This window comes from Variovorax sp. GW821-FHT09D05, from assembly GCF_059416325.1.
Genome location: NZ_JBWKOZ010000011.1, coordinates 1 through 110,407, shown reverse-complemented (window position 1 = coordinate 110,407; position 110,407 = coordinate 1). Strand labels below are relative to the sequence as shown.

The window sequence follows — 110,407 nt, the reverse complement described above, 5'->3', positions numbered from 1 at the left end:
CGCTGTCGAACACCGGCGTGCGGAACTCCTCGACCTGGAACTGCGCACTGGCCAGCTGCCGGCCGCCCTGCAACACCAACACGGTGTAGTTGCCGAGCTTGGCGTCGAACGGGATCGTCCATTGGCTGGTGGCGCTCCCGTCGGGGCCGAGCGGCACACTGGACGTGCTCACCTTGTCGCTCCAGCTGTAGCGAATCTCGATATCGAGCGTGCCTGCCGGCGGCAGCGCGAAGCCGCGGCTTTCAAGCAGCCGCACGACGTGCTGCATGCTGACGGTCTCGCCTGCCTTGAACAGCGTGCGGTCGAGCACGGTGTGGGCGCGAAAGTTCTGCGCATCGCGGCCTACGGGAAAGCCGTTCCACCCTGCGAAGACCTGCATCAGCGCCATGTCGTCGCCGGCGCGCACCACCACCCAAGGGCTGTTGTTGCCGCCGCCACCGTAGCGTGGCGTCACGGCGCGGGTGTTGTTGCTGCACGCCAGCTTGCCACGCAAGGCCTCGTCCGGCCGGGCCAGGCCCTGCGCGTCGGTCTTGCCGCGCCAAAGCAGTTCGCGGTTGCACGAGTACACGGCCACGTCGGCGCCCGCCACCGGCTTGGCGCTGTCGAACGCGGTGACCCAGATCACCGAAGCACCTGCATTGCCGAAGCTCGCGCCGGGGTTGAGGTTGGTGGCCTGCACCACCGCATAGCGCTGGCGTGGCGAGGTATCCCGGGTTTCGTTCGGACCAAGCGGGCGTGTGTCGATGTATTGCGTGAAGGCGGCGCTGTCGGCGCGCACCACGTGCAAGCCGGGCGCGGCGAGCGGCACGCCGACGAATTCCATTGCATCGCCCTGCGTGGCCAGCGTCGATGTACGCGGTGCCCCTGCCTTGGCGTTCAGCTCTTCGGTGGGCCACTGGCCGGCCTGCTGGCTCTGCAGCAGTTCGATGGCGTAGGCCTCGATGCCCACGCCCATCTCGCCGCCGAGCCGCCATTGCCGCAGCGGCACCGACTTCTCGACGCGGCGCACGGCAAAGGCCGCCACTGCGTCGGACTTGCCGGCTTGCCACGGCATGACGGCGAGAGAGTTGGCCACACCCAGATATGGCGGCAGGCGAGCGAATTCGACTGTCTTGGGAAACTCCGACGCGTTGACCAGCGGCCGGCCGAGCACGTCGCGGAAGTCTTCGGGCAGGCGCGCAGTGAAGCGGGTTCCCTCGCCGAAGCTGCCCTTGGGCGGCATCACGCGCAACTGCCGAACCTCGTCACGACGCCATGTGTCGACGGCATCGAAAGACAGGTCGGCGCCCGACGCGTCGGTCAGGCGAATGCCGCCGGACCTCATGAGGCCGATGCCGGCGGAGAAAGTCAGTTCGACCGGCCGTCGCGGGTCGCAGGCCTTCTGTCCCTGGGGGTAGTCGAGCACCGTGCACTCGACACGCGCGGTGAAGCGCGGACGAGTGGTGTAGTTGAAGAGCTTCGGCTCGGCACCGCCCACGGGCGCCTGGCGCAAGCGCAATTGCACGCCTTCGGGCAGCGGCTGCGCACAGCGCAGTGCCAAGGCATAGGTACCCGACTGGGCTGCGCGCAGCGCCGAGGCCAGGGCGGCCCCGGTGACCAGCTCTGCCGGCTGGCTCTGCACCTTGTCGCCGTCGCGCAGCTCGCAGGTGAAGCCGGCCGCCAGCGTCTGCGGATCACCCACGGGCTGGGGGTCGTAATGGCGCAGCAGGAAGACCTGGTCGGGCGCAACCTGCGAGCCCTCGGCCGGAAAGGAAGTAGAGAAACCATGGGGGCCGGCCACGAAGCTCGCAGCCGGCGGCGTGGTCACCGCCTCGCCCGCCAGCGTCTTCAGCCCAGCCTTGAACACGACATTGCATCGCGTCCCGCCACGCACATCCTTCTCGAACTCGAAGGCCCAGGCGCGCGGACCGATCCAGCGCGCGCGCCCTGCTGGCGTCTGCGGCGAGCACTGCACGTTCGCGGGCTCGGCGCCTTCGCTCTGGCCCAGCGGCATCATGTCGGCGTCGAAGCGGATCGACACCTGCCGCACGTCGCGCGCTTCGCCTTGCGGGCTCACGCTGAGCACGCCGGCAGCGTGCAGCGTCGGCGCCGCGACGAGCGCCACGGCCAGGGCCAGCAGCCGCCAGAGCGCGCCGCCGGCCGAAGCCGGGTTTCGGAAAGTCCTCGTGTTGTTGTTCGCAGCCATGTCTCCTCGGTCCTCTCTGGTCTTCTGATGCTGGACGCGGGATGCGTCCGGGTTTCTAGGCGGTCATGGCGAACTCTACGGAAGAAACGTTTCAGAACCCGAAGGATCGGAGAGACCCCGGCGACGGTGGCCGGGGGGCCTGCTTTTACTTGGCAGTCGGCATCACGAACTCGGCGCCCTTGCCGATGCTCTCGGGCCAGCGCTGCATCACCGACTTCTGCTTGGTATAGAAGCGCACGCCCTCTTCGCCGTAGGCATGCATGTCGCCGAACAGCGAGCGCTTCCAGCCGCCGAAGCCGTGCCAGGCCATGGGCACCGGGATCGGCACGTTGATACCGACCATGCCGACCTGGATGCGGCGGCTGAACTCGCGCGCCACGTTGCCGTCGCGGGTGAAGCAGCTCACGCCGTTGCCGAACTCATGCGCGTTGACGAGGTCGACTGCGTCCTTGAAGTTGGCCACGCGCACGCAGCTGAGCACCGGGCCGAAGATTTCTTCCTTGTAGATGCGCATCTCGGGCGTGACGTTGTCGAACAGCGTGCCGCCCATCCAGAAACCGTCGCCGCAGCCTTCACCGGCGGTGCTGCCATTGAAGTTGCGGCCGTCGACCAGCAGCTTCGCGCCTTCCTTCTCGCCCAGGTCGATGTAGCCGGTGATGCGCTCGTGCGCGGCGCGCGTGACGATCGGGCCCATCTCGGCGGCGAGATTGGTGCCGTTGAGCACCTTCAGCGTCTTCGTGCGTTCGATGAGCTTGGGAATGATCTTGTCGGCCACGTCGCCGACCAACACCGCCACGCTGATGGCCATGCAGCGCTCGCCGGCAGAGCCGTAGCCCGCGCCGATCAGCGCGTCGACCGTCTGGTCGATGTCTGCGTCGGGCAGCACCACCATGTGGTTCTTCGCGCCGCCCAGGGCCTGCACGCGCTTGCCGTGACGGGCGCCGGTTTCGTAGATGTAGTTGGCGATGGGCGTGGAGCCGACGAAGCTGATGGCCTTGACGTCCGGATGTTCGAGCAGCGCGTCGACGGCGGCCTTGTCGCCCTGCACGACGTTGAACACGCCGTCGGGCAGGCCGGCTTCCGTCAGCAGTTCGGCCATGCGCAGCGAGGCGCTCGGGTCGGTCGGGCTGGGCTTGAGCACGAAGGTGTTGCCCGCGGCAATGGCCACCGGGAACATCCACATCGGCACCATCACCGGGAAGTTGAAGGGCGTGATGCCGGCGACCACGCCGAGCGGCTGGCGCAGCGTCCAGTTGTCGATGCCGGTGCTCACCTGGTCGGTGAAGTCGCCCTTGAGCAGTTGCGGAATGCCGCAGGCGAACTCGACGATGTCGATGCCGCGGCTGACTTCGCCCTGCGCATCGGTGAAGACCTTGCCGTGCTCGGCGGTGATGAGGTGGGCCAGTTCGTCCTTGTGCTCGTTGAGCAGCTGCAGGAACTTGAACATGACGCGCGCGCGGCGGATGGGCGGGGTGTCGGCCCAGGCCGGGAAGGCGGCCTGCGCGGCGGCGACGGCGGCCGCGACCTGCGCGGTGTCGGCCAGCCCGACCTTGCCGGTGACGGCACCGGTGGCGGGGTTGGTCACGTCCTGCGTGCGGCCGGAGGTGTTGGCGGCAGGCTTGCCGGCGATGAAGTGGTCGATGGAGGTGGGCATGGGGAGGGCCTAAAAGGGCTTTCGCTGACGGAAGAGTGCAATCAGTTTAGGCAGCACCTTGTTCCGCGCCTAGTCACGAAGACTGAACTTATTGTTCAAAATAGCGAACAATAGAACCATGAAACCCCAAAATATCGAGTCGCTCTGGACGCACCTGCACTGGCTCACGGTGCTGGCGCAGCAGGGCAGCTTCACGGCCGCGGCGCTGCGCCTGGGTGTGAGCAAGGCAGCCATGAGCCAGCGCATCGCCGAGCTGGAGCGCGCGGCCGGCGCGCCGTTGGTGCAGCGCACCACGCGCAGCGTGCGGCTCACCGAGGCCGGCCAGCGGCTGGTGGAAGACATGCGCGGCCCCTTCGAGCAGATTGCCCACAGCTTCGCGGGCGTGCGCGATCTCGCGGGGGTGCCGCGCGGGTTGGTGCGGGTAACGGCGCCGGTGGCCTTCGCGCGCCAACAGCTGGTGCCGCGGCTGGCCGACTTCCTGCGCGCGCAGCCGGAGGTGCGCCTCGAACTCGATCTGTCGGACCGGCTCAGCTCGCTGGCGATGGAGGGCTTCGACCTGGCCATCCGCCACACGGCCGCGCCGCCCGACACGCACGTGGCCTGGACGCTGTGCGAAACCCGCTCGGTGCTGGTGGCCAGCCGTGCCTACCTGCGCCGCCGTGGCACGCCGCGCGAGCCGCAGGCGCTGGCGGAGCACGACTGCCTGCACTACCCGCGCGCGCAGGAAACGCCGACCTGGCACTTCGAGGCAAAGGCCTCGGCGCCGCGCATCACGGTGCCGGTCTCGGGGCCGCTGGTCGCGAACAACAGCGAGGCGCTGCGCGATGCGGCCCTGAGCGGGCTTGGCATTGCGCTGGTGCCCGATTTCAGCGCGCAGGCGGCGCTGCAGTCGGGCAAGCTGCAGCAGGTGCTGCCGCAGTGGCGCTCGGTGGGTGCTTTCGGCGAGCGGCTGTATGCAATACGGCCCTACGCCACGCATGTGCCGCAGGCTGTGACGGCCTTTGTGGGGTGGTTGCGTGAAGCCCTGTCCGAGGGCTTTTCAGCGTGATCGCACCTGCCCTGAAGAAAACCCGAAGAAACGGCGTTGTGCCCTACGCAAACGAGGGGTCTGGAGCACCTTCACACTGGATGCACCCGGTTACGATGCGCGCTTCCACCCCCGCCTTTGTTAACTTTCCCGCTCACCCGCCCTATGTCCCCTGCCACATCGACTGCCGACGCCTCCGCCGCCGACAGCGCGTGGCCTCGCGTCGAGCAGCGGGAACAGGAAGGCCGCCAGTGGACGGTGGCCAGCGGCTGCTGGACCACGCTGGCTATGTCGTCCAAGCCGGCATGGCAGGCGCTGGCCAAAAGCCTGGAAACCGCCCCGCCCGCCGACGACCGCGCGTGGGACCTGCGCCCCATCGGGCAACTCGACCACATCGGCGCGCAGTTGCTGTGGGAACACTGGCGCCACCAGTGGCCGGCCACGCTCGAAATGTTGCCGCAGCACAAGGCCGTGCTCGACCAGGTGGCGCAGTACACCGTCGCCACGCCGGACGAGCCCCCGCCCTCGCTGAGCGACCGCATCCGCGCGTTCTCGCACAACGGGCCGCGCGCGATGTACGTGGTGCGCGACTTCACGAGCCTGATCGGCCAGCTGGCGCTCGACGTGGGCCGGCTGATTCGCGCGCCGCACCGCGGGCCGTGGCGCGATTTCTCGGGGCACCTGTATCAGTTCGGCGCCACGGCGCTGCACATCACGGCGCTGGTCGGGCTGCTGATCGGCGTGGTGCTGGCCTACCTGATCTCGCAGCAATTGCGGCAGTACGGCGCCGAGACTTTCGTGGTGAACATCCTCGGGCTCTCGCTGATCCGCGAACTGGGGCCGGTGCTGGCAGCCGTGCTGATCGCCGGGCGATCGGGCTCGGCCATCACTGCGCAGATCGGCGTGATGCGGGTAACAGAAGAACTCGACGCAATGCGCGTGATGGGCATCCCGCACGGCTTTCGCCTCGTGATGCCGCGCGTGCTGGCGCTGGCCATCGCAATGCCGCTGATCAGCCTCTGGACTTCGATGGCGGCGCTCGCGGGCGGCATGCTGGCGGCCGATGCGGCGCTCAATATTTCGCCCGCCTACTTTCTTTCGGCGCTGCCGCGCGCGGTGCCGATTTCAAACCTCTGGCTGGCGCTGGCCAAGTCAGCGATGTTCGGCATTCTGATTGCGCTGATCGGCTGCTACTTCGGCATGAAGGTCAAGCCCAACACCGAGAGCCTCGGGCGCGGCACCACGCAGTCGGTCGTCACGTCGATCACCGCGGTGATCCTTGTAGACGCGCTCTTCGCCGTGCTCTTCAAGGGCATCGGATTCAGGGCCTGACACCATGAGCATGCCCGTACGCTCCGACACCTACACCACCGTGGTGGACATCCGCGGCCTGTGGACGGTATTCCAGAGCCCCGACGGCGAGCAGGTGGTGCACCGCGACCTGCAGCTGCACATCGACCGTGGCGAGGTGCTGTCGCTGGTCGGCGGCTCGGGCACCGGCAAGACGGTGCTGTTGCGCCAGATCCTCGGGCTCGAGAAACCCACGCGCGGCCACGTCGAGGTGCTGGGCCAGGAGCCTGGCGAGCTCAGCGCATCGGGCGCGGCCAACGTGGGCATGCTGTTCCAGCACGGCGCGTTGTTCTCGGCCTTCAGCGTGCTGGAGAACATCGCCTTTCCGCTGCGCGAGCTGAAGCTGCTGCCCGACGAGCTGATCCGCCACGCGGCGCTGGTGAAGCTGCAGATGGTTGGCCTGGGCCCGCAGCATGCGAACAAGAGCCCATCAGACCTCTCGGGCGGCATGATCAAGCGCGTGGCGCTGGCGCGCGCGCTCATCATGGACCCGCCGCTGCTGCTGCTCGACGAGCCCACGGCCGGCCTCGACCCCGAGGCATCCGACAGTTTCTGCGACCTGCTGCGCGGCCTGCACCGCGAGCTGGGCCTCACGGTGGTGATGGTCACGCACGACCTGGACACACTGTTCGACCTGAGCACCCGCATCGCGGTGCTGGCCGACCAGAAGGTGATCGTCACCGGCGCGGCACGCGAAGTCATCGCGTACCCGCATCCCTTCATCCACGAATACTTTCTCGGCGGGCGCGGCCAGCGCGCCCTGGAGGCTCTGCACGACAAGCCCGCCGAACAATCTCCGTCGCAGCCCGCCGCCGAGGCGGGCCGCTGAAAGGTAGGTAGCCACCATGGAAAACAAGGCCCACGCCCTCGCCGCCGGCGCCTTCGTGCTCGGCCTGATCGCCGCGCTCGTCGGGCTGGTGATCTGGTTCACGCGCGACAACACCGTGCGCAACATCTACGAGCTGTCCACGCGCGACGCCGTCAGCGGCCTGCAGCCACAGGCCATGGTGCGCTACCGCGGCATCGCGGTGGGCAAGGTGGCGTCGATCGACTTCGACCCCAAGGTGAAAGGCAATGTGCGCGTGCGCATCACGGTCGACGAGCGCGTGCCGCTCACCACCTCCAGCTTTGCCACGCTGAGCTACCAGGGCGTGACCGGCCTGGCCTTCATCGCGCTGGACGACAAGGGCGAGTCGACGGTGTCGCTGAAGCCGGACGACGACAACCCGCCGCGCATTCCGCTCAAGCCCTCGATGCTGGCGCAGCTGCAGGACCGCGGCGAGGCCATCATCAACCAGGTCGAGGAAGTGACGAAGCGCGCCAACCAGCTGCTGAGCGACCCCAACCAGAAGCGCGCGGCCGAAGCGCTGGAGAACATCGCGGCCGCCTCGTCCAGCGCCAACACGCTGCTCAAGACGCTCGACAACACGGTGAAGACCGGACTGAACCCCGCACTGACGAAGCTGCCCGACACGCTGGCCTCGGTGAAGAAGGCGGCCGGCGACGTCTCGCGCGTGGCCACCAACTTCAACACCACCGTGGGCCGGCTGAACGCGCCCGACGGCCCGGTCGAGCGCTTGAGCGACGGCACCAAGGCGCTGGCGCAGGCGGTCGATTCGTTCAACGCGGCGACGCTGCCGCGCGTGAACCGCGTGGCCGACGACACCTCGCACGCCGTGCGCCGGCTGGGCCGCGCGGCGGACAACATCAACGACAACCCGCAATCGCTGCTGTTCGGCAACGGCGGCGCAGTCGCGGGCCCGGGCGAGCCGGGGTTCAGCGCGCCCGCTGCGACGCGGCCCTGAGCAGCATCCAGGGAGGACCATCCACCATGAAGAACGCCATTCGCTCCTTGATGAACCCGGCCGGCATCGCGCTCGGCGCCGCGCTGCTGGTCGCAGGCTGCGGTGCGCTGCCGGACAAGCCCGCACGCACCACGCTGTACGACTTCGGCCCCGGCCTGACGGCGCCTGCTGCTGCCGCTGCGCCTGCCGCGGCCACCCTTCCCACGCTGGCGCTCGCCGAGTTCGACAGCAACTCCCGCCTGGACGGCACGCAGATCCTCTACCGGCTGGGGTACGCCGACGCCAACGAGCTGCGCCCCTACGGCCAGTCGCGCTGGAGCCTGCCGCCCGCGCAGCTGCTGCGCCAACGGCTGCGCGACACGCTGTCGGAGCGCCGCACCGTGCTCGGCCCCGAAGAAAGCGCCACCATCTCGCGCAGCCGGGGCGAGACGCCCGATACGCTGCGCATCTCGCTCGACGAGTTCAGCCACTACTTCGATTCGGCCAGCGCCAGCGTGGGCCTGGTGCGCCTGCGCGCCACGCTGGTCCGCAGCGCGCCCGCCGGCGACCGCGTGCTCGGCCAGCGCACTTTCACCGTGCGCCGCCCTGCTTCCAGCGCCGACGCCCCCGGCGGCGTGAAGGCGCTGATCTCGGCCAGCGATGCCGCGATGGCCGAGGTGGTGCAATGGGTGGACCAGCTGCAACAGCAGACACCGCAGCAATCCCGGCAATAGCAGCCATTCAACGGACGGAGGATCGACCCCATGAACGCAACACGCATCGTCGGCATCCTGCTGATCGTGGCCGGCATCGCCGCCCTGGGCCTCGGCAGCTTCAGCTTCACCAAGGAAACCCATGAGGCCAAGCTCGGCCCGCTGGAGTTCTCGATGAAGGAGAAGCAGACTGTCAACTTCCCCACCTGGGCCAGCCTGGCCGTGATCGTGGTGGGCGGAGCGCTGGTGCTGCTGGGCGGCAAGAAGGGCTGATCGCCCTCAGCCCCTGAGGCCTGGCAAGGCTGCCAGCAGCTGTGGCAGCAGGTCTTCCGAGGCGCCGCGCAGCACCACGGTCGCGGCCTCGTCCAGGTGCGGCAGCGGCTCCAGGTTGAGCGCGATGAGCCGCGCGCCATGCGCCAGCGCGGTCTGCGGCAGCTCGGCCGCCGGGTAGACGATGGTCGTGCTGCCGACCACCATGAACAGATCGCACTCCTGAGCGGCAACCTGCGCGTCGAGCAGCACGCCTTCGTTCAGCATCTCGCCGAACATCACCACGTCGGGCCGCGCGTGCGAGCCGCAGCGCAGGCAGCGGTGAAAAGGCCATGGGCCGCTGCGGTTGCCACAGCGGTCGCAGCGCCAGCGGCGCAATGAGCCGTGGAGTTCGAGCACGTCTAGCCCGCCTGCCTGGGTCAGCAAGCCGTCGACGTTCTGCGTGACCAGCCGGGTGGCAGGGCGCAGCCTTTGCAGCAGCGCCAGCGCGGTGTGGCCCGGGTTGGGCTGCGCCGACTCGATCAGCGACAGGCGCTGCGCCCAGAATTTCGTGAAGCCCGAAGGGTCGCGCTGAAGGTCTTCGGCATGCGAGAACTGCAGCGCGTTCTGGTTCTTCCACAGGCCGTCGGCGTCGCGGTAGGTCGGGATGCCCGAGGCGCGCGACAGGCCGGCGCCGGAGAAGACGACGATGCGCCGGGCGTTGCGCAGCAGCTCGATGGCCGCGTGGAGAGGAAAAGAAGAGATGTCTGGTGTGACTGGCGTCATCGCTCTGTTCTGGGGGGATTCGCGGCAGGCGGGTTGGCGGTGGCGCCCAGGCGCTGCGACACGGTGTCCGCGCAGGCCTTGAGCGCGCGGGAAATTTCGCCGTCCCACGCGGTATTGAAGATACCGGCAGGGCCGATGGCGGTCACGGCCAGCACGATGGCGCCAGTGTGGTCGAAGACGGGCGCCGCCATGGCGCTCACGCCTTCGATGACCTCGCCGTCGGAGCGGCTGATGCCGTGCGTGCGCACTTCCTGCAGCTGGCGCTCGAAGTCGCTCCACGAGGGCAGCGGCTGCACCGGCGGCATGCCGGCCGGAACGGGCTCGGAGCCCTTGCGCTGCTTCTGGCGCTGGCGCTCGTCCTCGAGCAGATGGCGCACCGCGTCGGCATCGAGGAAGGCTGCGAACACACGGCCCGAGGCCGTGTTGGTCAGCGAGAACACCGTGCCGTGCCGCATGTTCACGTGCACCGGCGAGGGCGATTCGGCCGTGCGCACGATGGTCGCGCCGCGCGCGCCCCACACGGCCAGCGCCACGGTGTGGCCGGTCTGCTGGGCCAGCTGGGCGATCAGCGGGGTGGCAATGTGCACCGGGTCGGCCTGCTGCAGGCTGATGAGCCCCAGTTGCAAGGCGAGCGGGCCGAGCAGATAGTGGCCGCTGGCACGGTCCTGCTCGATCAGGCCCAGGCGCCCGAAGCTGACCATGTACGGGTGCGCCTTGGCGGCCGTCATGTCGGCTTCCCGCGCTAGGTCTTTCAGCGCCATGGGCCGGCCGTGGTGCACCAGCGCGCGCAGCAGCTGGCCGCCGACTTCGATGCTCTGGATGCCGCGCTGGGCGCGGTCGGTGTCACTGGCTGCCATGGCCGGCCTCGCCTTCTGGTCGTTCGTTCATGAAGAAGGGATTAGACATTAACTGATCAGCGGCTTACACTGCGGGAAATTCGTTCACTGCGAATTCGTTCAGATTAGACGAATCCCAAATCACGAAACTCACCTCACCCCACCCCACAGACGGAGACAACCGATGAGCCAAGCCAAGAAATTCGCCAGCCAGGCCGACATGGAAGAAAAGAAGATCACCTTCAGCCAGATCTCCGAACATGCCTGGGCCTACACCGCCGAGGGCGACCCCAACACCGGCATCGTGATCGGCGACGACTGCGTGCTGGTCGCCGACACCCAGGCCACCCCCGCCATGGCGGCCGACGTGGTGCGCCGCATCCGCGAAGTGACCGACAAGCCCATCAAATACGTGGTGCTCACGCACTACCACGCGGTGCGCGTGCTGGGCGCGGCGGGCTACGGTGCCGAACACATCCTGGCCAGCCAGGACACGCGCGACCTGATCGTCGAGCGCGGCGAACAAGACAAGGCCAGCGAAATCGGCCGCTTCCCGCGCCTGTTCCAGAACGTCGAGACGGTGCCCCCGGGCCTGACCTGGCCCACCATGACCTTCACCGGCAAGATGACGCTGTGGCTGGGCAAGCTCGAAGTGCAGCTGATCCAGCTCGGCCGCGGCCACACCAAGGGCGACACCGTCGTCTGGCTGCCGGGCGAGAAGACGCTGCTGTCGGGCGACCTGGTCGAGTTCGGTGCCACGCCGTATGCGGGCGACGCCTACTTCAAGGACTGGCCGCAGACGCTGGACAACATCGCCGCCCTGAAGCCCGCCGCGCTGGTGCCCGGCCGCGGTGCCGCGCTGACCACGCCGGCCGAAGTGGCCGAGGGCCTGACCGGCACGCGCAACTTCATCTCCGACGTGTACGCCAGCGTGCAGGAAGGCGTGAAGGCCGGGCGCGACCTGAACGCGGTCTACAAGGACACCTACGAGAAGCTCAAGCCCAAGTACAGCCAGTGGGTGATCTTCGACCACTGCATGCCCTTCGACGTGAGCCGCGCCTACGACGAGGCTTCGGGCCATGCCGACCCGCGCGTGTGGACGGCAGAGCGCGACATCGAGATGTGGAAGGCACTGGAAGGCTGATTGCGCGAGACGACAGAAGAAGACACGGAGACAACACGTGATCGACTATCAGAGCCTGCGCTTCGACTATCGCCGCCACGCTGACCAGGACTCGGCCACGCCCGCCCGCCACCCGGTGGTGATCGTCGGCGCCGGCCCGGTCGGCCTCGCGCTGGCCATCGACCTTGCGCTGCGGCAGGTGCCCGTGGTGCTGCTCGACAACGACAACATCCTCTCAAGCGGCTCGCGCGCGATCTGCTTCGCCAAGCGCACGCTGGAGATCTTCGACCGCCTCGGCTGCGGCGACCGCATGGTCGACAAGGGCGTGTCGTGGAACGTCGGCAAGGTGTTCTTCCACGACGAGCAGGTCTACCGCTTCGACCTGCTGCCCGAGCCCGGCCACGAGCGCCCGGCCTTCATCAACCTGCAGCAGTACTACGTCGAGGGCTACCTCGTCGAGCGCGCGGCCACGCTGCCGCTGATCGACCTGCGCTGGAACAGCAAGGTCACGGGCATCGAGCAGCGCGACGACGGCGCGGTGCTGACCGTGGAGACGCCCGAGGGCGACTACCGGCTGCACGCGGACTACGTTGCCGCCTGCGACGGCTCGCGCTCCAACCTGCGCCAGCTGCTGGGCCAGGAAGCAAAAGGCCGCGTGTTCCGCGACCGCTTCCTGATCGCCGACATCACGATGGACGCGCACCTGCCCACCGAGCGGCGCTTCTGGTTCGACCCTTCGTTCCACCCCGGCCAGAGCGTGCTGCTGCACAAGCAGGCCGACGGCATGTGGCGCGTGGACTTCCAGCTCGGCTGGGACGCCGACCCGGTGGAAGAACGCAAGCCCGAGAACATCACGCCGCGCGTGCGTGCGCTGCTCGACAGCATCGGCTTCGAAGGCGTGCAGTTCCAGATCGGCTGGGCCAGCGTCTACACCTTCGCCTGCCAGCGCATGGAGCACTTCCGCCACGGCCGCGTGCTGTTCGCGGGCGACTCGGCGCACGGCGTATCGCCCTTCGGCGCGCGCGGCGCCAACTCGGGTGTGCAGGACGCGGACAACCTCGCGTGGAAGCTCGCGGCGGTGGTGCGGGGCGACGCGCCCGATGCGCTGCTCGACAGCTACGCCAGCGAGCGCGAGTTCGCGGCCGACGAGAACATCCGCAATTCCACACGCGCCACCGACTTCATCACGCCCAAGAGCGAGGTGAGCCGCCTCTTCCGCGACGCGGTGCTGGAGCTGACCAAGCGCCACGCCTTTGCGCGCACGCTGGTCAACAGCGGGCGGCTGTCGGTGGCCACGGTGCTGCGCGATTCGCAGCTCAACACGGCCGATGCCGAAGCCTTCGCCGGTGTGATGGTGCCGGGCGCCGCGGCGGCCGATGCGCCTGTCGTGCGCGCCGATGGCAGCACCGGCTGGCTGCTGCGCGAGTGCCATGTCTCGCAGTTCACCGCACTCGTGTTCGGCCAGGGTGAGACGGCCGAGCGGAGCCTGCAGGCGCTGAAGGCGAGCGACTTTCCGCTGCACGTGGTGCACGTGGAAGGCGGCGGCGCCGACGTCGCACTCGCCACCCAGCGCTACGACGCGCAGCCCGGCACCGTCTACCTGCTGCGGCCCGACCAGCACGTTTGCGCGCGCTGGAGGCGACCCACGGCGGCAAACATCCGCGCAGCCATCGGCCGCGCACTGGCAAAGGCGTGAACACCATGCAGCAGCAACAGCACCTGACCACCGCACCGAACCTCGAAGCGCCCGACGACTTCTACGAAGCGCTCATCGAGGCGCATCAAGGGCTTTCCACCGAGGAAAGCCATGCCTTCAATGCGCGCCTCGTGCTCGTGCTGGCCAACCACGTAGGCTCGCTGGCCGTGCTGCGCGAAGCCTTCGAGGCGGCGCGTGCCGGCTAGGCTGCACGCATCCCGACCTCCTCATTGCGACTTTCGAAAGAGAAGCCCATGACCCCAGCAACCCCAGCCTCCGAACGGCGCTACCAGAGCGGCTTCGGCAACGAATACGCCTCCGAGGCGGTGCCCGGCGCCCTGCCCCAGGGCCGCAACAACCCGCAGCGCGGGCCCTTCGACCTGTACACCGAGCTGATCTCCGGCACAGCCTTCACCGCGCCGCGCCACGAGAACCGCCGCACCTGGCTGTACCGTCGCCAGCCCTCGGTGGTCTCGGGCCGCTACCAGCCCTACGCGCAGGCGCACTGGACGACCGGCGCCGACCGTGAGATCTCCCTGCCGCCCGAGCCCCTGCGCTGGCATCCGCAGCCGCTGGACGGCGCGGCCGACATCGACTTCGTCGACGGCATGCGCACCATCGCGGCCAACGGCGATGCCGAGTCGCAGGTCGGCATCGGCTCGCTGATGTATCTCGCGGGCCGCTCGATGGAGCGCCGCGCCTTCGTCAACGCCGACGGCGAGATGTTGCTGGTGCCGCAGCAGGGCCGCCTCGTCATCACGACCGAACTGGGCGTGCTCGACGTGAAGCCTGGCGAAATCGCGGTGCTGCCGCGCGGCATGGCCTTCAAGGTGGCGTTGCCCGATGGCCTCTCTCGCGGCTACGTGTGCGAGAACTACGGCGCGCACTTCCGCCTGCCCGAGCTCGGCCCGATCGGCTCGAACGGCCTGGCCAACGCGCGCGACTTCCAGGCGCCCGTGGCGGCTTTCGAATCGGAAGAAGGCGCCTACGAAATCGTCAAGAAATTCGGCGGCCGCTTCTGGCAGGCGCCGATGAAGCAGTCGCCCTTCAACGTGGTCGCCTGGCACGGCAACCTGTCGCCGGTGAAGTACGACACGGCGCACTTCATGGTGATCGGCTCGATCAGCTTCGACCATCCCGATCCGTCGATCTTCACCGTGCTGACCTCGCCCAGCGACACGCCCGGCACTGCCAACTGCGACTTCGTGATCTTCCCGCCGCGCTGGATGGTGATGGAAAACACATTCCGCCCGCCATGGTTCCACCGCAACCTGATGAGCGAGTTCATGGGCCTGGTGCTGGGCGAATACGACGCCAAGCCGGGCGGCTTCAAGCCCGGCGGCGCGAGCCTGCACAACTGCATGGTGCCGCACGGCCCCGACGAGGAAGCCTTCGACAAGGCCACGCACGCCGACCTGAAACCGCACAAGCTGGACAACACGCTGGCCTTCATGTTCGAGAGCCGCTACCGCTTCATTCCGACGAACTTCGCGCTGAAGAGCCCTGCGCTGGACACCGACTACGCGGACTGCTGGGCAGGACTGAAGGACCAGTTCAAGGCATGAAGAACTCATTCCCCCTCACCCGCCGGGCGGCGGCCGTGGCGCTGCTGGCGGCGCCCTTCCTCGTGCACATCGCACAGGCCGCCGACTTTCCGTCCAAGCCCATCCGCTTCATCGTGCCCTACACGCCCGGCGGCACCACCGACCTGGTGGCGCGCACCGTAGGCCAGAAGGTGTCGGAGAAGCTGGGCCAGCCGGTGCTGATCGACAACCGCGGCGGCGCGGGCGGCAACATCGGCATGGACGCCGTGGCCAAGGCCGCGCCCGACGGCTACACCATCGGCTTCGGCGCCATCTCGACCAACGCGCTGAACCCGCACATCTACAAATCGATGGCCTTCGACCCACGCAAGGATTTCACGGCCATCAGCCTGCTGGGCACCTCGACCATCGTGCTCGAAGTGCCGGCGGCCTCGGCCATCAAGACCGTGCCCGACCTCGTTGCCGCCGCGAAGAAGAACCCCGGCCTGCCCTACGCCACCGCGGGCGCCGGCACCTCGATGAACCTGGCCGGCGTGATGTTCGCGCAGATGACCGACACCGAGCTCGTGCACGTCGCCTACAAGGGCAGCGGCCCGGCCATCACCGACATGCTGGGCAACAACATCGGCGTGATGTTTGACAACCTGCCGGCGTCGCTGCCGCACATACAGGCGGGCAAGCTGCGCGCGCTGGCAGTGGCGGGCCCCACGCGCTCGCCTTCGCTGCCCGACGTGCCGACGATGGCCGAAGCCGGGCTCAAGGGCTACGCGCTGGAGCCATGGTTCGGCGTGTACGGCCCGGCGAAGCTGCCGGCGCCGATCGTCAAGGCGCTGAACGAGGCCTTCGTCGAAGCGCTTGCCATGCCTGACGTGAAGGCCAAGCTGGCGCAGGCCGGCTTCTCGCCGCGCGGCTCGACTCCGCAGGAGCTGACCACGCTGACCGAGACCGAATACAAGCGCCTGGGCGATGTGGCCAAGAAGGCCGGCATGACCGCAGACTGAACCGATTCACAGAAAGACATCCATGACCGCACTGAACGCCACCCATGACCCGAAGCTGCGCAGCTGGGTCGCCTCGGCCAATGAAGCCGGCACCGACTTCCCGATCCAGAACCTGCCCCTCGGCCGCTTCCGCACGGCCGGCAGCAGCGAGGCTTTCCGCATCGGCGTCGCCATCGGCGACCAGGTACTCGACCTGCGCGCAGCGGGCCTCGTCGACACCGACGACATGAACGTGCTGATGAACGCCAGCATCAAGGACCGCCAGGCCCTGCGCGCCGCGATCTCCGCTGGCCTCGCCGAAGGCAGCGACAGGCAGGCCGCGTGGTCGAAGGCGCTGCTGGCGCAGGCCAAGGCCGAGATGACGGTGCCCTGCCGCATCGGCGACTACACCGACTTCTACACGGGCATCCATCACGCGACCACCGTCGGCAAGCTGTTCCGCCCCGACCAGCCGCTGCTGCCCAACTACAAGTGGGTGCCCATCGGGTATCACGGCCGCGCCTCGTCCATCGTCGTGAGCGGCCAGAGCTTCAAGCGCCCGCAGGGCCAGACCAAGGCGCCCGACGCCGCATCGCCGAGCTTCGGCCCCTCGAAGCGGCTCGACTACGAGCTGGAGCTGGGCTTCCTGGTAGGCCGCGGCAACGCGCAGGGCGAACCCATTGCCATCGGCGAGGCCGAAGACCACCTGTTCGGCGTGACGCTGCTCAACGACTGGTCGGCGCGCGACGTGCAAGCCTGGGAGTACCAGCCGCTCGGCCCCTTCCTCTCGAAGAATTTCGCGAGCTCGCTGTCGCCGTGGATCGTGACGATGGAGGCGCTGGCGCCGTTCCGTGCGAAGTTCGAGCGGCCCGCGGAAGACCCGCAGCCGCTGCCGTACCTCGACTCGGCATCGAACCGCGAGAGCGGCGCGCTCGACATCACGCTCGAAGTGCTGCTGCAGACCGCGAAGATGCGCGCCGAGGGCGTTGCACCGGCGCTGCTCACGCGCGGCAACACCACCGAGGCCGCCTATTGGACGGCCGCGCAGCTCATCGCTCATCACACGGTGAACGGCTGCAACCTGCAGCCGGGCGACCTGCTGGGCTCGGGCACGCTGTCGGGCCCGAAGCCCGACGAGGCCGGCTCGATGATGGAACTGACGCTGGGCGGCAAGCAGCCGATCACGCTGCCGAATGGCGAGAAGCGCACGTTCCTGGAAGACGGGGACACGCTGATCATTCGCGGTTACTGCGAGCGCGCGGGCGCCGTGCGCATCGGCCTCGGCGAAGTCAGCGGAACGGTGGTCTGAAGGGGTATCAGGGCGCGGTGGTGGGCGTCGCCACGGGCGCCGGCCACGCCACTTCACTTGCCACGCGCGGCTTGCCGATCGGCGCGGTCGCCTTGCCGGTCTTGATGGCCGCCAGGTCGGCCTCGCTCGGGTACTGGTTCGCGAGCCAGTAGTCGAACACCCGGCGCGCGATGGGGGCTGCGGCGCCTGCGCCCCAGCCGGCGTTTTCCACGATCACGGCCACGGCGATCTTCGGGTCGTTCACGGGCGCGAAGGCCATGAAGAGGGCGTGGTCGCGCTGGTGTTCTTCGAGGGCGCGCGCGTTGTACTTGGTGTTCTGCGCCTGCGTTACCGCCTGCGCCGTGCCCGTCTTGCCGGCTGCCTGGTAGGCTGCGCCCGCAAACACGCCGCGCGCCGTGCCGGCAGTGACCACGCTGGTCAGGCCGTCGCGGACCACCGCGACGTTGGCGGCCGAGAAGCCGAGGTTTTCCGCCGGCGGCTGTGGCAGCGGCACCACCTGCCCGCTGACGGTGTTGCGCGTGGCCAGCACGAGGTGCGGCTTGTGCTTGAGGCCACCGTCGGCCACGATGGCCGTGGCCTGCGCCAGCTGCAGCATCGTGAAGGCGTTGTAGCCCTGCCCGATGCCCAGCGAGATGGTCTCGCCCGCGTACCACTTCTTTTGCTCGGGACGCTTGTAGGTGTTGCGCTTCCACTCGGTGCTGGGCAGCACGCCGCGCACCTCGCCACCCAGGTCGATGCCGGTGATCTGGCCGAAGCCCAATGGCTTCATGAAGTCGTGGATCAGGTCCACGCCCATCTCGTTGGCCAGCGAGTAGTAGTAGATGTTGCTCGACAGCTGGATCGAGCGGCGCATGTCGACGCCGCCCAGGTTGCCTTCGGGGCTGCCGAAGCGGTGGCCGCCGAAGTTGAAATAGCCGGGGTCGTTCACCACCACGTTGGGTCCGCGCTTGCCGGTTTGCAAGGCCGCCATTGCCATGAAGGGCTTGTAGGTGGAGCCGGGCGGGTAGGTGCCGCGCAGGGCGCGGTTCAGGAGCGGCTTGTCGAGGGACTCGGTCAGCGCCGCCCAGCTCTCGTTGTCGATGCCTTCGACGAACAGGTTGGGGTCGAAGGTGGGCTTGCTCACGAAGGCCAGCACCTCGCCGGTCTTCGGGTCGATGGCCACCAGCGCGCCGCGCCGGTCGCCGTACATGTCTTCCACCAGCTTCTGCAGCTTGATGTCGAGCGACAGCATCACGGTGTTGCCGGGCGTGGCCGGGTGGCTGGCCAGGCGACGCACGGCGCGGCCGCCCGCGGAGGTTTCCATCTGCTCGACGCCGGTCTGGCCGTGCAGCGTCTTCTCGTAGCTCTGCTCGATGCCGAGCTTGCCGATGTAGTCGGTGCCCTTGTAGTTGGCCTGGTCTTCTTCGTCCCAGTCTTCCATCGCGGTCTTCTCGCGCTGGTTGATGCGGCCGATGTAGCCGAGCACGTGCGAGGCCAACTCGCCCTGCGGGTAGTTGCGGAACAGGCGCGCCTTGATTTCCACGCCCGGGAAGCGGTAGCGCTGGGCCGCGAAGCGCGCCACCTCTTCGTCGCTCAGGCGGGTGCGGATCGGAATGGAGTCGAAGCTGCGCGAGTCTTCGCGCAGGCGCTTGAAGCGGCGGCGGTCGCGCGGCGAGACTTCGAGCACCTGGGTCAGGCTGTCGATGGTTTCCTCGACGTCGTTCACCTTCGAGGGCGTGATCTCCAGCGTGTAGGCCGAATAGTTCGAGGCCAGCACGATGCCGTTGCGGTCGAGGATCAGGCCCCGGTTGGGCACCACCGGCACCACGGCCGTGCGATTGCTCTCGGCCTGCTCGGCCAGGTCTTCGTGGCGCGTGACCTGCAGGTACACCAGCCGCGCGCACAGCAGGCTGAACGCGAAGAGCACCGCCAGGCCAATGACGATCACGCGGCGCTTGAAGCGCGCGAGGTCGGCGGCGACGTTGCGGATTTCGGTCATGGCGGTGGGAGCTTAGGCGCGTGCAGTCGCTTTTGGCAAATGCGGCAGGCAGGGCTTAGAGGGGGCGGTTCTCGTCCGGTTCCGGGGTGCGGCGCTGGGGCGCGAGCAACAACGCCGTGACCAGCGGCCACAGCGCAGCCTCGATGGCGGGCGAGATCAGCACAGACCACCCCGGGAACACGCCGCCGCCGATCATCCGCGTGACGACCTCGATCAGCTGCGACAGCGCAAAGAGCGGCAGCACCTGCAGCGCCTGCGACAGCACCGGATACCAGAGCAGGCGCCGGTGGATGGTGATCGCGAAGAAGCCCAGCGTGGTGTAGGACAGCGCATGCTGGCCCAGCATCGACGACTGGTGCACGTCCATGCACAAGCCGAACACGAAGGCCGCGCCGATGCCCACGCGCGCGGGCTGATGCACGCCCCAGAACACGATTACCAGCGCCAGGAGGTCGGGCATCCAGACCGCGCGGCCGATGGGGATCATGTTGATCAGCAGCGCCACCACGAGGCTGCTCCACATGAAGAGCGGGCTGACGGGCAGCAGGAGCTGCTGCTGGCCTGGACGCTTGATCATGGGCGTGCTCCCGCAGGCTTCTTTTCGTTCTTGCCCGCGCCGGGCTTGCCTTCAGGCCGCTTGCGCTGGGTGGCGGCGGGCGCGGCAGGCGGCGGCGCGGCCGGCGTGCCGGTGGGCTCGAGCACCAGCACATAGCGCGCAGCCGTCACATGGGCCAGCGGCACGCAGTAGATGCGGGCGAAGGCCGAGTCGGCGCGCCGCTCGATGCGCTCGATCTTCGCCACCGGCAGGCCGGCGGGGTAGATGCCGTCGACGCCGCTGGTGGAGAGCAGGTCGCCCTCCTGCAGATCGGCATTGGCGGCCATGAAGCGCAGCTCCAGCCCGCCGCCGTGGGCCGAGGCGTCGCCGAAGGCCACGCTGCGCACGCCGGTGCGGGTGTTCTGCACGGGAATGGAAAGATCGCGGTCGATCACCAGCGTGACCTCGCTCGTGAAGGGCAGCACCTGCGTGACCTGGCCGAGCACGCCGCGCGCGTCGATCACCGGCGAGCCGGGCGCCACGCCCTGGGTCAGGCCCTGGTCGATGACGATCTTGCGGGTGTAGGGGTCGGCCGCGTCGTAGAGCACCTCGGCCGCGCGGCCCGGCGTGGCCGTGGTCTGGCGCAGTTCGAGCAGCTCGCGCAGGCGGGCATTGTCCTGCAGCAGCGTGTCGGCCTGGGCGGCGCGTTCGGCCTGCATCATCAGCGCCTTGCGGGCGTCTTCCTCGTTGCGCTGCGCGGTCTTCAGGTCTTCGAGGTAGCGCCCGCCCCCCAGCACGGCCTGCACCGGCTTCAGCGCCACCCATTGCACCGGGTAGAGCACCGCGCCGATGGCCGCGCGGATCGGCTGCACGATGTGAAAGCGCGCATCGGCCACCATGAGGAACAGGGACAGCGCGCCGAAGAAGATCAGCTTGCTGAGCGCCGACTGCCCCTGGTTGAACAGGGGTGGCGCTGTGCGATCGAGCGTGCCCAGAGGCATGAATTCAGACCCGGCGGTGGTGCGGAATCAAATAACAAAAAGCCGGCCTGCGCAAGCAGAGGCCGGCCGATGATGGCTTTCGCCTTTTACTCGCTCGTGAAGATGCTGCCGAGACGGTCCATGCGCTCGAGCGCAATGCCGCAGCCGCGCACCACGCAGGTCAGCGGATCTTCGGCCACCAGCACCGGCAGGCCGGTTTCCTCGGCCAGCAGGCGGTCGAGGTCGCGCAGCAGCGCGCCGCCGCCGGTCAGCATCATGCCGCGCTCGGCGATGTCGGCGCCCAGCTCGGGCGGCGTCTGTTCCAGCGCGTTCTTCACGGCCGAGACGATGTTGTTGAGCGGATCGGTCAGGGCTTCCAGCACTTCGTTGCTGCTGATGGTGAAGCTGCGCGGCACGCCTTCGGAAAGGTTGCGGCCCTTGACTTCCATTTCCTTGACTTCGGAGCCCGGGAAGGCCGAGCCGATGTTCTTCTTGATGACTTCGGCCGTCGGCTCGCCGATCAGCATGCCGTAGTTGCGGCGGATGTAGTTGATGATGGCTTCGTCGAAGCGGTCGCCGCCGACGCGCACCGAGCCCTTGTAGACCATGCCGCCCAGGCTGATGACGCCCACTTCGGTGGTACCGCCGCCGATGTCCACCACCATCGAGCCCGAGGCTTCGCTGACGGGCAGGCCCGCGCCGATGGCCGCGGCCATGGGTTCTTCGATGAGGTAGACGGAGGTGGCGCCGGCTGCTTCGGCCGCGTCCTTGATGGCGCGGCGCTCGACCTGGGTGGAGCCGCAGGGCACGCAGATGATGATGCGCGGGCTCGGCGTGAGCAGCGTGCGCGGGTGGACCATCTTGATGAACTGCTTGATCATCTGCTCGGTGATCACGAAGTCGGCAATGACGCCGTCCTTCATCGGGCGGATCGCCTCGATGTTGCCGGGCACCTTGCCCAGCATGGCCTTGGCCTCGCGGCCGACGGCCTGGATCACCTTCTTGCCGTGGGGGCCACCTTCGTGGCGAATGGCGACAACCGAGGGTTCGTCCAGCACGATGCCCTTGTTACGGGCAAATATCAGGGTGTTGGCAGTGCCGAGGTCGATCGCAAGGTCGGTGGAAAAGTACCGACGGAAAGCTCCAAACATGTGCGGAATTCCTCTGAGTACGGCCTGCGCATCGGCAGGTCGTCACTCTATTTTTTGGGTCGTTTGACGGGGTGAATTGATCGTTTTTGGCGCAAAAGCCGGCGCGTTCGCGGGGGTTGCGGCAAAGGCGGGATAATACCCGAATCCCCTCTGATTCCTGTATTAGCACCCGCTTCGGCGTGCGATTACCTTCGCTTTTTTGGGCCGTTCCGACCTATGTCACTCTCCGCTTCCGATATCGAGCGCATTGCCTCTCTGGCGAGGCTGCAGCTTGCCTCCGATGAAAGCGAGCGCATGCTCAGCCAGATCAACGGCTTTTTCGATTTAGTCGAACGTATGCGTTCCGTGGACACCACGGGCGTCGAACCGCTGGCCCATCCGGTGGCCGCGCTCGAAGACATCACGCTGCGCCTGCGCGACGACGTGGTGAGCGAACCCAATAACCGCGAAGCCAACCAGAAGAGCGCCCCGGCCGTCGAAGCCGGCCTGTTTCTCGTGCCGAAGGTGATCGAATAATGAGCAGCGGTGAATTGCACCAGATGAGCGTGGTCGCGCTGGCCAAGGCGCTGGCCGAGCGCAAGGTCTCGGCCGTCGAGGCCTCGCAGGTTTTTCTCGGCCGCATGAAGGCGCACGAGTCGCTCGGCACCTTCGTCGACGTCAATGAAGAAGTCACGCTGGCCCAGGCCCGCGCCGCCGACGCATTGATTGCCACCGGCAACGCACCGGCGCTGGCCGGCGTGCCGATCGCGCACAAGGACATCTTCGTCACCGCCGATTTCGCCACCACCGCCGGCTCGAAGATGCTCGCGGGCTACCGCTCGCCCTTCGACGCCACTGTGGTCAGGCGCCTGGCCGAAGCCGGGGCGGTCACGCTCGGCAAGCTGAGCTGCGACGAGTTCGCCATGGGCTCCGCCAACGAGAACATCGCCGTGCCCGCCGTGGGCCACGACAAGGCCGTGCCCGTGCAGAACCCCTGGAACCGCGAGCGCATTCCGGGCGGCTCATCCGGCGCCAGCGCGGCTGCAGTCGCGGCACGCCTGGCTCCCGCAGCCACCGGCACCGACACCGGCGGCTCGATCCGCCAGCCCGCGTCGTTCTGCGGCGTGACCGGCATCAAGCCCACCTACGGCCGCGCCTCGCGCTACGGCATGGTGGCCTTTGCGTCGAGCCTCGACCAGGCCGGCCCGATGGCCCACTCGGCCGAAGACTGCGCGCTGCTGCTGTCGGCCTTCTGCGGCCCTGACCTCGATCGCGATTCGACCTCGCTCGACAAGCCCGCCGAGAACTTCGGCCGCTCGCTGAACGATTCGCTCGAAGGCCTGCGCATCGGCGTGCCGAAGGAGTTCTTCGGCGAAGGCGTGGCGCCCGGCGTGCGCGCGGCCATCGACGCGGCGCTCGCGCAGTACGAAAAGCTCGGCGCCAAGCGCGTCGAGGTGACGCTGCCGCGCACCGAGCTGTCGATTCCCGTGTACTACATCATTGCCGCGGCCGAGGCCTCGAGCAACCTGAGCCGCTTCGACGGCGTGAAGTTCGGCCACCGCGCGAAGCAGTACAAGGACCTGTCCGACATGTACGAGAAGACGCGCGCCGAAGGCTTCGGCGATGAAGTCAAGCGCCGCATCATGATCGGCACCTACGTGCTCTCGCACGGCTACTACGACGCCTACTACCTGCAGGCGCAGAAGGTGCGCCGCATGATCGCCGACGACTTCCAGCAGGCCTTCAAGCAGTGCGACGTGATCGCCGGCCCCGCTGCGCCCACCACCGCATGGAAGCTCGGCGAACACGGCGACGACCCCGTGGCCGACTACCTCGCCGACATCTTCACGCTGCCCGCCTCTCTGGCCGGCCTGCCCGGCATGAGCGTGCCCGCGGGCTTCGACGGCGGCATGCCCGTGGGCCTGCAGCTGATCGGCAACTACTTCGGCGAAGCCAAGCTGCTGAACGCAGCGCACCGCTTCCAGCAGGCCACCGACTGGCATGCACGCACGCCGGAGGGCTTTTGAGATGAGCGAGACCGTGAACACATTCGAAGCACAACAACAGGGCCGCCCGACCGGTCCGCTGGTGCGCGGCTATGAAGTCATCATCGGCTTCGAGACGCACGCGCAGCTGTCGACCGCGAGCAAGATCTTCAGCCGCGCTTCCACCGCCTTCGGCGCCGAGCCCAACACGCAGGCCTGTGCGGTCGACCTGGCACTGCCCGGCACGCTGCCCGTGATGAACAAGGGCGCCGTCGAACGCGCCATCAAGCTCGGCCTTGCGCTGGGCTCGCACATCGCGCCGCGCAGCGTGTTCGCGCGCAAGAACTACTTCTACCCCGACCTGCCCAAGGGCTACCAGATCAGCCAGTTCGAGATCCCGGTCGTCCAGGGCGGCTCGGTTTCGTTCTTCCTCGGCGAAGAACAGAAGACCGTGCGCCTCGTGCGCGCCCACCTCGAGGAAGACGCGGGCAAGTCGCTGCACGAGGACTTCATCGGCCAGAGCGGCATCGACCTGAACCGCGCAGGCACGCCACTGCTGGAGATCGTGACCGAGCCCGACATGCGCTCCACTGCCGAGGCCGTGGCCTACGCGAAGGAGCTGCACAAGATCGTCACGTGGATCGGCATCTGCGACGGCAACATGCAGGAAGGCAGCTTCCGCTGCGACGCCAACGTGTCGGTGCGCAAGCCCGGCGACAAGCTCGGCACGCGCCGCGAGATCAAGAACCTGAACAGCTTCAAGTTCATGCAGCAGGCGATCGACTACGAGATCCGCTGGCAGATCGAAGAGATCGAGGACGGCCGCGAGATCGAGCAGGCCACCGTGCTGTTCGACCCCGACACAGGCGAGACGCGCGCGATGCGTGCCAAGGAAGACTCGGCCGACTACCGCTACTTTCCCGACCCCGACCTGCCCCCGCTGGTCATCGCCGCCGACTGGATCGAGCGCGTGAAGGCCACCATGCCCGAATTGCCGCGCGCGATGGCCGAGCGCTACGTGCGCGACCACGGCCTGTCGGAATACGACGCGGCGCAGCTCACGCAGAGCGCGGCGCTCGCCGCCTACTTCGACGAAGCCGTGAACGCGGGCGCCACGCCCAAGCTCGCCAGCAACTGGATCACCGGCGAAATGGCGCGCCGCCTGAACGCCGCCGAGATCGGCATCGAGGCCGCACCAGTGAAGGCACAGCAGCTGGCCCAGCTGGTGAAGCGTATTGCCGACGGCACGCTGCCGAACAACGCCGCGCGCCAGGTGTTCGAAGCCCTGTGGACCGGCGAAGGCAGCGATGTCGACGCGATCATCGAGGCGAAAGACCTGAAGCCGATGAACGACACCGGCGCGCTCGACAAGATCCTCGACGAAGTGATCGCCAAGAACGCGAAGAACGTCGAGGAATACCGCGGTGGCAAGGAGAAGGCGCTCAACGCCCTCGTGGGTCAGGTCATGAAGGCCAGCGGTGGCAAGGCCAATCCGGCGCAGGTCACCGAGCTGCTGAAAGCCAAGCTGGGCTGATGGCAAGAAACCGGGGCCTTGGTGCAAGGTCCCGGCAGGTTCATCAGCGGGGGTTGCCGCCGTTCTGCGGCGACCAGAGCGTCTTCAGACGCGTGCGCTCTTCGTCGAAGCGCGCATTCACCCGCTTCTTCTCTTCTTCCTGCTCCGCAATGAAGCGGTTCTGCACCGCCACGCTCTGCGTGTTGTCTTCGAGCTTGCGGCGCACAGCGCCCGGCGCCTTGGTGGTGTCCTGCTTGTAGAACTCCATCTCCTCGTCGATCTTCTTGCGGTCTTCGCTCAGCTCGGCAATGCGCTTGCGCGCCGCCTGGGTCACCGCATCGATCTGCGCCAGCGCCTCGCTGCGCTCGCGGTCGTGCGTGGCGAGGTTCGGGTAGCGCACCAGCAGCGCACGTTCGCGGCGCCGCTCGTCGGTCAGGCGCGCGGTCTGGATGGCGGCTTCGCGGGCGCGGTCTTCGCGCTCCTGCAGCTCGCGCGCGGTGTAGGTGGGCTCGACTTTGCGGCGCACCGAGCCGCTCGGGTTCAACTCGCGCTGCTCGCGGTCGGTGCACTCGGCAATCGGCCGGTCGGCCGTCAGCGTGCGGCCGCGGGCATCGGTGCAGGTATAGATGCCGGGGGAGGCGCCTTCCACTTTCTGCGGTTGCGCTTGCAAGGCGCCGCAGAACGAAGAAACCGCCAGGAAGAAAGAAGCCGACGCCAGCAGGCGGATCGGCTTGCCGTGATCGTCGCGTGCGTCGTGCATGGGTGCCCTTGCCTCAGCTGGTGGCGCCGTAGCGCGTGCGGTAGGCCAGCACGCGCTCGCGGTGCGCGCCCAGGTCGGCAGCGGCGTTGCCCGAGAGGTAGCTCAGCAGGTCGTCCAGCGTGGCGATGGCAATCACCGAAAGGCCGAGCTGGTTGCGCACGTACTGCACGGCGCTGTGGTTTACGTCGACACCGTTCTCGGTGGCCTTTTCCTGCCGGTCGAGCGCGATGGCCACTGCATGCGGCGTGGCGCCCGCTGCCTGGATCGCCGCGATCGACTCGCGCACCGCGGTACCGGCCGACATCACGTCGTCGACGATCAGCACACGGCCCTTGAGCGGCGCGCCCACCAGGTTGCCGCCTTCGCCGTGCGCCTTGGCTTCCTTGCGGTTGTAGGCAAAGGGGTAGTTGCGCCCGCGCCGGGCCAGCTCGGCGGCTACCGTGGCGCCCAGTGGAATGCCCTTGTAGGCGGGGCCGAAGATCATGTCGAATTCGAGCCCGCTTTCGATCAGCCGGTCTGCATAGAATCCGGCGAGCCGGGCGATCTTGCCGCCGTCGTCGAAGAGCCCCGAATTGAAGAAATAGGGGCTCATTCGACCGGCCTTGGTCTTGAATTCGCCAAAGCGCAGCACGCCGGCATCCAACGCAAACTGGACGAAGTCCTGTGCGACCGCGCTGCTTTTCTCACCATCTACAGCCATCGGGAATTCCTTGTGTTCAAACTGACCAGTCTCAATCTCAATGGCCTGCGTTCGGCCGCTACCAAAGGCGTGGCCGACTGGGTGGCCGAACTTGCGCCGGATTGTATTTGCATGCAGGAGATCCGCGTCCAGGCCAGCGACATCGAAGGCCGGTTCGAGGAAATGGCCGGCCTCAAGGGCCATTTCCACTTCGCCGAGAAAAAAGGCTACGCCGGCACCGCCATCTACACCAAGCACAAGCCAAGCCAGGTCGTGGTGGGCTGGGGCGACGCCGAGTTCGACGCCGAGGGCCGCTACCTCGAACTGCGCTTCGACACGCCCAAGCGCAAGTTCTCGGTCATCAGCTGCTACTTCCCGAGCGGCAGCTCGGGCGAGGAGCGGCAGGAGGCCAAGTTCCGCTTCCTCAAAGGCTTCTTCCCGCACCTGGTGGCACTGAAGAAGGAGCGCGAGTTCGTGCTGTGCGGCGACATCAACATCGCCCACAAGGAGATCGACCTGAAGAACTGGCGCGGCAACCAGAAGAACAGCGGCTTCCTGCCCGAAGAACGCGCCTGGATGACGAAGCTGCTCGACGCCGGTGCCGAGGGCGCCGGCCTGGTCGACGTGTACCGCATGCTCAAGCCCGACACCACCGGCGATGCCTACACCTGGTGGAGCAACCGCGGCCAGGCCTATGCGAACAACGTGGGGTGGCGGCTCGACTACCACCTGGCCACGCCGAAGACCGCGGCCCTGGCGCGTACCGAGCAGATCTACAAGACCGTGAAGTTCTCGGACCACGCGCCGATCACGGTGGACTACGACTTCAAGCTGTAAGGCGCGGCCTAGCCGCAGCAGCCACCCATCCGCCCGCGCCGATAGAACGGCCCGAGGTCCTCGGCCAGCGCCTTGACGGTCCCGCGCCACGACAGGGCGCCAGCAGCATCCGCCGCCAGTGCGCCGCGCATGCGTGCCAGCAGTTCGGCGCGCAGCGCGGGCTCGTCGATGCCCTGCACGCGGCCCGCATCGACCACCACGCGCCCGCCTACCAGCACCTTGGCGATGTGGCTGCCGTTGCCGCGCGCCAACAGCAGGTCGAGCGGATCCGTCTCGGCGAAGAGCGCGTCGTCGTCGAGCGCACCCCAGTCCAGCAACACCAAGTCGGCCGCGGCGCCGGGCACGATGCTGCCGCCGCCAGCCAGCCCGCCGCGCACGCTGCGCGGACCGTTGCGCGCGGCAAAGGCCCAGAGCTGGTCGCGCGTCATCGTGGTGTCGTAGCCCCAGCCGCGGTGCAGCGAGTACGCCAGCCGCATCTCGCGCAGCGCGTCGTCGTCTTCGTCGAAGGCCATGCCGTCCAGGCCCATGGCCACGCGGCATCCGTGCCGCAGCATCTCGGGCACCGGCGCAATGCCCGACTTGAGCCCCAGGTTGGAGCTGGTGTTGACCGCGATCGTCGCGCCGCGCTCGGCAATCAGCGCCAGTTCCTCGGGCCGCGCCCAGGCGCAGTGCGCGAGCGTGAGGCGCGGGCCCAGCAGCCCGATGTCGTCGAGAAAACGGACGATGCCGCCGGGGTGGTTGGCATCGGCCCAGTCGCGCTGATAGCGCGTTTCGAGCAGGTGCATGTGAACGGGCCGGCCCGTGTCGGCCGATGCCTGCGCAATTGCCTCGAGCAGCGGCGTGCTGCACCACTGCACCGCCGTCGGGCCGTACTGGACGGTCGCGTGGCCGCCATGGCCGTCCTCTTCCACCATGCGCGCGACCTCGTCGACCAGCGCAAGCTGCTGCGCGGGCGCCACCGGCTTCACCGCCAGCCGTTCGGCCACTGCATGGCGGATGCCGGGGCGCAGCGCCGCCAGAACGCTCGCGTCGTCGCAGTAGGCAATGCCGTGGCGGTCGCGCATGGCAATGGCGAAGCCGATGCGCACGCCGACGTCGCGCGCCGCGCGCGCCACCGCCCTAGCCTCGTCGACATAGGCCATGCCGCCCTGCACGCGCGTGTAGTGGACCATCAGGTTCGCCACGCCATGCCGCACCGAACGCGCGAACGAGGTCGCGGCGCAAAGGTACGGGTCCATGCCCGGCACCACGCCCAGGAACGGCAGCCAGCCTTCGAGCGGCTGGTCGAAGGCGCCCAGCGTGGCGCTGCGGAAGGTGCGCGCATGATCGTGCGCGTTGGTCAGCGCCGGCAGCGCGAGCAGGCGCGGCGTGCCCGTGCCGGCGACGGCCTCTTCCGCCAGCGGCGCGATCGACCGGATGCAGCCGCCCTCCAGCTCGATGCGCACATCCGACTGCGCAGGCTGCGCGCCGGGATCGGCCAGCAGCCAGGCGCAGTCGAGCGGGCCTTCGTGCATGCGAGCGGACATGGCGTTTCCTTCGTAGTCGGGTGGGCGTTCAGGGCGCAGCGATCTTGCGCTCCGCCAGCGGCGGCAGGAAGCGCCGGTCGAAGACCTCGCCTGCGGTCGGTGCATTCGCAAGTTCGAACGCTTCCTTCACCTGCCCGATGGCACGCGTCATGCGCGCGTCGTTCACGTCACCGATACCGCCGGTGCCAACCTCGGGCGTCAGCATCACGGTGCGAAGCGTGTAGAGCAGGCGCCGCTTCTCCAGCGCCTGGTTGAGCAGCGGCTCGCGCTTCATCAGCGCGGCAATGGCCGCGTCGGGGTCGGCCACGGTGTCGCGCACCGCCTTGTTGACGGCACGCACCAGCCCGGCCACGGCCTGCGGCTTGTCCCTGAGCAACTGGCGGGACACCAGCACGCCGTTGCCGTACAGGTCGACGCCGTGGTCTCCGTAGTGGAACCAGCGGATGTCCTTGTCCGGGTCCACGCCCTGCGCCACCAGGTTCATGTAGCTGGTCACCGAGAACACGGCCGAGCCCTCGACGTGGTCCTTCAGCAGCATCTGCTCCTGCAGGTTGGGCGCCATGCTGGTCCACTTGACCTTGCCCGCGTCCACGCCGTTGCGGGCCGCCATCAGCGGGAACATGCGTTGCGCGGCGCCGCCGGCCGGCGAGCCCAGCGTGCGGCCCTCAAGGTCCTTGAGGGTCCTGATGGGGCTGCCCGCCTTCACGATGAGCGCGAACGGCGCGCGGTTGTAGACCATGTAGACCATCACGGGCGCGGCACCGGGCTTGGCGGCCGCGTTCTGGATGACCGCATTCACGTCGCCGAAGCCCGCGTCGTAGGCCCCGGCCATCACCTTGGTCACGGCCGCCGCCGAGCCGTCGCCCTGGTCGATCGTCACCGCGAGCTTTTCCGCGGCGAAGTAGCCCCGGTCTTCGGCGAGGTAGTACCAGGCATGGATGCCCTGCAACTTCCAGTCGAGGACGAACTTGATGGGTGTGAGCTGCTGGGCGCGTGCTTCGCGCACCGGAAGCGCCGCGAGCGATGCGCCCAACGCGGCGGACACCGCGACGACCGCTGCGCGGCGGGATACTGGAAAGAACATGCGAGGCTCCCGTGGGTTGAATCAGATGGCTTCGAAGAGAACGTCCTGCGCGCCTTCCCACAGCACTCTGGTGCCGAGCGTGCGCAACTGCTCCCGCCCTTCGACGATGGTGAGGAAGTGGTTGCCCGCAAGCGTGCCCATCTTGCTGGCGAAGCTGCAGGCGCCGTAGGCCAGGATGATCTCGGTCTCGCTGTAGCCGCCGGGGTAGAACAGGATGTCGCCCACCGACGGATGGCTGGTGTGGTTCTCGAAGCCCACGCCCAGCTGGAAGTCGCCCAGCGGCACCCAGCAGCCTTCGCCGCTCCAGCGCACGTGAATGAGCTTCTGCCGGTAAGGCAGCAGCCGGCGAAAGGCCGCGACGGTGAGCGGCGCGTCGGGGTGCGTCTGCGCCACGAAGCGCAGGCCGCCGGCGGTGATACGGACGAGATCGCTCATGTCGTTCATGCCATCGCCATGTCGGTCTTGCGCTGGGCCCAGCCCGTCATGCGCCGCTCGACCAGCGACGAGACGGCATACAGCGCCACCCCCATCGCAGCAAGCAGGAAGAGCCCGGCGAACACCATCGGCACATCGAAGTTGCCGCTGGCGATCATCATCACCGTGCCGATGCCCTGGTTGGACGCGACCGTCTCGCTCAGCACGGTGCCCACGAAGGCCAACGTGATCGCGATCTTGAGCGAGGCGAACAGGTAGGGCAGCGCACGCGGCAGGCCCACGTTCCAGAGAATGTCACGCTTCCTCGCGCCGAGCACGCGCAGCACGTCCTCCAGCTCGGGCTCGGTGCTCGCGAGGCCGGTGGCCACGTTGACCACCACCGGAAAGATGCTGATCACCATCGAGGTCAGGATCGCCGGCACCGTGCCCGCGCCGAACCACACCACGAACAGCGGCACCACCGCCACCTTCGGAATGCTGGAGAACCCCACCAGCAGCGGATAGGTCACGTCGTAGGCCAGCTTCGAAGAGCCGATCATCACGCCGATGACGATGCCCGCTCCCACGCCCAGCACGAAGCCGGCGAGCGTGGTGTAGAGCGTCTGCACGGTGTGCGGCCACAGCAGCGGCATCTTCTGGATCAACACCGCCGCGATCTGGCTCGGGCGCGGCAGGATCAGGTCGGACACGCCGAAGGCCAGGCACACCACCTCCCAGAGCACGAAGAAGCCGACGAGCGCGCCCGCGGAAAGCAGGCGCTGCCGTGCGAGCGGCGCGATCATGCGGCCACCTCTTCGAGCACATTCCCAGGCGGCACCGGCATCGGTACTGGCACCGCATCGCTTTCGCGGCGCGCCTGCGCGATGCGCATGCGCAGCTGCTGCACCAGCGCCGCGAACTCGGGCGCATAGCTGCTCTCCAGCGTGCGCGGCCGCGCGAAGCCCACGTCGCGCGTTTCGAGAATGCGCCCCGGCCGCGCGCTCATCACGCAGATGCGGTTGGCCAGGTAGGCCGACTCGCGCAGGTCGTGCGTCACCAGCAGCACGGTCGGGCGCTTGGCGATCCACAGCGTCTGCATGATGTCCCACAGCTCCTCGCGCGTGAACTGGTCGAGTGCGCCGAAGGGCTCGTCGAGCAGCAGCAGTTCGGGCTCGTGCACGAGCGCACGGCACAGCGAGGCGCGCTGCAGCATGCCGCCCGACAGCTGCCACGGCCGCTTGTCGCCGAAGCCCTTGAGCCCCACCTGCGCCAGCAGCGCATCGGCGCGCTCGGCGTATTCGCCGCGCTTCTTGCTGCGGTAGTGCTGCCGGAAGGGCTCGACGATCTTGAGCGGGATCATCACGTTCTCGCGGATCGTGAGCCACGGCAGCATGGTCGGGTTCTGGAAGGCGAGGCCGATGCGAAGGCGCGGCGCCGCCGACGCATGCGCACCCGCCGGGGCCAGCGTGCCGGCCGCGCCCACCTCGCGCCCGCCGGCAATCACCGCGCCCGCACTCGGCCTCAGCAGGCCGGCCACCAGCTTCAGGATGGTTGACTTGCCGCAGCCGCTCGGGCCCACCAGGGCAACGAAGTCGCCCTTCTCGATGTCCAGCGTCGTATGGTCCAGCGCGATGGTGCCGCCGCCATAGCGCAGCATCACGTCGGACAGTTGGATGAATGCGTTGCCCATGAGGTCCTTCAGGAAAATGTGGAGTCCGTGTCGTCCACCCGCAGGATCGCGGCCACCGGGCCGCCGCCCGCGGGCCCCTGGTGCTCGGCGCCGCCCGACACGTACAGCGCCGTATGGCCGGCCACCGAGGCCAGCACACCGCCCACCACGGCACGCGCATGGCGCGTCGAGTGAATGTCGGAGTCGTTGAGCATGGTGTGGCGCGTGTCGCGCACGCGGCCGTCGGGGCTGGCCTCGGCCTTCGCGAGCAGGTTCACGAGCCGCGCCGACAAAGCCTGCGCATCGCGCTCCGGGTCGAGCCCGAAGGCATCGCGCAGCAAGGCGCGCACGCTCGCGGCGTCGATCGCATCGCGCATCACCGCATGGGCGATGCGGAACGCCGACGCGCTGCCTTGCGCCTCGCCGAGCACGATGACGACGTTGTCTTCCAGCTCGATGCCGGCCGAGGCCGATGCGCGCGCGGAGAACAGCCGCCAATCGCTCATCACGCTGGCATCGCAGACCTCTTCGCGCGCGACTTCGCCAAGCGCGACCGCCACACCGAGCGCCGATGCGCCGCGCGAATAGCCCATCGACTCATAGCTGTCGTGGGTCACGGGTGCGGCGCCGCGTGCCAGCGCGGCGGAGACCTTGGCCGCGGTAAGCAACGGGCACTTGACCTGCACGAAGTGCACGTCGTCCGCGCTCTCGATGCCCGCATCGCGCATGGCCTCGGCCACGGCTTCGGCCGTGGCGTCGACCTGTGCGGTGCGGCCCAATTCCTCCGACAGGAAGGCGCGCGTGTGCGCGACGCCGACCACGAGGCGCTTGCCCAGGCCAGCCGGCGCTTCGGCCACCCAGCGCCGCGTGAACACCGTGAAGTGCGGCGACAGCACGCCCTCGGTGCCGCCCGACATCACCAGCGCCACGCGGGCATGCACCGCGTCGGGCGTGCAACCCAGCGCGGGCGCCAGCAGATGGCACCAGGCACTGGATGCGTACTCGCGCGTGAAGTCGTTGACGCAGCCGTTGCCTTCGGTCTTTCCCATCACGGCCACGATGTCGGCCGCGACGATCTCGCCCGCATCGATCAGCGCCCTGGCGCCGCTCAGGTCGCCCGGCCCGCTGCACGGAATGCGCCATACCTGCACCTGCTGCACGCGGTCCGCGTTCATGCGGCGCTCCAATCCACCGCACCCACCGGCACGGCCGTCGCAGGCACGCCGGCCGGCGTCTGCAGGATCGCGCTGCTGTAGTGCTCGGTGTTGCGCGGCTTCGGAGTGGGCATCTTCTGCACACCCTTCACCGTGCGCCCCCAGCCGACCGCATCGCTCACCAGCTTGCCTTCGCGCATCACGAAGCGCCCGCGCAGCAGCGTGTGCAGCGGATAGCCCTTCACCGCGCGGCCGTTCCACGGCGATATCTTGCTGATGCTCTGCAGCCGGTTCTGCGACAGCGTGCCGGCGCGCTGCATGTCGACGATCGCGATGTCGGCGTGCGCACCCGGCGCGATCACGCCCTTGGTGCCATACAGGCCCCAGGCCCTGGCCGGGTTCACCGCGCTCCAGCGCACGTAGTCCATCAGCGTGGCGCGCTCGCGGTTCACCTCGGTCAGCATCAGCGGCATCTGCGTCTCCACGCCCGGAAAGCCGCAGTCGCAGTCCCAGATGCTCTCGCGGGTCTTCTCTTCGGGGGTGTGCGGCGCGTGGTCGGTCGCGATCATGTCGAGCGTGCCGTCGAGCAGCGCGTCCCACAACGGCTGGTTGTGGCGCGCCTCGCGGATCGGCGGGTTGAGCCGCATCACGCCGCCGAGCTTCAGCATGTGGCTGGTGTTCAGCAGCAGGTACTGCGGGCAGGTCTCGGCCGTCACGTCGACGCCGCGGCGCTTGGCTTCGCGCAGCAGGAAGAGCGAATCGGCCGCGCTGTGGTGCGCGATGTGCACGCGCGCGCCGGTCCACTCGGCCAAGGTGAGCACGCGGCCAATGGCTTCGATCTCGGCCACCGCCGGGCGCGCGGCCAGGTGCGCCATCGCATCGATGCGGCCGGCGGCCTGCATCTGCTTCTGGCGGCGCTGCAGGATTGACGAGTTCTCCGCATGCACCACGGTGCGGATACCCAACGGGGCGAGCTTCTCGAAGCCCTCGAGCAACGCACCATCGGTGGGCGCGGGCAGGTTGCCGAAGGTGTTGCCGACAAAGGCCTTGAAGCTGGTGACGCCGGCGTCGAGCAGCTCCTCGAGCCGCTCGACCGTATCGTCGCCCAACAGGCCGTGGATGCCGAAGTCGCAATACGACGACTCGGCTGCCTTCTGCTTCAGGCGCAGGGCCTCGACGGTGCCCGTCGCCGGATTGGTGTTGGGCATCTCAAACACGGTGGTCACGCCGCCCATCGCGGCGGCGGCCGAGCCGGTCTTCCAGGTTTCCTTGTTCGGGTAGCCCGGGTCGCGGAAATGCACGTGGCTGTCGATGGCGCCCGGCAGCAGGAACAGCCCGTCGGCGCGCATCTCCTCGCGCGCCGGCGGCATGGTGTCGTCATGGCCGACGGCCACGATGTGCTCGCCTGCGATGGCCACGCTGGCTTCGATGATCTGGTCTGCGGACACGACGCGCGCGCCGCGAATGACGAGGTCGACTTCTTTCATGCCGGTCTCCTCAGAGCATGGCCCAGCCGCCGTCGACGGGCAGGTCGACGCCGGTGATCTGTCGGGACACATCGCTCGCCATGAAGAGGCAGGCGTTGGCAACGTCGGCATCGGTGGAGACGCGGCGCAGCGCATAGTCGGCCGCGTGCCGCGTCATCGCTTCTTCCAGCGTGATGCCGAGCTTGTCGGCCATGTTGGCGCACACCTTCTCGCGAAAGCGCGGCCCGTCGACCATGCCGGGCGCCACGCAATTCACGTTGATGCCGTACGGGCCGGCCTCCAGCGCAAAGCTCTTGGTGATGCCGCGCAGGCCCCACTTCGAGGCCGAGTAGGCCATGCGGCCGGCGCGTCCGCGCATGCCGAAGGTGCCGCCGACGTTCACCACCTTGCCGCTCCTGCGCTCGATCATCGAGGGCAGCACGGCGCGCATGGTATTGAAGCAGCCGGTCATGTTGAGCTGCACGATCTCGTCGAATTCCTCGCTCGTGGTTTCCCAGCCGGTCTTGCCGATCGGGCCCGAGCCGCCGGCCACGTTGACCAGCACGTCGATGCGGCCGAAGGCCTCCAGCGCATGCGCGGCCAGTGCCTCGGTCTGCGCGCCCACGGTCAGGTCGCAGGGCACGACGACCGCATCGACGCCGAGCGCGCGCGCCTCTTCGGCCACAGGCTCGATGGCGCCGATGTCGCGCCCGGCCAGCACCAGCTTCGCGCCTTCCCGGGCAAAGGCCAGCGTCACGGCGCGCCCCATGCCCTTGGCCGGGCCGGTGATGAGCGCCACCTTGTCTCTCAGTTGCAGTTCCATGTCGTTTCTCGCTTTCAGTTCAAAGTCTTGGAGGGGCGCTCGGCGCGCGCGGGCAGGAAGCTGCGGTCGAACACTTCGGCGGGCGCCGGTGTGCGCGGCAGCTGGTTGGCGTCCACCACGATGTCGATGGATTTCTTCAATCGCGCGTCGTCCACGTCGCCCAGGCCGATGCGGGCCACCTCCGGGTGGCTCATGTCGTTGCGCAGCGTGGCGAGCAGCTTTTCCTTCTCGACCTCGCGCTTGAGCAGCGGCTCGCGCTTCATGACGTAGTCGATGCCCATGTCCGGGTCGGCAATGACTTCCTTCACCGCGCGGTTCAGCGCCTTCACGAAGCCTTGCACCGCCTTGGGGTTGTCCCGGGCGAAGACGCGCGAGAAGAACACGGCGTTCGAATACAGGTCCATGCCGTGGTCGCCGTAGCGGATGAAGCGCAGGTCCTTCGCCGGATCGAGCCCCATCGCCTTCGCGCTGAAGCTCACGGTGGTGACGTAGCCGAAGGCGGCGTCGATCTGCCCGCGCGTGAGCATCTGCTCGCGCAGGTTGGGCGCCATGTTGGTGATGCTTACCTTCGACGCATCGACCTTCGCGATCCTGGCGAAAGCCGGGAACAGCTTCAGCGCGCCGTCGTTGGCGGGGCCGCCGATGGTCTTGCCTTCGAGGTCCTTGGGCGTCTTGATGGGGCTGCCCTCCTTCACCACCAGCGTGAAGGGCGGCGTGTTGTAGAGCATGTAGACCGCCACCGGCGCATCGGCCGGGCGTTTCGATGCCAGGTCGACCAGTGCGTTGAGATCGCCGAAGCCGGCCTGGTAGGCGCCCGCCGCCACCTTCGGGATCGAGGCCGCGGAGCCCTCGCCCTGGTCGATCTCGACATCGAGGCCCTCGGCCTTGAAGTAGCCCTTGTCCTGGGCGACGAAGAACCAGGCCTGCGGGCCTTCGTACTTCCAGTTGAGCACGAGCTTGACGGGCACCTGCGCGGCGGCGGAAACGGCCGCCAGGGCCAGGCCGGCGGCAGCGCCCAGCGAAGCGAGCGAACGCACGAGGCGCGAGTTGGCGAAGAAGGACAGCGGCATGCGGAGGACTCCTAGCGTTTCTTGGAGAGTGAGGAAAGCGAAGCGAGCAGCGACTCGGCGGTTGCAACGAAACCGTGCAGCTGCTGCACGATGAAATGAATGCCGCGCGTCACGTAGGCCGGCGACGGGGTGCCGCACGCGTCCTTCAGCAACACGCAGTCGTAGCCGAGGAAGTTCGCGTCCTGCAGCGTCGAGAACACGCAGCGGTCGGTGTTGATGCCCGCGAACAGCAGCGTCGCGATGCCCTGCTGGCGCAGGACGCTGTCGAGCTCGTTGTCCCAGAAGCCGCTGAGGCGGTGCTTGTGCACCGTGATGTCGCCGGGCGCTACAGCCAGCTCGTCGATCACCTGCGCACCCCACTCGCCCTGCACGAGCGACGGGCCGTGGTCGATGGGCGAATGCTCCGCATAGCCCACGCCGTCTGCGCTGCGCTTGCCCTTGAATTGCACCGTGGGCGACAGGTTGAGGCGGTCCGCGCGAATACCCCAGTTGAGCCACACCACGCCGCCGCCAGCCGCGCGCCATGCCGGCAGGAGCCGCGCGATGGTCGGAATGGGCTTGCGCGCCGCGCGAATGCCGATGCCCTTCTGCGCGAACCAGCCCTCGGGATGGCAGAAGTCGTTCTGCATGTCGACCACGACGAGCGCGCTGCGCGCCAGGTCGAACTCGATCGGCTGCGGCTCGGCGGGCATCTGCACGGGCCGTGGCCGCTTCGGGGAGCGCACGAGGCTGACCCGGCCGCCGGCGAGTGTCCAGGCGTTGTGGGGCGCCGGACCGAAACGGACGGGCGGTTGCGCCGCATTGGTGCGCGAGGGTGCAGATCGGCGTGTCATGCGAGATCGGCACGCAGTCGCCGTGCCAGAAGGTGCTCCGAATCCATACCGATTCACGTACTGCCCGTTGCCGTTGCGGCAACGGTAAAAGCGGCACTCCTGGCGCGCTTCGTGCAATCGCCACGGGCATGAACCACCTTCGCTTCCTGCGCTATGCAGACGAGGTCGCCCGGGCCGGCTCGATCCGCCAGGCGGCCGAGCGGCTCCATGTCGCGCCCTCCGCCGTCAACCGCCGCATCCAGGACCTGGAGGACGAACTGGGCACACCGCTCTTCGAGCGTTTGCCGCGCGGCATGCGCCTGACCGCCGCGGGCGAACTGTTCGTGCGCTACATCCGCGGCCGCTCTTCAGAGCTGGAGCGGGTGCGCTCCGAAATAGAAGACCTGCAGGGCCTGCGCCGGGGCGCCGTCCGGCTGGTGGCCAGCCAGGCGCTCGCGCCGCGCTTCCTGCCGGCGGCCGTGAATGACTTCGCTGCGGAGCACCCGCTGGTGGCTTTCGATGCGCGCATCGGCGACCACGTACAGGCCGCCGACGCGCTGCGCAGCTTCGAGAGCGACCTCGCGCTGGTGTTCAACCTGGCGCCGGAGTCCGACATCGAGCGCGTGTGCGCGGTCGAGCAGAAGCTCATGGCCATCATGCACAAGCGCCATCCGCTGGCGAAGTCCAAGACCCTGCGCCTGAGCGATTGCGCCGACTACCCTGTGGTGCTGCCGAACCGCGACACCGGCGGGCGCCAGATGCTGGAGCGCTTTCTCGCCCGCAGCTCCACGCGGATAAGGGCCATGGTGGAGAGCAACAGCTTCGAGTTCCTGCGCGGCTGCCTCTACGACGGGCGCTCGATCTCGTTCCAGATGGCCATCGGCGCCGCGGCCGAAGCCCCCGACATCGTGGCGCGGGACATCGAGGACCGCGGCTTTCCGCGTGGCGAACTGGTACTGGCCAGCCTGCGCGGCCGGCAGTTGCCGGTGATCGCCTATGCCTTCGCGGAGTTCCTGCGCAAGCGGCTCACCGGGGCGCCCTCGGACACCCGCTAGCGCGACAGCGCGGGCAGCGCCTTCTCCAGCGTGGCGACGAAGGCCTGCATGGCCTCGGTCTCGTGCGCGCCGCGCTTGGTGATGCGGAAGAAGTCGAGCCCCACCTTCGGCTTGGTCAGCACGTCGGTGCGCACGCGGTGCCGGCGGCAAGCGGCCAGCGCAAAGGTCGGCATCACGGCAGTGCCAAAGCCGGCCTCCACCATCGAGATCAGCGTGCCGAAGAAGTTGAACGCGGGCCGCTGCGCGTCGGCACGGCCGATGGTGGCCAGATGCTGGTCGATCACCTTCTGGATCGGGTTGCCGGGCGGCAGGCCGAGGAGTTCGGCGCTGCGCAACACGGACCATGGCGCGGTGCCGATGGCAGGCGGCTCTTCGCCATCACCATCGCAAGGCGCCACCCGCATCAGGTGAAAGCGCCCTACCGGCGTGCGCTCCAGCCCCGCCGCGGCCTTGAAGAAAAAGCCCAGGCCCACATCGGCATCGCCGGCCGCCACCATCGCCTCCACGTCGCGCAGGTCGGCGTCGAACAGGCGCAGGCTCACCTGCGGATGCGCGGCGCGGAAGGTGGTGAACACCCGCGGCAGCAGGTGCGAGGACACCAGCGGCGTGGCCGCAATGCGCAGCGTCTGGCGCGCGGCGTCGCCCTCGGCACCCAGCTCGGCCGCCACGTCGTCGAGGTCGGTCACCAGTCGTTCAACCACTGGCAGCAGGCGCCGCCCTGCCGGCGTGAGGCTCACCACGCGCGTGGTGCGGTCGAACAGCCGGCAGCCCAGCTGCCTTTCCATCTCGCGGATCAGGATGCTGAGCCCCGCCTGCGTGATGTGCGCCTGCTCGGCCGCGCGCGTGAAGTTGCCCATGCGCGCGACCTGCAGGAATGCGCGCATCTGGCGGGTCGAGAGGTTCATAAGGATTCATGATAAATCCATATCACATCTAAATTTCCCAAATGACCAGCTTGCGTTCCTAATGCGGCCCGAGACAAAACCGAACGCAACGACCGACCATCCATGAGCAACGAAGTCATCATCCTGGGCGCCGGCATCGGCGGCCTGACCCTGGCGCTGAGCCTGCACCAGGCCGGCATTCCCTGCCGCGTTTACGAGGCCGTGCCCGAGCTGAAGCCGCTGGGCGTGGGCATCAACCTGCTGCCGCATGCCGTGCGCGAGCTCACCGAACTCGGGCTGCTGGACGCCCTCGACAAGGTCGGCGTGCGCACGCAGGAGGCCGTGTTCTTCACCGAGCACGGCCAGTTGATCTTCCGCGAGGCCGCCGGCCAACACGCGGGCTACGACTGGCCCCAGTTCTCCATTCACCGCGGCGACCTGCAGACGGTGCTGTACGAAGAGACGCTGAAGCGCCTCGGCCCCGACAGCGTGGTGTGCAACCGCCGCTGCACGGGCGTGACACAGGACGCCGGGGGCGTCACCGCGCACTTTGCCGATGCGCCTTCGGTGCGCGGCGCAATCGCGGTCGGCTGCGACGGCATCCACTCGGCGCTGCGCAAGCAGCTGTACCCCGACGAAGGTGCACCGCGCTATTCGGGCGTGAACATGTGGCGCGGCACCGCGCGCTGGAAGCCCTTTCTCTCGGGCGGCAGCATGGTGCGCGCGGGCTGGCTCGCGGTCGGCAAGATGGTGATCTACCCGATCCGCAACGACATCGACGCCGACGGCAATCAGCTCGTGAACTGGGTCGCCGAGATCCACGCGCCACGGCCCGCCCTGCGCGACTGGAGCCGCGCGGGCCGGCTCGAAGACTTCCTGCCTGCGTTTGCCGACTGGCATTTCGACTGGCTCGACGTGCCCGCGCTGATCCTCGCGTCGGACACCATCCTCGAGTACCCGATGGTCGACCAGGACCCGCTGCCGCGCTGGACGCACGGCCGCCTCACGCTGCTGGGCGACGCGGCGCATCCCATGGTGCCGCGCGGCTCCAATGGCGCCGGGCAGGCGATCATCGATGCGCGCTTCCTGGCCGGTGCGCTGAAGGACCTGGGCGTAGGCACCGCCGCGCTGGAGGACTACGACCGCGTGCGCGTCAAGGCCACCACGAACGTGGTGCTGACCAACCGCAGCAACCCGCCCGACGCGATCCTGCGCGAAGTGTTCGAGCGCTCGGGCGGCAAGCGCTTCCGGAACATCGAGGACGTCGTGCCCGTCGCCGAGCTGCAGGCCATCTCGGACAACTACAAGCGCGTGGCCGGCTACGACCCTGTGGCGCTGAAGGCGCGCGCCTCCTACCTTTGAGCATCACTGAAAAGAACACGGAGACACGACCATGCGTTCGCTTATCAAAAAGACCCTTGCCGCCCTGCTCTTCGCAGCCGGCGCCACCGCCGCCTGCGCCTGGCCCGACCAGCCGATCACGCTGGTGGTGCCCTACACGCCCGGCACCGGCATCGACCTCGTGGCGCGCCAGCTCTCGGCCCGCCTGCCCGCCCTGCTGGGCCAGCCGGTGATCGTGGAGAACGTGGCCGGCGCCAGCGGCAACATCGGCAGCGAGCGCGTGGCTCGCGCCAAGCCCGACGGCTACACGCTGATGGTGCAGGTCAACACGCTGGTGATGAACCGCAGCCTGTATCGCTCGCTGAGCTACGACCCGGTGGCCGACTTCGCGCCGGTGTCGCTCACCTCGTGGGGCACGCTGCTCCTGGTGACGAACCCGAACGTGCAGAAGGCGACGACGGTGTCGCAGATGGTGAGCGCTGCCAAGGCGGCGCCCGGCAAGCTGACGTATGCAACGCCGGGCGTCGGCACGCCGCACCACCTGTCGATGGCGCTGTTCATGCAGGGCACGGGCACCGAGATGCTGCATGTGCCGTACAAGGGCACGGCCGGCGCGGTGACCGACCTGCTGGGCGGACGCATCGACTACATGTTCCTGCCGGTGCACGTGGCGCTGCAGCACATCCAGGTCGGCAAGCTCAAGGCCATTGCCACCGGCAGCGGCAAGCGCCTGCCACAGCTGCCCGACGTTCCCACGCTGTCCGAGGCTGGCGTGACCGCCGACAACGTCGACATGTGGTACGGCGTGCTCGCGCCCAAGGGCACGCCGCCTGACGTGGTGGCGCGACTCAACAAGGAGATCGCGGCAGTGCTGAAGCAGCCCGAGGTGGCGAAGTCGTTCGAGTCGCAGGGCATGGTGCCGGCCAGCTCGACGCCGGCCGAATTCGGCACGCTGATGAAGAAGGATGCGGACCGCTGGGCCGCAGTCGTCAAGCGCGGCAACATCACCGCTGACTGAGGCAGCAGCAGGCTCGTTCAGCGCGGCGCCGAGGCCTTCCCCGCGTGTCGCGCCAGATGCACCTGGTGCAGCGTGATCTTGCGCACCTCGGCCTGGCTGGTCTCGATGTGCGCGCGCAGCAGCATCGCGGCCTGGTCGCCGCGATTGGCTCGCACGGCCTTCAGGATCTTCGCGTGCTCGTCGTAGGTGGCGTCGATGCGCGGCTGCTTGGTGAAGTCGAGCCGGCGGATGATGCGGATGCGGTCGGTCACGTCGCCGTGCACGCGCGCCATCTCGGCGTTGCCGGCGGCCGCCACGAGCGAACAATGAAAGGCTTCGTCCCACTGCGCCACCTGCGCCATGTCGCTGCTGCGCTGCGCCGCGGGCACCAGCCAGATGCCGGCCAGCGTGTCGAGCAGGCCGCGATCGATGTGACGATCGGTCTCGCACAGCCGGTGTACGGCGGTGGTCTCCAGCACCATGCGCAGGTCGTAGAGCTGCTCGAACTGGTCGAAGTCGAAGGGCAGCACGCGCCAGCCGCTGCGGAACAGCACTTCGACGAAGCCTTCCTGCTGCAGCCGGAACAGCGCCTGCCGCACCGGCGTGCGCGACACGCCGAGCCGGTCGCTGATCTCGCTCTCGGTAAAGCGGTCGCCGGGCACGAGGATGAAGTCGGCCACGTCGCGCTTGAGCTGCGCGTAGACCTCGTCGGCCCGCGTGCGGAAAACGGCCGTATCGGTGGCAGTAACGGGAGATTCGGGGCGGGTTCGAACGGTAGACACGTGTGGAATGGTAGTCGCTGGCGTCGGCATCAAGAAGAAGGGCTGCTGTCCAACGCCTCGAGCAGTGCGGCGCTCGGCGCGGTCCAGCCGACGATGCCGCCCTGGGCGCGCACCATGTCGAGCGTGGCCGCCTTGAATGCCGGGAAATAGCTTTCGGTGCAGTCCTCGAGCAGCAGGCTGTCGTAGCCGCGGTCGTTGGCTTCGCGCATGCTGGTCTGCACGCAGACCTCGGTCGTGACGCCGCCGAACAGCAGGTGGGTGATGCCGCGCTGCTGCAGCAGTTCGTGCAGGCCGGTAGCATAGAACGCGCCTTTGCCGGGCTTGTCGATGACAATCTCGCCGTCGATGGGGGTGAGCGCTTCGATGATCTGGTTGCCAGGCTCGCCAGCCACGAGGATGCGGCCCATGGGGCCTTCGTCGCCAATGCGCAGCGTGGGATTGCCGCGGTTTCGCTTGGCCGGTGGGCAGTCGGAGAGGTCGGCGGCGTGCGCTTCCCTTGTGTGCACTACGAGGCCGCCGGCTTGTCTCCACGCCCGCAGTGCTTCTTTGGTTGCGGGGACGATGGCTTCGAGCAGCGAGACATCGTTGCCCAGCGTTTCGCCGAAGCCACCGGGCTCGATGAAGTCGCGCTGCATGTCGATGAGGACCAGCGCGGTCTTTGCTACGTCGAACTCGTAGGGGAATGGGTTGGCTTGTTCTATGCGCATGCTTTTGCTCGCTGGTTCCGATGCGTTCATGCCGCAGCCTTCAACGGCTCGTGATGCCCACCGCCCATGTGCGCTCCGATCACGTGTCTTTCCGCACCAGCCGCCGAAGTCTCGAACACGATCTGGCCTTCGCTCATCACGACGATGCGGTCCGCCAGTTCGAGCAGTTCGTCCAGGTCTTCGCTGATCAGCAGCACCGCCCCGCCCTTCTCGCGTACCTGCACGATGCGTGAGTGGATTTCGGCGACGGCCGCGAAGTCCAAGCCGAACACCGGGTTCGCGGCGATCAGCACGTTGATGTCGCCGGCCAGCTCCCGGGCCAGCACCGCGCGCTGTACGTTGCCGCCGGAGAGGCTGCGGATCGGCGCACCTTCGCCCTGCGTCTTCACGCCGTACTCCGCGATCCATTCGCGCGCCCTGCTGCGCCAATACGGAAAGCTCAGCACACCGCCACGCGACAAAGGCGGTTGATCAAAGTCTCGCAGCGCCATGTTTTCCGCGACGCTGAGGTCGCCGACACAGGCGTTGCGCAGCGGCTCTTCGGGAAGGCTGCGGACCTTGAGCTTGCGGTTCTCGGCGCGGTGCGCACCATAGGGCTGCCCCATTACCGTGACCTTGCCCGCAAGGCGCGGACGCTGACCGACGAGCGCCTCTACAAGTTCGCGCTGCCCGTTGCCAGAGACACCGGCCACGCCGAGGATTTCTCCTGCGCGCACGGACAGGCTCAGGTCGTGCAGAGCCAGCGTGCCGCGATCGCCTTGCGCCTTGAGTCTTTCGACCTTCAATGCAACCGGCGCATTGGCTGGCACGGGCTTCCTGGCGACAGGCGTCGATGTCGTTGCCTGCTCGCCGCCCATCATGGCCTGCGCCAGTTGCGCCGGACTGGTGTCAACCACGCGGCAGTGATGCACCGCCTTGCCTCGCCGCAGCACCGTCACGCTGTCGGCATACGCCATCACCTCGCGAAACTTGTGCGTGATGATGAGCACCGTGCACAGCCCGCTGCGCGCGAAATCGCGCACATGACCCAGCACCTCGTCGGCCTCCTGTGGCGTAAGCACCGAGGTGGGCTCATCCAGGATCAGCAGGCGCGGCTTCAGGTACAGCTGCTTGAGCAGTTCGAGCTTCTGCTTCTCGCCGGCCGCGAGCTCAGAAGGGCGCACGTCCAGGTCGAGGCTGAACGGCGTGGTCGCAAGAAAGTCTTTCAGCTCCGCGCGCTTCGTCTTCCAGTCGATCAGCGCCGGCGTCTTGCCGCCTGCGAGCAACAGGTTCTCCGCCACCGTCATGCCGGGCGCCAGCGTGAAATGCTGGTAGACCATACCGATGCCCAGCGCGCGCGCCACGATGGGGTTGGCGATGTCCTGCTCGCGCCCGTCGATCAGGATGCTGCCCTCCTCCGCGCGCTGGAAGCCCGCTACGCACTTCACCAGCGTGCTCTTGCCCGCGCCGTTCTCGCCAAGCAGCGCATGCACCGTGCCGGGCTCGACGCGCATCGTCACGCGGTCCATGGCGGTGAAGGCGCCGAAGCGTTTGGTGAGCTCGTAGGTGTCGAGCGCGAGTGCACCAGTGCCTGCAGGGAGGCCGCCGATGGCGCGGGGTGATGTGGCGCTCATGTTCGTTTGCCATCCCTTGAGTGCGTGTTAGGGCCGATCAACGACCGCTCTGAACGATCACGCCGATGGGGTGCCTTGCGCAGCGAAATAAAGGAGGAGGCCGCAGGCCGGGGGACATTCGCGGAGCAAGGTACCCCGTCGGCGTGATCGCACCCCGAACAAAGCAGCCTCATACAACCGCCAGCAAGGCCTGCGAGGTGGCATGCGCCCCGAACACGCCGCCCTGCATGGTGATCATCTTCAGCGCAGCAAGATGATTGCCGTAGTCCGTCGCAGCCGTGCAGTCCGACAACAACAGGCACTCGAACCCCCGGTCGTTCGCGTCGCGCATCGTGGTGTGCACGCAAACATCGGTCGTGATGCCCGCAAGGATGATGTTCTCGATGCCACGCGTACGCAGGATCAGTTCGAGGTCCGTCGCGTAGAACGACCCCTTGCCCGGCTTGTCGATCACGATCTCGCCCGGCAGCGGCGCCAGTTCCGGAATGATTTCCCAGCCCGGCTCGCCGCGCACCAGGATGCGCCCGCACGGCCCGTCGTCGCCGATGCCCACGCCATTCGCACCGATCTGCCGCGACCGCCATCGCTTGTTGGCCGGCAGATCGCCGAGGTCGGGCCGATGCCCTTCGCGCGTGTGGATGATGTGATAGCCCAGCGGCCGCAGCACCGCCAGCGTACGCGCGATCGGCTTGATCGGCGCCTGCACCAGCGACAGGTCGTAGCCCATCACGTCGACGTACCCGCCCTTGCCGCAGAAGTCGGTCTGCATGTCGATGACGATGAGCGCGGTGTTGTCGGGCCGCAGCGCGCCGTTGTAGGGCCAGGCATAGGGCTCGGCGGCCACGTGGCGTTCGGTGGTGTTGGCGATGGTGGTGGTCATGGTCGTCATCCTGCGTAGTTGCGCTGCGGCGGCGCAAAGCCGCAACTCGTGCCGTCGGTCACCTTCACCTCGGCGCTCCACGGCAGCCTGTAGGTGCCGGCGGCCATGTCGTGCATGTAGGTGTAGGGGCAGTCCTGTGCGCCGCCCTTCACCGCGACATACCCTCGGTGATAGAGCTGGTAGATGTTGTTCTCCACGCCCCAGCCGGTGCGGGCCTCGCGCACGAGGTCGGGGCGCAGCTCGGCTGTGATGATCTCGTCCACGCGGCCGCCGCCCTCGACCAGCACCGTGCCGTCGAAGTTGCAGAACATGCCCTCGCCCATCGAGTCGAAGCTGCCATCGCTGCCGCACAGGCACACGCTCGCGGTGTACGCGAGATTGCAGAAAGCGTTGGCCTGGTTGGTGATCTTCCACGCATGGCGGATGGGCGCGGTGTAGCCGGCCGTACGCAGGATGATGTCCGCGCCCTTGTATGCGGCCTCGCGCGCCATCTCGGGAAACATGCCGTCGTGGCAGATGATGAGCGACAGCTTGCTGCCGTTGGGTCCGTCGCACACCGGAATGCCCAGGTTGCCCGGCTCCCACGGCTCGACCGGAACCCATGGGTGCAGCTTGCGGTAGTAGAGCCTGATCTCGCCGTGGTCGTCGATGATCAGGCCACTGTTGTAGGGATTGCCGCCGGGGTTGGCTTCCATGATGGAGAAGCAGCCCCAGATGCGGTGTTCGATGCAGGCCTGTTTGAAGGCCGTCACCTCGGGGCCGTCGAGCGTGCACATGATCTCGGGGTTGGTGTCCATCGAGAGTCCGTGCAGCGCGTACTCCGGGAACACCACGAGGTCCATGGTCGACTGGTTGCGGCGGGCCTTGCCCACCAACTCGCAGATGCGCTGCGCCTGCGCGGCGAGGTCGGCCGGCGTCTTCACGCTCGGCAGCTGCAACTGCACCAGACCGACGACGACACCATGCGCCGATTTGTTGAGGCCTCCGAGACCGCTCATGACGTTCAACTCCTTGTCGACGAGAGTTCGCCGGGGCTGCCGACGGCCGCGCTACCCGGCTTGCAGGTGAACACCAGAATCACCAGCGTGAGCACATACGGCACGGTGTTGAAGAGGTGGTAGCCCCAGCCGATGCCGATGGATTGCAGAGCCGGGCCGATGGCGCCCGCGCCGCCGAAGAGCAGCGCCGCACCCACGCAGCGCAGCGGGCTCCAGCGCGCGAAGATCACGAGCGCCACCGCAATCAGGCCCTGGCCGCTGGAGATGCCTTCGTTCCAGCTGCCCGGGTAGAACAGCGTGAGCGACGCACCGCCGAGCCCGGCGATGAAGCCGCCCGCCGTGGTGGCCGCGATGCGCAGGCCCGAGACCGAGTAGCCGAGCGCGCGCGTGGCCTGCGCCGAGTCACCCGCCATGCGCACCAGCAGCCCGGCACGCGTGCGCGCGAAGCCCCACCACAGCAGCACTGCGAGCGCGACGCCGATGGGCACCAGCGCATTGAGCTGCAGCGCCGAGCGCACGACAGTGTTGTCGCTCCAGAAGCCCAGCGGGATCGCGGGAATCTGCGGCGCCTGCGGTTGAATGAGCGGCTTGCCCAGATAGAACGCGAGCCCCGTGCCGAGCAGCATCAGAGCGATGCCGGTCGCCACGTCGTTCACGCGGTCGAGCGAGCACAGCAGGCCGTGCAGCAGCGCGAGCGCCGCACCGGCCACCGCGCCGATCAGCACGCCGAGCCATGCGGAGTCGGTGAGGTAGGCACCGCCGAAGGCCGCCATGGCCGACAGCACCAACACACCTTCGAGCCCGAGGTTGATGCGCCCCGATTTCTCGGTGAGGCATTCGCCCAGGCTCACGAAAAGGAATGGAGCACCGACGCGCAGCGCGCCGCCGACGATGCCGGCAACCAGCGCGATCCATTGGTCGGCCGTCATGTGTAGCTCCTGGCTTCGGGCAGCATGCGGTCACCGAACTTCTTCCAGTTGACCGTGCGCAGGCCCTCGCTCGCGAGGATCAGCACAAAGGCGATACCCTGCAGCACCAGCACCGACGCATCGGGCAGGCCGAGTCGCCGCTGCAGCAGGCTGCCCGCCGCGCCGAAGCCGCCGAACAGGATCGCCACCGGCACGATGGCCACCGGGTTGTGCCGTGCGATGAAGGACACGAGGATGCCCGCGTAGCCGTACCCCGCGATCAACGAGGCATTGGCATTGGTGTGCACTGCCGCCACCTCGACCGCACCCGCCAGCCCCGCGCACGCGCCGCCGAGTCCGCAGGCCGAAAGAATGAGCCGCGTGGCCGGCAGCCCCACAAGCTGCGCGGTGCGCGGATTGCCACCCACCACGCGCACCGAGAAGCCCGAAGCCGTGGCGCGCAGCCACCAGCCGAGCCCCAGGCAGGCCACGACGCCGATCACCAGGCCCCAGTGCACGTCGGAACCACCGATGCCGCCTATCAGCATCCCGTCGTTCAATGCATAGGTCGAGGGCTTGTTCAGGCTCGCCGGGTCGCGCAGCGGCCCTTCGACCAGATGCTTGAAGATGCCGATGGCGATGTAGGCCAGCAGCAGGCTGCTGATGGTTTCGTTGATGCCGCGAAACTGCCGCAGCCAGCCCGCGAGAACGATCCACACCGCACCGGCGATGGCGCCTGCGATGCACACGATCACCGTGCCGATGACATTGCCGGGCAGCGGCACCGCATGCGCCAGCGCCGCGCAGGCCAGCCCACCCAACACCAGTGCGCCCTCGCCACCGATGATGACGAGCCCCGCGCGCGCGGGCAGCGCCACGCACAGCGCGGTGAGCATCAGCGGCGCAGCGCGCTGCAGCGTGTTCTGCCACGAGAACCAGTCGCCGAACGCGCCCTTGAACAACGTGGCCCAGACCTCCACCGGATCGACGCCCGCGAAGGCCACCAGCAGGCCGAACACCAGCAGTGCCGCCGCGATGGCGAACACCGGCAGTGCGAATTCCTTGAGCGCGTGGCGCATGGCGATGCTTGTTGCCGCGCGGCTCAGACCTGGCCGACGACGCCTTCGACGAGGTAGTTCATCTTCTCGAGCTCCAGGTCGGTCTGCTTGAGCACCTTGCCGGCCGGCACCACGACCGCACCCTTGTTGTCCTTGATGCCGTCCTTGAAGATGTCGAAAGTGCCCGCGATCATCTTCGCCTTGATGTCGTCGGCCTGCTTCTTCGCGGCGTCCGGCACCATGGGACCGTAGGCGGACATCTTCACGTAGCCCTCCTTCAAACCGCCGCGCAGGAAGTTGGGATGCGGCTTGCCGGTTTGCGCGGCTTCGATGGCGGTCTTGTAGGCAGTGAGCCAGTTCCACTCGGCGCCGGTGAGGTATGCATTGGGTGCCAGCTTGGCCTGGCTCGCGTGGTAGCCGCAGACCATCTTGCCGCGCTTGGCTGCCGTCTCGACCACCACCTTGGGGCCGTCGACGTGCATGGTGAACACGTCGCAGCCCTGGTCGGCCAGGCTGTTGGTGGCTTCGGCTTCTTTCACTGCCATCGACCAGTCGCCCGTGAAGATCACGCTGCAGGTGATGTTCGGCTTGACCGAGCGCGCGCCGAGCGTGAAGGCGTTGATGTTGCGCAGCACCTGCGGAATGGGCTTGGCGGCGACGAAGGCGATTTTGTTGCTCTTCGTCATGTGCGCGGCAATCACGCCGTTCAGGAACTGGCACTCGTCGATGTAGCCGAAGAAGCTGCCGACGTTCTTGGGGTGCTTGCCTTCGGTCCAGAGGCCGCCGCAGTGCGAGAAGCGCACGTCGGGGTTCTTGGGCGCGACCGCGAGGATGTGCGGATCGAAGTAGCCGAACGAAGTGGGAAACAGCAGCTTGGCGCCGTCCTGCGAAATCATGCCGGCCATGGTCTTCTGCACGGCGGCGGTCTCGGGTACGTTCTCTTCCTCCACCACCTTGATGCCGGGCAGCTTCTTGATCTCGGCGGCAGCCATGGCGTGCGCCTGGTTGTAGCCGTAGTCGTCGCGTGCGCCGACGTAGATCACGCCCACGGTGAGCGGCTTGGGCTTGGCCTGCGCGCTGGCAAGGGCGCTCCAGCTTCCGAGGCTGCCTGCCGCGCCAAGTGCGGCCAGGGTCTTGAGGGAATCGCGGCGATTGAATTGGCTGGTCATGACGTACTCCGGTCTTGGATTTGAGGTGGGTGCAAAGAATGTGCCCGCGGGTCAGCCGAGCAGGCTCACGTGGGCGGCGACTACGCGCCAGCCATCGGCCGTGCGCAACCAGGTCTGGCTCTGGCGGCCGGTTTGGCGGCTGCCTTCGCGGCGGAACTCGACGTTGGCGGTCGCGAAGTCGCGGCCGTAGGTGGTGATGACGGTGCGCAGCAGTTCGCGCGGCGGGCTCTGCTGGGGCAGCGATGCGCGGAATGCGCTGATGTCGGCGTGGCCGTAGTGGTTCTCGGAGAAGCCGTAGCGCAGCGTGTGCGGGCTGTTCCAGAAGAGCTCGTCGAGCACCGCGCGGTCGTTGCCGACCAGCGCCGCCTCGTAGCGCGCGAACACTGCGCTCACTTCAGCGAGCACATCGGGGATGTTGATCTCAGGAGTCACCGGCGAACCTCCCGCTGGAAGATGTCGAGGCTGAGCTTCTTCATGGCGACGAAGCTCTCGGTGCTCAGCGTCTCGACGGTGCGCGGGCGTGCGTCGCCATAGCGCAGGATCTCTGCAACCTTGGTGGGCCGCTTGGTCAGCAGCAGCACTTCGTCGGCGAGGTACACCGCCTCTTCGAGGTCGTGCGACACCAGCAGCATGGTGGTGCCGGTCTGCATGAACACCTCCTGCAGCTTCTCGCGGATGAAGAGGGTCATCTCGAAGTCGAGCGCCGAGAAGGGCTCGTCGAGAAACAGCACCTCGGGGTTGGGCGCGAGCGCACGCATGATCGACGCGGTCTGCTGCTGGCCGCCCGAGAGTTCGTACGGAAAGCGCTTCAGGTCGAACTTCACGTCGAAGGACGCCACCAGTTCTTCCATGCGCCGGTCGACCTCGGCCTTGCTGCGCCCTTCGAGCTTCAGCGGATAGGCGATGTTGTCGATGGTGCGCATCCACGGGAACATCGCCTCGCGATAGTTCTGGAACACGTAGCCGATCTTGGTGTCCTTGCGCTGCTTGCCGTCGAACAGGATCTCGCCCGAATCGATGGGAATGAGCCCCGCGATCATGTTGATGAGCGTGGACTTGCCGCAGCCGTTCGGCCCGAACACCGAGACGATGGCGTGCTTGGGAATGTCGAGGTCGAAGTTCTCGTACAGCGGCCAGCCCGCGAAATACTTGGTGAGGCCGCGGATGGTGATGTGCGTGCCTGCCGGGCCGGGCTTGAAGGCCGGCCTGGGCACGTCGGCATACACCGGGCCGTTGAGGACGATGTCTTGCGTGACTTTCATCTTCCGCTCCAGTGCACGATGCGGCGTTCGGCGATGAGGAAGAGGATGTTCAGCGCATAGCCCAGCGCACCCGCCGCAAGAATCGCCGCGTACATGCTCTTCACGTTGAGCACCTGCTGCGCATCGATGATGCGGTGACCGAGCCCCGTGTCGGAGCCGATGAACATCTCGGCCACGATGACGATCACCAGCGCCATCGACACCGCGGAGCGCAGGCCGACGAAGCTTGGCTGCAGGCTTTCCCAGATCAGCACGTCCTTGAAGACCTGCCAGCGCGAGGCGCCCATGACGCGCGCCGCCATCACGCGCTGCTTGCGTGCGTTGATGACGCCGTAGGCGCTGTTGAACACCACGATGAGCAGCGCGCCGAAGGCCGCGATGGCCACCTTGTTGACGTCGCTCACGCCGAAGATCAGCAGGAACAGCGGAATGAGCGCGGACGACGGCGTGGAGCGGAAGAAGTCGATCAGGAACTCCACGCTGCGGTACGCCTTCTCGTTGCTGCCGAGCAGCACGCCCAGCGGCACGCCGATGGCCGCCGCGATGACGAAGGCCTGCACGGTGCGCCACACGGTCATGACGAAGTCGGTGAGCAGCGGGCCGCCGGCCAGGCCGGTGATGAGCGCGGCGATGGTGTCGGCGGGCGTGGGCAGCAATATCGGCTTGATGAAGCCGAGCCGCACCACCAGGTCCCACACGATGAACAGCACCACCGGGCCTATGAAGGGCAGCATGCGGTCGCGCAGCGGCGGCTTGGGCGCGGCAGTGGCCGTGCTGGCCGGCGGGGTCCACGGCGCGGCCGTGGTCGAGCTTGCGTCGGCCATGGTCGTCAGGCCTTGTAGAGGAGCGTGTCCACCACGACCTTCTTCTCGAAGATGCCTTTGTCGGTGAACAGGTCGTAGAACTTCTGGAAGTACGCGACGTCGCTGGGCTTGAACTCGTTGTAGAGCATGTACGACGCGAGCGGCACTTCCGCCGTGAGCTTGCCTTCGATGGCGGTGTAGCCCTTCATGAACTGGCGTGCCTCGTCGGGCTTGGTGCGCACCAGCTCCACGCCGCGCGCGTAGGCGGCGATGTACTTCTTCGCAACCTCGGGGTTCTTCTTGATGAACTCGGTGGTAAGGCTGGCTGCCCCGCCGTGCCAGGGCGCCATCGGGTCGCCGAGGATGTACTTGGCGACCACGCCGGCCTCGATGACGCGCGTGGTGCCGTTCATGCGGCCGACGGTGCCGGTGGGCTCCAGCGTGTAGCAGGCGTCGACCTGGCCCGCGACCAGTGCGGCCACGTGCTGGCCGATGGGCAATTCGCTCACGGTCGCGCCCTTGGCGCCCGCGCGCTCCAGCATGGTCTTGCACAGCGTGACGTTCTGGATGCCGGGGCCCGAGGCGACCTTCTTGCCGGCCAGTTCGGCCGTGGTCTTGATGGAGCTGTCCTTGGCGACGATGAATTCGTCGAGCACGTATTTGGCGTTGCTCGGGTTGGTGCAGAAGATCTTGAAGAGGCCCGGCTGCGCGATCTCGCCGATGGCGAGGTTGGCCGAGCCGGTGCCGTTGGCGCTGCCGTCGCAGCGGCCCGCGAGCATGCCTTCCATCACCTGCTGCGCGCCGGCGAACTTGAGCGGCTCGACGTCGAGGCCGGCTTCCTTGAAGTAGCCCTTGTCGACCGCCGCGAAGAACGGCAGGCCGGCGGCCACGGGCCAGAAGCCGATGCGCAGCTTGGCGGCGCCCTGCGCACGCACGATGGCGGGCGCGGCCAGCACGGCCAGGCCCGCGGCGCCGGCCTGCAGCAGCTGTCGGCGACGCGATGCGGGAGGTTTGTCTTGGGTGCTCATCGGAACTCCTGGTCAGTTGGAACTCGGGGTGGCGCGGCTCGCGACGTATGCGCGCCAACCGCCATGGAGGGTCACGTCCTGCGCACCGGCCAGCGCGTGGCCCTCGCAGATGAAGCCTTTCACCCAGCTGCCGTCAGCCAGCTCGACGCTGCCGAGGCCCAGGGGCGGCGGAATGAGGGCGAGAAAGCTCCCGACCTGCGCCAGGGGCACAGCCCACACTTCGAGCGCGATGGCAGCGCCTTCATTGCCTTCGACCACACGCTGCAGGCCGGGCTTGGGCGGCACGGTGCCCGGCAGCGCATGCAGGCGGTAGGAGGACGAAGTGGTGGTGGCGCGCAGCAGCGTCGCCCCACGCTCGGTGAGCTGGCTGTTGAGCGGCATGCCCGAGAGATGCGCGCCGACCACGGCGATGGGCAGCGTGCCGGCGTCCGGCGCGGCGAGGCCAGGAATGGCACGCGGCTCGGGCAACGGCACGCCGGTCGCGCCTTGCGCGAGCCCGGTGGCGTGGTGGTAGCGCTGGCCCAGGTCGGCCAGCGCGAGGTCGCTGCCGCAGGGGCCGATCAGCGTGATGCCGAAGGGCAGGCCGTCCGCGCGCAGGCTGCTGGGCACGGAGAGCGCGGCGTAGTCGAGCAGGTTGACGAAGTTGGTGTACGCGCCGAGGTTGCGGTTGAGCACCACCGGGTCGGCGCGCATCTGCTCGCGGGTGTAGTGCGTGGGCGCAGTGGGCACGAGCAGCACGTCGATGTCGCGCCACATCGGCTCGACCTGCTGCGCAATGGCGCGCAACCGCGTCTGGGCCTCGAACACGTCGGCGGCGCTGTAGTTGCGGCCACTCGCAAGGATGCCGCGCACGGGCTCGATCACGTCGTCGCCGTGCGCATCGAAGAACTCGCGCACCGCGGCGTAGCGTTCGGCGACCAGTGCGCTTTCATAGAGCAGCGCGGCTGCCTCGGCGAGCGGGGCGTAGGAAATGGTGACTGGCGAGCCACCCATGGCCAGCAGGCGCGCGGTCGCGTCGTTGAACGCCCGTTCGGCGGCGGTGTCGCCGGAGAAGCTCAGCTTGTCAGGTACGCCGAAGCGAAAGTGCGCAGGCAGCGGCTTGCGGCTCAGGGTCAGGTCGCGCGAGTACGGGTCGCGCGCGTCGTGGCCGACTGCGGCGAGCAGCACGTCGACCGCGGTGGCGACGGTGCGCGCGAAGATCGAGACGCAGTCGGCGCTCTGCGCGGCGGGCACCACGCCGAAGGTGCTCAGCAGGCCGCGCGAAGGCTTGAGTCCGACGATGTTGTTGAGCCCGGCAGGCACGCGGCCCGAGCCGGCGGTGTCGGTGCCCAGCGCGAAGTCGACCTCGCCGGCTGCCACCACGTAGGCCGAGCCAGAGCTGGAGCCGCCCGAAACGTATCGCGCGTCGAAGGCGTTTGGCACTTCGCCGTACGGCGAACGCGTGCCGTTCAGGCCGCAGGCGAACTGGTCGAGGTTGGTCTTGCCAGCCAGGGATGCACCGGCTTCGAGCAGGCGCTGCACCACGGCTGCGTGGACCGTGGGGAGGCGGTCGAAGGCCGGGCAGGCGGCCGTGGTGGGCACGCCGGCGACGTCGATGTTGTCCTTGACCGCGAAGCTCAGTCCGGCGAGCGGCAGGGCAAAGCCCAGGGCCTTGCCAGCCGCTGCGTCCGCCACGGGGGCCGCGAATTTCGCGATCCAGGCAGCGGCGGGCGATCCGCTTTCTCCGTTTTCTTCATGCACCATCATTAGGCATCCAAACATGTGTACAAGTTGAGATGCAAGCGGCGTGCCAGCGGAAACGCTGTGTGGCGCGGATCTGAAACGTGTCGGGGATTGGCCCCCTCCCCCTCGGGGAGAGGGTTGGGGTGAGGGCAGGTGCAGACGATGAGGCGCGGCTCTTATCTAGAGGCCGCCGCCCTCTCCCCAAGGGGAAAGAGCGTCATGCAGGTCAGCTCTTCTTCGCGTCGCGGTAGAGCTGCTCGACCTTCGGCAGGTTCGCTTCAAGCTTCGTGATGCGATCCGGCCCACTCGGGTGCGTCGAGAGAAAGTTCAGGCTGCCCTGGTTCTTCGACGCCGCGGCCATCTTCTTCCACAGCGACACCGAAGCCTTCGGGTCATAGCCCGCGCGCGCCGCGAGTTCGAGCCCCACGAGATCGGCCTCGGTCTCGTCGCTGCGGCTGAACTTGAGCGTGAGGAGTTGCGTGCCGGCGCGCGCCGCCAGGTCGCCCACCTGGCCCCAGCCGAGCAGTTGCGCACCGATGGAGAGCGCCGCGCCCGTGCCCGCGCTCTTGGCCATGCGGGCGCGCGCATGCTCGCGCAGCGCGTGGGCCATTTCGTGGCCCATGACCATCGCGACCTCGTCGTCGGTGAGCTTGAGCTGTTCGAGGATGCCGGTGAAGAAGGCGATCTTGCCGCCGGGCATGCAGAAGGCGTTGATCTGCTTGCTGCCGATCAGGTTGACCTCCCATTTCCAGTCGCGGGCGCGCGAGTTCCACGGCGTGGCGAAAGGAATGAGGCGCTTGGCGATGGCGCGCAGGCGCTGCAGTTGCGGGTTGCTGTCGCCCGCGAGCGCATTCTTGGCGCGCGCCTGTTCGAGCAACTGGCCGTATTGCTGCACGCCGGCAGCCTCGATCCTGTCGGCCGGTACGAGGTTGCGCGCCACCGAGGCGTTGCCGACATCGACCTGCGCCAGCGCCGGCGCACCGAGGGCCGCGCCGGCGGCGGCCAGAAGAAAAGCCCGCCGGGGATTCCACCCAGAAGCGGCAGAAATGGCGGAAACAGGGCGATCGCAGCGTGTGCACATAGGAGGCGGATCATAGGAACAAATGAAGACAAAGGCCCTGGCCGATGTCCCCCGCCACTCATGGACAATCCGGGGTTCATGTCCGCCTCGCCCGCAGAAACCCCCACCACCCCCTCACCGCCCTGGCGCGACGCGCTGAAGGTCTACCTGGAACCCGCCACCCTGCGCATGCTGGCGCTGGGTTTCTCCGCCGGGCTCCCACTGCTGCTGGTGCTCGGCACGCTGAGTTTCCGACTGCGCGAAGCGGGCATCGACCGCACCACCATCGGCTACCTGAGCTGGGTCGGCCTGGCCTACGGCTTCAAGTGGGTCTGGGCGCCGCTGGTCGACCGGCTGCCGCTGCCGCCGCTGACCACGCTGCTCGGGCGCCGGCGCGGCTGGCTGCTGCTGGCGCAGTGCGTGGTGATCGCCGGGCTGATCGGCATGGCGTTGAACGACCCCCGGCTGGGCCTCACGCCGCTGATCTGGTGCGCTCTGCTGGTGGCCTTCGGCTCGGCCACCCAAGACATCGCCCTCGACGCCTTCCGCATCGAATCGGCCGAAACGCGCAAGCAGGCCGCGCTGGCGGCCGCCTACCAGACCGGCTACCGGCTCGCGATGATCTGGGCTGGCGCGGGCGTGCTGTGGGTCGCGGCCTGGGCCGAGGTGGCACCGGCGGCCGCGGTCACGGGCGCGGCGGCCTACCAGAACGGGGCGTGGAAGACGGCTTACCTGGTGATGGCAGCCTCGATGGCGGTGGGCGTGATCACGGTGCTGCTGTCGCCCGAACCAGTGCCGCGCGTGCTGCCCAAGGCGAAGAATGCCGCCGAATGGCTGCAGAGCGTGCTGGTAGAGCCCTTCGCCGACTTCATCCGCCGCTACAAATGGCAGGCGGTGCTGATCCTTTCGCTGATCGCCATCTACCGCATCAGCGACGTGGTGATGGGCATCATGGCCAACCCCTTCTACGTGGACATGGGCTTCACCAAGGACGAGGTGGCCTCGGTCAGCAAGATCTACGGCGTGATCATGACGCTGGTGGGTGCCTTCGTCGGCGGCGTGCTGTCGATGCGTTTGGGCGTGATGCGGGTGCTGATGCTCGGCGCGGTGCTGAGCGCGGCCAGCAACCTGCTGTTTGCCTGGCTGGCCTCGCGCGGGCACGACCTGACGGCGCTGATCGCCGTGGTCTCGGCCGACAACCTGGCCGGCGGCATCGCCTCGGCGGCCTTCATCGCCTACCTGTCGAGCCTCACGAACATCAGTTATTCGGCCACGCAGTACGCCCTGTTCAGCTCGCTGATGCTGCTGCTGCCGAAGTTCATCGCCGGGTATTCGGGCGTCTTCGTCGACGCCTACGGCTACAGCACCTTCTTCGTCGCCACCGCGCTCTTGGGCGTGCCGGTGCTGGTGCTGGTGGCGCTGGCCTCGCGGATGACGGCCATCACAAGGCCCGCCGACCGTCAATAGGGCCTGGGCCCTATAGGAAACAGCCGACGCTGCGCGCGCCGCGCAACTGGTAGGCTGTGCCGGTATACATTCGTTTCTTTCATTCTCCTTTCCCCCTCGCGCCCTCTTCCTGCGCGCCCATCGTCCGCGAGCCTGCCAGCAAGCCCCTACAAGATCGTGCCGTCCCGAATTTCTCCTCTCCAAATCAGCGCCTACACGGCGACCTCCGCCGTGGGTGTCGGCAAGGACGTGCTGGCCGCCGCGCTCGCGCAGTCGCGCAGCGGACTGCGCGCCAATGACTTCGGCGACGCCCCTCTGCCCACCTGGATCGGCCGCGTCGACGGGCTCGAGGAGATCCGCCTGCCCGAATCGCTCGCCCATTGGGACTGCCGCAACAACCGGCTCGCCTGGCTGGGCCTGCATGCCGACGGCTTCATCGAGGCCGTGGCCGCTGCGCGCGAGAAGTACGGGGCCTCACGCATCGCGCTGATCCTGGGCACCTCGACCGCCAGCATCGGCGAGACCGAGCTGGCCTACACCCAGCTCGACGAACAGGGCATGTTCCCACCCAACCAGCGCCGCGCCGCAGTGCACACGCCGCACTCGCTGGCCATGTTCACGCAGCAGGTGCTGGGCATCAGCGGCCCGAGCGAGACCATTTCCACAGCCTGCTCGTCGAGCGCCAAGGTGTTCGCCTCGGCCGAGCGGCTGATCCGACTGGGCCTGGCCGACGCGGCCGTGGTCGGTGGGGCCGACACGCTCTGCGGCAGCGTGCTGTTCGGCTTCAACTCGCTCGAACTGGTGTCGAGCGAGCCGTGCCGGCCCTTCGACGCCACCCGCAAGGGCATCAGCCTCGGCGAGGCCGCGGGCTTCGCGCTGGTCGAGCGCGTGCAGACCGGCGCCGACGCCGCGCCGCTGCACCTGCTGGGCTACGGCGAGGCCAGCGACGCGCACCACATGTCGACGCCGCACCCCGAGGGCCTGGGCGCCGAACGCGCGCTCGACGAGGCTCTGGCGCGCGCCGGCCTCGCCCCCGAGGCCATCGACTACATCAACATGCACGGCACCGCGAGCCAGAAGAACGACGAGGTCGAGGGCGCGCTGGTGGCGCGCCGCTTCCCGGCGCGCACGCACGCCAGCTCGACCAAAGGCTTCATGGGTCACACGCTGGGCGCGGCGGGCATCGTCGAGGCCGTCATCAGCCTGCTGGCCATCGAGCGCGGCGTGATGCCGGGCACCGTCAACACCCACACGCTGGACGAAGGCTTCGGCCCGCAGATCAGGCTCGAACCGGCGCGCGGCGAGGTGCGCTATGCGCTGACCAATTCATTCGGCTTCGGCGGCAACAACTGTTCGCTGGTGTTCGGCAAGGCGGCATGAGCGACATGAACCAAGCCCCCACGCCCCCGACCCTCTACATCGAAGGCCCCGCCTTCTGGACGCCCACGCTGCCCGGCTGGGAGGCCGCGCGCGCCGCTTTCCGCGGCGAAGGCACGCTGGCCGACCCGCCCGCCAAGCGCCCGTCGCCACAGGTGCTGGCCCCGGCCGAGCGCCGCCGCGCGCCCGATACCGTGGCGCTGGCGCTCGAAGTGGCGGCCGCCGCCCTGGCCGGCTCGGGCCGCAACGCTGCCGACGTGCCCTGCGTGTTCACCTCGGCGCACGGCGACCTGTCGATCAACGACTACATGTGCAGCACGCTCGCAGGCGACCCGAAGATGCTGTCGCCCACCAAGTTCCACAACTCGGTGCACAACGCGGCCGTGGGCTACTGGACCATCGGCACCGGCTGCATGGCGGCCAGCAACGCCGTGTCTGCCTACGAGCACAGCTTTGCCTCGGGCCTGCTCGAAGCTGCGGTGCAATGCGCCTGCGACCAGGAGCCGGTGCTGCTGGTGGGCTACGACGCGCCCACGGTGGGTGCGCTGACCTCCGTCACCGACAGCCGCGGCCTGCTGGCGCTGGCGCTGGTGATCGCCAGCGAACCGACCGAACGGACCGTGGCGGCACTGGAATGGTCGCTGGCCGGCAGCGAGCCCAACGACAACGCCACTCCGCCGCGCTCGGAGGCCGCGAAGTCACTCGCCGAAATCAACCCCATGGCGCAGGCGTTGCCGCTGTTCGAATCGCTGGCGCACATCGACAATGGCAACGGTTCGGCCCCCATCGACCTGCCGCTGTCTCCCACGCTGTCGCTGCGGCTGCAGCTGAGGCCGCACAGCCGGGGCTGAGTACCGTGCCCCCTGCCCCCGGCGCTATGCTTTTCGCAGCATCGCCGGTTGACAGGGATATTCGAGGTTTACCCAACTTTACGGAGCGTTCAAGCCTGCTTGCTCCCTGTGGACGACCATGAAGCGCATGAGCACCCCCCAACTCCTGATGATCGAAGACGACGCCCGCCTGGCGCAGATGGTGGGCGAATACCTGACGCAGTCGGGCTTCGCGTTCAACCATGCCGGCGACGGCGCCGCCGGGCTCGAGCAGCTGCAGCAGCACGCGCCCGACCTGGTGATCCTCGACCTGATGCTGCCCGACACCGACGGGCTCGAAGTCTGCCGCCGCATCCGCGCGCTGCCCGGCCCGCTGTCGAAGGTGTCGGTGCTGATGCTGACGGCCAAGGGCGACCCGATGGACCGCATCATCGGCCTCGAAATCGGCGCCGACGACTACCTGCCCAAGCCCTTCGAGCCGCGCGAGCTGCTGGCGCGCATCCGCGCCGTGCTGCGCCGCCGCAGCGAGAACGCCACCGAGGCAGAAGCCTCCACGGTGATGCGCTTCGGCACGCTGGAAATCGACCGCAATGCACGCACCGTGTCTGTGGCCGGAGCGCTGGCCGACCTGACCTCCTACCAGTTCGACCTGCTGGTGGCGATGGCCGAGCGCGCGGGCCGCGTGCTCACGCGCGACCAGATCATGGAGGCCGTGCGCGGCCGCGAACTCGAAGCCTTCGACCGTTCCATCGACGTGCACATGGGCCGCATCCGCGCGGCCATAGAAGTCGACGCGAAGAACCCCAAGCGCATCCTCACGGTGCGCGGCGTGGGCTACGTGTTCGCGAAACAGCAAGACTGAGCGGCTGCCGATGCTGCGCAGCCTCTACTCACGCCACCTCTACGTCCGCATCTGGCTCGCGGTGGTGGGCGGTGTCGTCATCCTCACGCTGATGGCCAACTGGATCGTGCGCGAAGCGGCGGAGGCCGAGCGCGAGCGCCTGGCGCCGGTGCCGCGCAACGTGGTCGTGCTGGACGCACAGGACAAGCCGATCGGCGCGGGCACCGCCCTGCGCGTACCGGGCCAGGGCCTGGAGTTCGACGTGACGCTTAGCGACGGCAAGGCCATCACGCTGCGCGTGGCGCCACGCGAGCGACCCACCGGCTCCGGCGGCTTCGCGCCGTGGCGCACGCCCTTCGGGCTGGGCTGGATGATCGCGTTGGTGGGCGTGGCGGTGGCATTGGGCGTGTACCCGATCGTGCGGCGCATCACGCAGCGGCTGGAATCGCTGCAGCGCGGCGTGCAGCGATGGGGCGAGGGCGATCTCTCGGTGCGGGTGACCGAAGAAGGGCAGGACGAAGTGGCTGATCTTTCAAAACGATTCAACGCGTCGGCAGAACGCATCGAGCAACTGGTGCGTTCGCACAAATCGCTGCTGGCCAACGCCTCGCACGAGCTGCGTTCGCCGCTCACACGCATCCGCATGGGCCTGGAGCTGATGGGCGAGCGCCCGAGCCCGGCCGCTCGCGAGGAAATTTCGCGCAACATCGGCGAGCTCGACCAGCTCATCGACGAAATCCTGCTGGCCAGCCGGCTCGACGCCAGCGAGGCAGACATGGGCACCATCGAGGCCGTGGACCTGACCGGCCTGGCGGCCGAAGAGTGCTCGCAGGTAAATGCCGAGCTCGACCTGGCCGAAGGCACCGACAACGCCACGCTCACCGTGCCGGGCGTGTCGCGCCTGCTGCGCCGCGCGATCCGCAACCTGCTGGAAAACGCCCGCCGATACGGCGCCGGCGAAATCGCGGTGGAGCTGGGCAGCGCCAACGGCTATGCCACCGTGCGCGTCAACGACCGCGGCCCCGGCGTGCCCACGGCCCTGCGCGAACGCATCTTCGAGCCCTTCTACCGCCTGCCGGGCGCCAGCGAGCGCAACGGCGGCGTGGGCCTGGGGCTGGCGCTGGTGAAGTCGATCGCCGAACGGCACGGCGGCACAGTGCGCTGCGAAGACCGCCCGGGCGGCGGCGCCAGCTTCGTGATCCGGTTGCCGGCCGTAGCGCGCGGGCACTGACCGCACCACCCTCGCCCGCACGGGGCCGTGGTCAGGTTGGCTCCCAGATGCCAACCTAAAATCCCGCCCCTATGCAGAGATCGCACATCGTTCGGCCCGCGGCCATGTTCTGGGGGCTGGTGGTGTTCATGCCGGTCGGCGTCACCTACCTTTCGGCCATCTTGCTGCTGCTCACCATGCTGGTGGCCGGCGGCTTGCGCGAGCGCTACGCGCGGCTGCGCGCCAACCCGCTGTGGTGGCCGGTGGTGGCCTACCTGGCCTGGACCTTCCTCGTGCTGGCCTTCGGGCGGCACTACCCCGAAACCGGCTCCAACCTGTTCCACGGGGTGCGCATCGGCCTCACGATATTGATGGCGATGGCACTCACGCGCGAAGAAGCGATATGGGCGCTGCGCGGCTTCCTGCTGGTCGCGGCGCTGAATATCCTGCTGATCGTGGCCTACTACGCCGTCGGCTTTCCGGTCTGGTCGCCGCTGCGCGCGGTGGTCATGGAGGTGGGCAACAAGTCGATCAGCAACGCCCTGCTGTTCAGCGTGGTGGCCTCCACCGCCGCCGTGTGGGGCATTGCGCAGATCGCCGCGCACAAGCCGCTGCGTGCCATTCCGGCCTTCGTGCTGCTGCTCGGGCTGGGCGTGGTGGTGGCGCTGCCGCTGACTTCGCGTACCTCGGTGCTCGCGTTGCTGCTGGTGATTCCGGTGGTGTGCATCCACCAGTGGCGCAACCATCTGAAGATGCTGGTGAGCGCACTGGTGCTGGGGGCCGTGGTGCTGGGTGCCGGGCTGTACCAGTTGCCGCAGCTCCAGCACAAGGTCGAGACCGGCGTGCAGGAAATCGAAGAGGCGCAGGCCGGCGCCATCTTCAAGGGCAGCTGGGTGATCCGCTACTACATGTACAAGGACACGGGTCTCATGATCGCCGACCGGCCGCTCACCGGCTGGGGCATCGGCGGCTGGACCGAGCAGTGGCACAAGCGCGGCCCGGCGCTGTTCGCCGACTCGAACATGCCGCACAACGACTTCCTGTGGGTCGGCGCGCAGGGCGGGCTGCCGGCCTTGCTGAGCCTGCTGGTCATCATGGTCGCCGCCGTCTGGCAGGCGTGGAAACGGCCCGACATGGCGGGCCGTTATGCGCTGGCAGCTACGTTGATCGCGCTGATCGCGTCGAGCGTGAATTCGGCCATGCGCGACGCGCAGATCGGCCTGGCACTGCTGTTCATCGCGATGGTCTACCTGCGGCTGGCGCAGGAGAAGCAAGACCCGGATCCGTGGCGCGACCTGCTGCCGTCGCGTTGGCGCAAGAAAGAAACCGCCCCCCAGGCTGCTGCCTGAACTGCAGTAAAGGGGCGGTTGCGGCTGCTCGGCTCAGTGCCGCGCCGACACCGTCTCGCCGGCCTTCAGCCGGTACACCGTGCCGCAATACGGGCACTTGGCCTCGCCGGTGCGCGCCACGTCGAGGTACACCTTCGGGTGGCTGCTCCAGAGCTTCATGTCGGCCTTGGGGCTGGGGCAGAACACGCCGCCCTGATGGTTGAGCTCCTTAGCCAGGAGTTCGACGACTGCATTGGTGGACATGGGTTCTCTCAGACTTTCGTGAGCCAGTGGGCGTACTTGGGGTTCTTGCCGTTCACGATGTCGAAGAAGGCAGACTGGATTTTCTCGGTGATCGGGCCACGGGCACCGCCGTCGCCGCGGTTGCCGATCTCGACGCGGTCGAGTTCGCGGATAGGCGTCACTTCAGCAGCGGTGCCGGTGAAGAAGGCCTCGTCGGCGATGTAGACCTCGTCGCGCGTGATGCGCTTTTGCACCAGTTCCAGGCCCAGGTCCTTGCACACGTGCAGGATGGTGTTGCGCGTGATGCCGTTGAGCGCGCCGGCCGAAAGGTCGGGCGTGTACACCACGCCGCCCTTGACCACGAAGATGTTCTCGCCCGCGCCTTCCGACACGAAGCCGCTCGCGTCGAGCAGCAGCGCCTCGTCGTAGCCGTCGTCCAGCGCTTCCATGTTGGCCAGGATCGAGTTGGTGTAGTTGCTCACCGTCTTGGCCTGCGTCATCGTGATGTTGACGTGGTGGCGGGTGTAGCTCGAGGTTTTCACGCGGATGCCGCGCTTCATGCCCTCTTCGCCCAGGTAGGCGCCCCAGGACCAGGCCGCGACCATGGCGTGGATCTTGTTGCCCTTGGGGCTCACGCCGAGCTTTTCGGAGCCGATCCAGATCAGCGGACGCAGGTAGCAGCTTTCGAGCTTGTTCTCGCGCACCACCTGTTTCTGGGCCTCGTTGAGCTGTTCGGGCGTGAACGGGATCTTCATGCGCAGGATCTTGGCGCTGTTGAACAGGCGCTCGGTGTGCTCTGCCAGGCGGAAGATCGACGTGCCGCCGTCCGCCGTCTTGTAGGCGCGCACGCCCTCGAAGGCGCCGCAACCGTAGTGCAGCGTGTGGCTCAGCACGTGGATCTTGGCGTCGCGCCAGTCCACGAGTTCGCCGTCCATCCAGATCTTGCCGTCACGGTCGTCCAGCGAGGGGGGGATCGAGCTCATTTCCTGATTCCTTTGTTTGGGAAGCGGTGTGGGGGTGGGGTGCGACGGGGGGAAGTCGCAAAAGCTTTCGATTTTACGGCCGGGGCCGGAACGGGGTGCCCGACAATGGCCGGTTGTGCAAACCAGTGGAAAAAGGGTTTCCGTGTCCGTATTCAAGAACGTCATCGTCTATCGCATCGAACCTGCCTGGTCCCAAACACTGGCCGAGGCGGAAGAAGGGCTCGGCAAGCAGCGCTTCGAGCCTTGCGGCCCCTCGCAGGAAAAGTCCGCCGGCTGGGTCGAGCCCCGCGGCGAAGCCAACGGCCCGTTGGTCGAATCCATCGACGGCCAGTGGCTGGTCGAATACATGATCGAGAGCAAGACCGTGCCCGGCTCCGTGGTGCGCCGCAAGCTCGACGAGCGCTGCGCGCAGATTGAAGCCACCACCGGCCGCAAGCCCGGCAAGAAGGAAAAGAAGGAGCTCAAGGAAGACATCACCCTGGAGCTGCTGCCCATGGCCTTCACGCGCAGTGCGCGCGTGGCGGTGTGGATCGACAAGGCCGAGAACCGCCTCGTGATCAACAGCGGCAACGCCGCACGCGCCGATGAAGTGGTCACCAGCCTCGTGAAGTCGCTCGACGGCTTTGCCGTGGCCCTCATCAACACGCAGATCGAGCCCGCAGCCGCCATGGCCAACTGGCTGCTGACGCAGGAGCCGCCGGCCGGCTTCACCATCGACCGCGAATGCGAGCTCAAGGCCTCCGACGACTCCAAGGCCGTGGTGCGCTACGCCAAGCACCCGCTGGACATCGACGAGGTGAAGCAGCACATCACCGACGGCAAGCGCCCGACGCGGCTCGCGCTGACGTGGGACGACCGCGTGTCCTTCGAGCTGACGCACGGCATGCTGATCCGCAAGATCACCTTCCTCGAAGGCACGGGCGACGGCGCCGCGGGCGGCAAGAAGGAAGACAACTTCGACGCAGACGTGGCGATTGCCACGGGCGAACTGGGCCAGCTGGTGCCGGCGCTGCTCGATGCTCTGGGCGGCGAGGCGGCGTTCTCGGCGGCATTGCCCGACGAAGCGCAGAAACCGGCTGTGGCAGCCGCACCCACGACGACCGTGCCTGCCGATGCGCCCGAGGAAGAAGACGCGCCGTTCTAAGGCCGCTATGGCTCAGGCGACCAGGTAGGTCTGCGCCAGCCGCACCCAGCATGCGGCTCCAAGCGGCAGCACCTGGTCGTTGAAGTCATACCCGGGGTTGTGCACCATGCAGCCCCCGAACTCGCCCTCCCCGTTGCCGAGCAGCAGATAGCAGCCCGGCAACGCATTGAGCATCCACGCGAAGTCCTCGCTGCCCGCGAAGCCCCGGGGCACTTTCGTGATGACGTTCTCCTCGCCCACCAGCTCGGTGCAGACCTTTGCCATCAGCTGCGTCTCGGCCGCGGTGTTGACCACCGGCGGCACCAGCTGGCGGTAGTCGATCTCGGCCTCCACGCCGTGCGCCTGCGCGGTGAGGCTCACGATCTCGCGGATGCGCTGCTCGACCAGCGCGCGCGTCTCGGGCAGTGCCGCGCGCACGTTCAGGCCCAGCGACACCGACTGCGGAATCACGTTGTGCGTGGCGCCGCCGCGAATGAAGCCGACCGACACCACCGCCGTGTCGTCAGGCGCCACGTTGCGCGCCACCACGGTCTGCAGCGCCGTCACCACCGCCGCAGCTGCCGCGACGGGATCGCGCGCGCGGTGCGGCATGGCACCGTGTCCACCCACGCCCTTGATCGTGACGTCGGCCACGTCGGACGACAGCGTGACCGGGCCTTCGACCGCCAGCACGGTGCCCACCGGCACGCCCGGCGCGTTGTGCAGCGCGTACACCGCATCGCAGGGGAAGCGCTCGAACAGGCCGTCCGCGATCATCGCGCGCGCGCCGCAGAGGTTTTCTTCATCGGGCTGGAAGATCAGGTTCAGCGTGCCGTCGAAGTTGCGCGTCGTCGCCAGCGCCTTGGCCGCGGCCAGCAGAATCGCCGTGTGGCCGTCGTGCCCGCAGGCATGCATGCGGCCGGGGTTGCGGCTGGCATACGGCAGGCCGGTGGCCTCGGTGATGGGCAGTGCGTCCATGTCGGCGCGGATGCCGAGGCGGCGCGTGCCGCTGCCGAGCTTGAGCTGCGCCACGATGCCGGTCTTGCCGATGCCGGTGTGCACCTCATAACCCCAGCTGCGTAGCAGGTTGGCAACGAGTTCGCTGGTGGCGCTCACCTCGAAGCCGAGCTCCGGGTTGGCGTGGATCTGGCGGCGGATGTCGACGAAAGCCTGTGTGTCGACGTCGGCCTGGGGGAGCAGGCGCGACAGGAGCTTCGTGGTCTGGGGGCTGAGTTCGCGGGTCATGTGAAAGGGTTCGCTCTCGGTGAAGTTCTTCGATCAATCGGCCTTGCGTTCACGCAGGCTCAGCAGCGCGCACAGGCTCAGCACGCCGCAGACCATCATGTAGAAGGCCGGCGACATCGGGTTGTCCGTCTTCGCGAGCAGCCAGGTGACGATGAACTGCGAGGAGCCGCCGAACACCGTCACGCCCACGCTGTAAATCACCGAGATGCCGCTGGCGCGCACGCCGGCAGGCAGCATCTCGAGCAGCATCAGGAACATCGGCGTGGTGCCGATGTTCACGCTCGCGGTCAGCAGCGCCGACAACGCCAGCACCAGCGGCACGCTCGGGTAATGGCTGATGATCCAGAACACCGGGTAGACGGCGACAACGCTGAACAGCAGCGAGCCGATCACCAGCGGCTTGCGGTTCGGCAGCCTGTCGGCCAGCCGCCCCGCCACCAGCGACACCACGAACAGCGTGATGCCCGTGACGCAGCCCGACAGCAGCGACAGCGACGGCGGCATGTGCAGCACGCGGATCATGTAGGTGGGCATGAAGAACACCACGAGGTACATCGTCGCCGTGCCCGCCGTGGTGGCGAGGATGCCCTTGAGCACCAGGCCGCCGTGGTTGCGCATCAGCCGCCCGATGGGGCTGGACTCGTGGCTTTCGGCAACGTGCGTTTCCTCCAGTTGCGAGCGGATGTACAGCCCCACCGGCGCGATCAGCAGGCCGAGCAGGAACGGCAGGCGCCAGCCCCAGCTTTCGAGCGACGCCTGCGGCAATGCGGCGTACAGCGCGGCGCCCGTGAGCGCGCCCAGCAGCGCAGACACGCCCTGGCTCGCGAGCTGCCAGCTCACGCGGAAGCCCCGTCCCTTGATGCCTCCGGCCTCCATCAGCATCGAGGTGGCCGCACCCACCTCGCCGCCCAGCGAGAAGCCCTGCAGCAGCCGGCCCGCGACGATCATCAGCGAGCCGAACACGCCGGCCGACGCATAGCTGGGCGCGAACGCGATGCACAGCGTGCCGAGCACCATGAGGCCGATGGTCAGCGTCATCGCGGCCTTGCGGCCCTTGCGGTCGGCGTAGTTGCCGATGATCACGCCGCCCAGCGGCCGCATCACGAAGCCGATGCCGAAGGTGGCCACGGCCAGCAGCAGCGAGCCGTACGGGCTGTCGGAGGGGAAGAACAGCTTGCCGATCAGCAGCGCGAAGAAGCTGTAGACGGTGAAGTCGTACATCTCCAGCGCATTGCCCAGCGAGCAGGCGGCGATCAGGCGGAACTGGCTCTGCCTTCCCTTGCCTTGCACGGCGGTAGCGGCGGCTGGTGAAGGGCCCCGGATCGGGCTTGCGGGCAATGCGGCTTCGCTCATCTAATGTCACTCCACGAACAGGTTGCGGGGGGCCGGATCGGCCTCTGGCGGCGGAGTATTCAGGCAAAGCGCTGCGGCAAAGAATCACATATTTTCATGCTGATAACCAAACGGCATCCCCGTCATAAACAGGCACCGGAAGCCATCGGGACAACCCTCAGGACGCCTTTTTTCGGGAGATCGGCACCACGATGAAGCTGCAACAGTTGCGCGTTCTGCTGGCGGTGGCACAGCACGGCAGCATCCATGAGGCGTCGCGCAGCCTGCACACCACGCAGCCCGCGCTGTCGAAGACCATTTCGGAACTGGAGCGCGAACTCGGCGTGACGCTGATGTCGCGTTCCACGCGCGGCGTGAGTCTCACCCCCTACGGCGTGGCGCTGGTCAAGCGCGCGAGCCTTGTCGAGCAGGAACTGCGGCATGCGCTCGAAGACATCGAAGCGATCCGCGGGCACGACGAGGCGCAGCTCAACATCGGCTTTACCGCGGTGGCATCGAGCGGGCCGCTGCCCGATGCGATGGCTTCGTTTCGCCAGCGCTTTCCCAATGTGGCGATGCGCGGCTTCGAGCTGCGGCCGCAGCAGATCTTCGAAGGCCTGCGCGAGGGGCGGCTCGACCTGGGATTGGTTTCCACCTGCAACGGGCCGGGCACCAGCGCCCTCCAGTGGGAGCCGCTTTTCTCAGTGGCGATGCATTTATCGGTACGTGCCGGCCATCCGCTGCGGCGCGTGCGCAAGCTGCAGCCGCTGCTCGACGCCGACTGGCTGGTGCTCGACCCCGTCGACGACGCCGGCAGCCCGCTGGTGAGCACGATGCGCCTGCACGGCCTGGAGATGCCCAGGCGCATGGTGCACAGCGCCTCGAACCTGCTGGGCCTGCAGTTGGCCACGCAGACCGACCTGATCAGCATGTGGTCGGATTTCGTCTTCCACGGCGCGGGGCCGCTGCGGCTGCAGCCCGGCCTGCTGGAAAGGCTGTCGATCACCGATGCGCTGCCGGACTTCGACGTGTTCCTGGTCTACCGCTCGGCCGACCTCATGACGCACGTGTGCACCGAATTCGTGAAGGAGGCGCGCCACCATGCGAAAGCGAATCCGCCTTGGCGGCAGCCAAGGCGCAAGGCGGGCGCGGGCTGATCAGGCCGCGGGGGTCTGCGTGCTGTCGCCTTCGGGCGCCGTTTCGGGCCGCGTCATCGTCCAGCTCTGCAGCTTGCCGCCGTTGAACACGGTATCGACATACGAGCCGCCGCTATCGGTCCAGCGGTAGTGCTCGGGCTGCTCGTCCTTGGGCGAGCGCAGCTCGCCGAGGGCGCGCGTCATCGCGATCACGTGCATCAGCGTCACGCCCGGCTTGAGCTTGGCATTGAGCATCACGGCGCTGGCCACATAGCCCACCGGCCGTTCGGCCGCGCGCTTGAGCACTTGCATCGCGCGGTTGAAGTGCAGCAGCAAGAACATCACGATCGCGCCGCCGGCCAGGGCAACACCGCCCCAACCGCCGCTGCGCCAGGCCAGCCCCAGGAGAAGGATGGCGCCCACGGGCACCAGAAGTTTCTTGAAATCCATGGCGCGCATTGTCGCCGCCCCGGGGCAGGCGCCGAAGTAGCGGCCCTGACTACCCCTGGGCGCGCTGGACGGTACTCACCCCGAAAAGCGCATGGCACGCGAGCGCCACGCGGCACATTTCGCTTCACGGGCACAGCAAGCCCGGGCCACCGAAAAGCGTATGACCATCCCGCGTTCCGTCACCTTCGTTCGTCTCACCCTCGTCGGCACGGCGATCAGCAGCATGGACGGCCGCGAACAGTTTCAGGGAGAGGCAACCCGGGTCGCAGGCTCGCAAGGCACCGGCATGGCGAACGCCACAGGCAGCCGCGGCGGCGACCCGGGATGCCAGTACACGATGAACCCGGCCACGTTGGGCAGCGGCCAATGCGTACCCAGCAGCGGACCGGCGTTCACGACACACATCGGGGGATAGGGAGGGTAGCCCGGCGCGTCACAGGCGCGCCGGGCATTTTTTCCGATGGTCAATCGAGGCGGCGGACCACGTCCATCGCCTCTTCGATGCGTTCGACGGCGTGGATCGTCAAACCTTCGATCTCTTTCGTGCCCTTGCGCGGCGCATTCGCCTTGGGCACCACGGCCACGCTGAAACCCAGCTTGGCCGCTTCGCGCAAACGCTCCTGCCCCCGCGGCGCGGGTCGCACCTCGCCGGCCAGCCCCACTTCGCCGAAAGCGATGAAGCCCTTGGGCAGCGGCTTGCCGCGCAGGCTCGACGTAATGGCGAGCATCACGGCCAGGTCGGCCGCAGGTTCGCTGATGCGCACGCCGCCCACCGCATTGACGAACACGTCCTGGTCCATGCAGGCCACACCCGCGTGGCGGTGCAGCACGGCCAGCAGCATGGCGAGGCGGTCGCGGTCCAGGCCCACCGACAGGCGACGCGGGCTGGGCCCGCCGTTGTCGACCAGCGCCTGGATCTCCACCAGCATCGGCCGCGTGCCTTCGAGCGTGACGAGCACCACGCTGCCGGGCACCGGCTCGGGGTGCTGGCTCAGGAAGATCGCGCTCGGATTGGTCACGCCCTTCAGGCCGCGCTCGGTCATGGCGAACACGCCGATCTCGTTGACCGCACCGAAGCGGTTCTTGATGGCGCGCACGAGGCGAAAGCTCGAATGCGTGTCGCCCTCGAAGTACAGCACCGTGTCGACCATGTGTTCGAGCACGCGCGGGCCCGCGAGAGCGCCCTCCTTCGTCACATGCCCCACCAGCACCACGGCCGTGCCGCTGGTCTTGGCAAAGCGCGTGAGGTGCGCCGCGCATTCACGCACCTGTGCCACCGAGCCCGGGGCCGAGGTGAGCTGGTCGGAATACACCGTCTGGATCGAGTCGATCACCGCGATGGCCGGGCGCGTGGCGTCGAGCGTGGCGATGATTTTCTCGAGCTGGATCTCGGCCAGCACCTGCACCTGCGAGTGATCGAGGCCGAGCCGCCTGGAGCGCAGCGCCACCTGCGAGCCGCTTTCCTCACCCGTCACGTACAGCGCGTTCTGCCCCGCCCGCTGCAACGCATCGACCGCCTGCAGCAGCAGCGTCGACTTGCCGATGCCCGGGTCGCCGCCGATCAGCGTGACGCCGCCCGAGACGATGCCGCCGCCCAGCACGCGATCGAGCTCGTCGATGCCGGTGGGCGTGCGCGCGATGTCGGTCGCCTCGATTTCGGAAAGGGTCGCGAGCTCCGACGCGCCCGCGAGTGACGCGAACTGCGTGCCGAAACGGTTGTTGGCTGGCCCGTTGCCCGCGCCCGCGACCTGCTCGATGAGTGTGTTCCAGGCGCCGCAGCTCGGGCATTTGCCGAGCCACTTGGGGCTGGTGCCGCCGCATTCGCTGCAGACGAAAGTTGTTTTGTCCTTGGCCATCCTTTGAGTTTAGGTGTCCGCACAAACCCTGATGGCCGCCGCCTTGAAAGATTCGGCCAATCATTTAACATGTTAAGTAATTTCGGAAGAGACAAGCCTTGAGCACGACATTCACGCACCGCAATTTGCCGCGCCTGCTGCTGCAGGCCCGCGAAGCCGTGATGGCCCACACCCGGCCCAGCCTGCGCGAGCACGCGCTGTCCGACCAGCAATGGCGCGTGCTGCGCGTGCTGGGCGAGCACGGTGCGGTCGACACCGGCCGGGTCGCGCGCGAAGCCTTCATCCTCGGCCCCAGCCTCACCGGCGTGCTCGCGCGCATGGAACGCGACAACCTCATCACCCGTGCCCGCGATCCGGCCGACCAGCGCCGCACCGTGGTCGAGGCCACGCCACACGGCATGAAGCTCGTGAAGCGGCTGTCGACCAGCATCGAGTCGCACTACGAGTGGATGGAGAAGTCGCTCGGCAAGGCCAAGCTCACGCAGCTCTACGGGCTGCTCGACGAACTGATCGCACTGGAGCAACCCTCGCCATGAGCCATTTCCTGCCCACAGGCACGGTGTACGGCACCTTGCTGAACTTCCGCGCCGAAGTGGACGCGCTCGCACCGCAGATGACGCAGGCGCCCTACAAGGCGCCGCCGAAAGCACCCGTGCTCTACGTGAAGACGGCCAACACCTGGAGCCCGCACGGCAGCGACATCGCCGTGCCGGCTGCGGTGCCCGAGGTGGAAATCGGCGCGAGCATCGGCATGGTGATCGGCGCCGAGGGCAACGTCGAAGGCTTCGTGCTGATGAACGACCTGTCGATACCGCATGCGAGCTTCTTCCGGCCGCCGGTGAAGTTCAAGTGCGTCGACGGCTTCCTGGGCATCGGCCCCGTGCTGCGCGACGCGCAAGAGATTGCCGACCCCGCGAGCTTCCGCGTCGAGGTGCGCATCAACGGCGATCTGAAGCAGTCCATCGACTTCTCGCAGCTCGTGCGGCCGGCGCAGCAGTTGCTCGCCGACGTCGGCGACTTCATGACGCTCGCTCACGGCGACGTGCTGATGCTCGGCTGCGGTCACGGCCGCCCGCTGGCCCGCGCCGGCGATCGCATCGACATCTCCGCGCCGGGGTTCGAGACATTGAGCAACACGCTGGTGAAGGAAGCTGCATGAAGCACGCACGCGTCATCTTCGAAGGCCGCGAGCACACCGGCACGAGCCACGAATTCAACGGCCAGCAAGACGCTGCCGTGCGCCTGGACGACGGCCGCATCGTGCCGCAGGACCAGCTCACCTGGCTGCCCCCGCTCGCGCCGACTGCACGCCCCCGCACCATCCTCGCGCTCGGCCTCAACTACGCCGACCACGCGAAGGAACTCGAATTCAAGGCCCCCGAAGAGCCGCTGGTGTTCGTCAAGGGCCAGAGCACGCTCATCGGCCACCGCCAGCACACGCACCGCCCGGCCGGCGTGAAGTTCATGCACTACGAATGTGAGCTCGCCATCGTCGTCGGCAAGACCGCGAAGAACGTGAAGCGCGACGACGCCTACGACTTCATCGGCGGCTACACGGTAGCCAACGACTACGCCATCCGCGACTACCTCGAGAACTGGTATCGCCCCAACCTGCGCGTTAAGAACCGCGACACCTGCACGCCACTGGGCCCGTGGTTCGTCGACGCCGCCGACGTGCCCGACCCCATGGCGCTCGCGCTGCGCACCACCGTCAACGGCACCGTCACGCAGCAAGGCAGCACGCGCGACATGATCTTCGACGCGCCCTTCCTCATCGAGTACTTCAGCCGCTTCATGACGCTGTCGCCGGGCGACCTGATCCTCACCGGCACGCCTGACGGCGTGGTCGATTGCCAGCCGGGCGACGTCGTCGTCACCGAGATCGAGCGCATCGGCGCGCTTCAGAACACCATCCAAGGAAAAGCATGAGAGTCGATCACCTGATCGCCGGCAAGAGCGTGGCCGGCACGGACTACTTCGAAACCGTCAACCCCGCCACGCAGGAAGTGCTGGCCGAGGTCGCCTCGGGCGGCGAAGCCGAAGTGAACGCGGCCGTGGCCGCCGCCAAGGAAGCCTTTCCGAAGTGGGCCGGCATGCCCGCGCCCGAGCGCGCGAAGCTGATCCGCAAGCTCGGCGACCTGATCGCCAAGCACGTGCCCGAGATCGCGCAGACCGAAACCAACGACTGTGGCCAGGTGATCGCGCAGACCGGCAAGCAGCTCATTCCACGCGCGGCCGACAACTTCTACTACTTCGCCGAGATGTGCACGCGCGTGGACGGCCACACCTACCCCACGCCCACGCACCTGAACTACACGCTGTTCCATCCGGTGGGCGTGTGCGCGCTCATCAGCCCGTGGAACGTGCCCTTCATGACGGCCACGTGGAAGGTCGCGCCCTGCCTGGCCTTCGGCAACACGGCCGTGCTGAAGATGAGCGAGCTCTCGCCGCTGACGGCCGCGCGCCTGGGCGAGTTGGCGCTCGAAGCCGGCATTCCGCCCGGCGTGCTGAACCTGGTGCACGGCTATGGCAAGGAAGCGGGCGAACCGCTGGTGGCGCACCCCGACGTGCGTGCCATTTCGTTCACCGGCTCCACCGCCACGGGCAACCGCATCGTGAAGAGCGCGGGCCTGAAGAAGTTCAGCATGGAGCTGGGCGGCAAGAGCCCCTTCGTGATCTTCGACGACGCCGACCTCGATCGCGCACTCGACGCGGCCGTGTTCATGATCTTCAGCAACAACGGCGAACGCTGCACGGCCGGCTCGCGCATCCTGGTGCAGCAGTCGATCTACGCCGACTTCGCGGCGAAGTTCGCCGAGCGCGCCAAGCGCATCACCGTGGGCGACCCGCTCGACGAGAAGACCATCGTCGGCCCGATGATCTCGCAGGCTCACCTGGCCAAGGTGCGCAGCTACATCGAGCTGGGTCCGAAGGAAGGCGCAACGCTGCTGTGCGGCGGCCTCGAAGCGCCGAGCAACTTGCCCGATCGCGTGAAGAAGGGCAACTACGTGGTGCCCACCGTATTCGCCGACGTCGACAATCGCATGAAGATCGCGCAGGACGAGATCTTCGGCCCTGTGGCCTGCCTGATTCCTTTCAAGGACGAGGCAGATGCGATCCGCCTGGCCAACGACATCCAGTACGGGCTGAGCAGCTACGTGTGGACCGAGAACATCGGCAAGGCGCACCGCGTGGCCGCCGCCGTGGAAGCCGGCATGTGCTTCGTCAACAGCCAGAACGTACGGGACCTGCGCCAGCCCTTCGGCGGCACCAAGGCCTCGGGCACGGGCCGCGAAGGCGGCACCTGGAGCTATGAAGTGTTCTGCGAGCCGAAGAACGTGGCGGTGTCGCTGGGCTCGCACCACATTCCGCACTGGGGCGTGGCGTGAACAATCAACGCCGCACGCTGCTGCAAGGCGCGGCCGCTCTCGCGGCCCTGCCCTTGCTGGCGCGTGCACAGGGCACATGGCCCAACAAGCCGATCCGCGTGATCGTGCCCTTCACGCCCGGCGGCACCACCGACTTCGTGGCGCGCCTCGTCGGCGTCGAGCTGTCGAAGACGCTGGGCCAACCCGTCATCGTCGACAACAAGCCCGGCGCGGGTACGGTGATCGGCGTCGACGCTGCGGCCAAGGCCGCGCCCGACGGCTACACCTTCGTCTGCGTGGCCAACAGCTTCACGGCCAACCAGACGCTGATCCGCAAGCTGCCCTACGACACGCAGAAAGACCTGCGTCCCGTCGCTCTCATGGGCATGTCGGAACACGTGCTCGCCACGCATCCGGCCAGCGACCTGAAGGCGCTCGCCGACTTGCGCAACGCAGCCAAGGCGAAGCCCGGCACGCTGAGCTTCGCCTCCTTCGGCAACGGCACCTCGGCCCATCTGTCGGGCGAGATGCTCAAGCTGCAGATGGGCCTGGACATCGTGCACGTGCCCTACAAGGGCCAGGGCCCAGCGCTGACCGACCTGCTCGGCGGACAGGTGACGATGATGTTCGGCAACTGGCCCGAGTTCCGCAGCCACATCCAGAACGGCAAGCTTGTCGCGCTAGGCATGGCGACGGCGCAGCGCTCGCAGTACGCACCGGCCATACCCACACTGGCGGAACAAGGTGTGCCCATCGAGTCCAATTCATGGAACGGCTTGCTGGCGCCCGCCGGCACGCCCGACGCCGTGGTGCAGCGCATGAACGCCGAGGTGAACCGCGCGCTGGCGGGGCCGGTGGTGACGGAGGCCTTCCACAAGGGAGGCATCGCGTCGCTGTCGGGCACACCGGAGCGCTTTGCGGCTTTCATACAGAGCGAGATTGCGAAGTACGGCGACGTGATCCGCAAGGCCAACATCCAGGTGGAGGGCTGAACGATGAGCCTCTATGCGATGCAGAAATTCCTGTTCGCGCTGAATCGCGAGCAGGAAGTGCAGCGGCGCTATGCCGAAGGTGGCGAGGCGCGCGCTACGCTGCTGGGCGCCTATGACTTCACCGATGAAGAGCGCGAGGCCATCGACGCCGGCGACATCGGCAAGCTCTACGTGCTCGGCTGCAATGGCCAGCTGCTGATGCACTTCGCGCCGCTGCTGGGCATCCCGTGGGCCGACTATCTCGAAGCAATGCGCGAAGGCGTGCGCAAGTACGGCCCCGTACGTGCCGGCATCTACGCCATGACGACAGGTACAGATGAAAAGGTGGCAGGCGTATGAGCCTCGTATTCGCAGGCGTGTGCAGCCACGCCCCCGGCATCACCGGCCGCGCGCATCTCGCCGACCCAGCGGTGAAGGACGAGTTCCACGCGCAGTTCCACCGCTTCGGCGAGGCGATGCGCGCGACGAAGCCCGACGCGGTGATCGTGATCGCCGCCGAGCACTTCGCGAACTTCTTCATGAACAACATGCCGGCCTATGCAATTGGCATGGCCGACAGCTACGAGGGCCCGATCGAAGACCCGAAGTGGCTGGGCATCGAGAAGCACAAGATCCCTGGCGATGCCGCGCTGTCGCAGCGCCTGATCCGCGAGGTGATGCAGACGGTGGACGTGGCCTACGCGGAAGAATGGAAGTTCGACCACGGCATCATGGTGCCGCTGAACTTCCTCACGCCGGAGTTCGACACCAAGGTCATCCCCGTCAACATCAACTGCCAGGGCCCGCCGCTCACGCCGCTGTACCGCGCCTGGGCTTTCGGCGAGGCGCTGCGCCGCGCCTGCGACAAGGCGCCCGAGCGCATCGCGCTGGTGGGAACGGGCGGCATCTCGCACTGGCCCGCCACGCCCGATTCGGGCAAGGTCAATGCCGCGTGGGACGCCGAGTTCATGAAGCGCTGGTGCGCCAACGACCGCGAGGGCCTGCTCTCGCAGGACGACTACGGCGACGAGGCCACCTACCGCGAAGCGGGCCAGGGCGGCTTCGAGATCCGCACCTTCATCAGCGTGGCCGCGGCAGCGCGCGGCAAGGGCGAGATTCTTCACATGAAGGCCATCCCGATCTTCGCGGTGACATGCACTGCCGCGACGATGTCGGTGGAATGAACGGAGAGCACCCATGCCCCATCTCGTGATCCTCTACACGCCCAACATCGAAACCGAGACCGACATGTCGGCGCTGTGCCGCACGCTGGCCGACACCATGCTGAAGCAGCGCGACGAGGCCGACAAGCCGGTGTTCCCCATCGGCGGCACGCGCGTGCTGGCCTACCCTGCCGCGCACTACGCGGTGGCCGACGGCAAGGCCGACTACGCCTTTGTCTACCTCAACATCCGCATGGCCGCGGGGCGCTCGGAGGCGGTGAAGAAGAAAGCCGGCGACGAACTTCTGGCCGACGTGCGCGCGCATTTCGCGCCGATCTTCGAGAAGCGCCACATCGGCATCACGCTGCAGATCGACGAAAGCCCGGGGCAGGTGTACGACGGCAAGCACAGCAACCTGCATCCCCTGTTCAACAAGACCTGAACGAAGCCAGCCCATGCTCTCCCAAGCCACCATCGCCCAACTGGCCGCCGAGCTGCACGAAAGCGAAAAGTCGCGCGTGCAGGTCGAGCACTTCTCCAAGCGCTTTCCAGAGATGACCATCGAGGACGGCTACGCCATCTCGCGCGAATGGGTGAAGAACAAGATCGCCGAAGGGCGCGTTGCGCGCGGCCACAAGATCGGCCTCACCTCGCGCGCCATGCAGCAGTCCAGCCAGATCGACGAGCCCGACTACGGCACGCTGCTCGACGACATGTTCTTCGAGCAGGGCGGCGACATTCCGTTCAAGCGCTTCATCGCGCCGCGCATCGAGGTGGAGCTGGCCTTCATCCTCGGCAAGAAGCTGCAGGGGCCGAACGTGACCATCTTCGACGTGCTGGCCGCCACCGACTACGTGGTGCCCGCCATCGAGATCATCGACGCGCGCATCGAGCAGTTCGACCGCCACACCAAGGCGCCGCGCAAGGTGTTCGACACCATCTCCGACAACGCGGCCAACGCCGGCATCGTGATGGGCGGCCGGCCAGTGAAGCCCGATGCAGTGGACCTGCGCTGGGTGAGCGCGCTGCTCTACAAGAACGGCGTGATCGAGGAATCGGGCGTGGCCGCGGCCGTGCTCAACCATCCGGCCACCGGCGTGGCTTGGCTCGCGAACAAGCTGGCGCCGTGGGAAGAATGCCTGGAGGCCGGCGAAGTGGTGCTGGCCGGCTCGTTCACGCGGCCCACCACTGCCGTGCCGGGCGACACCTTCCACGCCGACTACGGCCCGCTCGGCGCCATCTCGTTCCGCCTTGTCTGAAAGAAGAAAGACGCCATGCAAACACCCATCAATACCTTCAAGCAGGCCCTTCAAGCGGGCAAGCCCCAGATCGGCCTCTGGGTCGGACTGGCCGACGGCTACGTGGCCGAGATCCTCGCCGGCACCGGCTACGACTGGCTGCTGGTCGACGGCGAGCACGCGCCCAACGACGTGCGCTCGGTGCTCGCCCAACTGCAGGGCATCTCCAGCGCGTGGTCGGCGCAGGCTGAGTCGGAGCGCTCGCACCCCATCGTGCGCATTCCGGTCGGCGACACCACGCTGATCAAGCAGTACCTCGACATCGGCGCGCAGACGCTGCTGGTGCCGATGGTCGACACGGCCGAGCAGGCCGCGCGGCTGGTGCAGGGCATGCGCTACCCGCCCGAAGGCATCCGCGGCATGGGCAGCGCGCTGGCGCGTGCCTCGCGCTGGCAGGCCTACCCGAACTACCTGCACGAAGCCAACGCGCAGACCTGCCTGCTGGTGCAGGCCGAAACGGTGGAGGCGATGAAGAACCTCGACGCCATCGCGGCCACGGCGGGCGTGGACGGCGTGTTCATCGGGCCGGCCGACCTGTCGGCCTCGATGGGCTTCGTGGGCCAGCCCAACCACCCCGAGGTGCAGGCCGTGATCGCCGACGCCATCGCACGCATCCGCAAGGCCGGCAAGGCACCGGGCATCCTGTCGACCACCGAAGAGCAGGCGCGCAAATGGCTCGCGGCCGGCGCGCTGTTCGTGGCGGTGGGCGTGGACACCATCGTGCTGGCGGCGGCGGCAAAGCAGCTGCTCGCAAAGTACAAGGCCGCACCGGGCGTGGCCTCGCCCAACGGCTACTGATTTCCTTCACACCGGAGCACCCTTGATGCAACGCATGACTTTGGCGGCCATGGCCGCGACAGCCACCTTGTTCCTCGCCGCCTGTGCACCCATGGGCGCCGGCAAGCAAGGCCCCACCGCCCAGCAGGAAGCCAACCGCCAGACCGTGCTCGCCTTCTACGAGAAGGGCCTGAACCAGAAGGATGCCGATGCGGCCCTGCAATACGTGGGCAACCGCTACGTGCAGCACAACCCCACGGCGGCCGACGGCCCCGAGGGCTTTCGCAAGTTCATCGGGTTCCTGCGCGAGAAGTTCCCGAACTCGAAGAGCGAGATCAAGCGCAGCTTCGTCGACGGCGACTACGTGATCCTGCATGTGAACGCGGTACGCGAGCCCGGCACGCGCGGCAGCGCCATCGTCGACATCTTCAAGCTGGAGAACGGAAAGATCGTCGAGCACTGGGACGTGGTGCAGCCCGTGCCCGAGACCGCCGCGAACAAGAACGGCATGTTCTGACCCGTCCGTAATCCAGCCAGCAGCCAACGCCAGCCTGATGACCACGCCCACCGACCCCACCAAGCGCTTTCGCTCCGCCACCATTCGCGAGGGCACGATCCGCGCGACCACGCGCAGCTTTCTCCATGCGCTGGGCCAGGACGACGAGGACATCGCGCGCCCGCACATCGGCGTGTTCCATACGGGCGGCGAGATGAGCCCGTGCAACCTCAACCTGCGCGACCAGGCGCAGCATGCCAAGACCGGCATCTACGCGGGCGGCGGCACGCCGCACGAATGCCCCGTGGTGTCGATCAGCGACGGGCTGACGATGGCGCATTCGGGCATGCGCTTCTCGCTGATCTCGCGCGAGCTGATCGCCGACAGCGTGGAAGCCTCCACGCGCGGCCACCAGTGGGACGGCATCTTCGCCATCGGCGCGTGTGACAAGAACCTGCCGGGGCTGATGATGGGCATGGTCCGCTGCAACGTGCCGAGCGTGTTCGTGCACGGCGGCTCAGCGCTGCCGGGCCAGATGCCGGGGCCGGATGGCCGCGACCTGAACGTGGTCGACACCTACGAGACCATCGGCAAGGTGCTGGCCGGCACCGCCACGCCCGACGAACTCGACGCGATGAGCCGCGCCTGCCTGCCCACGGCGGGCGCCTGCGCGGGGCAGTTCACGGCCAACACGATGGGCATGGTGTCGGAAGCGCTGGGCCTGGCGCCCATCAGCTCCAGCATGGTGCCGGCCGTGTTCAGCGAACGCGCGCCACTGATGCGCCGCGCCGCAAAGACGCTGATGAAGGCGGTGATGGGCGACAGCCCGCTGCCGCGCGACATCGTCACGCGCAAGGCGCTGGAAAACGCCTGCGCCGTGGTGTCGGCCACGGGCGGCTCGACCAACGCGGCGCTGCATCTGCCGGCGATTGCGCACGAGGCGGGCATCAAGTTCCACCTCGACGACGTGGCCGAGGTTTTCGCTCGCACGCCGCTCATCGCCGATCTGCGTCCGGGCGGCCAGTACCTCGCGCGCGACGTGTTCTACATCGGCGGCGCGGGCGTCATCCTGCGCACGCTGCTGGAGCAGGGCTTCCTGCATGGCGACGCGCTCACCTTCACCGGCCGCACGATGGCCGAGGAACTGGCTGGTGCGCTGGCGCCCGACGGCCGCGTGGTGCGCGAGGCCGGCAACCCGATCACGCGCGACGGCGGACTGGCGGTGCTCAAGGGCAACCTCTGCCCCGACGGCGCGCTGCTCAAGACGGCGGGGCTCAAGGGCCTGGTGTTTCGCGGCCCGGCGCGCGTCTTCAATTCCGAGGAAGAGGCGCAGACCGCCGTGCAGAACCGGCTGTACGAGGCCGGCGACGTGATCGTGATCCGCAACGAAGGCCCCAGGGGCAGCCCCGGCATGCGCGAAATGCTGGGCATTACCGCCCTGCTCTACGGCCAGGGCATGGGCGACAAGGTGGCGCTGCTGACCGACGGGCGCTTCTCGGGCGCGACGCGCGGCCTGTGCATTGGCTACGCGGGGCCTGAAGCCGCAGACGGCGGCCCGATTGCGGCGCTGCGCGACGGCGACGTGATCGCTATCGACGCGCGGGCTGACGCACGCTCGATCACGGTCGAACTCACGGCTGAAGAAATCACGGCGCGGCTCGCCGGACGTGAGGTAAACGTGGGGGTCGCCCGAGGTGGCTTGCTGGAAAAATACGCGCTCACCGTGCGCCCTGCCCACCAGGGCGCCGTGACCCACTCGGGCGCGGTCACCTGGCTGCGCGACGAGTCTTGATCCTCCATAACCAACGTCCGGAGAGAGACACCATGAGCTTCACGCGCCGCCAGATCCTGCAGACCACCAGCGCCTCGGCCTTGATGGCCAGCCTTGGCCAGAACGTTTTCGCGCAAGCGATGAACATCGAGACCGCAACCATCGTCACCGGCTTCGCGGCCGGCGGCACGTCGGACACCACCTGCCGGCGCCTGGCGACGAGGCTCAGCCCGGACTACGCGAAGACCGTGGTGGTCGAGAACCGCACCGGCGCGGGCGGCCAGATTGCCGTGAGCTACGTGAAGAGCCGCCCGGCCGACGGCAGCACCATCCTGCAGACGCCGACCTCGATCCTCACGATCTACCCGCACATCTACAAGAAGCTGCCGTACGACCCGATGGTCGACATCACGCCGGTGAGCCTGGCCTGCATCTTCGACTTCGGCTTTGCCGTGGGCCCGGCCGTGCCGGCCAGCGTGAAGAGCGTGCCCGAGTTCCTGGCCTGGGCCAAGGCCAACCCGGCCGGTGCCAACTTCGGCTCGCCCGCTGCCGGCTCCACGCCGCACTTCATCGGTGCACTGCTGGGCCAGAAGGGCGGCGTCGAACTGAAGCACGCGGCGTATCGCGGCACGCAGCCGGCCATGCTCGACCTGCTGGGCAGCAACATCTCGGCCGTGTCGGGGCCCATCGGCGACATCACGCAGCATCTGCTGTCGGGCAAGGTGCGCATCCTGGGCGTGTCGGGCTCCAAGCGCAGCCGCTTCGCGCCAGACGTGCCGACCTTCGGCGAGCAGGGCATCAAGGACATGGCCCACAGCGAATGGTTCGCCTTCTTCCTGCCGGCCAAGGCCTCGCCCGAACTGGTGGCGAAGCTGAACACGGCCATGAAGAACGCGCTGGCGCAGAAGGACGTGATCGACGGCCTCGGCACCTTCGGACTGGAAGCGATGTCTTCCACGCCGGCCGAGCTGACCGAACTGCTCAAGAAAGACACCGCCAAGTGGGCGCCGATCGTCAAGGAAGTCGGCTTCACCGCGGAAGGTTGAAACACATGAAGGAACTGCCATGAACACACTCGCCACCACTGCGCCGTCGTCAACGTCGGCGCTGGTCCATCCCTCGATCCATCCCGACGAGCGCGCCGCGCGCGAAGAGCTCGCGGCCTGCTATCGCGTGTTCGCGATGCTGGGCTGGGTCGAGATGATCTACAACCACATCACGGTGCGGCTGCCCGACAGCGTGACGGGTGGCGAGAAGCAGTTCCTCATCAACCCCTTTGGCCTGCACTACAGCGAGGTCACGGCCAGCAATCTCGTAAAGATCGACTTGCAGGGCAAGGTGCTCGACGGCTCGACCTACCCGGTGAACCCGGCCGGCTTCACGGTGCACGCGGCCATTCACGACGGCCTGCCCGGCGCGCACTGCGTGATGCATACGCACACGACCGCAGGCGTGGCCGTGGCCTGCCTGCAGGGCGGCCTGCAGCAGACCAATTTCTATACCGCGCAACTGCACGGCATGGTGGCGTACCACGACTTCGAGGGCATCACGATCCATGCCGATGAAGGCCCGCGCCTGCTCAAGAGTATCGGCGACCGCAATGCGGTGATCCTGCGCAACCACGGCCTGCTGGCCTGGGGGCAGACGCTGCCGCAGACTTTTGCGATTTTGTGGACGCTGCAGCGTGCCTGCGAGATCCAGATGGCGACCTTCTCGATGGGCCCCGCCATTCCGGTGAGCGAGGAGATCGCGCAGCGCTGCACGCGCGACGCGCTGCAGTTCAGCCCCGAGCACGGCGCCGGGCAGGATGTGTTCAATGCACTCGTCCGCCAGGTGGACCGCATCGACCCTACGTACCGCAACTGAACCTGAAGCGACGGACCCCATGAAGATTTGTATTTACGGCGCCGGCGCGATCGGCGGATGGATCGGCGTCGGCCTCGCGCAAGCGGGCCAGCGCCTGAATGTGGTGGCACGCGGCGCCACGCTCGAGGCATTGCAGCGCGATGGCCTGTCGCTGATGCGCGGCAGCACGGGTGGAGAGGTGCGCACGCGCGTGCCCGTCAACGCCGTGGCCGACCCCGAGGCGCTCGGCGTGCAGGACCTGGTGGTCATCGCCGTGAAGGCGCCGGCCCTGGCCGCCGTTGCCGAACGCATCGGGCCGCTGATCGGCGCCGACACCATCGTGCTGGTCGCGATGAACGGCGTGCCGTGGTGGTTCCTCGAAGGCGGCTTCGGCGGCGAGATCACGGGCCACCGGCTCGCGGCGGTGGACCCCGACGGTGCCATTGCCAAGGCCATTCCGTCGCGCAACGTGATCGGCTGCGTGGTGCACGCGAGCTGCTCGCTCGACGGGCCGGGCGTGGTGCGGCATCACTTCGGCAACGGGCTGATCGTTGGCGAGCCTTCGGGCGAGGCCACGCCGCGCGTGCAGAAGCTGGTCGAGCTGCTGAAGAGCACGGGCATCGACACCACGCTGTCGCCGCAGATCCAGAAGGACGTGTGGTTCAAGCTGTGGGGCAACATGACGGTGAACCCGATCAGCGCGCTCACCGGCTGCACCACCGACCTGATCATGGGCGACGACTACGTGCGCGGCTTCATCTCGGCGGTGATGCTGGAGGCCAAGGAGATCGGGCGGCGCATCGGCATCGAGATCACGCAGAGCCCGGAAGACCGGCACGCCATCACCATGAAGCTCGGGGCGTTCAAGACCTCGATGCTGCAGGACGTGGAAGCCGGGCGTTCGGTGGAGCTCGATGCGCTTGTAACGGTGGTGCGCGAACTGGGCGAGCTGACGGCAGTGGCAACGCCCTTCACCGACGCGCTGCTGGGGCTGGCACGCCTGAGAACGCGGCAACTCGGGCTTTACTGAGCGCCGGCGCAGCGCACCGGGATCCAAGGTCAGGCGGCGCACAGGTTCGGTCCGCAGACTGCAAATGCAGCGTCTGCAGAACCCTGTACACCCTTTTTTCTTCTTGGGCTATCCTCTCGCCATTCGAATGCACGTAGCGATTTCTTACACACCAACAAGGCTATATGCGTGCTTGAGCGAAGGGGGAGACAGATAGATGCGCTTGATCTTCATCGAACTTCTGGTGGCCTTGGTGCTGCTGCCCATCAGCGGCCTGTTCTGGTGGTGGGCCTTCGGCATGGGCGGCCTGGCTGTGGCCGGCTTTCTGCTGGTTGGCGGCGGCGCTCTGTACCTTGTCTTGCGGGGCGTGCGCTCGGCCAAGAACCAGCTCGGCCACCCCGGCGACGACCGTGAGCAATAGGCTTTGAGCCTTTTCGCCTGACACATTCGCATTCAATTTGGCAGGGAATTGGTGCAATTTGTTTTTTCGATCTCACCTGCCACGGCGTCGGCACGGCCGGATCTGAACTCTTTTTTCTGATTTGCCCGGCCTCGCGATGAGCCAGGCACAGTTTCATTGATTGAAATCTGAAACATCCTTCGGCTCCCGAATGATGCAAATAAAAAACACTACAAAAGTGTCAATCAGGCTGTCGCAAATCGCATTTCCTCCGAATTGAATCGGCAATTAGCCTGAAATCATTCATCGATTTCCTGGGCAGATTTCGCACGGTCTTGGTGCTCCTGGCCCCGGCGGAGGGCAAGGAATTCGAAAGTAATTCAAAAATCCTACCGCCAGTTCACCTTGGGCAGCGGCCGACTAGGTACCCTCCCGCGTCATTGCTCGACGCTAAAACTGGACGAACTGAAGCTCATAGCCCACGATTTGTCGGCTACGTCCTACTCAGTTGACAATTGCTTACAAAGTAGAACGCAATGTCAAAAACCCTATGCGGGTGGCCTCTGTGGTTCGAGAGCCACGATTTCCCGTATCAATGGGGTAATTAATAAGTTGCATTTTCCATTTCGGCTGACGGCATCCTGACCAGCCGTTTGCCCCCTCGCTTCCCAATGAAAAAGGGTCTCCGGAAGGGGAAGCAAGGGATAACCCTGCCCCCGGCGTGGTCGCACCACGAATGGACACGCCTTTTGCGTCTACTCCACGAAATAGGGCTGCTGCGAAGGCAGCGACAATTTCTTTTTCATTGCTCTCCCGATAAATCTCCGGTCAAGCCGGAAAAGCGTCTTGGTAATAAAAAGAATTACCGGCGCAAATCGGGCTCGGGCTTTGCATATGAATCGCAGTTGTTGAAAAAACCAAGTTCGCAATGGAGTTCCATTTGACACGCTACCTGTACCTGATGGGGTGGAGTGCCGCCTTGGCCGGCGCGTTGATGCTTCAGGGCTGCGCACCGGGCTTTGGCTCCGTGGTGGCTTACGAGCCCGATCAGAGTCCGGCGCCATCTCTTGCTGCCGACGGCACGCCGCAGGAGGCGCTCGTCCCCATCTCGCCGAGCCTCATCCGCGCGATGGCCGAGGCGCAGCCGGCGGCGATTCCGCCCGACGTGAAGGCCCTGTTCGGCGAAGCCCCGGTCTACACGATCGGCCCGGGCGACGTCGTGGGCGTCATCGTCTACGACCACCCCGAGCTGCTGCCCAACGCCGGCGCCGTGATTTCCCAGCAGACGGACCCCACGGGCATCAGCGTGGCGCCGGGCTTCATCGTCGGGGCCAACGGGCAGATCAGTTTTCCGTACATCGGCCGGGTCCAGATGCAGGGCCTGACCGAGATCGAGGCGTCCGACGTGATCGCCAAGCGCATCGCGCGCTACATCAAGGACCCGCAGGTGACGGTGCGCATCCAGTCCTTCAGAAGCCGCCGTGCATTCGTGGAAGGCGAAGTGCGCACGCCGGGGCTGCAGCTCTTCACCGACGTTCCGATGACGCTGTCCGAAGCGCTCAACCGGGCCGGCGGCATCACGTCCAGCGGCGACCGTTCGTTCATCACGCTGACACGCGGCGACAAGACCACGCTCATCGACCTGCCCAAGCTGCAGGACCTGGGCAGCAACGCCAGCAAGATCCCGCTGCAGAACGGCGACGTGGTGCAGGTGCGCAACCGCGACGAGAGCAAGGTGTTCGTGATGGGCGAAGTCGCCAAGCCCTCGGCGCTGACCATGCACAACGGCAGGCTCACCCTCAACGAGGCGCTGGGCGAGGCCGGCAGCGCAAGCCTGGGCACGGCGAACACGGGGCAGATCTACGTCGTGCGCAACAACGCCAACAACACGAAGGGCTCGCCGTCGGTCTTCCACCTGAATGCGAAGAACCCCGCCGCGCTGGCGCTGGCCGAGCGCTTTCCGCTGCAGCCGCGCGACGTGGTCTACATCGACTCGGTGCCGCTGGCCACCTGGAGCCGGGTGGCCAGCCTGATCCTGCCGGCGACCCAGGCGCTCTACTACAGCGACCAGGTCTACATGAACCACCGATGAGATCCGTACTGACAGTCTGCATCGGCAACATCTGCCGAAGCCCGATGGCGGAAGGCCTGCTTGCCGCGGGATTGCCGCATCTGCGCGTGTTCTCCGCGGGCACCGGCGCGCTCGTCGGCAAGCCGGCCGACCCGATGGCGCAGGCGCTCATGCGAAAGCGCGGCATCGACATCTCGGACCACGTCGCGCAGCAGGTGAGCCAGATGCTGTGCCGGCAGGCCGACTTGATCCTGGTGATGGACCGGGAGCAGCGCCGCCATCTCGAATCGACCTACCCCTTCGTGCGCGGCAAGGTCTTCCGCATTGCCGAGTTCTCGGTCGCGCAGGACGTGCCCGACCCGTATGGAAAAGACGAGGCGGCGTTCGAGCACGCCCTGGCCCTGATCGATGCCGGCGTCCGGACATGGATCGACCGCATTCTGAAAATCACAAAACCCGAGCAGCAACCTACATGAACGCACCCCCGCAAGCCGCGCCGATGCCGATGCAAGCGCTGGAAGAGGACGGCGACGGCATCAACCTGGCCGAGTACCTGGACATCCTGATCGACCACCGCTGGCTCGTCGCGGCCATCGTTGCCGTGACCGTGCTCCTGGGCGCGGCCTATGCCTTCCTCGGCAAACCCCTTTACGAAGCCAACGTCGCGGTGCAGGTGGAAGATTCCGGCAACTCCGCAGGCAGCTTCCTGGGCGATGCCGCCTCCTCGCTGCTGAGCGTGAAGACGCCGGCCGCGGGCGAGATCGAAATCCTTCGCTCGCGCGCCATCCTCGGCAAGGCCGTGGAGAACACCAAGCTCTACATCAGCGCACGGCCGCGGTATGCCCCCATCGTGGGCAGCTGGCTTGCCCGCCGCGCCACCGAGCTGTCGGACCCCGGCTTCATGGGGCTTTCGGGCTACGTGACGGGCACCGAGAGCATCCTCGTTCCGAGGTTCGACGTTCCCGCTGATTTCGAGGAGAAGCCGTTCACGCTGACCCTCGGGGCCGACGGGCAGTACGAGCTGAGCAACCCCGACATCGACACGCCGATGAAGGGCTCCATCGGCACCTTGCTGGTAGCGAACGTTCCCGGCGTTCCGAACGGAAGCGTGAGCCTGCTGGTCAGCAGCATCAACGCGAAGCCGGGCGCGCAGTTCCAGCTCGTGCGGTCTTCAACGCAGCTCACGCTCCTGGCGCTGCAGGACAACCTGAAGGTCGTGGAAAAAGGCAAGCAGTCGGGCGTGCTCGATGTCAGCTGGAGAAGCGGCGACGCAGAAAAGCTGACGCAGCTGCTCAACGAAATCGGTCGCCTCTACGTTCGCCAGAACATGGAGCGCAAGGCAGCCGAGGCCGAGAAGACGCTGGGCTTCCTGGACGGCGCGCTGCCCCAGTTCAAGAAGCAGCTGGAGCAGTCCGAAGACATCTACAACCGCTACAGAAACCAGAACGGCACGGTCAGTCTCGACGACGAGGCAAAGAACGCGCTGACCCAGACCATCGACCTGCAGTCCAAGCTGCTCGAGGCCGAACAGAAGCGGCGCGAGCTCACGGCGCGCTTCACGAGCGAGCATCCCGCCGTCCAGACGCTGGACACCCAGGTCGCCGCATGGAAAAGCGCGCTCGCAACCGTCGATGCACGCATCCGCAAGATGCCGGAGCTGCAGCAGAACACCGTTCGCATGCAGCGCGACATCAAGGTGAACACCGACCTGTACGTATCGCTTCTCAACAGCTCGCTGCAGATGCGGCTGGCCAAGGAAGGCAAGGTGGGCAACGTGCGCCTGCTGGACGACGCCATCGTTCCGGAAGAACCGGTGTGGCCCAAGCGGCCCCTGGTCATCGCGCTGGCTGTGATCCTGGGGCTGGCTGCCGGCATCGGCGCCGCGATTGCAAGGAACTCGTTCTTCGGCGGCATCCGCAATCCGGGAGAGATCGAAAGCCACACCGGGCTCAACGTCTACAGCAGCATTCCGCTGAGCGCCGCCCAGCGCACGGTCGAGAGGAACATCGAGAACAAGGTCGTCGGCAAGCATGTCCTGGCGCACCTGTTCCCCGAAGACCCCGCGGTGGAAAGCCTGCGCAGCCTTCGCACCGCGCTGCAGTTCGCCATGCTGGAAGCGACCAACAACCGCCTTCTCATCTCCGGCGCGACGCCTGGCGTGGGCAAGACCTTCATCTCGGTCAACTTCGCGGCGATCACCGCGGCAACCGGCAAGAAGGTTCTGCTGATCGACGCGGACTTGCGCAAGGGCCGCGTGAATCAATTCCTTTCGATCCAGCGGTCTTCCGGCCTGTCCGAATTGATCGCCGGCACGCTCGACCTCGAGAAAGCGATTCGCCCGTCGGCCCTGCCGAATCTGGACATCATTACCACGGGTGTGCTTCCGCCCAATCCGGCCGAGCTGCTGACGAGCGATTCCTTTGCCCAGGTACTGGAAAAGTTATCTCCGCTATACGACCTCGTCATCATCGACACGGCCCCGGTTCTCGTTGCCGCAGATACCGCATCGGTCGCCCCGCTTGCGAGCACTTTGCTACTCGTTGCACGTGCCGAAAAAACCCAGCTCGGCGAATTGAATGAGAGCGTCAGAAGACTTGCGCATGCAGGTCGCACGGTAAATGGCGTAATTCTGAATGCTATTGATCTAACTCGCCGCCACGCTGGCAGCGGGAGTTACAAATATGGTGCTTACAAGCATTTACAATATACATACAATACCAACAGGGATTCCACCTAGACCGTGAAAATTGGAGTTAAATTCAAAATCATGAGCCGGGATTTCGCCCTGACTCATTGATTAAATACTCAATTAGTATTCGGAGTAATAAGGCACTACAAATGGCAATTAGTCCATTCGTATTGCCTTCATCGAGTCATTTGGCCGCGCAATAGTTTCTGCATTGCAGATCCTACGAGGCATTTGTGCGGGTCGTCTCGGCCAAAAAACCAAGGCCATAACAGAGGACATGCAGGCTTTTGCCTGCGTGAGGAAAGGTGCGTCAAAAATGAAATCATTTCGACGAGAAATCTTGTCGCGCTTCAAATCCGGGCGGAGAAATCCCATGGGAAATCTCCACCCTGAAGAATCGCTGGTACCGCAAGGCTGGAATATTTCGGACGCAAGCGGCGAAATGTCCCGAGGCGGCTCGCAAACCGGAATTCATCATCCGGCCGTACTGCGGATCGGGAAACGGTCGGTAGACATTGCCGCCGCGCTGTTCTTTTTTGCGGCATTCGGCTGGCTCTTCGTGCTGATCGGCCTCTTCGTGCTGATCAGCTCCGGATCTCCGGTCCTGTATTACCAGTCGCGCTACGGAAAAGATGGGCGAATATTCAGGTTCTACAAGTTCCGCTCGATGATCGCCAACTCGGCCCAGGTGCTCGAGGAGCATCTGAAAAGCAATCCGGAGGCACGCCGCCAATGGGATGAATACCAAAAGCTGGACGACGATCCACGGATCACGCGTTTCGGCAAATTCATCCGCAAGACCAGCCTGGACGAACTGCCGCAATTCTGGAACGTGCTGACGGGCGACATGAGCCTCATCGGCCCCCGCCCCTGCATGCTCGAGCAGAAGGAGCTCTACGGCCAGAACTGGTCGCACTACTGCGCTGTCCGCCCGGGGATCACGGGCCTGTGGCAGGTCAGCGGTCGCAATCAGCTGACCTACAACGCACGCGTTGCGTTGGACGTGAGGTATGTCGAGACCCTTTCCGTCGGGAAGGACGTGGACATCTTCTTCAGAACCATCTGGGTGGTTGCTGCCGGTCACGGGTCCCGATGAATTTCATCGGTCCCGGATGATCGGCTCCGGCCGGGCCGGCCGGACAGATTTTCCTTCGCTTTCGAAATGATTGGATTGGAATCCACATGCGGATGAGCCACGCCATTCCGGGACCGGCGGTGAGAAGAAGAAGCACGCGCCGCTTCAATCAATTCTCGATTGCCGGAATACTGATCGTGCTCGTGTACACGATCATCTACGCGTATTTCAGGGAAATGCTTCCCGAGAAATGGAGCGTGGACTCGGCAAAGATCATCGAGATCCTCAATTACGGCGGCACGGGCGACATGGACAACTCGTTCGCTGTCACCGCCGCGCTGTTCGCCATTATCGGGGTCGACAACCTGGACGTTTTCACCTGCGGCGTGAGCGTCATATTTTTGTTTTTCGCGACTCACAACGTTCGCAAGGCTGGTGACTTTTTCGCCAGGCTGCTGCTGATTGCGCCTTGCATCATGCTGAACATGTTTGCGCCGTCCAAGGAGACGGTCGTGCTCATCATGACCATGTTCATCACCGTTTCGACCATCTATTTTCGAACGTCGAAAGTACTTACCGTCGGCGCCTTTCTTTTTCTTTACGCAATCTACGGGGTCTTCGTACGGCAATATTATTTGCTGATTGTCGGTGTGTTTTTCATGGTCTATTACCTGTGGCGGCGCCCTTTTAAATATCACATTCTGGCCGCCATCGTGGTCGTCGGAGCGATCATGGCGGCGCCTTCCAGCATTTTGCAGACGCTTCAATCGCCGCGAGATACCTCGAATGCCTACGCGGAACAGATCGGCAGCGACAACAGAACGGCCTTTACCAATATTGCGTCTCCCGCCACCGGCCCCGGATTCCTGGTCAATTACGTCTATGCCGCGACGGTGCTGATCACGCCGGTTCTTTATTTTCAGACTGCGAGCGACGCGTTCATGCAATTGATGATCGCAGCCATGCTGATCATTTTGTACAGGGCGCGGCGAAAGTCCAAACGCGACCCGGATCGATTCGAGCCGCGGTTTTTCGGCAGCCTTTTCATAGCGCACATTCTTGTGCAATTGATATTCGAACCAGATCTCGGCAGCTTCACCAGGCATTTGACCTCCGTAATGCTCTACCTCATTGCCATCAAAGTTTCCGAGAACAAAGCAGTCTCCAGATGAAAAAAATCCTGATTTGTGCGGTGCCGTACAGCGACAACCTGGGTGACGGGGTCATCGCGGCGTCGCTGGCTCACATCGCCGGCTTGAAATATCCGGAGGCGAAGGTGGAGTTCCTCGACATCGCTGGCCGCGTCGCGTTCGGCGAATCGAATCTGCGTGGCGGCGGCGCGTTCGAAATCTTCCAGAAGATGCCGTCCCTGCTGCGATCGGCAATCGTTTTCGCGTATTGCCTCAAGAACTACCTCCTGGGCTGGCGCAGGCAATGGAGCGTCGCGGTCAACGATGCGGATCTGGTCCTCATCGGCGGTGGCCAGCTGTTCTGCGACGTGGCGCTGAACTTTCCCGCCAAGCTGTTTCTGCTGAGCAGGTTGCTTCGCGGCAAGAAGGTCGCGGTGGTCTCGGTTGGCGTCACGGCCAAATGGTCGTTCTGGGGGAAATTTCTGGTCAAGAAATTCCTCAGGAACGCCGCCCCCGTTTTCTACGCGACGCGCGATGTGGACTCGGCGAACAACCTGCACGCGTTCTTCGACATCCCGCGCAGCGAGATCAAGGTCGTTCCCGACCCCGCGCTGGTTTGCGCGAGCGCCTTTTCGGAAGAGCTCTCCCCGGACAAGAAGTGGGACGTGGGAATCTGCGTCAGCAGCCTCGATGCGCTGGTGATGAATTCCGAATATGGCGACACGCGCACCAGCGGGTCCGCAGAATTCTTCTCGGGCCTGGCCGAAGCATTGCAGGCGGAAGGCGCGCGGGTGCTGTATTTCACGAACGGCGCGGCGGAGGACAACAAGATCCTTGCCGAGATTTCTTCTTCGCGGGCAGCCGCACCGGGCTTCTCGTTCGTCGTTCCGAAGCGCCCTGACGATCTTGTTGCGTTGATCAGCGCCTGCTCGTGCATTGCAGCGCACCGGCTGCACGCAAACATCGTCGCCTACAGCCTGAACATTCCCTCCATCGGGATGAATTGGGACAAGAAGGTCGAGTCCTTTTTCCAGCTGACGGACCGAACCCAGTATTTGTTCGGCCTGTCGCCGCGCCGGGAAGAGCTGAAGGCCTCCGTACTGAATCTGCTCAACGAAAAAAATGCCGACCGCAGAAGACTCGACGAATTGAAGACCGAAGTCATCGCCGGAACCCACGCATTGATCTGAGGAGCGAATCTCCATGAAAGTACTGCACGTTGCCGAAACGCTCAAGGGCGGGTTGGAAACCTATCTTCGGATCGTTTCGAATTTCCAGAAGAACTCTCCGGAAATCAGCCAGGTGAAGTTCATATTGCCCGGAACGGTCGATTGGCTGAACCCCGAGAGCGCACACGTGGTGCCCACCGCCCGCAGCCCCCTGTCCCTGGTTGGCTACGCCGCGCGCGTGAAGAAGATCATCGAGTCGGAGCGCCCTTCCGTGCTCCACCTGCACAGCTCGATTGCCGGGGGCATCGTCCGGGTCATGGCCATGCTCGGGCAGATACCCAGCGAAGTGAAGATCGTCTATTGCTCCCACGGCTGGGCATTCGATCAGGCTGCGTCCCGCTACAAGAAGTCGGCCTATCGCTGGATCGAGCGACTGCTTTCCTCGCGCAGCGACGCCATCATCTGCATCAGCCGCCATGAGGTCAGGATCGCGTCGAAATCCGGCATCAGGCGATGCACATGCATTCCCAACGGGATCGACTCCGTCAGCCCCAGGCTGCCGAGTCAATTGCTGCCTGATGAAGCCGAACGCAGCCAGCGAAAAGTCCTGTTCGTCGGCCGCCTGGACCGGCAAAAGGGAATCGACGTCCTGCTCGACTCGTACAACAGGGTGAAGCCGAATTTCAAGCTGATCGTCGTCGGCGAGGCCGTGCGGAATGACCTTTTTCTTCCCAAGTCCGATCGGGTCGAGTTCAAGGGCTGGCTGGAAAAAGACGAGCTGGACGCCGTCTACCAGGACTGCGACGCCATCATCGTTCCGTCGAGATGGGAAGGCTTCGGGCTCGTTGCTGTCGAAGCCATGGCGAGGAGCAAGGCGGTTTTTGCATCCGCTGTGGGCGGCCTCGTCGACATCGTTGAAGACGACAGGAGCGGCCGGCTCTTTTCCCTGGAGCAGATGGACCAGATGCTGCGGGAAATCGACGGCATCCCCAATGAAACCCTGCGGCAGATGGGACAGACCGGGCGAAAGATCTTCGAAGAGAAGTTCACTTCGCAGCGAATGAACACCGCCATCGTCGATCTGTACAAGGAGTCGGTCCTGCCATGAAGATTTCTGGATTCTTTGCCCGAGGCCTCGTCGGGCTGCTGGGCACCCTGCTGTTCATTGCAGCGTCGATCAGCACGGCCAATGCCCGAGGCATCGACGGCTTGACCTCGGAGTACCCGGTTGCGCTGAGCGTGCAGATCGATCCCGCGACCATCACGGACGACGACCTGCATGAAATACGTGCGGCCGGTTTCGAATTCGTGCGGTTCGGCGTGCGGCCTCCGCTGAAAAGCGTCAACCCCAATTTGATCGACTACCCGGGCCTGATCCAGCGCGTGCGCAAGGCCAGGCTCGAAGCCATCGTCACGTTGTTCGGCGGCCGCGAGATCTGGGGACACGAGCCCTCGGACCTGCGTGGTGGCAGCCGCAGCAAGGAAACCATGTTCGCGGACTTTGCGAGCGACTTCATGAAGGCGCACACCACAGATGTCGCCGTCTGGGAGATATGGAACGAGCCGGACAACAAGACCTTCCTGCAGCCCAACCTTCTTTCGAACTTCGGGACTGCCTCGTCGGAGCTGTGCAACAAGCTGGCGCAGCAAAAGATCCAGCCGAACATCGTCATCGGATACGGCTTCGCGAAGCTGCCCTTCGCCGGAGGCAAGGTTCCTTCGGAGCTGGAGGATGCCTTTGTCTCGGCCGCCAGGACCGACTGCCTGACGGACATCTCGATTCATCCATACCGCTCGGTTCCCGAAACGGCGCTGGCCGACTACCAGAAGCTGCGTGCGCAACTGGACCAGCGGCAACTGAAGAAGACCGGCATCGTCGCTTCGGAATGGGGCTACGCCTCGTACATGCCGGTTCGCGACCGCAACGCACAGGCTTCGCTGATCTTCAGGGAGTACCTGATCAATGCCGCCGCAGGCATCAAGCTCCTGAACCTCTACTCGTGGCGCGACAGGGGCCAGTCTTACTTTTCGAAGGAAGACAACTTCGGAATCAAGTCCAAAGCCGGGGAAAAGAAAGAGGCCTACTCCGCGCTGACCGAGTTTCTCAAGATCGCCAGGCACTCCCAGAAGGTGTCGTACCAGGATGCCAAGGGCATGAGCCAACTGGTGCTGCGTCGCGGCGAGTCTTTGCTGCACGTGGTCTGGACGCAGGGCCCCGAACAAACCGTGTCGGTCCCCGCAGGCAGCGGCAAGAAATGCACGCGCGTCGACTTCTTCCCCCAGATGCGTGAAGGCAGTTGCGGAAACCCGTCGGGCGGGAGCTTTTCTGTGAAGGCGACTGCCAATCCCGTTTTGCTGTCCATATCGGACTGAACGGGATGAAGCATCTGTCCGGACTCGGAAAACGTCTTGGTGGTCCGATCTACGCCGTTGCAGACCAATGCATATACAGCGCGAGCCAACTGCTGCTGAGCTTTGCGCTGGCCCGCGTGCTTTCGCCTTCGGATTTCGGCGTTGCCTCCGCATTCCTGGCGGTGAGCAGCTTTCAATACATCCTGCACATGGCCATGGTGCATGAGCCCTTGCTGATCAAGCGCTACTACGCGCATCGATCCGCGGCGTGGCTCTCATGGGCCCTGGTGGTTCTTTTTTCTCTTCTGGGGTACGCGGCCTGGCAGGTGGCGGCTTTTCCCGGGCAGCTGCACTGGGTGGGCGTGGCCCTGATCCTCGGCTACGAGATCTTCTGGATCTCGCGCAGCCTCCTGCTCACTGGGCGGCGGTACGGGATTCTGTGCGTTACCGGTGTGCTGGTCGGCGTGGGATATGTCGCCATCCTGAAAGCCGAAAAGCCCGCGACGTGGATGGAAGCCCTGCTGCTGATTTCCATCATCCAGGTCCCGTTTCTTTTTCTGGTGCTCAGGAATGCGGGGAACGTGATGCTTCCGCTCCCGGCAGCGAAGAATGCGCAAGGGCTGACGGTCGGCGAATCGATGGCTTATGGCTGGAAAGCCAGCCTCTCCCAGTTCATGAGCTGGATCATGACGGGAGGGGCCATCCTGCTGCTTGGGTCCTCGGCAGACTCCGAGCAGGGTGGCTTGCTCAAGATCTACATCACCTTCCTGCTGCCGATGCAGTACGTGCTGTCGGCGCTTGGCTACTACCTGCTTCCGCAATTGGCGGCGAACTGGAATTCCGAAGGAAGAAAAAAAGCCTTCCGCGATTTCATCAAGTTCGTGCTGCTCGGGTTCGTGATTGCCGAAGGAGTCGGCGTCTTGCTGGGCCTGCTGGGGCCCCGCCTCGTCGTTCTGGCATTCGGCCCGAACTACAAGGGAATGGATTTTTCCCCTTTCTTCTATGCGCCCGCGATCTTCGGGCTGACCATGTGCCTGCGGACGGGCTTCAGGGCGGCCGCACGGCCAGGTGCCCTCTTGCTGTGCTCGATCGTCGGCGCCGTGGTGTTCGCCATTCTGATGTTCGCGGCAGCGCCGCCCATCTCCTACATCCAGACCATCCGCGCCATGACATGGGGCTTCGCCTGCATGGCCGCTTTGATGATCGGCTGGTTGTTCTATTTCATGCGAGCGACAACGACAGGGGAGAGTGCCTGAAAACGGGCAAGCAGGCCTTGGAGATCTTTATGAGCAACCCTTTGCTTCGCAGCGTAAGCATCGACGAGCGCCTTCGGTTCCTGAGGGATGGCGTGGTGTGCCTGCGCAAGATCATCTCGCCCGAATGGATCCAGCTGGCCCAGGACGGCATCGAGCAGCAGCGCCGCGCTCCTTCGCCCTACGCGACCGTGGTGGATGCCGACCCGCTCTATCTGCTGATCGACCAGATGCCTTCGATGAAGAACGGCATGCTCCAGCGCGTGGTGTTCGAGTCAGGCGCCGGCGAGATCGCCAAGCAGCTGACCGTGACGAGACGGCTGCGCTGGATTTACGACCAGCTGTTCTACAAGGGCCGCGGCCCTGCCGCCGAGACGCCCTGGCACCAGGACACGTCCTATGGACTGGCGGACAGCCACCGCATCGTGCGCGTGTGGATGCCGGTCGACCACATGCCGCGCGAGACCGCCATCGAGGTGGTGCGCGGCTCGCACCTCTGGAAAACGCACTATGGGCTGAGCGGCAGCAAGATCGAGGTGCTGGACGATGAATTCGAACTGCCGGACATCGAAGCCAATCGCAGCGCCTTCGACATCGTGGGCTACGAGGTGGACCCGGGCGACGTGGTGGTCTTCAACTACCGGGCGCTGCACCATGCCGGCCCCGGCGTGAACTTCAACGAGAAGCGCAGGGCCTTTGCCATCCTCTACGCCGACGACGAGCTCAGGCTGAGGCACCGTCCGTCCTTGATGCCGGGGCCGTTGGACACCGCGGGCCTCGCTTGGCGCGACGGACAGAAGACGGGCGATTTTCCTGAGGTGTTTCGCGCCGTGTGAACTCAGTGCTTCTTCAGCAGAACGCGCACCGCCTCGGGCAAGGAGTTGACCTGCGGCATGAAGTGATCGAGCAGCGCGCCGAGGATCACCGCGCTCGCGACCGCGCCCAGCAGCGGCTTCCACGTGAGCCGCACGGCGGCCATGAGCCAGCCTTCGCGCGCCACGCGCACCGCGGCGCGCGCCGACACGTACGAGAAAGCGACTTCGATGGCCACGGCCAGAAGAGCGTCCCAGCTGAAGTACAGCAGCACGAGCGAGCCGGCGCCGAGCACGATGGCCACGCAGATCAGGAAGATGGCGACCACCGGCACGACGATGATCGCGCCTTCGTCCGCGGAACCGGCGACTTCGAGCGCACCGCTCGCCACGTCGGACAGGGCACCGCCATCGCCGCCGCCACCACCGCCATGGGCATCGCCGACGCTCACGTGGCTCTGGGAGCCGCCGCGTCCGCTGCCGAAGTCCAGGTCGGGCGCATCGGCATCGAAGTCCGTCCTGCGCCCCTCGACCAGCCGCCTGGCCCACCAGCGCAGCACCAGCAGATAGCCCAGGTACCCCACGCCCAACGTGAGGAAGTAGCGCACCGCCAGCGAATCGACATGCAGCAGGTGCATCTGCAGCGCCGACACGCCCCACATCAGCAACAGCGTGAAGGTGCCGATCAGGATGCCGTGCGTGCGCAGGCTGTAGTCACGATGCAGGTCGCGTTCGACCTGCGTTTCCCACAGGCGCACGGAGCGCCAGTCGGAAAGGATCTTCATTGACCTTCGACGGGAGCGAAGGGTACGCGCTGCGCCACGGCGCACATCAGTTCATAGCCGACGGTGCCCGCGGCTCGCGCGACGTCGTCAATGGGGAGCACGGCCCCCGTCTTGGCCGACTTGCCCCACAGCGTGACCTCGCTGCCGAACTTGGCGTCGGGCACGTTCGTGAGGTCGACGGTGATCATGTCCATGCTCACGCGGCCGACCATGCGGGTGCGCACGCCGTTCACCAGCACCGGCGTGCCGGTGTTGCAGTGGCGCGGATAGCCGTCGGCATAGCCGACTGCCGCCACGCCGATGGTGAGGGGGCCCTCGGCCGTGAAGTTGGAGCCGTAGCCGATGGTGTCGCCGGCCTTCAGCGTCTGCACCGAGATGAGCTGGGTCGACAGCGTCATGGTGGGCTGCAGTTGCCAGTGCGCCGAATCGTGTTCGGGAAAGTCGGGCGCGCTGCCGTACAGCAGGATGCCGGGGCGCACCCAGTCGCCACGCGTCTGGTCGGCGTGGCGCAGGGTGGCGGCGCTGTTGGCGATGGAGCGTTCGCCCGGCAGGTCGCGGGTGACACGCTCGAAGGTCTCGAACTGGTGGCCGATGCCGCGCGCGCCGTCGGCGTCGCTGAAGTGGGTCATGAGCGAGATCTCGTCGACCTGCGTGAGCGCATTGAGACGGGTCCAGGCGGAGCCGAAGCGCTCGGGCGTGAAGCCCAGACGGTTCATGCCCGAATTCATCTTCAGGAACACGCGCTGCGGCTTCAGGGTCTTGTGGGCGGCGAGCATGTCGATCTGCTCGTCGCAATGCACGGTGTGCCAGAGGTCCAGCCGCGAGCACAGCTCCAAGTCGCGGGCGTCGAACACGCCTTCCAGCAGCAGCACCGGGCCGCGCCAGCCAAGGGCGCGCACGCGCTCGGCTTCGGCCAGATCGAGCAGCGCGAAGCCGTCGGCGCCGCGCAATCCCTCATAGACCCGCTCGATGCCATGGCCATAGGCGTTGGCCTTGACGACGGCCCAGACGCGGGCTTCGAGGGCCGAGCGGCGCGCCCGGTCGAGGTTGTGACGCAGGGCGTCGGTGTGGACAGTGGCGAGTATGGGACGCGGCATGGGTGGTTCCGGGAGAGACTCGGGGACAATGCAGACCACGTTTTAGCATCTTCGGGAATGAGGTCGAACACCGTGGGGACGCCGGATTCCGTGTCGCACCCCCGTGCTATAACCGCCCATTCGCCCGCAACGCGACACTTTTTCACTACCGCCAGCAGACCCTCTGGCCAGCCAGCCCATCGATGAAGCGCGGTTTCTACACGATCATGTCGGCCCAGTTCTTTTCGTCGCTGGCCGACCAAGCGCTTTTCGTTGTTGCCGTCGATCTCATGCGAAGTTCGGGCGCGCCTGAATGGCAGCGCGCGGCACTGGTGCCGATCTTCGCGGTCTTCTATGTGGTGCTGGCGCCGCTGGTGGGTGCCTTTGCCGACGCCCTGCCCAAGGGCAAGGTGATGTTCATCAGCAATGCCATCAAGGTGGTGGGCTGCCTGATGATGCTGTTCGGCTCGCACCCGCTGCTGTCCTATTCGATCGTGGGGCTGGGCGCTGCGGCCTACTCGCCGGCCAAGTACGGCATCCTGACCGAGCTGCTGCCGGCGTCCCAGCTGGTCAAGGCCAACGGCTGGATCGAGGGGCTGACCATCGCGTCGATCCTGCTGGGCATCGTGCTGGGCGGCACGCTGGTGGGGCATTCCATCTCCAGCAAGCTGCTGGCCTTCGATCTCCCGTTCATCGACACCGGCATCGACACGCCGGCCGAGGCCGCAATCGCGGTGCTGATCTTCGTCTACGTGCTGGCGGCCTGGTTCAACACGCGCATTCCGCACACCGGCGTCGAGATGCGCCCGCTGCGCTCCAACCCCGAGCACGGCATGGCGCGCAACATCGCCGCGCTGCTGCCCGACTTCTGGCATTGCAACGCCCGCCTGTGGCGCGACCGCCTCGGCCAGATCTCGCTGGCCACCACCACGCTGTTCTGGGGCGCTGGCGGCAACCTCAAGTACATCGTGCTGGCCTGGGCTTCGCTGGCGCTGGGCTACAACACCACGCAGGCCTCGGCGCTGACGGGTGTGGTGACCATCGGCACGGCCGTGGGCGCCATCGTCGCCTCGATGCGCATGCGGCTGGACATGGCCACGCGCGTGATCCCCATGGGCATCGCGATGGGGCTGATGGTGATCTGCATGAACTTCATCAGCAACGTGTGGCTGGCGGTGCCGTTCCTGATTCTGCTGGGTGGCCTGGGCGGCTTCCTGGTGGTGCCGATGAATGCGCTGCTGCAGCACCGCGGCCACAACCTGATGGGCGCGGGCCGCTCCATCGCGGTGCAGAACTTCAACGAGCAGGCCTGCATTCTTCTGCTGGGCGGCTTCTACAGCGTGTGCACGGGGCTGGGCCTCTCGGCCTATGGCGCGATCAGCGCATTCGGCCTCGTCGTGGCGGGCTGCATGTGGCTCATCAAGCGCTGGCACGAGAACAACCTCAAGAAATATCCAGAAGAGGTCGAGCACCTGCTGGCCATCGCCCGTAGCGACAAGCATCACTGACATCGCGCGCCCGCGTTGGTGAAACGGCCGGCGCGCCCGGCGCTCCACCCTTTTCCAACGCCACCATGCCCGCGCTCGCCCTGATCTTCAACGCCTTCGTCTGGGGCGTTTCGTGGTTTCCCTTCCGCCAGATCGCAGGCCATGGCATGCATCCGCTGTGGGCCACCTGCCTCATCTACCTGGCCATCGCGACGGTGATGGGCCTCATGCGCCGGCACGCGTGGAAAGGCTTCGCGGCCTTTCCGATGCTGGCGGTGCTGGGCTTCGCGGCCGGCTTCACCAACGTGGGTTTCAACTGGGCCGTGACGCAGGGCGACGTGGTGCGCGTGGTGCTGCTGTTCTATCTGATGCCGCTGTGGAGCGTGCTGCTGGGCTGGCTGCTGCTGGGTGAGCGGCCGACCGGCGGCGCGCTCGCGCGCGTGGCGCTGGCGCTGACCGGCGTGGTGGTGGTGCTGAAGGCGCCGGGCGCCGACTGGCCGGTGCCGTCGAGCCTGCCCGACTGGCTGGGCGTGGCGGCGGGCTTCGGCTTTGCCGTTACCAACATCGCGCTGCGCCATCTGCGGCAGGCCCCGGGCGAGTCGCGCGCACTGGCAATGTTCTGCGGCTGCGCCATCGTGGCCGGCATCACGGCGCTGGGCGGCACCGCGCTCGGCGCGTTCGATTCGCCACTGCACGCCTCGCCGGGCTGGCTCGGCTGGGCGGTGCCGCTGGGCATAGCGTTCGTCTTCGCCAATGTGTGCCTGCAGTACGGCGCGGCCCGGCTCGCGGCCGCCGCAACCTCGGTGATCATGCTGTCGGAGGTGCTGTTCGCGAGCGTGTCATCGGTGGCGCTGGGTGCGGCCGAGATGAGCCCGCGCATCCTCGCCGGCGGCGCGCTGATCGTGCTGGGTGCCGTCTGGGCAGCGTTTGCACGAACGCCCGCGCGGCGCGATGATCGCGCCTCTTCTCCCATCTGAGGAACAACAGCATGACCAGCGTCTACGACTTCGAGGCCAACCAGATCGACGGCAAGCCGGTGAAGCTCTCCGCCTTCAAGGGCAAGGTGCTGCTGATCGTCAACACCGCCAGCAAATGCGGCTTCACGCCGCAGTTCGCGGGGCTGGAGGCGCTGCATGAGAAGTACGCCGACCAGGGGCTCACGGTGCTGGGCTTTCCTTCGAACCAGTTCGGCGCGCAAGACCCGGGCAGCAACGAGGAAATCGGCGCCTTCTGCACCAGGAACTATGGCGTGAGCTTCCCGATGATGGAGAAGATCGACGTGAACGGCAGCAACGCCGCGCCGCTCTACCAGTGGCTCACCAAGGAAAAGCCGGGCCTGCTGGGCAGCACGGCCATCAAGTGGAACTTCACCAAGTTCCTGATCGGGCGCGACGGCAGCGTGCTCAAGCGCTATGCGCCGCTGGACACGCCAGCCTCGCTCACGCGCGACGTCGAGGCCGCGCTGGCGGCGGGCTGAAGCCCCCTGCCCTGCCCTGGCCGCTCAGAACCTGAAGTCGGCCGTCTTCGAGCCCCCGCCCACCGTCACGCTCTGGGTCTTGGCGCCTTCACCTGGCATGGCCGCATCGATCACGTAGCGCCCGTTCGGCAGGTCGACCAGGCAGACCGGGCCGCTGGCGCGGAACGCCAGTGCGGCGGCGTTGTTGGCGTCACCGCCCTTGATCGTCACGTCGACATTGGCCAGGTAGGCGCCATCGGCACGCGCGAACAGCAATGCCAGCGGATGATCCTTCATGGCGGCGCGCATGGCCGTCGATTCGTCGGAGCCGATACCACCGCACACATAGCGCGCCGGGCCCGCGCCCTGCCAGGGCGGCATGGCGCCTTGCGCCTGCGCGGCCACCGCACCGGCCGCGCAGGTGCAGGCCAGCAGCACGCGCCGCAGCGTGGAAGGAATAAGGGATGCGACAACATGGGACATGGCACTGGCTCCTTGCAGATTCGGTGCAGCCATGATGCGCCGCGAACCGGCTTCGCGCGAGTCGGACCAACACCCTCCTGCTTGTGCGATCAGGCCTTGTCAGACAGCGCCGCATCCAGCAGTTCGACCCAGTGCCGCACCGGCGTGTCGCCGCTGCCGCTTTGCAGGTGCGTGATGCAGCCGACGTTGGCCGACGCGATGGTGGTGGGCTGCAGCTGCTTCAGGTGGCCGAGCTTGCGGTCGCGCAGCGGATAGGCCAGCTCGGGCTGCAGCACCGAGTAGGTGCCGGCCGAGCCGCAGCACAGGTGCGATTCGTTCATTGCCACGCGCACGTCGAAGCCGAGCGCGCGCAGGTGCGTCTCGACGCCGCCGCGCAGCTTCTGGCCGTGCTGCAGCGTGCACGGCGGGTGATAGGCCACCACGCCCGCAGGCGCCTTCACGCGGGCCTTGAGCGCGGGCACGAGATCGGGCAGCAGCTCGCTCAGGTCGCGCGTGAGCTCGCTGATGCGCGCGGCCTTCAGCGCGTAGGCCGCATCGTGCTGCAGGATGTGGCCGTACTCGCGCACGGTGACGCCGCAGCCCGATGCGTTCATGACGATGGCTTCGACTCCACCTTCGTCAGGACGGCGCTCCACCAAGGGCCACCACGCGTCGATGTTCGCGCGCATCTGCGCCTTGCCGCCGTCCTGGTCGTTCAGGTGGAACTTCACCGCGCCGCAGCAGCCGGCCGCCGGCGCAATCACCGCCTGGATGCCGGCCGCGTCGAGCACACGCGCGGTGGCGCTGTTGATGTTGGGCATCATCGACGGCTGCACGCAGCCCGCGAGCATCAGCACCTTGCGTGCATGCGTGGCAGTGGGCCATGCGCCGGCTTCCTGCTTCGCGGGCACCTTGGCTTTCAGCGCCTCGGGCAACAGGCCGCGCACCGACTGGCCGAGCTTCATCGCGGGGCCGAAGAGCGGCGACGACAGGCCCTCCTTCAGCAGCCAGCGCTGTGCCGACTCCATCGCGGGGCGCGGCACCTTCTGGTCGACGATCTTGCGGCCGATGTCGACGAGGTTGCCGTACTGCACGCCGCTCGGGCAGGTGCTTTCGCAGTTGCGGCAAGTGAGGCAGCGGTCGAGGTGCAGCTGCGTGCTGCGCGTGGGCTCCTTGCCCTCGAGCACCTGCTTGATGAGGTAGATGCGCCCGCGCGGACCGTCCAGCTCGTCACCTAGCAGCTGGTAGGTCGGGCAGGTGGCGGTGCAGAAGCCGCAGTGCACGCACTTGCGCAGGATGGCTTCGGCTTCGCGGCCTTCGTCGGTGCCGCGAAATTCGGGGGCGAGCTCGGTTTGCATGTCTGTCGGTTCTTGTTTTACGTGGGCGCGAGCAGGCGGCCGCGGTTGAAGATGCCGTGGGGGTCGAACTCGCGCATCAGCGCGCGCTGGATGCGTTCGATGGGCGCGCTCAGTGCATCAAAGCGCTGGACGCTTCCTTGTTGCGTGCCTAGGTCGGGCAGACGGAACAGCGTGGCATGACCACCCGCTGCGCGTGCGATCTCGCGGATGCGCGCGGCCTGTTCGGGCGCAGCCTTGTACCAGCGCTGGCCGCCGTGCCATTCGATCAGCGGCGCGGCGCCGTCGAGCGAGAGCATGGGCGCGGTCTGCGGCACCGACAGGCGCCACAGCGCATCCGTGCCTTCGTTCGTGGCGAACCACGGCAGTTGCTGGTCGCGCAGCGATTGCCAGTCGGCGGCGGCGCGCGCGTTGTCCTTGCGCTCGCCGCCGAGGTGCGTGCGTGCCGCTTCCACCGCGGCGACCGCCCCGCGCAAACGCAGATAGAGCGTGCCCTGCCCTTCGTATTCGAGCCAGCAACTCGCGTTGAGCGGCAGCGGCCGGCCGCCCCATTCGTTGAGCAGCCGCAGCGCATCGGTCTGGCTGCAGGCGAACTCGAGCGTGGCTTCGGCGGGCGCCACGGGCAGCACCTTGAGGCTCACCTCGGCGATCACGCCCAGCGTGCCGAGCGAGCCGGCCAGCACGCGCGAGACGTCGTAGCCCGCGACGTTCTTCATCACCTGGCCGCCGAAGGTCAGCACCTCGCCGCGGCCGTTGACGATCGTGGCGCCGAGCACGTAGTCGCGCACCGCGCCGACGCTGGCGCGCGCCGGGCCGCTGAGGCCTGCGGCGACCATGCCACCGACGGTGCCGTTGCTGCCGAAGCACGGCGGCTCGAACGGCAGGCACTGGCCCTTCTCCGCCAGCGCCGCTTCGAGCTCGGCGAGCGGCGTACCGGCGCGCGCGGTGACGACCAGCTCGCTGGGCTCATAACTGGTGATGCCGGCGAGCGCGCGCGTGTCGAGCAGCTCGCCTTGCGGCGTCTCCCCGTAGAAATCCTTGGTGCCGCCGCCGCGAATGCGCAGCGGCGTGGCGTCGGCAGTGGCGGCGCGGATGCGCTCGACGATCTGGTGGAGTGCGTTGTCCATCGTCATCAGAACCTTGGCAGATCCGGATGCTGCAGCTTGCCCCCACGCACGACCTGCTTGCCGTACTCGGCGCAGCGCTGCAGCGTGGGAATCACCTTGCCGGGGTTCAGCATGCCCTCGGGATCGAAGGCGCGCTTGACGCCGAACATCTGCTCGTTCTCCGCGGCGGTGAACTGCACGCACATGCTGTTGAGCTTTTCCACGCCCACGCCATGCTCGCCCGACACGGTGCCGCCCATCGCGACGCTGGTCTCCAGGATGTCGGCGCCGAACAGCTCGCAGCGGTGCAGCTCGTCGGGGTCGTTGGCGTCGAACAGCACCAGCGGATGCAGGTTGCCGTCACCCGCGTGGAACACGTTGCAGCAGCGCAGGTTGTATTTCTTCTCCATCTCCTGGATGGCCAGCAGGATGTCGGCCAGGCGCTTGCGCGGAATGGTCGAGTCGAGGCACATGTAGTCGGGGCTGATGCGGCCCGAGGCGGGAAACGCGTTCTTGCGACCGCTCCAGAACTTCATGCGCTCTTCTTCGTTGTTGCTCACCGCGATGGCGGTCGCGCCGCAGCCACGCAGCACGCCGGTCATGCGGCCGATTTCTTCTTCCACTTCCTCGGGCGTGCCATCGGATTCGCACAGCAGGATGGCGGCGGCATCGAGGTCGTAGCCGGCGCGCACGAAGTCTTCGACGGCGGCGGTCATGGGCTTGTCCATCATCTCCAGGCCCGCGGGAATGATGCCGGCCGCGATCACCGCGGCCACTGCGTCACCGGCTTTGCGCACGTCGTCGAAGCTGGCCATGATGCAGCGCGCGAGCTGCGGCTTGGGCACGAGCTTGACGGTGACTTCGGTGGTCACGGCCAGCATGCCTTCGCTGCCGATGACGAGCGCGAGCAGGTCGAGCCCCGGCGCGTCGAGCGCCTCGCCGCCGAATTCGATGGGCTCGCCTTCGGCGGTGAAGCCACGCACGCGCAGCACGTTGTGCAGCGTCAGGCCGTACTTCAGGCAGTGCACGCCGCCCGAGTTCTCGGCCACGTTGCCGCCGATGGTGCAGGCGATCTGGCTCGACGGATCGGGCGCGTAGTAGAGGTTGAAGGGCGCGGCCGCCTCGCTGATGGCGAGGTTGCGCACGCCGCACTGCACGATGGCCGTGCGGCTGACCGGGTCGATCTTCAGGATGCGGTTGAACTTGGCAAGCGACATGGTCACGCCCATGGTGTGCGGCATGGCGCCGCCCGAGAGCCCGGTGCCCGCGCCACGCGCCACCACGGGCACGCCGAGCTGATGGCAGGTCTTGAGCACGGCGGCCACCTGCGCCTCGGTTTCGGGCAGGGCCACCACGAGCGGGCGGGCGCGGTAGGCGGTGAGGCCGTCGCACTCGTAGGGGGTGGTGTCTTCTGCGTGCCAGATCAGGGCGTGGGCCGGCAGATGAGCCTGCAGCGCTCGCACCACCTGGGACTGGTGCTCTGTTTTCTGTAGCGAATCGTTTTGCGTGGGGGTGAGCGGCGCGTTCATGCGGCGACCTCTTTTCTTCTGCTCGCGGGATGTCTCGGTTCTACCCGCACTCTACGGACATTGCGGCAGGCCCGGGTTGATGGATTTTTGCCGGGCGCTTGAAAGAACTTCGCGGGTTCAGCGCAGGCTCTGTTCGAGCCAGTCGGCAAAGGCCGCGCATTCCCAGCGCTCGAGCGTGCCCGGCTGCCAGCAGATGTAGTGCCGGTGCGGCGACAGCACAGCCTGGTCGGACAGCGCCACCAGCCGACCCGATTCGAACCACGCCGCGCCCATCTTCTGCCGTACCAGCGCCACGCCAAAGCCGCTGGCCGCGGCGTCGTACACAAGCCCCAGGTCGTTGAACTGCGAGCCGATGTTCGGCTCGGGCTGGTCGAGCCCGCAGCTCGCGAACCAGGTGCCCCAGGGTTCGAGCGGGCTGCGGATCAGCCGTGCGCTGGCAATCTCCGCCGCAGTGCGAAAACCGGTGAAGGGGCCGAACTCGTTGAGATAGCTCGGGCTGCAGGCGGGCACGACCTGCTCCTCGAGCAGGAGCCGGTGCTCGCAGTCGGCGTACCCGCCGGGGCCGTAGCGCACTTCGAGGTCAGCCTGCTCGGCCGTGACGTCGAGCAGCGGGATCGACACCTGCAGCACCAGTTCGATGTCTGGATAGATGTTGCGGAACAGCTCCAGCCTCGGCATGAGGAATTGGCGGCTGAAGGTCGGCGTGACGGCGATGCGCAGGCGCGTGGCGCGTTGGGCTGCGTTGGCGCCGAGCGGCGTGGCCTGCAGCGCAGCAAGCCCCGTGCGCACGTTCGCGAGGTAGGCTGCACCGTCGGCCGTGAGGCTGAAGTCGCTGCGGCCGAAGAGCTTGAAGCCGATGTGCGATTCGAGCTGCCGGATGCGGTGGCTCACCGCACTGGGCGTGACGCACAACTCATCGGCTGCGCGGCCCGCGTGGCGCAGCCGGGCCACTGCCTCGAAGGTCAGCAGGCACTGGATGGGTGGGATGTGTTGCAGGGCCATGCGGTTCTTGTGCTTTTGTTCAGGGCGCGTGCGAATGACACCGGGTACTCTCCTGCGCGAATGTCCCCCGTCGGCGTGATCGCGCGCCCTGAACAAGCCACGTCACAACCCACCCTGGTCCTCGAAGAAGCTGACCGGCAACCCAGGCGTATCGACCCGCATGGAAATCACCGTGCCCGAGGCGGGAAGTCGCTCGATCTCGGCGACAGGCCGACCCTTGCGGCCGCTGGTGACGAACAACGTCTTCAGGTCGTCGCCGCCGAAGCAGGGCATGGTCGGGCATTGCACGGGGACGGGAACGGAAGCCACGATTTCGCCCGAAGGTGCAAAGCGCAGCAGCTGCGCGCCTTCGAACATGGCAACCCAGTAGTGGCCTTGCGCGTCGATGGTGGCGCCGTCGGGGCGGCCTTGGTAGCCCATCGGTGCTTCGGGCGTCCAGCCTTCTGGCTTGGCGTCGAACTGGTGGAACACGCGGGCGTGCGAGAGCGAGTTGCCCTCGGCGTCCCAGTCCCACGCGCACACCACGTGCGCGGCGGTGTCGGCCCAGTAGAGGGTGCGGGCATCGGGCGAGAAGGCGAGGCCGTTGGCGGTGGTGGACTCGTTGGCCATCTGCGTCAGCGTGGGCGAGACGCCGGTGTCGGGGCGTGCATCGAAGCAATAGAGCGCGGCATTGGCGCGGTCCTTGGCTTCGTTGAGCGAACCGCCCCAGAAGCGGCCCAGCGCGTCGCACTTGCCGTCGTTGAAGCGCATGGTGCGCACGTCGTGCTCCACGCGCGCCATCGCGACCAGTTCGCCGCCCCACTCGCGCGCGCGGTAGATGCCGTCGCGCAGCGCAATCACGAGGCCGCCACTGCGCGCGGGCGCCATGCAGCCGGGCTCGGTGGACAGCGGCCATCGCTCGACCCTGGCATTGGCGGAGCCGATGTCGCCGCGGGTGCGCAGCACGGCGCGGCCGGGAATGTCGAGCCAATAGAGCGAGCGCTCCTGGGGATGCCAGAACGGCGACTCGCCGAGTTCGCAGAGGCTGTCTTCGAGGGAGGTCCACATGGTGTCGCGATTGTGCCCCCGGCCATCGCGGCAAAGGGCAAAAAAAAGCCCGCTGGCGCCGGAGCGCTTGCGGGCTGAACATCCAAAGGAGACCTCGCTTGAAAAACTCGTTACGAAGAATTGTTCTTGTAAAAGGTGGTGGTGGTCGTTTCAGTGGCGGGGCTGCCCGAAGGCAACCCGGCCAGAGCAGATCAGCGGTTGTAAGCCGTTTCGCCGTGCGACGAGATGTCGAGGCCTTCGCGCTCTTCCTCTTCCGACACACGCAGGCCGAGGGTCAGGTCGGCGATCTTGTAGGCGATGAAGGCAACCACGCCGGACCACACGACGGTGAGCGCCACGCTCTTGATCTGGATCCAGACCTGTGCGCCCATCGCGAAGGTGTCGGGCGTTGCGCCGCCGGTGCCGCCGAGGCCCTTGGCCGCGAACACGCCGGTCAGGATGGCGCCCAGGATACCGCCCACGCCGTGCACGCCGAACACGTCGAACGCATCGTCGGCACCGAGCATGCGCTTCAGGCCGCCCACGCCCCACAGGCAGATCAGGCCGGCCAGCAGGCCCAGCACGATCGAACCCATCGGGCCGATGAAACCGGCGGCAGGCGTGACAGCCACGAGGCCGGCAACGGCACCGGACGCAGCGCCCAGCATCGAGGCCTTGCCCTTGTGCAGGCTTTCACCCAGGATCCACGACAGGGCTGCGGCAGCGGTGGCGAGCACCGTGTTGATGAAGGCCAGGCCGGCGACGGCGTTGGCAGCACCAGCCGAGCCGGCGTTGAAGCCGAACCAGCCGACCCACAGCAGCGAAGCGCCTACCATGGTGAGCGTGAGCGAGTGAGGCGTGAACGCTTCCTTGCCGTAGCCGACGCGCTTGCCGACCATGTAGGCGCCGACCAGGCCGGCCACACCGGCGTTGATGTGCACCACGGTGCCGCCAGCGAAGTCGAGTGCGCCGTCCTTGCCCAGCAGGCCGCCGCCCCACACGATGTGGGCAATTGGCACGTAGCTGAAGGTGAACCACAGCACCGAGAACAGCAGCACGGCCGAGAACTTGGCACGCTCTGCGAACGCGCCGACGATCAGCGCCACGGTGATGGCCGCGAAAGTGCCCTGGAAGGCGACGAACACGTATTCGGGAATCGTGGTCAGCGCGCCGAAGGTCTCCTGCGTGATGCCCTTCATGAAGATCTTGTCGAATCCTCCGAAGAAGTTACCGTCACCGGAGAAGGCCAGGCTGTAGCCGTAGATGGCCCACAGGATGCTGATCAGCGAGAAGATCACGAAGACCTGCATCAGCACCGACAGCATGTTCTTCGAGCGGCCCAGGCCACCGTAGAACAGCGCGAGGCCGGGAATGGTCATCAGGATCACGAGAAGCGTCGAAGTCAGCATCCAGGCGGTGTCGCCGGAGTCGATCTTCGGAGCGGGTGCGGCGGCGGGCGCCGCGGGAGCTGCGTCGGCGGCAGCGGCCGGAGCTGCTGCGGCTGCAGGCGCGGCAGCGGGGGCCGATGCCGACGCGGCCGGTGCTTCGGCCGTGGCCGCAGCGGGAGTTTGCGCGAAGCCGGCAGTACCGGCAGCCAACACGCTCAAGCCGAGCGCAAGAGAGACAAGCAGTTTTTTCATAATCGTTGTTCTTTCGGGCCTGGACTCGATCAGAGGGCTTCGCGGCCCGTTTCGCCGGTGCGGATGCGCACGACTTGTTCGAGGTTGTAGACAAAAATCTTGCCGTCGCCGATCTTGCCGGTGCGTGCCGCGCCTTCGACAGCCTCGATCACGCGATCGACCAGGTCGTCGGAGACGGCCGCTTCGATCTTGACCTTGGGCAGGAAGTCGACCACGTACTCCGCGCCGCGGTAGAGCTCGGTGTGCCCCTTCTGGCGACCGAAGCCCTTGACCTCAGTGACGGTAATCCCCTGCACGCCGATGGCCGACAGTGCTTCGCGCACCTCATCGAGCTTGAACGGTTTGATGATGGCTGTGACCAGCTTCATGAGTTTTCTCCTTCGGATGGAAATGGAATGGCGCGGCAGCTTGGGCCGCACCTCGTTGTTGTATGGATTACAGCGTCTTCGTCAGCGTGAGGATGAAGCGCGCCTTGTTCGGCGAGTAGGTCGTCTGGCCGAAGGTGCCGAAGCCGAG

General features: G+C 66.9%; 108 protein-coding genes (1 of these 108 cut by a window edge). 57 read left to right on the top strand and 51 right to left on the bottom strand.

Translation table 11 applies throughout. The annotated features are described in order from the left end of the window. Both AC07O3_RS27645 and AC07O3_RS27640 read right to left on the bottom strand, forming a co-directional pair. Positions 1-2,185, bottom strand: the start of a protein-coding gene (locus AC07O3_RS27645; protein WP_495340807.1) for an alpha-2-macroglobulin family protein. It extends 3,518 nt beyond the left edge of the window; only the first 2,185 of its 5,703 coding nucleotides appear in the window; the start codon lies at positions 2,183-2,185; its stop codon lies beyond the left edge, outside the window. A gap of 145 nt (positions 2,186-2,330) precedes the next feature. After that, the gene (locus AC07O3_RS27640; RefSeq protein WP_093076773.1) at positions 2,331-3,839 is read right to left on the bottom strand and encodes a CoA-acylating methylmalonate-semialdehyde dehydrogenase; all 1,509 of its coding nucleotides are present in this window, start codon (positions 3,837-3,839) and stop codon (positions 2,331-2,333) included. Positions 3,840-3,957: 118 nt separating this feature from the next. Here AC07O3_RS27640 and AC07O3_RS27635 point away from each other — a divergent pair, with 118 nt between their 5' ends. The 6 genes from AC07O3_RS27635 (at position 3,958) to AC07O3_RS27610 (ending at position 8,986) form a co-directional block, all read left to right on the top strand. Further along, positions 3,958-4,887, top strand: a complete 930-nt coding sequence (locus AC07O3_RS27635) for a LysR family transcriptional regulator (RefSeq protein ID WP_093076771.1) — start codon at positions 3,958-3,960, stop codon at positions 4,885-4,887. 144 nt (positions 4,888-5,031) lie between these two features. After that, a complete protein-coding gene (locus tag AC07O3_RS27630) occupies positions 5,032-6,198 on the top strand; it encodes an MlaE family ABC transporter permease (RefSeq protein ID WP_495340806.1) in 1,167 nt (388 codons plus the stop codon). 4 nt (positions 6,199-6,202) lie between these two features. Next, on the top strand, positions 6,203-7,045 hold the full coding sequence (locus AC07O3_RS27625; RefSeq protein WP_093053581.1) for an ABC transporter ATP-binding protein: 843 nt from the start codon (positions 6,203-6,205) through the stop codon (positions 7,043-7,045). A 16-nt stretch (positions 7,046-7,061) separates the two neighbouring features. Then, positions 7,062-8,021 (top strand): MlaD family protein, encoded by a 960-nt coding sequence (locus AC07O3_RS27620; protein ID WP_093053578.1) that lies wholly within the window; start codon positions 7,062-7,064, stop codon positions 8,019-8,021. A gap of 26 nt (positions 8,022-8,047) precedes the next feature. Then, positions 8,048-8,734, top strand: a complete 687-nt coding sequence (locus tag AC07O3_RS27615; RefSeq protein ID WP_495340805.1) for an ABC-type transport auxiliary lipoprotein family protein — start codon at positions 8,048-8,050, stop codon at positions 8,732-8,734. A gap of 30 nt (positions 8,735-8,764) precedes the next feature. After that, positions 8,765-8,986, top strand: a complete 222-nt coding sequence (locus AC07O3_RS27610) for a hypothetical protein (protein ID WP_495340804.1) — start codon at positions 8,765-8,767, stop codon at positions 8,984-8,986. Positions 8,987-8,992: 6 nt separating this feature from the next. Here the strand turns inward: AC07O3_RS27610 and AC07O3_RS27605 are convergent, their stop codons facing one another. Further along, the gene (locus AC07O3_RS27605; RefSeq protein ID WP_495340803.1) at positions 8,993-9,748 is read right to left on the bottom strand and encodes an SIR2 family NAD-dependent protein deacylase; all 756 of its coding nucleotides are present in this window, start codon (positions 9,746-9,748) and stop codon (positions 8,993-8,995) included. Continuing rightward, a complete protein-coding gene (locus AC07O3_RS27600) occupies positions 9,745-10,605 on the bottom strand; it encodes an IclR family transcriptional regulator (protein WP_495340802.1) in 861 nt (286 codons plus the stop codon). Before AC07O3_RS27600 ends, AC07O3_RS27605 begins: the two co-directional genes overlap by 4 nt. A gap of 163 nt (positions 10,606-10,768) precedes the next feature. On the opposite strand from AC07O3_RS27600, the gene AC07O3_RS27595 reads away from it, so the two are divergent. The 6 genes from AC07O3_RS27595 to fahA are packed head-to-tail and all read left to right on the top strand — an operon-like array spanning position 10,769 to position 17,236. Next, a complete protein-coding gene (locus AC07O3_RS27595; protein WP_093053563.1) occupies positions 10,769-11,728 on the top strand; it encodes an MBL fold metallo-hydrolase in 960 nt (319 codons plus the stop codon). A gap of 37 nt (positions 11,729-11,765) precedes the next feature. Next, positions 11,766-13,403 carry an FAD-dependent oxidoreductase gene (locus AC07O3_RS27590; protein WP_495340801.1) on the top strand — a complete coding sequence of 546 codons (1,638 nt, stop codon included), beginning with the start codon at positions 11,766-11,768 and terminating at the stop codon, positions 13,401-13,403. Positions 13,404-13,408: 5 nt separating this feature from the next. Then, positions 13,409-13,609, top strand: coding sequence for a DUF2783 domain-containing protein (locus tag AC07O3_RS27585; protein WP_093054237.1), 201 nt, complete (start codon positions 13,409-13,411; stop codon positions 13,607-13,609). A 48-nt stretch (positions 13,610-13,657) separates the two neighbouring features. Further along, positions 13,658-14,968 (top strand): homogentisate 1,2-dioxygenase, encoded by a 1,311-nt coding sequence (gene hmgA, locus AC07O3_RS27580; RefSeq protein WP_093053557.1) that lies wholly within the window; start codon positions 13,658-13,660, stop codon positions 14,966-14,968. Continuing rightward, complete coding sequence (locus tag AC07O3_RS27575) at positions 14,965-15,948, top strand: Bug family tripartite tricarboxylate transporter substrate binding protein (protein ID WP_495340800.1); 984 nt, start codon at positions 14,965-14,967, stop codon at positions 15,946-15,948. The genes hmgA and AC07O3_RS27575 overlap by 4 nt, the downstream gene beginning before the upstream one ends. A gap of 22 nt (positions 15,949-15,970) precedes the next feature. Beyond that, the gene (gene fahA / locus AC07O3_RS27570; protein WP_495340799.1) at positions 15,971-17,236 is read left to right on the top strand and encodes a fumarylacetoacetase; all 1,266 of its coding nucleotides are present in this window, start codon (positions 15,971-15,973) and stop codon (positions 17,234-17,236) included. Positions 17,237-17,243: 7 nt separating this feature from the next. On the opposite strand, the gene mrdA is transcribed toward fahA, so the two are convergent. From mrdA to AC07O3_RS27550, 4 genes are all read right to left on the bottom strand, one after another. Further along, positions 17,244-19,214, bottom strand: a complete 1,971-nt coding sequence (gene mrdA / locus AC07O3_RS27565) for a penicillin-binding protein 2 (RefSeq protein WP_093175494.1) — start codon at positions 19,212-19,214, stop codon at positions 17,244-17,246. 55 nt (positions 19,215-19,269) lie between these two features. Next, on the bottom strand, positions 19,270-19,791 hold the full coding sequence (gene mreD, locus AC07O3_RS27560) for a rod shape-determining protein MreD (RefSeq protein WP_093076761.1): 522 nt from the start codon (positions 19,789-19,791) through the stop codon (positions 19,270-19,272). Next, positions 19,788-20,750, bottom strand: a complete 963-nt coding sequence (gene mreC / locus AC07O3_RS27555; protein ID WP_495340798.1) for a rod shape-determining protein MreC — start codon at positions 20,748-20,750, stop codon at positions 19,788-19,790. The genes mreD and mreC overlap by 4 nt, the downstream gene beginning before the upstream one ends. Positions 20,751-20,836: 86 nt before the next feature. After that, complete coding sequence (locus tag AC07O3_RS27550; RefSeq protein WP_007833435.1) at positions 20,837-21,880, bottom strand: rod shape-determining protein; 1,044 nt, start codon at positions 21,878-21,880, stop codon at positions 20,837-20,839. A 216-nt stretch (positions 21,881-22,096) separates the two neighbouring features. On the opposite strand from AC07O3_RS27550, the gene gatC reads away from it, so the two are divergent. Genes gatC through gatB form a run of 3 tightly spaced genes read left to right on the top strand, consistent with a single transcriptional unit; the run spans position 22,097 to position 25,378 of the window. Then, complete coding sequence (gene gatC / locus AC07O3_RS27545) at positions 22,097-22,396, top strand: Asp-tRNA(Asn)/Glu-tRNA(Gln) amidotransferase subunit GatC (RefSeq protein WP_093053537.1); 300 nt, start codon at positions 22,097-22,099, stop codon at positions 22,394-22,396. Next, positions 22,396-23,886, top strand: a complete 1,491-nt coding sequence (gatA, locus tag AC07O3_RS27540) for an Asp-tRNA(Asn)/Glu-tRNA(Gln) amidotransferase subunit GatA (protein ID WP_495340797.1) — start codon at positions 22,396-22,398, stop codon at positions 23,884-23,886. The genes gatC and gatA overlap by 1 nt, the downstream gene beginning before the upstream one ends. Position 23,887: 1 nt before the next feature. Next, positions 23,888-25,378 (top strand): Asp-tRNA(Asn)/Glu-tRNA(Gln) amidotransferase subunit GatB, encoded by a 1,491-nt coding sequence (gatB, locus tag AC07O3_RS27535; RefSeq protein WP_093053532.1) that lies wholly within the window; start codon positions 23,888-23,890, stop codon positions 25,376-25,378. A 43-nt stretch (positions 25,379-25,421) separates the two neighbouring features. Here gatB and AC07O3_RS27530 read toward each other — a convergent pair whose 3' ends face one another. Further along, entirely contained in the window at positions 25,422-26,117 is a 696-nt protein-coding gene (locus AC07O3_RS27530; RefSeq protein WP_177192769.1) for a DUF4124 domain-containing protein, read from the bottom strand. A 13-nt stretch (positions 26,118-26,130) separates the two neighbouring features. After that, positions 26,131-26,817, bottom strand: a complete 687-nt coding sequence (gene pyrE / locus AC07O3_RS27525; RefSeq protein ID WP_093053529.1) for an orotate phosphoribosyltransferase — start codon at positions 26,815-26,817, stop codon at positions 26,131-26,133. 12 nt (positions 26,818-26,829) lie between these two features. On the opposite strand from pyrE, the gene AC07O3_RS27520 reads away from it, so the two are divergent. Continuing rightward, on the top strand, positions 26,830-27,633 hold the full coding sequence (locus AC07O3_RS27520; RefSeq protein WP_093053526.1) for an exodeoxyribonuclease III: 804 nt from the start codon (positions 26,830-26,832) through the stop codon (positions 27,631-27,633). Positions 27,634-27,641: 8 nt separating this feature from the next. Here the strand turns inward: AC07O3_RS27520 and AC07O3_RS27515 are convergent, their stop codons facing one another. The 10 genes from AC07O3_RS27515 to AC07O3_RS27470 are packed head-to-tail and all read right to left on the bottom strand — an operon-like array spanning position 27,642 to position 37,672. Continuing rightward, positions 27,642-29,159 carry an amidohydrolase family protein gene (locus AC07O3_RS27515; RefSeq protein ID WP_495340796.1) on the bottom strand — a complete coding sequence of 506 codons (1,518 nt, stop codon included), beginning with the start codon at positions 29,157-29,159 and terminating at the stop codon, positions 27,642-27,644. A gap of 28 nt (positions 29,160-29,187) precedes the next feature. Next, positions 29,188-30,243: an ABC transporter substrate-binding protein gene (locus AC07O3_RS27510; protein WP_435461583.1), complete on the bottom strand. Its 1,056-nt coding sequence runs from the start codon at positions 30,241-30,243 to the stop codon at positions 29,188-29,190. A 21-nt stretch (positions 30,244-30,264) separates the two neighbouring features. After that, on the bottom strand, positions 30,265-30,678 hold the full coding sequence (locus AC07O3_RS27505; RefSeq protein ID WP_093054233.1) for a DUF3830 family protein: 414 nt from the start codon (positions 30,676-30,678) through the stop codon (positions 30,265-30,267). A 5-nt stretch (positions 30,679-30,683) separates the two neighbouring features. Continuing rightward, entirely contained in the window at positions 30,684-31,460 is a 777-nt protein-coding gene (locus AC07O3_RS27500) for an ABC transporter permease (protein WP_093076753.1), read from the bottom strand. Further along, positions 31,457-32,347 carry an ABC transporter ATP-binding protein gene (locus AC07O3_RS27495; protein ID WP_307616050.1) on the bottom strand — a complete coding sequence of 297 codons (891 nt, stop codon included), beginning with the start codon at positions 32,345-32,347 and terminating at the stop codon, positions 31,457-31,459. Before AC07O3_RS27495 ends, AC07O3_RS27500 begins: the two co-directional genes overlap by 4 nt. Positions 32,348-32,355: 8 nt before the next feature. Then, on the bottom strand, positions 32,356-33,501 hold the full coding sequence (gene atzD, locus AC07O3_RS27490) for a cyanuric acid amidohydrolase (RefSeq protein ID WP_495340795.1): 1,146 nt from the start codon (positions 33,499-33,501) through the stop codon (positions 32,356-32,358). Further along, positions 33,498-34,967 carry an allantoinase AllB gene (gene allB, locus AC07O3_RS27485; protein ID WP_093053511.1) on the bottom strand — a complete coding sequence of 490 codons (1,470 nt, stop codon included), beginning with the start codon at positions 34,965-34,967 and terminating at the stop codon, positions 33,498-33,500. The genes atzD and allB overlap by 4 nt, the downstream gene beginning before the upstream one ends. Before the next feature lie 10 nt (positions 34,968-34,977). After that, a complete protein-coding gene (locus AC07O3_RS27480) occupies positions 34,978-35,769 on the bottom strand; it encodes an SDR family NAD(P)-dependent oxidoreductase (protein ID WP_489014907.1) in 792 nt (263 codons plus the stop codon). A 14-nt stretch (positions 35,770-35,783) separates the two neighbouring features. Next, positions 35,784-36,839 (bottom strand): ABC transporter substrate-binding protein, encoded by a 1,056-nt coding sequence (locus AC07O3_RS27475; RefSeq protein ID WP_093053504.1) that lies wholly within the window; start codon positions 36,837-36,839, stop codon positions 35,784-35,786. Positions 36,840-36,850: 11 nt separating this feature from the next. Further along, on the bottom strand, positions 36,851-37,672 hold the full coding sequence (locus AC07O3_RS27470) for a cysteine hydrolase family protein (RefSeq protein ID WP_495340794.1): 822 nt from the start codon (positions 37,670-37,672) through the stop codon (positions 36,851-36,853). Positions 37,673-37,800: 128 nt separating this feature from the next. Between AC07O3_RS27470 and AC07O3_RS27465 the strand changes: the two genes are divergently transcribed. Beyond that, positions 37,801-38,706, top strand: coding sequence for a LysR family transcriptional regulator (locus AC07O3_RS27465; protein ID WP_495340793.1), 906 nt, complete (start codon positions 37,801-37,803; stop codon positions 38,704-38,706). On the opposite strand, the gene AC07O3_RS27460 is transcribed toward AC07O3_RS27465, so the two are convergent. Next, the gene (locus AC07O3_RS27460; RefSeq protein WP_495340792.1) at positions 38,703-39,611 is read right to left on the bottom strand and encodes a LysR family transcriptional regulator; all 909 of its coding nucleotides are present in this window, start codon (positions 39,609-39,611) and stop codon (positions 38,703-38,705) included. The two genes, AC07O3_RS27465 and AC07O3_RS27460, sit on opposite strands and share 4 nt — an antisense overlap. Positions 39,612-39,713: 102 nt before the next feature. Between AC07O3_RS27460 and AC07O3_RS27455 the strand changes: the two genes are divergently transcribed. Together AC07O3_RS27455 and AC07O3_RS27450 are read left to right on the top strand one after the other, a co-directional pair. Beyond that, positions 39,714-40,952 carry a flavin-dependent oxidoreductase gene (locus tag AC07O3_RS27455; protein ID WP_495340791.1) on the top strand — a complete coding sequence of 413 codons (1,239 nt, stop codon included), beginning with the start codon at positions 39,714-39,716 and terminating at the stop codon, positions 40,950-40,952. Positions 40,953-40,983: 31 nt separating this feature from the next. Continuing rightward, a complete protein-coding gene (locus tag AC07O3_RS27450) occupies positions 40,984-41,949 on the top strand; it encodes a tripartite tricarboxylate transporter substrate binding protein (RefSeq protein ID WP_495340790.1) in 966 nt (321 codons plus the stop codon). A gap of 17 nt (positions 41,950-41,966) precedes the next feature. Here AC07O3_RS27450 and AC07O3_RS27445 read toward each other — a convergent pair whose 3' ends face one another. The 14 genes from AC07O3_RS27445 to AC07O3_RS27380 all read right to left on the bottom strand — a co-directional run bounded on the left by AC07O3_RS27445 (position 41,967) and on the right by AC07O3_RS27380 (position 55,939). Then, entirely contained in the window at positions 41,967-42,710 is a 744-nt protein-coding gene (locus AC07O3_RS27445; RefSeq protein WP_176928762.1) for a GntR family transcriptional regulator, read from the bottom strand. Between the two features lie 29 nt (positions 42,711-42,739). Then, positions 42,740-43,417 (bottom strand): cysteine hydrolase family protein, encoded by a 678-nt coding sequence (locus AC07O3_RS27440; RefSeq protein ID WP_495340789.1) that lies wholly within the window; start codon positions 43,415-43,417, stop codon positions 42,740-42,742. Positions 43,418-43,443: 26 nt separating this feature from the next. Continuing rightward, the gene (locus AC07O3_RS27435) at positions 43,444-45,030 is read right to left on the bottom strand and encodes an ABC transporter ATP-binding protein (protein ID WP_495340788.1); all 1,587 of its coding nucleotides are present in this window, start codon (positions 45,028-45,030) and stop codon (positions 43,444-43,446) included. A gap of 169 nt (positions 45,031-45,199) precedes the next feature. Continuing rightward, complete coding sequence (biuH, locus tag AC07O3_RS27430; RefSeq protein ID WP_093054229.1) at positions 45,200-45,910, bottom strand: biuret amidohydrolase; 711 nt, start codon at positions 45,908-45,910, stop codon at positions 45,200-45,202. A 5-nt stretch (positions 45,911-45,915) separates the two neighbouring features. Continuing rightward, a complete protein-coding gene (locus AC07O3_RS27425; RefSeq protein WP_097200615.1) occupies positions 45,916-46,908 on the bottom strand; it encodes a formamidase in 993 nt (330 codons plus the stop codon). Between the two features lie 5 nt (positions 46,909-46,913). After that, positions 46,914-47,837 carry an ABC transporter permease gene (locus AC07O3_RS27420; RefSeq protein ID WP_093053407.1) on the bottom strand — a complete coding sequence of 308 codons (924 nt, stop codon included), beginning with the start codon at positions 47,835-47,837 and terminating at the stop codon, positions 46,914-46,916. Then, complete coding sequence (locus AC07O3_RS27415; protein WP_495340787.1) at positions 47,834-48,895, bottom strand: ABC transporter permease; 1,062 nt, start codon at positions 48,893-48,895, stop codon at positions 47,834-47,836. The genes AC07O3_RS27420 and AC07O3_RS27415 overlap by 4 nt, the downstream gene beginning before the upstream one ends. A 23-nt stretch (positions 48,896-48,918) precedes the next feature. After that, positions 48,919-50,043 carry a BMP family ABC transporter substrate-binding protein gene (locus AC07O3_RS27410; RefSeq protein ID WP_093076738.1) on the bottom strand — a complete coding sequence of 375 codons (1,125 nt, stop codon included), beginning with the start codon at positions 50,041-50,043 and terminating at the stop codon, positions 48,919-48,921. Positions 50,044-50,094: 51 nt separating this feature from the next. Continuing rightward, positions 50,095-50,475 carry an oxalurate catabolism protein HpxZ gene (gene hpxZ / locus AC07O3_RS27405; RefSeq protein WP_093175537.1) on the bottom strand — a complete coding sequence of 127 codons (381 nt, stop codon included), beginning with the start codon at positions 50,473-50,475 and terminating at the stop codon, positions 50,095-50,097. After that, on the bottom strand, positions 50,472-51,305 hold the full coding sequence (locus tag AC07O3_RS27400; protein ID WP_093175540.1) for an ABC transporter ATP-binding protein: 834 nt from the start codon (positions 51,303-51,305) through the stop codon (positions 50,472-50,474). The genes hpxZ and AC07O3_RS27400 overlap by 4 nt, the downstream gene beginning before the upstream one ends. After that, entirely contained in the window at positions 51,302-52,129 is an 828-nt protein-coding gene (locus AC07O3_RS27395; protein ID WP_489014929.1) for an ABC transporter permease, read from the bottom strand. The genes AC07O3_RS27400 and AC07O3_RS27395 overlap by 4 nt, the downstream gene beginning before the upstream one ends. 5 nt (positions 52,130-52,134) lie before the next feature. Next, on the bottom strand, positions 52,135-53,136 hold the full coding sequence (locus AC07O3_RS27390) for an ABC transporter substrate-binding protein (protein WP_495340786.1): 1,002 nt from the start codon (positions 53,134-53,136) through the stop codon (positions 52,135-52,137). Between the two features lie 12 nt (positions 53,137-53,148). Next, on the bottom strand, positions 53,149-54,882 hold the full coding sequence (gene atzF, locus AC07O3_RS27385; RefSeq protein WP_495340897.1) for an allophanate hydrolase: 1,734 nt from the start codon (positions 54,880-54,882) through the stop codon (positions 53,149-53,151). Positions 54,883-55,084: 202 nt separating this feature from the next. Then, positions 55,085-55,939: a M48 family metallopeptidase gene (locus AC07O3_RS27380; protein ID WP_495340785.1), complete on the bottom strand. Its 855-nt coding sequence runs from the start codon at positions 55,937-55,939 to the stop codon at positions 55,085-55,087. A gap of 60 nt (positions 55,940-55,999) precedes the next feature. Here AC07O3_RS27380 and AC07O3_RS27375 point away from each other — a divergent pair, with 60 nt between their 5' ends. From AC07O3_RS27375 to AC07O3_RS27350, 6 genes are all read left to right on the top strand, one after another. Next, positions 56,000-57,385 (top strand): AmpG family muropeptide MFS transporter, encoded by a 1,386-nt coding sequence (locus AC07O3_RS27375; RefSeq protein ID WP_093076729.1) that lies wholly within the window; start codon positions 56,000-56,002, stop codon positions 57,383-57,385. A 156-nt stretch (positions 57,386-57,541) separates the two neighbouring features. Next, positions 57,542-58,744 (top strand): beta-ketoacyl-[acyl-carrier-protein] synthase family protein, encoded by a 1,203-nt coding sequence (locus tag AC07O3_RS27370; protein WP_495340784.1) that lies wholly within the window; start codon positions 57,542-57,544, stop codon positions 58,742-58,744. A gap of 5 nt (positions 58,745-58,749) precedes the next feature. Further along, the gene (locus AC07O3_RS27365; RefSeq protein WP_495340783.1) at positions 58,750-59,592 is read left to right on the top strand and encodes a beta-ketoacyl synthase chain length factor; all 843 of its coding nucleotides are present in this window, start codon (positions 58,750-58,752) and stop codon (positions 59,590-59,592) included. A gap of 118 nt (positions 59,593-59,710) precedes the next feature. Further along, complete coding sequence (locus AC07O3_RS27360; protein ID WP_093053372.1) at positions 59,711-60,433, top strand: response regulator; 723 nt, start codon at positions 59,711-59,713, stop codon at positions 60,431-60,433. 10 nt (positions 60,434-60,443) lie between these two features. After that, positions 60,444-61,643 (top strand): ATP-binding protein, encoded by a 1,200-nt coding sequence (locus AC07O3_RS27355; protein WP_093053369.1) that lies wholly within the window; start codon positions 60,444-60,446, stop codon positions 61,641-61,643. Positions 61,644-61,714: 71 nt separating this feature from the next. Then, complete coding sequence (locus tag AC07O3_RS27350; RefSeq protein ID WP_093076723.1) at positions 61,715-62,971, top strand: O-antigen ligase family protein; 1,257 nt, start codon at positions 61,715-61,717, stop codon at positions 62,969-62,971. A gap of 33 nt (positions 62,972-63,004) precedes the next feature. Here AC07O3_RS27350 and AC07O3_RS27345 read toward each other — a convergent pair whose 3' ends face one another. Both AC07O3_RS27345 and AC07O3_RS27340 read right to left on the bottom strand, forming a co-directional pair. Further along, entirely contained in the window at positions 63,005-63,214 is a 210-nt protein-coding gene (locus AC07O3_RS27345) for a zinc-finger domain-containing protein (protein ID WP_495340782.1), read from the bottom strand. Positions 63,215-63,222: 8 nt separating this feature from the next. Beyond that, positions 63,223-64,176, bottom strand: a complete 954-nt coding sequence (locus tag AC07O3_RS27340) for a branched-chain amino acid transaminase (RefSeq protein ID WP_093053364.1) — start codon at positions 64,174-64,176, stop codon at positions 63,223-63,225. A 142-nt stretch (positions 64,177-64,318) separates the two neighbouring features. Here AC07O3_RS27340 and AC07O3_RS27335 point away from each other — a divergent pair, with 142 nt between their 5' ends. Continuing rightward, complete coding sequence (locus AC07O3_RS27335; RefSeq protein WP_093053361.1) at positions 64,319-65,320, top strand: recombination-associated protein RdgC; 1,002 nt, start codon at positions 64,319-64,321, stop codon at positions 65,318-65,320. Positions 65,321-65,332: 12 nt separating this feature from the next. On the opposite strand, the gene AC07O3_RS27330 is transcribed toward AC07O3_RS27335, so the two are convergent. Then, the gene (locus AC07O3_RS27330; RefSeq protein WP_495340781.1) at positions 65,333-66,544 is read right to left on the bottom strand and encodes a M20 aminoacylase family protein; all 1,212 of its coding nucleotides are present in this window, start codon (positions 66,542-66,544) and stop codon (positions 65,333-65,335) included. A gap of 33 nt (positions 66,545-66,577) precedes the next feature. Next, the gene (locus AC07O3_RS27325; RefSeq protein ID WP_093053355.1) at positions 66,578-67,897 is read right to left on the bottom strand and encodes an MFS transporter; all 1,320 of its coding nucleotides are present in this window, start codon (positions 67,895-67,897) and stop codon (positions 66,578-66,580) included. A 191-nt stretch (positions 67,898-68,088) separates the two neighbouring features. Between AC07O3_RS27325 and AC07O3_RS27320 the strand changes: the two genes are divergently transcribed. Next, positions 68,089-69,033, top strand: a complete 945-nt coding sequence (locus AC07O3_RS27320) for a LysR family transcriptional regulator (protein WP_426391100.1) — start codon at positions 68,089-68,091, stop codon at positions 69,031-69,033. Here AC07O3_RS27320 and AC07O3_RS27315 read toward each other — a convergent pair whose 3' ends face one another. After that, positions 69,034-69,471 (bottom strand): glycerate kinase, encoded by a 438-nt coding sequence (locus tag AC07O3_RS27315; RefSeq protein ID WP_495340780.1) that lies wholly within the window; start codon positions 69,469-69,471, stop codon positions 69,034-69,036. Positions 69,472-69,622: 151 nt separating this feature from the next. Between AC07O3_RS27315 and AC07O3_RS27310 the strand changes: the two genes are divergently transcribed. Continuing rightward, the gene (locus AC07O3_RS27310) at positions 69,623-69,877 is read left to right on the top strand and encodes a hypothetical protein (protein WP_495340779.1); all 255 of its coding nucleotides are present in this window, start codon (positions 69,623-69,625) and stop codon (positions 69,875-69,877) included. Between the two features lie 49 nt (positions 69,878-69,926). On the opposite strand, the gene radA is transcribed toward AC07O3_RS27310, so the two are convergent. Beyond that, complete coding sequence (radA, locus tag AC07O3_RS27305; protein WP_093053344.1) at positions 69,927-71,318, bottom strand: DNA repair protein RadA; 1,392 nt, start codon at positions 71,316-71,318, stop codon at positions 69,927-69,929. Positions 71,319-71,416: 98 nt separating this feature from the next. Between radA and hpaR the strand changes: the two genes are divergently transcribed. The 26 genes from hpaR (at position 71,417) to AC07O3_RS27175 (ending at position 96,991) form a co-directional block, all read left to right on the top strand. After that, on the top strand, positions 71,417-71,854 hold the full coding sequence (hpaR, locus tag AC07O3_RS27300) for a homoprotocatechuate degradation operon regulator HpaR (protein WP_093053341.1): 438 nt from the start codon (positions 71,417-71,419) through the stop codon (positions 71,852-71,854). Further along, complete coding sequence (locus AC07O3_RS27295; protein WP_495340778.1) at positions 71,851-72,477, top strand: fumarylacetoacetate hydrolase family protein; 627 nt, start codon at positions 71,851-71,853, stop codon at positions 72,475-72,477. Before hpaR ends, AC07O3_RS27295 begins: the two co-directional genes overlap by 4 nt. Then, a complete protein-coding gene (locus AC07O3_RS27290) occupies positions 72,474-73,247 on the top strand; it encodes a fumarylacetoacetate hydrolase family protein (RefSeq protein WP_495340777.1) in 774 nt (257 codons plus the stop codon). The genes AC07O3_RS27295 and AC07O3_RS27290 overlap by 4 nt, the downstream gene beginning before the upstream one ends. Further along, a complete protein-coding gene (gene hpaE, locus AC07O3_RS27285; protein ID WP_495340776.1) occupies positions 73,244-74,707 on the top strand; it encodes a 5-carboxymethyl-2-hydroxymuconate semialdehyde dehydrogenase in 1,464 nt (487 codons plus the stop codon). Before AC07O3_RS27290 ends, hpaE begins: the two co-directional genes overlap by 4 nt. Next, positions 74,704-75,678 carry a tripartite tricarboxylate transporter substrate binding protein gene (locus tag AC07O3_RS27280; RefSeq protein ID WP_495340775.1) on the top strand — a complete coding sequence of 325 codons (975 nt, stop codon included), beginning with the start codon at positions 74,704-74,706 and terminating at the stop codon, positions 75,676-75,678. Before hpaE ends, AC07O3_RS27280 begins: the two co-directional genes overlap by 4 nt. Positions 75,679-75,681: 3 nt before the next feature. Further along, positions 75,682-76,017, top strand: a complete 336-nt coding sequence (locus tag AC07O3_RS27275) for an aromatic ring-opening dioxygenase subunit LigA (RefSeq protein ID WP_495340774.1) — start codon at positions 75,682-75,684, stop codon at positions 76,015-76,017. Further along, positions 76,014-76,841: a DODA-type extradiol aromatic ring-opening family dioxygenase gene (locus AC07O3_RS27270; RefSeq protein ID WP_495340773.1), complete on the top strand. Its 828-nt coding sequence runs from the start codon at positions 76,014-76,016 to the stop codon at positions 76,839-76,841. The genes AC07O3_RS27275 and AC07O3_RS27270 overlap by 4 nt, the downstream gene beginning before the upstream one ends. A gap of 13 nt (positions 76,842-76,854) precedes the next feature. Further along, positions 76,855-77,262 carry a 5-carboxymethyl-2-hydroxymuconate Delta-isomerase gene (locus tag AC07O3_RS27265; protein WP_093053323.1) on the top strand — a complete coding sequence of 136 codons (408 nt, stop codon included), beginning with the start codon at positions 76,855-76,857 and terminating at the stop codon, positions 77,260-77,262. A 13-nt stretch (positions 77,263-77,275) separates the two neighbouring features. Beyond that, positions 77,276-78,079: a 2-oxo-hept-4-ene-1,7-dioate hydratase gene (gene hpaH, locus AC07O3_RS27260; RefSeq protein WP_093053320.1), complete on the top strand. Its 804-nt coding sequence runs from the start codon at positions 77,276-77,278 to the stop codon at positions 78,077-78,079. A 15-nt stretch (positions 78,080-78,094) separates the two neighbouring features. After that, complete coding sequence (hpaI, locus tag AC07O3_RS27255; RefSeq protein ID WP_495340772.1) at positions 78,095-78,916, top strand: 4-hydroxy-2-oxoheptanedioate aldolase; 822 nt, start codon at positions 78,095-78,097, stop codon at positions 78,914-78,916. 25 nt (positions 78,917-78,941) lie between these two features. Beyond that, complete coding sequence (locus tag AC07O3_RS27250) at positions 78,942-79,412, top strand: nuclear transport factor 2 family protein (RefSeq protein WP_093175579.1); 471 nt, start codon at positions 78,942-78,944, stop codon at positions 79,410-79,412. Between the two features lie 37 nt (positions 79,413-79,449). Continuing rightward, on the top strand, positions 79,450-81,183 hold the full coding sequence (gene ilvD / locus AC07O3_RS27245) for a dihydroxy-acid dehydratase (RefSeq protein WP_495340771.1): 1,734 nt from the start codon (positions 79,450-79,452) through the stop codon (positions 81,181-81,183). A 32-nt stretch (positions 81,184-81,215) separates the two neighbouring features. Next, positions 81,216-82,208: a Bug family tripartite tricarboxylate transporter substrate binding protein gene (locus AC07O3_RS27240; protein ID WP_093175584.1), complete on the top strand. Its 993-nt coding sequence runs from the start codon at positions 81,216-81,218 to the stop codon at positions 82,206-82,208. Positions 82,209-82,227: 19 nt separating this feature from the next. Next, a complete protein-coding gene (locus AC07O3_RS27235; protein ID WP_495340770.1) occupies positions 82,228-83,028 on the top strand; it encodes a class II aldolase/adducin family protein in 801 nt (266 codons plus the stop codon). A 19-nt stretch (positions 83,029-83,047) separates the two neighbouring features. Further along, complete coding sequence (locus AC07O3_RS27230; protein ID WP_495340769.1) at positions 83,048-84,037, top strand: 2-dehydropantoate 2-reductase; 990 nt, start codon at positions 83,048-83,050, stop codon at positions 84,035-84,037. Positions 84,038-84,233: 196 nt separating this feature from the next. Continuing rightward, the gene (locus AC07O3_RS27225) at positions 84,234-84,437 is read left to right on the top strand and encodes a hypothetical protein (protein WP_176928761.1); all 204 of its coding nucleotides are present in this window, start codon (positions 84,234-84,236) and stop codon (positions 84,435-84,437) included. Between the two features lie 907 nt (positions 84,438-85,344). Then, positions 85,345-86,508, top strand: a complete 1,164-nt coding sequence (locus AC07O3_RS27220; protein ID WP_093053301.1) for a polysaccharide biosynthesis/export family protein — start codon at positions 85,345-85,347, stop codon at positions 86,506-86,508. Beyond that, complete coding sequence (locus AC07O3_RS27215; RefSeq protein WP_093053299.1) at positions 86,505-86,963, top strand: low molecular weight protein-tyrosine-phosphatase; 459 nt, start codon at positions 86,505-86,507, stop codon at positions 86,961-86,963. Before AC07O3_RS27220 ends, AC07O3_RS27215 begins: the two co-directional genes overlap by 4 nt. Then, the gene (locus AC07O3_RS27210; protein ID WP_093053297.1) at positions 86,960-89,224 is read left to right on the top strand and encodes a polysaccharide biosynthesis tyrosine autokinase; all 2,265 of its coding nucleotides are present in this window, start codon (positions 86,960-86,962) and stop codon (positions 89,222-89,224) included. Before AC07O3_RS27215 ends, AC07O3_RS27210 begins: the two co-directional genes overlap by 4 nt. A gap of 325 nt (positions 89,225-89,549) precedes the next feature. Then, a complete protein-coding gene (locus AC07O3_RS27205) occupies positions 89,550-90,272 on the top strand; it encodes a sugar transferase (RefSeq protein WP_093053294.1) in 723 nt (240 codons plus the stop codon). A 92-nt stretch (positions 90,273-90,364) separates the two neighbouring features. Beyond that, positions 90,365-91,423, top strand: coding sequence for a hypothetical protein (locus AC07O3_RS27200; RefSeq protein WP_495340768.1), 1,059 nt, complete (start codon positions 90,365-90,367; stop codon positions 91,421-91,423). Then, complete coding sequence (locus AC07O3_RS27195; RefSeq protein WP_495340767.1) at positions 91,420-92,571, top strand: polysaccharide pyruvyl transferase family protein; 1,152 nt, start codon at positions 91,420-91,422, stop codon at positions 92,569-92,571. Before AC07O3_RS27200 ends, AC07O3_RS27195 begins: the two co-directional genes overlap by 4 nt. A gap of 13 nt (positions 92,572-92,584) precedes the next feature. After that, positions 92,585-93,658, top strand: coding sequence for a glycosyltransferase (locus AC07O3_RS27190; RefSeq protein ID WP_093053288.1), 1,074 nt, complete (start codon positions 92,585-92,587; stop codon positions 93,656-93,658). After that, a complete protein-coding gene (locus AC07O3_RS27185; RefSeq protein ID WP_495340766.1) occupies positions 93,655-94,923 on the top strand; it encodes a hypothetical protein in 1,269 nt (422 codons plus the stop codon). The genes AC07O3_RS27190 and AC07O3_RS27185 overlap by 4 nt, the downstream gene beginning before the upstream one ends. Positions 94,924-94,928: 5 nt before the next feature. Beyond that, positions 94,929-96,158: a lipopolysaccharide biosynthesis protein gene (locus AC07O3_RS27180; protein ID WP_495340765.1), complete on the top strand. Its 1,230-nt coding sequence runs from the start codon at positions 94,929-94,931 to the stop codon at positions 96,156-96,158. Between the two features lie 29 nt (positions 96,159-96,187). Then, the gene (locus AC07O3_RS27175) at positions 96,188-96,991 is read left to right on the top strand and encodes a phytanoyl-CoA dioxygenase family protein (protein ID WP_495340764.1); all 804 of its coding nucleotides are present in this window, start codon (positions 96,188-96,190) and stop codon (positions 96,989-96,991) included. A gap of 2 nt (positions 96,992-96,993) precedes the next feature. Here the strand turns inward: AC07O3_RS27175 and AC07O3_RS27170 are convergent, their stop codons facing one another. Further along, on the bottom strand, positions 96,994-97,752 hold the full coding sequence (locus AC07O3_RS27170) for a hypothetical protein (RefSeq protein WP_495340763.1): 759 nt from the start codon (positions 97,750-97,752) through the stop codon (positions 96,994-96,996). Further along, complete coding sequence (gene alr / locus AC07O3_RS27165; protein WP_093175610.1) at positions 97,749-98,849, bottom strand: alanine racemase; 1,101 nt, start codon at positions 98,847-98,849, stop codon at positions 97,749-97,751. The genes AC07O3_RS27170 and alr overlap by 4 nt, the downstream gene beginning before the upstream one ends. A 182-nt stretch (positions 98,850-99,031) precedes the next feature. On the opposite strand from alr, the gene lplT reads away from it, so the two are divergent. The 3 genes from lplT to AC07O3_RS27150 all read left to right on the top strand — a co-directional run bounded on the left by lplT (position 99,032) and on the right by AC07O3_RS27150 (position 101,792). Continuing rightward, on the top strand, positions 99,032-100,336 hold the full coding sequence (gene lplT, locus AC07O3_RS27160) for a lysophospholipid transporter LplT (RefSeq protein ID WP_093175613.1): 1,305 nt from the start codon (positions 99,032-99,034) through the stop codon (positions 100,334-100,336). Positions 100,337-100,401: 65 nt separating this feature from the next. After that, positions 100,402-101,292 (top strand): DMT family transporter, encoded by an 891-nt coding sequence (locus AC07O3_RS27155; RefSeq protein ID WP_097197398.1) that lies wholly within the window; start codon positions 100,402-100,404, stop codon positions 101,290-101,292. A gap of 11 nt (positions 101,293-101,303) precedes the next feature. Beyond that, entirely contained in the window at positions 101,304-101,792 is a 489-nt protein-coding gene (locus AC07O3_RS27150) for a glutathione peroxidase (RefSeq protein ID WP_093175618.1), read from the top strand. 24 nt (positions 101,793-101,816) lie between these two features. On the opposite strand, the gene AC07O3_RS27145 is transcribed toward AC07O3_RS27150, so the two are convergent. From AC07O3_RS27145 to glnK, 8 genes are all read right to left on the bottom strand, one after another. After that, positions 101,817-102,254, bottom strand: coding sequence for a hypothetical protein (locus tag AC07O3_RS27145; protein WP_093076682.1), 438 nt, complete (start codon positions 102,252-102,254; stop codon positions 101,817-101,819). Positions 102,255-102,343: 89 nt separating this feature from the next. Next, the gene (gene glcF / locus AC07O3_RS27140; protein WP_495340762.1) at positions 102,344-103,591 is read right to left on the bottom strand and encodes a glycolate oxidase subunit GlcF; all 1,248 of its coding nucleotides are present in this window, start codon (positions 103,589-103,591) and stop codon (positions 102,344-102,346) included. Positions 103,592-103,608: 17 nt separating this feature from the next. Next, positions 103,609-104,715, bottom strand: coding sequence for a glycolate oxidase subunit GlcE (gene glcE, locus AC07O3_RS27135; protein ID WP_495340761.1), 1,107 nt, complete (start codon positions 104,713-104,715; stop codon positions 103,609-103,611). 5 nt (positions 104,716-104,720) lie between these two features. After that, the gene (locus AC07O3_RS27130; RefSeq protein ID WP_495340760.1) at positions 104,721-106,223 is read right to left on the bottom strand and encodes an FAD-linked oxidase C-terminal domain-containing protein; all 1,503 of its coding nucleotides are present in this window, start codon (positions 106,221-106,223) and stop codon (positions 104,721-104,723) included. Between the two features lie 117 nt (positions 106,224-106,340). Then, the gene (locus AC07O3_RS27125) at positions 106,341-107,225 is read right to left on the bottom strand and encodes a LysR substrate-binding domain-containing protein (RefSeq protein ID WP_093053249.1); all 885 of its coding nucleotides are present in this window, start codon (positions 107,223-107,225) and stop codon (positions 106,341-106,343) included. A gap of 102 nt (positions 107,226-107,327) precedes the next feature. Then, positions 107,328-108,272 (bottom strand): SMP-30/gluconolactonase/LRE family protein, encoded by a 945-nt coding sequence (locus AC07O3_RS27120; protein ID WP_495340759.1) that lies wholly within the window; start codon positions 108,270-108,272, stop codon positions 107,328-107,330. Positions 108,273-108,463: 191 nt separating this feature from the next. After that, positions 108,464-109,891 carry an ammonium transporter gene (locus AC07O3_RS27115; protein WP_093076676.1) on the bottom strand — a complete coding sequence of 476 codons (1,428 nt, stop codon included), beginning with the start codon at positions 109,889-109,891 and terminating at the stop codon, positions 108,464-108,466. Positions 109,892-109,920: 29 nt separating this feature from the next. Further along, a complete protein-coding gene (glnK, locus tag AC07O3_RS27110; protein ID WP_007833403.1) occupies positions 109,921-110,259 on the bottom strand; it encodes a P-II family nitrogen regulator in 339 nt (112 codons plus the stop codon). Positions 110,260-110,407 lie beyond the last annotated feature (148 nt).

What these genes read in the sequence shown, in the direction of transcription:
- AC07O3_RS27240 (WP_093175584.1), top strand. Translation starts at nt 81,216, where the DNA reads ATGAGCTTCACGCGCCGCCAGATCCTGCAGACCACCAGCGCCTCGGCC.
- AC07O3_RS27450 (WP_495340790.1), top strand. Translation starts at nt 40,984, where the DNA reads ATGCGTTCGCTTATCAAAAAGACCCTTGCCGCCCTGCTCTTCGCAGCC.
- allB (WP_093053511.1), bottom strand. Translation starts at nt 34,967, where the DNA reads ATGAAAGAAGTCGACCTCGTCATTCGCGGCGCGCGCGTCGTGTCCGCA.
- AC07O3_RS27470 (WP_495340794.1), bottom strand. Translation starts at nt 37,672, where the DNA reads ATGACACGCCGATCTGCACCCTCGCGCACCAATGCGGCGCAACCGCCC.
- AC07O3_RS27225 (WP_176928761.1), top strand. Translation starts at nt 84,234, where the DNA reads ATGCGCTTGATCTTCATCGAACTTCTGGTGGCCTTGGTGCTGCTGCCC.
- AC07O3_RS27115 (WP_093076676.1), bottom strand. Translation starts at nt 109,891, where the DNA reads ATGAAAAAACTGCTTGTCTCTCTTGCGCTCGGCTTGAGCGTGTTGGCT.
- AC07O3_RS27425 (WP_097200615.1), bottom strand. Translation starts at nt 46,908, where the DNA reads ATGAGCGGTCTCGGAGGCCTCAACAAATCGGCGCATGGTGTCGTCGTC.
- AC07O3_RS27420 (WP_093053407.1), bottom strand. Translation starts at nt 47,837, where the DNA reads ATGACGGCCGACCAATGGATCGCGCTGGTTGCCGGCATCGTCGGCGGC.
- AC07O3_RS27600 (WP_495340802.1), bottom strand. Translation starts at nt 10,605, where the DNA reads ATGGCAGCCAGTGACACCGACCGCGCCCAGCGCGGCATCCAGAGCATC.
- AC07O3_RS27515 (WP_495340796.1), bottom strand. Translation starts at nt 29,159, where the DNA reads ATGTCCGCTCGCATGCACGAAGGCCCGCTCGACTGCGCCTGGCTGCTG.
- AC07O3_RS27200 (WP_495340768.1), top strand. Translation starts at nt 90,365, where the DNA reads ATGAGCCACGCCATTCCGGGACCGGCGGTGAGAAGAAGAAGCACGCGC.
- mreD (WP_093076761.1), bottom strand. Translation starts at nt 19,791, where the DNA reads ATGATCAAGCGTCCAGGCCAGCAGCAGCTCCTGCTGCCCGTCAGCCCG.
- AC07O3_RS27510 (WP_435461583.1), bottom strand. Translation starts at nt 30,243, where the DNA reads ATGTTCTTTCCAGTATCCCGCCGCGCAGCGGTCGTCGCGGTGTCCGCC.
- atzF (WP_495340897.1), bottom strand. Translation starts at nt 54,882, where the DNA reads ATGATGGTGCATGAAGAAAACGGAGAAAGCGGATCGCCCGCCGCTGCC.
- AC07O3_RS27270 (WP_495340773.1), top strand. Translation starts at nt 76,014, where the DNA reads ATGAGCCTCGTATTCGCAGGCGTGTGCAGCCACGCCCCCGGCATCACC.
- AC07O3_RS27150 (WP_093175618.1), top strand. Translation starts at nt 101,304, where the DNA reads ATGACCAGCGTCTACGACTTCGAGGCCAACCAGATCGACGGCAAGCCG.
- AC07O3_RS27360 (WP_093053372.1), top strand. Translation starts at nt 59,711, where the DNA reads ATGAAGCGCATGAGCACCCCCCAACTCCTGATGATCGAAGACGACGCC.
- AC07O3_RS27550 (WP_007833435.1), bottom strand. Translation starts at nt 21,880, where the DNA reads ATGTTTGGAGCTTTCCGTCGGTACTTTTCCACCGACCTTGCGATCGAC.
- mrdA (WP_093175494.1), bottom strand. Translation starts at nt 19,214, where the DNA reads ATGACCGAAATCCGCAACGTCGCCGCCGACCTCGCGCGCTTCAAGCGC.
- hpaE (WP_495340776.1), top strand. Translation starts at nt 73,244, where the DNA reads ATGAGAGTCGATCACCTGATCGCCGGCAAGAGCGTGGCCGGCACGGAC.
- AC07O3_RS27175 (WP_495340764.1), top strand. Translation starts at nt 96,188, where the DNA reads ATGAGCAACCCTTTGCTTCGCAGCGTAAGCATCGACGAGCGCCTTCGG.
- gatB (WP_093053532.1), top strand. Translation starts at nt 23,888, where the DNA reads ATGAGCGAGACCGTGAACACATTCGAAGCACAACAACAGGGCCGCCCG.
- AC07O3_RS27620 (WP_093053578.1), top strand. Translation starts at nt 7,062, where the DNA reads ATGGAAAACAAGGCCCACGCCCTCGCCGCCGGCGCCTTCGTGCTCGGC.
- hmgA (WP_093053557.1), top strand. Translation starts at nt 13,658, where the DNA reads ATGACCCCAGCAACCCCAGCCTCCGAACGGCGCTACCAGAGCGGCTTC.
- AC07O3_RS27120 (WP_495340759.1), bottom strand. Translation starts at nt 108,272, where the DNA reads ATGTGGACCTCCCTCGAAGACAGCCTCTGCGAACTCGGCGAGTCGCCG.
- radA (WP_093053344.1), bottom strand. Translation starts at nt 71,318, where the DNA reads ATGGCCAAGGACAAAACAACTTTCGTCTGCAGCGAATGCGGCGGCACC.
- mreC (WP_495340798.1), bottom strand. Translation starts at nt 20,750, where the DNA reads ATGCCTCTGGGCACGCTCGATCGCACAGCGCCACCCCTGTTCAACCAG.
- AC07O3_RS27595 (WP_093053563.1), top strand. Translation starts at nt 10,769, where the DNA reads ATGAGCCAAGCCAAGAAATTCGCCAGCCAGGCCGACATGGAAGAAAAG.
- ilvD (WP_495340771.1), top strand. Translation starts at nt 79,450, where the DNA reads ATGACCACGCCCACCGACCCCACCAAGCGCTTTCGCTCCGCCACCATT.
- AC07O3_RS27415 (WP_495340787.1), bottom strand. Translation starts at nt 48,895, where the DNA reads ATGCGCCACGCGCTCAAGGAATTCGCACTGCCGGTGTTCGCCATCGCG.
- AC07O3_RS27185 (WP_495340766.1), top strand. Translation starts at nt 93,655, where the DNA reads ATGAAGATTTCTGGATTCTTTGCCCGAGGCCTCGTCGGGCTGCTGGGC.
- AC07O3_RS27295 (WP_495340778.1), top strand. Translation starts at nt 71,851, where the DNA reads ATGAGCCATTTCCTGCCCACAGGCACGGTGTACGGCACCTTGCTGAAC.
- AC07O3_RS27455 (WP_495340791.1), top strand. Translation starts at nt 39,714, where the DNA reads ATGAGCAACGAAGTCATCATCCTGGGCGCCGGCATCGGCGGCCTGACC.
- gatC (WP_093053537.1), top strand. Translation starts at nt 22,097, where the DNA reads ATGTCACTCTCCGCTTCCGATATCGAGCGCATTGCCTCTCTGGCGAGG.
- AC07O3_RS27315 (WP_495340780.1), bottom strand. Translation starts at nt 69,471, where the DNA reads ATGCGCGCCATGGATTTCAAGAAACTTCTGGTGCCCGTGGGCGCCATC.
- AC07O3_RS27500 (WP_093076753.1), bottom strand. Translation starts at nt 31,460, where the DNA reads ATGATCGCGCCGCTCGCACGGCAGCGCCTGCTTTCCGCGGGCGCGCTC.
- AC07O3_RS27530 (WP_177192769.1), bottom strand. Translation starts at nt 26,117, where the DNA reads ATGCACGACGCACGCGACGATCACGGCAAGCCGATCCGCCTGCTGGCG.
- AC07O3_RS27230 (WP_495340769.1), top strand. Translation starts at nt 83,048, where the DNA reads ATGAAGATTTGTATTTACGGCGCCGGCGCGATCGGCGGATGGATCGGC.
- AC07O3_RS27615 (WP_495340805.1), top strand. Translation starts at nt 8,048, where the DNA reads ATGAAGAACGCCATTCGCTCCTTGATGAACCCGGCCGGCATCGCGCTC.
- AC07O3_RS27310 (WP_495340779.1), top strand. Translation starts at nt 69,623, where the DNA reads ATGACCATCCCGCGTTCCGTCACCTTCGTTCGTCTCACCCTCGTCGGC.
- AC07O3_RS27265 (WP_093053323.1), top strand. Translation starts at nt 76,855, where the DNA reads ATGCCCCATCTCGTGATCCTCTACACGCCCAACATCGAAACCGAGACC.
- AC07O3_RS27465 (WP_495340793.1), top strand. Translation starts at nt 37,801, where the DNA reads ATGAACCACCTTCGCTTCCTGCGCTATGCAGACGAGGTCGCCCGGGCC.
- AC07O3_RS27215 (WP_093053299.1), top strand. Translation starts at nt 86,505, where the DNA reads ATGAGATCCGTACTGACAGTCTGCATCGGCAACATCTGCCGAAGCCCG.
- AC07O3_RS27480 (WP_489014907.1), bottom strand. Translation starts at nt 35,769, where the DNA reads ATGGAACTGCAACTGAGAGACAAGGTGGCGCTCATCACCGGCCCGGCC.
- AC07O3_RS27440 (WP_495340789.1), bottom strand. Translation starts at nt 43,417, where the DNA reads ATGCGCATAGAACAAGCCAACCCATTCCCCTACGAGTTCGACGTAGCA.
- AC07O3_RS27125 (WP_093053249.1), bottom strand. Translation starts at nt 107,225, where the DNA reads ATGGCCCTGCAACACATCCCACCCATCCAGTGCCTGCTGACCTTCGAG.
- AC07O3_RS27350 (WP_093076723.1), top strand. Translation starts at nt 61,715, where the DNA reads ATGCAGAGATCGCACATCGTTCGGCCCGCGGCCATGTTCTGGGGGCTG.
- AC07O3_RS27275 (WP_495340774.1), top strand. Translation starts at nt 75,682, where the DNA reads ATGAGCCTCTATGCGATGCAGAAATTCCTGTTCGCGCTGAATCGCGAG.
- AC07O3_RS27365 (WP_495340783.1), top strand. Translation starts at nt 58,750, where the DNA reads ATGAACCAAGCCCCCACGCCCCCGACCCTCTACATCGAAGGCCCCGCC.
- AC07O3_RS27355 (WP_093053369.1), top strand. Translation starts at nt 60,444, where the DNA reads ATGCTGCGCAGCCTCTACTCACGCCACCTCTACGTCCGCATCTGGCTC.
- AC07O3_RS27330 (WP_495340781.1), bottom strand. Translation starts at nt 66,544, where the DNA reads ATGACCCGCGAACTCAGCCCCCAGACCACGAAGCTCCTGTCGCGCCTG.
- AC07O3_RS27180 (WP_495340765.1), top strand. Translation starts at nt 94,929, where the DNA reads ATGAAGCATCTGTCCGGACTCGGAAAACGTCTTGGTGGTCCGATCTAC.
- AC07O3_RS27575 (WP_495340800.1), top strand. Translation starts at nt 14,965, where the DNA reads ATGAAGAACTCATTCCCCCTCACCCGCCGGGCGGCGGCCGTGGCGCTG.
- AC07O3_RS27390 (WP_495340786.1), bottom strand. Translation starts at nt 53,136, where the DNA reads ATGAGCACCCAAGACAAACCTCCCGCATCGCGTCGCCGACAGCTGCTG.
- AC07O3_RS27495 (WP_307616050.1), bottom strand. Translation starts at nt 32,347, where the DNA reads ATGGGCAACGCATTCATCCAACTGTCCGACGTGATGCTGCGCTATGGC.
- AC07O3_RS27605 (WP_495340803.1), bottom strand. Translation starts at nt 9,748, where the DNA reads ATGACGCCAGTCACACCAGACATCTCTTCTTTTCCTCTCCACGCGGCC.
- hpaI (WP_495340772.1), top strand. Translation starts at nt 78,095, where the DNA reads ATGCAAACACCCATCAATACCTTCAAGCAGGCCCTTCAAGCGGGCAAG.
- AC07O3_RS27410 (WP_093076738.1), bottom strand. Translation starts at nt 50,043, where the DNA reads ATGACCAGCCAATTCAATCGCCGCGATTCCCTCAAGACCCTGGCCGCA.
- pyrE (WP_093053529.1), bottom strand. Translation starts at nt 26,817, where the DNA reads ATGGCTGTAGATGGTGAGAAAAGCAGCGCGGTCGCACAGGACTTCGTC.
- AC07O3_RS27505 (WP_093054233.1), bottom strand. Translation starts at nt 30,678, where the DNA reads ATGAGCGATCTCGTCCGTATCACCGCCGGCGGCCTGCGCTTCGTGGCG.
- AC07O3_RS27290 (WP_495340777.1), top strand. Translation starts at nt 72,474, where the DNA reads ATGAAGCACGCACGCGTCATCTTCGAAGGCCGCGAGCACACCGGCACG.
- AC07O3_RS27250 (WP_093175579.1), top strand. Translation starts at nt 78,942, where the DNA reads ATGCAACGCATGACTTTGGCGGCCATGGCCGCGACAGCCACCTTGTTC.
- AC07O3_RS27220 (WP_093053301.1), top strand. Translation starts at nt 85,345, where the DNA reads ATGGAGTTCCATTTGACACGCTACCTGTACCTGATGGGGTGGAGTGCC.
- AC07O3_RS27190 (WP_093053288.1), top strand. Translation starts at nt 92,585, where the DNA reads ATGAAAGTACTGCACGTTGCCGAAACGCTCAAGGGCGGGTTGGAAACC.
- AC07O3_RS27145 (WP_093076682.1), bottom strand. Translation starts at nt 102,254, where the DNA reads ATGTCCCATGTTGTCGCATCCCTTATTCCTTCCACGCTGCGGCGCGTG.
- alr (WP_093175610.1), bottom strand. Translation starts at nt 98,849, where the DNA reads ATGCCGCGTCCCATACTCGCCACTGTCCACACCGACGCCCTGCGTCAC.
- AC07O3_RS27375 (WP_093076729.1), top strand. Translation starts at nt 56,000, where the DNA reads ATGGACAATCCGGGGTTCATGTCCGCCTCGCCCGCAGAAACCCCCACC.
- AC07O3_RS27340 (WP_093053364.1), bottom strand. Translation starts at nt 64,176, where the DNA reads ATGAGCTCGATCCCCCCCTCGCTGGACGACCGTGACGGCAAGATCTGG.
- AC07O3_RS27320 (WP_426391100.1), top strand. Translation starts at nt 68,089, where the DNA reads ATGAAGCTGCAACAGTTGCGCGTTCTGCTGGCGGTGGCACAGCACGGC.
- glcF (WP_495340762.1), bottom strand. Translation starts at nt 103,591, where the DNA reads ATGCAAACCGAGCTCGCCCCCGAATTTCGCGGCACCGACGAAGGCCGC.
- gatA (WP_495340797.1), top strand. Translation starts at nt 22,396, where the DNA reads ATGAGCAGCGGTGAATTGCACCAGATGAGCGTGGTCGCGCTGGCCAAG.
- AC07O3_RS27155 (WP_097197398.1), top strand. Translation starts at nt 100,402, where the DNA reads ATGCCCGCGCTCGCCCTGATCTTCAACGCCTTCGTCTGGGGCGTTTCG.
- biuH (WP_093054229.1), bottom strand. Translation starts at nt 45,910, where the DNA reads ATGACCACCACCATCGCCAACACCACCGAACGCCACGTGGCCGCCGAG.
- glcE (WP_495340761.1), bottom strand. Translation starts at nt 104,715, where the DNA reads ATGGACAACGCACTCCACCAGATCGTCGAGCGCATCCGCGCCGCCACT.
- AC07O3_RS27130 (WP_495340760.1), bottom strand. Translation starts at nt 106,223, where the DNA reads ATGAACGCGCCGCTCACCCCCACGCAAAACGATTCGCTACAGAAAACA.
- AC07O3_RS27205 (WP_093053294.1), top strand. Translation starts at nt 89,550, where the DNA reads ATGGGAAATCTCCACCCTGAAGAATCGCTGGTACCGCAAGGCTGGAAT.
- AC07O3_RS27210 (WP_093053297.1), top strand. Translation starts at nt 86,960, where the DNA reads ATGAACGCACCCCCGCAAGCCGCGCCGATGCCGATGCAAGCGCTGGAA.
- AC07O3_RS27345 (WP_495340782.1), bottom strand. Translation starts at nt 63,214, where the DNA reads ATGTCCACCAATGCAGTCGTCGAACTCCTGGCTAAGGAGCTCAACCAT.
- AC07O3_RS27625 (WP_093053581.1), top strand. Translation starts at nt 6,203, where the DNA reads ATGAGCATGCCCGTACGCTCCGACACCTACACCACCGTGGTGGACATC.
- AC07O3_RS27640 (WP_093076773.1), bottom strand. Translation starts at nt 3,839, where the DNA reads ATGCCCACCTCCATCGACCACTTCATCGCCGGCAAGCCTGCCGCCAAC.
- fahA (WP_495340799.1), top strand. Translation starts at nt 15,971, where the DNA reads ATGACCGCACTGAACGCCACCCATGACCCGAAGCTGCGCAGCTGGGTC.
- AC07O3_RS27630 (WP_495340806.1), top strand. Translation starts at nt 5,032, where the DNA reads ATGTCCCCTGCCACATCGACTGCCGACGCCTCCGCCGCCGACAGCGCG.
- AC07O3_RS27400 (WP_093175540.1), bottom strand. Translation starts at nt 51,305, where the DNA reads ATGAAAGTCACGCAAGACATCGTCCTCAACGGCCCGGTGTATGCCGAC.
- AC07O3_RS27195 (WP_495340767.1), top strand. Translation starts at nt 91,420, where the DNA reads ATGAAAAAAATCCTGATTTGTGCGGTGCCGTACAGCGACAACCTGGGT.
- AC07O3_RS27235 (WP_495340770.1), top strand. Translation starts at nt 82,228, where the DNA reads ATGAACACACTCGCCACCACTGCGCCGTCGTCAACGTCGGCGCTGGTC.
- lplT (WP_093175613.1), top strand. Translation starts at nt 99,032, where the DNA reads ATGAAGCGCGGTTTCTACACGATCATGTCGGCCCAGTTCTTTTCGTCG.
- hpaH (WP_093053320.1), top strand. Translation starts at nt 77,276, where the DNA reads ATGCTCTCCCAAGCCACCATCGCCCAACTGGCCGCCGAGCTGCACGAA.
- AC07O3_RS27475 (WP_093053504.1), bottom strand. Translation starts at nt 36,839, where the DNA reads ATGCCGCTGTCCTTCTTCGCCAACTCGCGCCTCGTGCGTTCGCTCGCT.
- AC07O3_RS27380 (WP_495340785.1), bottom strand. Translation starts at nt 55,939, where the DNA reads ATGTGCACACGCTGCGATCGCCCTGTTTCCGCCATTTCTGCCGCTTCT.
- atzD (WP_495340795.1), bottom strand. Translation starts at nt 33,501, where the DNA reads ATGAACGCGGACCGCGTGCAGCAGGTGCAGGTATGGCGCATTCCGTGC.
- AC07O3_RS27635 (WP_093076771.1), top strand. Translation starts at nt 3,958, where the DNA reads ATGAAACCCCAAAATATCGAGTCGCTCTGGACGCACCTGCACTGGCTC.
- AC07O3_RS27610 (WP_495340804.1), top strand. Translation starts at nt 8,765, where the DNA reads ATGAACGCAACACGCATCGTCGGCATCCTGCTGATCGTGGCCGGCATC.
- AC07O3_RS27460 (WP_495340792.1), bottom strand. Translation starts at nt 39,611, where the DNA reads ATGAACCTCTCGACCCGCCAGATGCGCGCATTCCTGCAGGTCGCGCGC.
- AC07O3_RS27325 (WP_093053355.1), bottom strand. Translation starts at nt 67,897, where the DNA reads ATGAGCGAAGCCGCATTGCCCGCAAGCCCGATCCGGGGCCCTTCACCA.
- AC07O3_RS27395 (WP_489014929.1), bottom strand. Translation starts at nt 52,129, where the DNA reads ATGGCCGACGCAAGCTCGACCACGGCCGCGCCGTGGACCCCGCCGGCC.
- AC07O3_RS27435 (WP_495340788.1), bottom strand. Translation starts at nt 45,030, where the DNA reads ATGAGCGCCACATCACCCCGCGCCATCGGCGGCCTCCCTGCAGGCACT.
- AC07O3_RS27170 (WP_495340763.1), bottom strand. Translation starts at nt 97,752, where the DNA reads ATGAAGATCCTTTCCGACTGGCGCTCCGTGCGCCTGTGGGAAACGCAG.
- AC07O3_RS27585 (WP_093054237.1), top strand. Translation starts at nt 13,409, where the DNA reads ATGCAGCAGCAACAGCACCTGACCACCGCACCGAACCTCGAAGCGCCC.
- glnK (WP_007833403.1), bottom strand. Translation starts at nt 110,259, where the DNA reads ATGAAGCTGGTCACAGCCATCATCAAACCGTTCAAGCTCGATGAGGTG.